The following is a 115343-nucleotide window of genomic DNA, read 5'->3' on the forward strand; positions in this document are numbered from 1 at the left end:
AAAATTTCAACCGCACTATTTAAACTTTTAAAAGAAAATGGTATAAAAACTGCACTTGTTGAAAGTATAAATGAAACTGAACAACTAGTCAAAAAATGCTCAATCATTCCATTAGAAGTAGTAGTAAGAAATATCGCCACTGGTAGTCTTAGCAAAAGACTAGGCATAAAAGAAGCTACAGTATTACCATTTACTTTAGTTGAGTTTTACTATAAAGATGATGCACTAGGCGATCCGCTAATTAATGATGAACACGCAATTTTACTTGATATCGTACAAAGCGAACAAGATTTAGCAACTTTACGCCATTTAGGTAGACAAATTAACTCTGTTCTTCAACCATTTTTTGCTTCAAAAGGGTTAAAACTTGTTGATTTTAAAGTTGAATTTGGTATTGATAAAGATGGAAATATCTTGCTAGCTGATGAGATTAGTCCTGATAGCTGTAGATTTTGGGATGTTGATACTGGTGAAAAGATGGATAAAGATAGATTTCGCCAAGACCTTGGTAGTGTCAAAGTGGCATATGAAGAGGTTTTGCGTAGAATTTTATCATAATTAAATTTAAAGGATAAATGATGAAAGTGATTGTAAATGTATATCTAAAAAATGGCGTATTAGACCCAGCAGGTAAAGCTACTAAACACGCTTTAGAAAGTCTTGGTTTTAATGGCGTAGATGATGTAAGAATTGGCAAACAAATTATCTTAGATCTAAGTGATAACACTACCGATGAACAGATTAAAAATATGTGCGAAGAGCTACTAGCAAATACAGTTATAGAAGATTATGAGATTCTAAAAGGCTAAAAATGAGAGTAGCTATCATTAATTTCCCTGGTACAAACTGCGAAAGAGATACTAAATACGCTTTTGATTTACTAGGATTTGACTCAGAGATTATCTGGCATAAACAAACAGATTTTAAGGCTGATTTAATAGTACTGCCTGGCGGATTTAGTTATGGTGATTATCTTAGAACTGCTGCTATTGCTAAGTTTAGCCCAGCAATGCAAACGGTAATAAATCACGCTAAAAACGGCGGATTGCTACTTGGAATTTGTAATGGTTTTCAGATGCTTTTAGAGAGCGGGCTTTTACCTGGCGCAATGAGAAGAAATGAAAATATGAGCTTCATTAGCAAATTTAACCATTTAAAAGTAATATCTAATAACAATAAATTCTTATCAAATTTTAACAACTCTGATCTAATAGATATCCCTTTAGCTCATGGTGAAGGCAACTACTATGCAAACAGCGATACAATTAAAAAATTATATGATGATGATTGCGTACTCTTAAAATATTGCGATAAAGATGGCAATGAAATTAGCGTAAATGGTTCAGTAGATAATATAGCTGGAATTTGCAATAAAGATAAAAATATATTTGGCCTAATGCCTCATCCAGAAAGAGCTGTAGAGAGTATTTTAGGTAGCACTGATGGAGCTAAAATGCTTAAAGGATTTCTTTGCTAAGGGCTATTTTTGCACTTATTTTGCTAATTAGCGTAGGTTTTAGCGAGCCTACGCCATTTGGACAACGCATCACTAATGAGCAGATGCAAGGTATAGCTGATACTGATGAGGTTATAGATATTGATCCATCGTTAATTTATCAAAATATTGATCCAATTGAGTTAGTTCTCACAAGCCAAATAAAAGAAAAATCAATATATATCTATCAGCCTTTTACCTTAAATTTAACTGCTAATACAGATAAAGTTCTAGATTTTGATATGAATCTTACTATGCGCTCTACTGATATAACTTGGCTAAATCCAAAGCCGCTATGGAAAAAAAAATCCGCTGGAATTTACGAAACTACAATCCATCTAATAGCTAGTAGCGCTCAATCTAATATTGATGCTCTAACGCTCACGCTAAAAAGAAATGGAATTTTTGTTCAAAATAAAACAATAAAGCCTGATCTTCCAAAGATTAAGAATATTCAATTACGAACTGATTTTGCCAATTTTGTCGGAGAAAATTTAGAGATAAAGATGGTAAAAAGTTCAAAATTTAATGAATACTCAAATTTAACTACCATAGAACTAGCAAGTAAAAATGGAAATTTAAGTCTATTCCAAATACCAGGAGAATTTCAAAAGCAAGGTTTTGATAGCCTAAAAGGCGACTACAAAAATCAAACTGGAATTTATTTTATAATAAGTGATAATAATAAAACTAATATAAACTTTAGTTACTACGATTACACTCAAAATATTTTTAAAGAGTTAAATTTAGATATCAAAGTCCAAGATAATGATTTAAGTACTCAAGTACCACTTAATCCTAAAGAGGGTGAGTTTCGACTATATAAAGAACTTAGTATTTATATTGCAATTATATTATTTTTACTACTTTTTATCTGGAAAAAGAGTTACTACTCCTTTATTATTGCAGTAGCATTTATAGCTTACGCAATCTATGATAATAAACCTTTTAGCGAAGCAAAACTTAAAGCAAATAGTAAAATAAGAATCTTGCCTATGCCAAATTCAACTATTTTTGCTATTGCAGCTAAAGAACAAAATGTCAAAATTATTACCAAAAATGAAAATTTCACCAAAATTATCCTACAAAATGAAACTATAGGCTGGGTAGAAAATGAAAGTATTAAATAAGATAAAAAATTGGCTATACGCCATAGAAATCACCATAAGCGTAATTATCGTGGTGCTGATATTTTTCATTGCACCATCTAGTAATCTATGGATAAGGCGAAAATGGACAAAAATGCAAAGGTTTTTAATCGGTTATAAAATTGATGTAATAGGTAGCCCAGACCCACGTGCAAATATGATAATAGCTAACCATCAAAGTATGCTAGATATAATGGCACTTGAAGAAATTCATCCAGCTAATATCTGTTGGATTGCTAAAAAAGAAATAGAGGATTTACCATTTTTTGGAAATATCATTCGGGTACCAAAAATGATATCAATAGATCGCAAGGACCCAAGATCACTACCAAAAATCATAAAATTAGCTAAAGAGAGAGTTAGTGAAGGTAGAGTCATAGCTATATTTCCTGAAGGTACTCGTGGAGATGGGGATAAGATTTTGAAATTTAAAAGTGGCGCAAATATCATCGCTGATAAGCTAAATTTGGTAGTTCAACCAGTACTTATAATTGGCTCAAGAAAGATTATAGATAGCAAAACCATTAGCGTACATTCCGGCTCATTTAAGGTTATCTATATGGATATTGTCGATACTAGTGATGAAAATTGGCTTGAAAATACAAGAGCAAAAATGCAAACTTTATTAGCTCAAAATTTAGATAAATAGGCTAGATATGTTAGAAAATATCATTAATTATCTAGTGAGTTTGGTCGCTGATTGGGGATATTTGGGGATATTTTTATTAATGGCTTTGGAGAGTAGCTTTTTCCCTTTTCCTAGTGAAGTTGTGATGATACCGGCTGGATATTTGGTATATACTGGGCAGATGAATTTATATCTAGCATTTGGTGCTGGGACATTAGGTAGCCTTGCTGGAGCGATATTCAACTACTATTTATGCTACTTTTTTGGTAGAGCCTTTATATTAAAATATGGCAAATACATAGGAATCACAGATGAAAAGATGGCGAAATTTGAGAGATATTTTAACAAATATGGCGAAATCTCTACATTTAATTGTCGCTTAATCCCAGGAATTAGACAATATATCAGCTTGCCAGCAGGACTAGCTAAGATGAATATCTTTACTTTTAGCCTTTATACCACGCTTGGAGCGGGGATTTGGGTGGCGATTTTGATCGCTATTGGGTATTATATCGGCGATCAAAAAGAGCTTATCAAAGAGTATTTAGCTCAAATCACCATCTGTTTATTGATAGCTGTAGCTATAATTACAATTATATATCTATACATACAAAAAAGGTTTAAAAAATGATAATATACTCTCTATTTTCGATGTTTATACTACTATTTAGCGGATATGTAGCTAAAAGATTAAGGATCATCTCGGCAAATAAGGCTATTGTATTTTTGGATTTTGTTTTGTGGTTTGCTTTGCCATCTTTGATTTTTGATAAAGTCTATCATTTGGTTGTGGATTTAAATTTGATTAGTATGGTATTTGTGGGACTTATCTCATCAGTGATAGCTGCTTTTGTAGCTGTAGCAATGGGATTTATGCTTAAATTTTCAACCGCAACTTTGGCTAGTGTAGCGCTCCTTAGTATGTTTGGCAATACCTTATTTATCGGAATTCCTATTGTTCAAGGATTATATGGCCAAAGTGCTTTGAGTATTGTTATTTTATTTGATCAAGTAGTTACGGCTCTGCCTATTAGCATTTTTGGGCCATTGATTTTGGGTTTTGGGACATCTAAGAAAAGCTCAATAATCCAAAATAGCCTTAAAATTATCAAATTTCCGCCATTTATCGCACTGGCTTTGGCTGTGATACTTAAAAATTTTAATCTACCTGAAATTATATTTGAGCCTTTAAAAATGCTATCTAGCAGTATGGTGCCGGTGGCTCTGTTTGCTGTCGGGCTTAGACTTGGATTTAATAGTATTAAAAGCTCTTATAAGGCCTGTTCTGTGGTGATCTTTGCTAAGATGATATTAGCGCCGATAATATTTCTATCAATCACTAAAATATTTGGTATAGAGCTTAGCAAAGAGTGGATAATAGGATTGATAGAAGTCGCCACTCCGCCGATGGTATTAGCAAGTGCTATGATATTAAAAGCCAATCTAGATTCAAATTTGGCTATCTCAAGTGTGGCTATAGGTATGATAACTATCTTTATTACAATGCCTATTTTATACTTTGTAGCTACTTGAAACTTTGGACTAGATTGCCCACTAGTAAATTCCATCCATCTACTAAGACAAAAATCAGCAATTTAAATGGCAAAGATATCATAACAGGTGGTAACATCATCATACCCATAGCCATCAATACAGAGCTTACTACCATATCGATAACTAAAAATGGTAAATACAACAAAAATCCTATCTCAAATGCTGTTTTAAGCTCACTAATTATAAAAGCGGGTGCTGCTATAGTCAAAGGGACATCATCTATAGTTGCTGGATTAGGAAGCTGGCGAATACGATAAAATAAGGCCAAATCTTTCTCTCTAGTGTTTCGTATCATAAATTCCTTAAATGGCTTTGCCCCTTTATCAAAGGCCTCTTGATAGCTGATTTGCTCATCTAAATATGGCTTTATGCCTTGCTCATAACTCTGCTTAGCCACTGGTTCCATAATAAAAAATGTAAGTATCAAAGCTATAGATATAAGCACACTTGTAGGTGGCATCTGCTGAGTACCCATAGCTTGACGCAAAAATGAAAATACAATAACCAATCGCAAAAAACTAGTCATTATAAATATCAAAGATGGCGCCAAGGCTAATATAGTTAAGACTACTAAAACATTTAAGCTAGTTACTAGTTGTTGTGGTGTATCTGGTGCGCTCAAATTAAGATTCATAGTAGGCACAGTAACCGTATCAGCACCAAAGGCAGAAGCAAAAATCAAAAATATCAAAGCCAAATATCTCAAAAAATCCCCTTTAAATAAGGATAATTCTACATTAAATTTAATTAAAGGCTAATAAAATATATTAAATTATCATTATAAATCATAGCTAACATATTGGTTTTAAGAGCCTAAAATGACTCTTAAAATAAAATAGCTTAATACTATCCTTGATAATTAGCCAACCTAAAAACCACTGACTTTTTATTGTATTTATACTTTACATACTTAACTTCGTATAAGCAATATTTATTTGACTAAAGCAACTTTTAAAACTTCAGTAATATCTTCAACACCAATTATCTCCATATTATCTCTTACTTGTTGTGGGATATCTTTTAAGTCTCGGTCATAATTTTTAAGCGGTATTATTGCTTTTTTTACTCCAGCTTTATATGCAGCAATTAGTTTCTCTTTTAAGCCGCCAATTGGTAATACCTTGCCACTTAGTGTAATCTCACCAGTCATTGCTACATCGCTATAAATTGGCGTATCGCTTAAAATTGAAGCAATTACAGTAGTCATTGTTATTCCAGCACTTGGTCCATCCTTTGGTGTAGCACCCTCTGGAACATGAATATGCAAATCATAACTATCATAAACTGCCATATCTATGCCATCTTTATCTTTTTGAATTAAATTTTTTGAAATACAAATTTCACCCTTATCTATAAGGCTTTTTACAAGGCTAAAAGCTATCGTAGCAGACTCTTTCATTACATCGCCAAGCTGACCTGTAATTTGCATAGCGCCCTTGCCTTTTATCTTTAATGCTTCAATTTTTAACACATCTCCGCCAACTGCTGTCCAGGCTAATCCATTTGCGATACCAATCTCATTTTTGCCACTTATAACTGTGATTTCAAAAACCTTTTTATCTAGATAATTTTCTAAATTTTTAGTAGTTATAGATATCTTTTTTGTCTGTTCGCTCAATATTTCAAGTGCGGATTTACGCAAAATATCAGCTATTCTATGGCGTAAATTTCTTACCCCGCTCTCTCTGGTATAGTCGCTAATTAGTAGATTTAAAGCATCCTTTTTAATTACTACCTCGCTACTTTTTAACCCATGTTTTTTAAGCTCATTAGGCCATAAATATCTCTTTGCTATCTCAAATTTTTCTTGTGGCGTATAACTATTTAGCCAGATAAATTCCATTCTATCACGAAGTGGAGCCGGTATAGCACTAGCATCATTTGCTGTTGCTATAAATATTATCTTACTTAAATCTATATGAAAATTTAGATAATAATCTCTAAATTTACTATTTTGTTCAGGATCTAATATCTCAAGTAATACAGCAGTTGGATCACCCTTATATGAGCGCGCTACCTTGTCAATCTCATCTAATACCACCACTGGATTCATACTTTTGGCTTCGATTAGACCCTGAACAATTCGCCCAGGCATTGCCCCTATATATGTTCTGCGATGACCTCTTAACTCATTAACATCTTCAAGCCCACCAAGTGCAATTCGCACTAATTCCCTTTTTAAAGCATTTGAGATTGAGTTTGCTAAGCTTGTCTTACCAATTCCAGGAGGCCCTACAAAACATAAAATTGCCCCTTTATTATCTTCAAGTCCCCTACTATGCAAAAGCTCCTTAAGTCCAAAATACTCCACAATTCTGCTTTTTGGCTTTTCAAGTCCAAAATGATCGCTATCTAACTCTTTTTGAACATCTTTTACCGTGAGTTTTTTGGTACTAAATTTACCAAATGGCATATCAAGCGCCCAGTCTAAATAGCTACTAGTCATACTAGATTCTGCACTATCAGTATGCATTTTGCTTAGTTTTGAGATATTTTTTTCTATCTCTTTATAAGCATCATCACTCATAAATTTACGCCCAGCCTCAAGCTTATTTCTATACTGTGTTATTTGAGCCTCTTTATCTAAATCCATTCCTAGCTCACGCTGAATTTCTTTTAATTGCTCTTTTAAGAAATACTCTTTATTTGCCCTATCTAGCTTGGAGCTTACCTTGCTTTTTATCTCTTTTTGAAGTTTATTTGTTTCAATTTGCGCATTTAAATATTCTATGATATCTAGTATTTTTTGTTCTAAATTTAGCTGGGTAAAAAACCCATATGCTATATCCTTTTTAAGATGCAATGCACTACAAACCAAATCACAAACCCTACTAGCCTCATTGCTATCATCAATAGCACGAAGCAGATCAGGTGGAAAGAAGTGATTTAGCAAGCTTAAGCTTTTTACGCTCTCTTTTAACACATTTAGACCTGCTTCGATTTTACTTGATTCAAACTCTTCTAATTCAACGCTTTGGATTTGAGCAATTAGTGGATCGCTGCTTATAGGTTGTGTAATCTTGCCACGGCTTAATCCTTGAAATAAAATTTTCACTCTGCCATCAGGCATTGCCACACGACGCATTACATTGCCAATTACTCCATATTCATAAATAGATTCAAAATCTCTCTCTCCAGAATGTGCGAGCTTAGAACACACTACCATAACCGCACTACTATCATTAATTGCCATATCTAACGCTTTTATATTTTTTTCATCACTTAAAAATATTGGCGTAATCATAAATGGGTATAAAAATAGCTCATCTTCAACTATAATAGGTAAATTTGCCAAACTCATACTCTCTCCTACTCAAATGGCGTCATATACCAAGGCAATTTGGCTTTAGTTGAATTAATATCATTTAGTGGTGAAATATCAATTCTATCTTGATAAATTGCTGCTGAATCATCTTTATCTAATCTATTGTATAGTTCATAAATATCAATATTTAAATAGTATTCAGCCAGTCTAAATTTAATCAACATAGTCTCTAATAGTGGCTTATATTGAGTATTTGGATAGTTTGTTAAGAATTCATTAATCTGCGAAATACTATCTTGAACCAACTTTTGATTGCGATTTGGCTTGCTAAATGAATCAAAATTTGCTTTTATCTTTAGATATTGGATATATTCTATGCTATCTTTTGTACCATATTTTTTGATATATTCATCTAGGTAGAAGTTAGCCATCTTATACTCTCCTTCATCTACATGAGCATTTGCCATAATTACTAAAACTTGCTCTAAATACGGGCTTGCTACATGCTCACTAGCAAATGATATATAGTGCTTATCTGCTGATTCTAGGTCTGCATCTTTGATATCATTTAAAATTTGATTATACCATTGATCTGGAGTGAGATTATATAGTTCATTATCTTTTTTTGCACCACAACCTGCTAACAAAGCCAAAGACAAAGCTAAAATAGCAGATTTGAATTTTATATTCATTAATTTTCCTTCATCTGATTAAAATCTAGTGATTATAGCAATATTTTGGTAAATTTATGCGTTATAAGAAAAAATTTTATAAATTACGCTCAAACCCTATGAATTTGGAACAAAAAATGCTACAATACGACAAACCCAATTTTTAAGGAGAGTAAAGTGAAATTTTCTGTTAAAAACCCTATTCCTGGATTTGAAAACATCAAAGAGGTTGAGATAACTAAAATTGATGATTTCTTTGTTAAAATGCAAGATGTAGATGGCAAGACATCTTTTACTATGATTAATCCATATGCGCTTCGCCCTGATTATGAGTTTGATATCCCAACTCCATACAAAAATCTACTTCAAATAGATGATAACTCTAAATTAGAGCTTTATGCTATTGTCGCTATCAGCAGTCCTATTGAAGAATCTACTGTGAATTTCTTAGCACCAGTACTTTGCAACACAACTGCTGCTACGCTAGCACAAATTGTCTTAGACAATCGCTACTATCCAAATTTCGGTCAAGCAGAAAAAATCAGCGCTTATGTCCAAAAACAATAAATCCTTGTAGTGGCTCACACGAGCCACGATATCTATGCGTTACGCCTTTTCATCTTTGGAGCTTATTTTATCAATTATTATTGTAGCTATTGCACTATCGTCGCTTCCATCAATTTTGCAAATTTCAGTTAAAAGTACAAATGATGCTATATTATCTGAGGCGGTTACAGCTAGCTATACTAAACTATCAAATATTATTGCCCATCCATGGAATGATGCTATTAGCCCTAGTTTAGCTCAGCCGATTTATTATAGTAGTGAGTTACCATTAAATTCTCTTACTAGTAGAGTAATATCTAAAATTACGCCAAATAAAATCAACACTGCCAAAAATAGCATTAATGGCTTTAATGGTGATAGTGGGCTATTAAAACCTGGAGTAGATTCAAAAAATTTATTAAATTTAGAGTATGCTATTAGTGTTGGATTTATAAATAATTTTAAATTTACTACAAATACTACAAATAATTCAACTGATGCTATTGCTATAAAGCTTACAACCAAAGCAAATACTAAGCCTATTATATTTTATAGTTATAGCTATAATATTGGCGAACCGCTAATAAGAAGCTTAATAATCCCATCGCCATGAAATTTAGCTTTATTAAATTTAACCATAAAAAACCTAATTACGCCAAGTCAAATACTATTACATTTAAAAGCGCATTTAGCCTACTTGAGATGAGCTTTGTTATTGTTATTGGCGGGATTTTAGCTGGAATTATGATACAAATCTATAGCTCTTTACATACTAATTATCTACAAATATCAGCCACAAATCGACTAGAATCTACTGCTACAAATACTATGCTAATCATAAATAATTATCTTCAACAAAGCATAAAAGAGTCCATTTCCACTAGAAATGGCTCTGAAATTCAGCCACTCTATAAAAGTGCGAGCGCTAGCGAATTTATCTGGTTTAGTAAAAGCTTTGAGACGCTACAAAATAGCTCTAGCTATCATCAATGGAGTGGATTTATTGATATCTTAAATATACAAACAACAAATGACACAATCACTCTGCACTCGCCACTAAGTAAATTTGATACAAGTAAAAATGATAAAGTGTTAAACAATTTAAAACTTAACGATATTAGAATTATATTTAAAGGAAGTGATGAAATATACTCAAATACGCATAAAATCATAAGTGCCAAAGATGAACTAATAACCATCAAACGACCAAATCGCCCTATTTTTATCAGTGAAATTTACTATCTAACTCACGCTCTAATCTCGTTAAATTTGCAAAATAACACATTATATTTAAATGAATTTAAACTAAATAATTTAAATAAAACTATTCGTTCCAATCCAATTGCTCGCAATGTAAGTTCATTTAATATCAAACAAAGTGGCGCAAATATTATCTTTCAACTTTGCTTAAAAGAGTCAAACGGTATAGAACTTTGCAAAAGTAGTAGCCTATGAAAAAACAAACAATAAATCATTTAAAAAGTGGTTTTAGCTTGATTTTAGCAGTAGCGTTTATCATTGCTATAAGTGCCTTAGCACTAAATACCATCACGCTTAGTTCTACTGCCACTATTAGTATTAATCATCTCTACCTTCACTCTCAAGCTAAACTAATAGCCATTTCAGCTACCCAAAACGCCATTGCTCAAATTCAGCGAAATGATTTTAACCAAAATTGTCCAAATAAATTTAGTCTATTTTATCCAAATAGTAGTGATTATATTTTAAAATCTGAAGTTGTGATTATGCACTATATAGGCGGTAAAATACCTCCAGCATGTAATGATAAAATTTGGAAAGAAATTAATGCTACCACTCCAAATATAGACGCAGCTATAATGCATACCATAGTCCAAACCAATCCAAATCTAGCTATAACTCCTATAAAAATAAGCAAAATAACCACCCAAAAGCCCTAAATAAGGATATTTATGCTAAAATAACACAAATTTTTAAAGGAGAATGCTATGAATACAAGTATAGTAGGCAGACAGTTTGAATTAACTGAATCTATCAAAAGTTATTGTGATAGCGCATTTGATGCACTTAGCAAGTACAATCTAGATATAATCTCAGCTAAAGCCATAATCTCAGCTGATGAAAGAAATGGCAAAAAAGGCTTTGATGTAGAGTTTGCTATTAACTTGGCTAAAAAAGATACAATAGTAATCCGTCAAAAAGATAAAGATTTATACGCTGCAATCGATTTAGCGCTTGATAGAGCTAGCAAAGTACTTCGCAGACATCATGATAAACTAGTAACTCACAAAAATAGCGATGAACTAAAAGAGTCTAGAATCATAGTAGATGAAGTATCAATCGAAGGTGCTGATGAGATTGTACCAACTGAACTTGAATTATACAAACCAATGGAAGTTGAAGAAGCTTTAACTAAATTAAAAGATAGCGGTGCGCAATTTTATGTATTTAATGATATGGATGCTAAAATGCGTGTTTTATACAAAAGAAATGATGGCAAATTCGGCCTATATTAATTATATAAAACTTTCTAAAAAAGGGAGGTAGTCCATCTGCCCCCCCCCTTTTTTTTTATTTTAATTTAATTTTATAGAGGTATATAATGGAATATTGCAGCAGATGCCTGCAGACAAATACTCGCCCGGGGGTAGTTTTTAAAAATGGAGTTTGCGGTGCGTGTTTATGGGAAGAAGAGTCTAAAATAATCAACTGGAGTGCTAGAGAGAATGAACTAAAATCAATTGCTGAGAATGCTAAGACTAAATCCAAAGGGGCATATGATTGCGTTATTGGTGTTAGTGGCGGCAAGGATTCTACATTTCAAGCATTTTATGCTAGAGATATTTTAGGGCTTAGAGTTTTACTAGTTAATTGCGAGCCTATGGATATCACGCCAATTGGAAGAGCAAATTTTGAAAATTTAAAGCGTCATGGTTTTGAGACAATATCTATAAATCCAAATAGAACTTTAGCAAAAAAGCTGATGAAAAAAGCATTTTGGGAGTATCTAAATCCCGTAAAACCTCTTGAATACACGCTTTATGCCTCAGCATATATAATTGCTGATATGTTTAATATCCCTATGATATTACAAGGTGAGAATGCTGCTCTTACCCTAGGTGCTAAAAATAACCTACAAGATAGTAGTGGAAACGCTCTAAATATCGTAAATTCAAATACTCTTAAAGACAATCCAATAGAAATCTATATGGATGAAGAGACTGAACTAAAAGATCTATTTTTATACAAAGTTCCAGTAGATGAACTCACCAAAAAGGGCGTAACTGCTGTATGGCTAAATTATTATACAAACAAATGGAGTATGCAACATAATGCAAAATTTGCTATTGAGCGAGGTCTTAGCATATATCCTAAAGATGTCAATCCATATGACCTAGGTACATATCGCAGATGTTTTCAATTAGATACATATATGACCATTGTTAATCAATATTTTAAATATATTAAATTTGGCTTTGGACAGTGCAGCGATCATGTAGCATATGATTTAAGAAGCAAAAACATCACTAAAGATGAAGGTAAATATCTACTTCGTGAGCTTGATGGCAAATATGGTGAATTTTATATGCAAAAGATGGCCTCTTATCTAGACTTAACACCAAGCCAAGTGTTAGAGTATTGTGAAAAATTTAGAGGCGATATGTTTGAGCAATGCGAAAATGGTTGGAAGCTTAAAAACCCAATTTGGGAGCTAGAACCAATCCAAAACAAACACAATATCAAAGATATAATGAATAGACTTGGATTTTAATATAGTTTTATATTAGCTTTATTGTGGCTGTATTGTTTTATCTTTTTATTAATTTTTGATTGGCTTAGATAATTTATTTATAATTAAATCTAATTTATAATCACGATGAACTAGTTTTTTAATGGCGTAGAAATCTGCGCCTAAGAATCCAAGCATCAAAATTTTTACATAAAATACAATGTAGATATTATTTTAATAACAATTAAATTTTATTTAATTGTTATATTTTACTCAGAATATATTTTAATATTTGTAAATAAATTATTGAACATCTCATAATCTAAGCCAAAAATAATTCTTATCTATATTACTTATACTTTAAATTATTAAATAGGAATTATGCTCATAGGGTTAGCTTCCCTATGGCAAATTTGTCTCCATAAAAAGGTAGGATATATATAAAAATTGCATTTACTGTAATTATATTGCTTTTATATAATTCTTATCAAAGCTTATTAGCTTTTTCTAATAAAAGCATAAGCGCAATCCCTCTAAGCTACATAATTATTTACTTTTGATAATATGCTACTATTTTTTCTACCACTTTAGCTATTTTTTCTAGTGAGTCAATCTCTAAGTGTTCATTTATACTATGTGGAGAGTAGATATTTGGCCCTATTGATGCAGCTTCTAATCCATTTTGCTTAGCGACAAATACGCCGCATTCAAGCCCAGCATGAACAGCTTGAAATTTAACCTTAGGATTATTTTCTTGCATAAATTTCAAAACAACATTAGCAAATTCACCAATTTTTGGTGTCCAAGCCCCACTTCTCTCAAAAAAGCTTACCTCAAACCCTGCTAATTTTGCTAAGCTTGTAGTCTCAAATTTAAGCCTCTCTAGCCCATCTTCACTCATCGAACGAGCAAAAAACTCCAACTCTATAACGCCATCATTACTCTTAATCCTTGATAAGTTTATACTATCACGCACTATTTTTAGATTCTCATCATAGCTTCGTACTCCTTGAGAAAAGCTATTAATTAATGCTAAGATATTATCTCCAAATTCTAATACCTCCTCTCCAACGCCAAGCTCACGCACCACTACCCTATCATCACTATGTATTATCTCATCACAAATTACTATCCCTTTAGCATTTACAGGAATTGAGTTGCTACGCTCACCGCCATTAATATCTACAATTTTGCCATTATTTTTAGCAATAAATTCAGCTAATATTTTAATTGAATTTGGAATATCCTTAATAATCTCTAGTCCGCTATGACCGCCTGGTAAATTTAAGACACTTAGTTCATAAAGTCTATTATTAGTAGGCACTTTACTAGCTTTAATCCTAGCATGTATTAGCTCACCAGCAGCACAACCTATAAATACACCATCTTCATGTTCGCTATCAAGATTTAAAAGCCTACCACTTATAATGCGCCCATTAAAGCCATTTGCACCAATCAAGCCAACCTCTTCATTAGCACTAAATAACACTTCAAGATTTTCAAATTTCTCCATCATATCCATCATAATTGCTACGCCAATTCCATTATCAGCGCCCAAGCTAGAATTTTTAGCTCGTAAAATTTTTCCATCATCTATTAACTCAATATTTGGCGCATCTCCTACACAAACCATATCATAGTGTGACTGCAAGCAAATTTTTGGCTTACCTTTAATAGCATAGATATTATCAAATTCATCAATCCTAACGCTAAATCCACTCTTTTTAGCAAAATCAACTAGGTAATCTCTAAGCTGTAAAGTATCAAAACTACAATGTGGAATAGTGCAAATTTCTTTAAATTTATCCAAGATTTCCATATTTTACTCCAAATTTTTATAAAATTATATCAAAATTAAACAAAATAATGGTAACATTATCACTATGAAAAATTTGATTATATTTGTGATTTTGGCACTATTTTTACAAGGGTGCCTTTGGGTAAATAAACGAGGAATTTCAGACAAATACTACAACAGTTGTAAAGAGTATTATGATGCAGCTGGTATATATCACAAAAAGTGTGATGAGAATTTAGTAGATTGGAAAGAGATATATGAATAATAAAGCTTACGATGAGCTTTTAAAGCAAATTTTGCAGCTGCCTAGCGATAAGTGTGAACTTACATTAGATGAAAGTGTGCGGATTCATATCCCAAATTTCACTAAAGAGGTTAAAGAAATTGCAGTTGCACTTAAGCCGTGGCGAAAAGGACCATTTAATCTAAATGAGCTTTTTATAGATAGCGAATGGAGAAGCTTTGTTAAGTTTAATATTTTAAAACCATATCTAAATTTAAAAGGTAAAAGTATCGCAGATGTGGGGTGTAATAACGGCTATTATATGTTTAAAATGCTCGAATTTGATCCAAAAAGTATAACTGGGTTTGACCCTAGTGAGCTAGCATTTTTGCAATTTAGTTTTATTAATCACTTTATTAAAAGCGATATTGAGTTTAAAATTGCTGGTGTAGAGAGCTTGCCTGAATGCGGAAGTAAATTTGATACAATATTTTGCCTTGGAGTTTTATATCACAGAAACGACCCAATAAAGTGCCTAAAAGAGCTAAAATCAGCAATGAATCCAGGCGGTGAGGTATTTATAGATACAATGTACATCGAGCGTGATGATGAAATGGTACTAAGCCCTAATGGTAGCTACTCTAAAATTCCAAATATTAGCTTTATTCCAAGTGTTAAAGCTCTTAAAAACTGGTGTCAAAGGGCTAAATTTAAAAGTTTTGAAATTTTAGCTACTAAGGAAACTGACTTGTTTGAACAGCGCAAAACAGAGTGGATAGATGGGCAAAGTCTTGGTGACTTTTTAGACCCAAATGATGACTCTAAGACAATAGAAGGTTATCCAGCACCAAAAAGAATTTATATAAGATTAACTTAAGGGTATATTATGAATGAGTATGATGAGAGTTTGCAAGATATTGGATTAATTGATAGTGCTGAGATTTTTCAAGGGCTTTTAAATATACCAGCTACTATAAACTCCACTTTATGCGGCGGGATAGTAGATATGAAACCAAACTATGCTAAAACTACGCTAATGACTAGCAATGAAATGGTTTTTGATGATGAAAAGCTAGTTCATGGTGGATTTATATTTGGTGCGGCTGAGTGGGCTGCGCATGTAGCTATAAATACGCCCCACTCTGTAACTATAGGCGCAAAAGTAAATCTATACGCACCAGCCAAAGTTGGCGATATGGTAGAATTTGAGGCGCACGCCTACTACGAAGAGTCTAAAAAGCGTGAGGTTAAGGTCATAGGCACAATCAAAGAGATTAAAATCTTTGAAGGCACCTATCAGATAGTTGTACTAGAAGAGCATATATTTAGACTTCAGCAACGTAAAATGACAAGCGATGAATCGCAACAATAAGGCTAGTATTAACAAATCTTGATTTGTTAATAAATTTATCCATCTTATATAGGCGCAAAAGGCTAAATTGCCTGCGCCCATCTAATTAGCGAATTTCTCTCAGCATCTAAGCTTGTTGGTTCACCATGCCCTGGGTAAATTTTATAATTTTTTAACTCTACAGCACGTTTTAGACTCTGCCTCATTAATTTACCATCACTAAAAGGAAAATCATACCGACCAATTGAATTTTTAAATATAAAATCTCCGCTAAACATCACATCACCAGCCGTTATTACACTACATCCTGGAGTATGCCCTGGGAAATGGCAAAAGGCAAATTTAACTCCACTAAAATCAAACTCTTCTCCATCGCTTACTAAAATATCAGGGTTAAATTTAGCCTGCAAAAGTCCAAACGGGTCATTTTGACACAAAAATGCATCATCTTTAGGTATATAAATATCCACACCAAATTTTGCTTTAATAGCATCACAATCATAAACATGGTCAAAATGTCCATGCGTACAAAATACCGCTAATGGATTTTTGCACACACGCTCAATCCACTCTAGCGCACCATCGCCTGGATCGATTATAATCTCTCCATCACTTAAAACTACTACATAACAATTGGTTCCATAAATCCCAAAAGCTCTTGAAATAATCTGCATTTTTACTACCTTTTTTAAGTTTTTTTTCTAATATTCTAAGATAGATTTTACCATAATCTAGATATAATTTTGTATTATTTTTAATGGATGATATTAGTGGAAAATTTTAAATTATTAGAAAATAACCTTCTAAATTTTCTTGATTCTTACCTAAAAAGCTCTGGTGCTAAGGGTTTTGTCCTTGGACTAAGTGGCGGCTTAGACTCTGCGGTTGTGGCTACACTTTGTACCAAAGTCGCTCCTACAAAAGCACTCATAATGCCAACTTCTAGCTCAAATAAAGCAAATTTAAACGATGCTTTAGAGCTATCTAGTAAGCTAAATTTGGATTACCAAATTATTGATATTAGTGATATTTTGGCTAGTTTTTTACCTTTTAGCGATACAAATGATAAGCTAAGAGTTGGAAATATTGCTGCTAGAATCCGCATGATTTTACTCTACGATCACTCTAGTTTGCTTAATGCACTTGTTGCTGGTACAACAAATAAAAGCGAGAAAATACTAGGATATGGTACGATTTATGGCGATATGGCGTGCGCACTAAATCCGCTAGCAAATATCTATAAAAGCGATCTCTTTGAATTTGCGAGCTACCTTGGTGTTAATCACAAAATCATAGCCAAAGCCCCAAGTGCCGATCTATGGCAAAATCAAAGCGATGAAAGTGATATCGGATATAGCTATAAAGAGATTGATAAACTGCTAAAAGCTATAGAAAATGGCGAAGATTTATCTAAATTTGATAGCGACTTTAAAAATAAAATAACTGCTAGAATCACCAAAAATAGCTTCAAGCAAAAACTACCAGCAACACCAAATATATAAAATTAGGAGATTTGATGAGAGATATACCATTTTTTCGCCCGTTAATTACCGATAGAGAGCATGAACTTATCAAAGAGACCTTAGAAAAAAATGCAAACTATATGGTTGAGAATTTAGAAAATAATATAAAAGATTTCTTCGGTGCCAAACACGCTATCACCACAAATAACGGCACCGCCGCTATACACCTAAGCTTATGTGCGATGGATTTAAAGCGTGGAGATAAGATTATCTGCTCTGTTAATGCCTTTCCTAGTATCGCTCAAGTCATTAGGCATTTTGACGCTGAGCCGATCTTTGTCGATATAAATGAAGATGATTTTAATATAGATCCAAATGAGCTAGAAAAAATCCTAAAAACTCAAAAACACAAAAAATTAAAAGCCGCATTTATAACCCATGTAGCTGGTCAGAGTGCTGATATGGACGCTATATACGCCCTTGCTAATGAGTATGATATAAAGATTATTGATGATGCTAGTAGAGCGATGGGCGCTACATATAAAGGCAAATTAATAGGCAATATGAGCTCATATATGTCTTGTTTTCAGATCAATCCCCAAGTCCAACACGCAGTAGCAACAACTGGTATTATAATTACAAATGATGATGAGATGGCTAGTCGTGCTAGACTAATTCGAAACCATGCTATAATCAACGATAGCTTCGATAAAGATGGAAATTTAGGCTATATGTATGATGTAATTGATATTGGGCAAAAATATGATCTAAATTCACTCTGTGCCGCATATGGAATTGCTCAGTTTGAAAAACTTGGAATGTTTATCGCACGCCGCAAGGCAATTGCAGCAATATATAATGAAGAGTTAAAAAATTGCCCACATATCACTACGCCACTAGCTAAGCGAGATCACATATATAACCAATATATTATTAAAATCGATAAAAATCGTGATAGTTTTGCTAGAGAACTAAAAGAGATGGGAATTAGCACTAGCTTGCACTACCGCCCTATGCATCTATTAAGCTACTATAAGACTAAATATCACCTACGGGTAAATGACTTTCCTAAAGCGCTTAAAACCTATCAACAAATTTTATCACTACCAATATATGCCGCACTTAGTGATGAAGAAGCGCTTTATATCTGCAATGCAGTCAAATCAGTAGCACAAAGTCGTGTTTAAACGCAAATTTCACGCTTGGCTAGAGAGATATTTTTACCAGCCAAGCGTTTTTGATATTATTGTTAGCGCCCTACTTTTACCGCTATCAGCAATTTATTATTGTATAGTTTGGATTAAATTCAAACTATCTAAGGCGCAAAAATTTCCAATCCCAATAATTAGTATTGGTAATCTAGTCCTAGGCGGAAGCGGCAAAACTCCATTAACTAAAGCAATTTTTAATGAGTTTAATCACGAATTTAAAACCTTTATAATCCTAAGAGGCTATAAAAGAGAGTCAAAAGGTATGCAAATTGTAGCACTAAATGGTGATATAAAATGTGATGTAGCAACTAGTGGTGATGAGGCAATGGAATATGCTACAAATTTAAAAAATGCCAATATAATAGTCTCAAACGATCGCAAAATCGCTATTAATGAAGCCATTAATTTAGGGGCTAAGCTTATTATTTTAGATGATGGATTTGGAAAGGCTAATATTTTTAAATTTAATATTTTACTACGTCCAGCCAAAACCCCACGACTAAATTTCACCATCCCAAGCGGAGTTTATCGCTATCCAAGTAGCTTTTATGGTCTAGCTGATTTCATCCCAAGCAGTAGCGATATAATCAAAAAAACGACTATCATAAATCCGCAGCCAAAAATGGTTTTAATGACCGCTATTGCTAACCCTTCAAGATTAGAGTTTATATTTAAAAAATGTATAGGGCATGAATTTTTTGCTGATCATCATAAATTTAGTAAATTTGAGTGTGAAAATATACTAAAAAAATATAATGCTAACTCCCTTTTAGTAACACAAAAAGACTATGTAAAAATAAAAGATTTTGGATTAAGTGTTTCAATTTTAGACTTAAAAACAACGATTTCTCCAAATTTTGCAAATAAAATCAAATTATTTATCAAAAGCTACCAAAATTCAGATAAAATATATCAAACAAATCAAGAAGGAAAGATATGTTAAAAAGCAGTAGAACGGCTGAAGTCATCCTTAGTGCTTTGCCATATATCCAAAAATTTAGAGATAAAATTTTTGTTATTAAATATGGCGGAGCAGCTCAAATAGATGAGAAGTTAAAAAACAACTTCGCTAGGGATATTGTACTTTTACAGATTGTTGGCATTAAGGTTGTTTTGGTCCATGGTGGCGGCAAAACTATTAACTCATTTTTAGATAGACTTGATATTAAGAGCGAATTCGTTGATGGGCTTAGAGTCACAGATGCTAACACTATGGAAGTTGTAGAGATGGCACTTAGCGGCCTAGTAAATAAAGAGATCACTAGTATGCTAAATAAGCATGGCGCAAGAGCCATAGGCGTTAGCGGCAAAGATGATAATATGCTAAGAGCTAAGGTAATGGATAATGGCAAATACGGCTTTGTAGGCGATATCACTAGCGTAGATGATAGGCTTATTAATTCTCTTTTAAATGATGGGTTGATACCAGTTATTGCACCAATTGCTATTGGCGATAAATACGAATCATATAATATTAATGCTGATTTGTGTGCTAGTGCGATAGCTAGTAAATTAAAAGCTAGTAAGGTTATATTTTTAAGCGATATTAGAGGCGTGTTAGATAAAGAATCAAATTTAATCGGCAAACTAGATAAAGATAGCATTGAAACACTTAAAAAAGATGGTACAATCAGCGGCGGAATGATACCTAAAATTGACGCTTGTTTAGAGTGTATTCAAAATGGCGTAGGTGCAGCCCACATAATAGATGGCAAAATTCCACACTCATTATTATTAGAAATTTTCACAGATGAAGGTATAGGGAGTATAATCAAATGAAACTTTTAAGCATAATTTTAAATCAATTCGAAGTAACAAATTTAGCCAAGGAGCTAGCAAATCATAAATGTGTAAGCCAAATTCACAATCTAAACCCAATAAATGCAAAATCGTGGGCAAATAAAGAACTAGCTGCTAATCAAGCAATGCTAGTTGTTGTCGGTAAATTTAAAAAAATCAAGGCTATTTTAGGTGAATTAGACCCAAAAATATGCGAATATCTCTCCATTGAAAAGTTAAGCGAGATAAATTCAAAACACCTAGAAACTCTCCAAGCACTAACTGCCCCAATGCTAGTAGGCACTAGACTTCAAAGTGGTGATGAATTAAACGAATCAGTAAATTTAGATACTGCATTGCTAAATCCAGCAGCCAAATATGGCGGATTATATGCACCAATAAATTTACCACTAATTAGTAAAAAAGAGTTTAAAAAATTAGCTAGATTAAATTATGAAGATTTTGCGCTAGAGATTATTAAAAAATTTAACTTTAATATTAGTTTGAATAAATTCAAAAAAGCACTTAGTAGATATGAGAAGTTTGATAAAAGCGCTGTTGAGATTAAAAGAGTTCATAAAGATCTATATATTAACGAGCTTTGGCATGGGCCAACTAGAGCCTTTAAGGATATGGCACTTCAGCCTTTTGGAGAGCTTTTAAGCTCTATTTCTCATGGTCAAAAACAGCTAATAATGTGCGCTACTAGCGGCGATACTGGGCCAGCTACTCTAAGCTCATTTGAAAATGCTAAAGATATAAAAGTTGTCTGCCTATATCCAAAGAATGGTACCAGCGAGGTTCAAAGACTTCAAATGGTAAATCAAAAAGCACCAAATTTAAAAGTAATCGGAATTGAGGGCAACTTTGATGATGCTCAGCAAGCACTTAAAGAATTATTAAATGATAATGAATTTAAAGCAGTTTTAGCTGAATTAGGCTACAATCTTAGTGCTGCAAATTCGGTCAATTTTGGCAGAATTTTATTTCAAATTATCTATCATATCTATGTCTGCATAAGTATAAACAATAATAAAAAACCAATTGATATAATTGTTCCAAGTGGTAATTTTGGTAATGCACTTGGTGCTTACTATGCTAAAAAAATGGGTGCAAATATTGGCAGAATAAAAATTGCTTCAAATCAAAATAATATCTTAACTCAACTTTTTACTACTGGTATTTATGATTTAAATAATAAAGAGTTAATTTCAACAATCAGCCCAGCAATGGATATTTTAGTTAGTTCAAATGTTGAGAGATTGTTATTTGATAAATTTGGTGCAGTTAGAACCAAAGAGCTGATGGATAGCCTAGCAACAAATAAAAAATACGAACTAACAAACGATGAGTTAAATGCACTAAAAGCTGACTTTGATGCGGCATTTTGCACTGATGATGAGTGTATAGAAAATATCTCTAAAATGGCAAAATCAGGTATATTAATTGACCCGCATACTGCGACTTGTCTAAATTTAGTTAATGATGAAAATATAACCGTGATAACTTCAACTGCTCAATGGGTTAAATTTACTCCAAGTATGATCAAAGCGCTAAAAAATAGAACCAGCACTGATGAACTTGCTGATATGCAATTACTAGCTAGTAAATATCATGTAAAGCTTCCAAAAAGTATAATCAAACTATTTAAAGAAGAGGCTATTCATACTGATATAGTCAAAAAAAATCAGATAAAATCAAATATTATAGAGTGGATAAAACAATGATAGTAATACCTGCACGACTAGCCTCTACTAGATTTGCCAATAAGATCCTTGCTGATATCGGCGGGGTTCCTATGTTTATTAAAACCGCCCAATTAGCTAGTAAATGCGATGATGTTGTTGTCGCTTGTGATGATGAAGATATACTGCAAATTGCACAAAAATTTGGAATAAAAGCGATAATGACTAGTAAAGCTCATGATAGTGGCACTGATAGAATTAATGAAGCGGTCAAAAAGCTTGGACTAAAAGATGATGAGATTGTAATAAATTTACAAGCAGATGAGCCATTCTTTGAGGAGAAAAATCTAAGCAAATTTAAAGATTTTACCTCTCAAAGAATAAATGATGGTGCATTTATGACGAGTTGCTTAAAATTTGCTAGCTCAGAAGAGGCTCAAAATCCAAATTTAGTCAAGGTAATCACAGATATAAATGATTATGCTATATACTTTTCACGCTCATTAATTCCATATCCAAGAAGTCGCTGTGATCTATATAAAGCGCATATTGGAATCTATGGTTATAGCGTTAGCACATTAGCACAGTTTTGCGCACTTACAACTAAAGAACTAGAAAACATAGAAAAGCTCGAACAGCTTCGTGCTATCTCAAGTGCTAAAAAAATTGCAATGCTAGAGATAAATAGCCAAAGCATCGGCATAGATACTATTGATGATTTACGAGTCGCTGCTAATAAATTTGGATTTAAATCTACCCTGCTATGAGTGTAATTGCCAAAGAGCTAAGATCATATCCTAAGATCTATCATAAGCTACTATTATTATACATTATCATCTTAGCCGTATATGGCTCAATGTTTGCATACTCAGGAATATTTTTTTTATTTATAAATTTTGCCATATGTTTCTTTGTATCAATGGCGCTTTATATAGATTTTAACGAACCTAAATTTGAAAAAATTATAAAATTATGGATACAGCTTAGTGCTACGTATATCATGGTATCATCTATTTTGGTTTTAGGGTGGGGTTATGGATTTGAGCTATTTTTACTTGAGCTTATAGCTATTAACTACGCCTCGCCTCTTAAGAATTTAATCTTAAAAATTACGCTTCCACTATTGCAGCTTACGCTATTTATTATTTTATATTTTACCTTTAGCGGACTTGATGTAAACTATGGCTCTGAGACTATTAAACATATTAGTTTTATCTTTTGTTTTTGTATGATTGCGGTGAAATTTTTTGTATTACAAGATAACACTAACACCATCTCGACTCTTGATATAATTGCTACACAAAAGCAAAATATCAGCTATAAAAACATTGCTGAGATTGACTATCTAACTGGTCTTTATAATAGAGCACCAATGAATGAAATTATCTCTAAGCATTTTAAAATGCTCTCAAATCATCAAATTCATTCTTTAGCTATCATTTTATGTGATATAGACAACTTTAAAAATGTAAATGATACTTATGGACATATCTTTGGAGATATTGTTTTATCAAAAGTTGCTGAGATTTTAAATATTAAAATATCTAAATTTGGTAAAATTTGCCGCTGGGGTGGTGAGGAGTTTTTAGCTATTATTCCAGCACAAAACTTCAAAAAGTGTATCCAAATCGCAGAATCAGCCAGAATCGCTATCCATAGTGCTAACCCTGATAAGGTTCCTATCAGCGCAACATTTGGACTACTATATATAGAAGACCCAATAGAGATAAACCAAGCAATTAGCATAGCTGATAACCTACTCTATCGTGGTAAAAATCAAGGCAAAAACCAAGTTGTATCGGAAAAATATGAACCTAATCAAAGATAACCTAACCTTTAATTTTAAATTTATAATAACTCTATTTTTAGTTGTAACACTTCTATATTCTATAGTATTTTATCTAATTGGTATGAGTGAACTATCAGTTATATCATTTCTTGGAATTTTTATCTATTTTATCTCACTTAAGGCCATAGATGATAATAATTATGATAGAGCATTTTTCTTAGCACATCTTCATATAGTAATCTCATCGATGCTTGCTACTACTATACTTGGATGGGATTATGGATTTTACCTTATTATTATTGCAATTGCTTCGACTACATATCTAAATATTTTTAGAAAACGTATCATAAACTATCTATTAGCTGGATTTGATTTTATTGGTTTTATAATTGTCTATATGATCTCAAATGTATATTTTCCAAAAGAGCCAGGCGACTTTTCGCAAATATTTTATCTTAGTAATCTTACTTTTTTATTGTTTTTGTTTATGATAATTTTTAAAATTTACAATACTGTAAATCAGATAAATATCAAAGAACTTCACAAGCACAAAAATGAATTACGAACTGCTTCACAAACAGATCATCTAACTGGTCTAATTAATAAACGAGCCTTACACTCTATTTTAACTAAAAAAAATAATAAAACAATTACAATTGCTATGTGTGATATTGATAATTTTAAAAGTATAAATGATAAATTTGGTCATAACATCGGCGATGAGGTTCTAAAAACTTTAGCTAAAATATTTACAGATAACGCTAATAAATCTGATATCGTGTGTCGCTGGGGTGGCGAAGAATTTGTCATTGTAGCTACAAATACTAGTAGAGTAAACTTTATTACTCAAATTCAAAATATCAGATTTATCATAAATAAAACACCAGTTAAAGTCTCTACCGATCGCTCAATTCACTTTACTGTGACATTTGGGATTTCTGATAGTGGAACTGACCCAGACAAGCTCACTGACCAAGCTGATAAACGCCTATATAAAGGCAAACGTAGCGTCAAAAACTGTATAATTACAAAATAACCATACATTTTAATTCTATTTTACGATCGTATGTAAGTTATAAAACATTGTAGCCAATTTATAAATGTATAAATTTAAAACTTTTATTATTTGATTGATAACTATTTTTTATTAATTTTATAAGAAAATTTAGTATAAATTTGAACTTATCTTTGTAAAATTATCTATATTTATAGTAATTTTACATTCTAGATAAGTTCAAAAATATTATTCCAAAGCTAAGCTTTATAAGGTTATTTTTTCATGCTACCTGTTTTGTTAAATCTATCATGCCAACTTAAAGCTTCGCTTAATATATGTGGCGTGTGGCCTGGTTTTGGCTGAGCGCACGCTCTATCGAAGTAGTCTTGTAGCATATCTCTATAATCTGGATGAGCTATAGCTATCATTTTTTGCGCTCTTTCTCTTGGGCTACAACCTCTTAAATCAGCATATCCATACTCTGTTACTACCACCATAGTATCATGCTCAGTGTGATCTATATGGCTCACAAAAGGCACAATAGCTGATATCGCCCCACCCTTTGCTACTGAAGGAGTTAAAAACAGAGATAGATAGCCATTTCTAGCAAAATCCCCGCTACCGCCGATTCCGTTCATCATCTGCGTACCCATAACATTAGTTGAGTTTATATTGCCATAGATATCGGCTTCTAACATACCATTCATAGCTACAACCCCAAGGCGTCTTACTAATTCTGGGCTATTTGATATCTCTTGTGGGCGAAGAATTATATGCTCTTTATAAAAATCAACATTTTTTCTAAATTCCTCCACAGCAGTTGGACTAAGTGATAGAGCTGAAGCCGAAGCTAGATCGACGGTGCCATCTTTGACAAGGTCTAGCATACCATCTTGGATAACTTCTGAGTAGCACTCAAGTCCTTTATATCCAGCCTTACTAAGAGCGGCTAAAACAGCGTTAGCCACATTACCAATACCACTTTGAAGCGGTAGCAATTTACCCTTTGGTAACCTACCAGCAGCCTCTTCAGCAGCGAAAAATTTAGCCACATTATCACCAATGGCTATTGAAACCTCATCAAGTGGAGTAAAGCTATTTAGCCTATCTTCAGTAGAGCTTAATACCACACCTACAACCTTATCAAAATCCACGCTCATATATGGAGTTCCTATACGATCTCTAGCAGTTTTAAGTGGGATTGGCTCACGAAATGGCGGTTTGGCTTGGACATATATATCATGAAATCCCTCTAGCTCTTTTGGTTGATGGATATTTAACTCCAAAATCACCTTTTTAGCAGCATTTAACCAAGCTTGGTTATTGCCTACTGAGGTGGTAGGGATTAATTTACCATCTTCTGTGATACCTGAAATTTCAATCACAGCAAAATCCATATCACCAAAATATCCACACTCTACTTGCCACGCAAGAGATGAGAGATGGACATCTAAATATCTAGTTTCACCAGCATTAATACGGCCTCTCATACTTGGGTCTGTATTAAATGGAGTTCTAAACTCAACACAATTAGCCTTAGCCAAAACACCATCTAAATCCACATCAGTACTAGCACCAGAATATATACTAATCTTATACTCTTGACCAGCTTCATGTAGCTTTTGAGCTCTATTGGCAATTGCAATTGGGATATATAGAGGGCTTCCAGCGCCGACAAATCCACTAAATCCTATTTGAGCCTTATGCGGAATGAGGGCCGCTGCTTCATCTGCTTTGATAACCTTAGCTAGATATCTAGCGTCTTTGATACGACTAGTATCATTTATAGTATTGTCAATCATTTTTATCCTTTAATTAAAATTTAGCTTGATTATAAGCAAAATTTCTATAATTTCTCTTATAATATTAATAGTAGAAATTTATTTTAAGCAAAATTTAAATTAAAGGCTTTACCATACCAGCTTCAGCTAAAAAACAGCTTGGCTGATACTCGACTTTTCTTATCTTATCATATTTGGCATAGCTTAGCACCAATTCATCCTTTGCCCTTGTGACAGCGACATAAAATAGCCTTCTTTCTTCTTCTATATCACTCATTAATCTTGAATTTGGAAATCTACCTTGAGCTAGATCCACTACAAAAACAAGGCTAAACTCAAGCCCCTTACTAGCATGGATTGTGAGCAAATTCACCCCTTCGCCCTCGCTCATTTCGCTCTTGCCAAGGGTTAAAAAGTTGTAAAAATTATCAATATTATTATGTCTTTTACTAATCTCTAAAAGCACCTTAGCCTTAGATATTATCCGCTCTATTGCGTTGCTTTTAAGCTCGTTATCTATATTGCCATTTTTTAGGGTTGCTCTTTTGGTTGCTAAGATATCAACTATAATATTATAAATTTGAGATTTTATCACCTTATCTATAATTTGATATGGTGAGCTATTTTTATCTAAATTCAATATCAAATTCCTAAGCTCATACAAAAATATCGCACCATTTTGATTTAAATTTGAGTAGTTTAAAACAGGAGATTTCATAAACTCATCATCAAATCCAAGCTCACAAAATCTATTTGATGGCATAAATTCGCTAAAATCATCAAATAAGCCAAGCTGATGATTATGCCTTTTGGGGGCTAATTTAGCGCTATTTTTATCCGGATTTATAAGACCTTTTATGATGCTACCATCTCCAGATGAGATTAAAATTTCAAAAATCTCCTTAGCATGAGCGTTACCAACTCCTTTAGCATACTCTAAAATATGTATAAATGACATAATATCTTTAGGATTTACCAAAATCGATATCAAATCTATAAGCGCCTTAATCTCACGAGACTCAAAAAAGCTCACTCCGCCTTTTCTTTTACAGCTTATGCCATACTCTTTTAAGGCTATCTCTAGTCCATCAGCACTTGAGTTATTACGAAAGATTATAGCGATATCAGTTTTATTATATCTGCTATTTGAGATTAACTCTGCTACTGCGTTATACTGGATAAAAAGCTCATCATAAACAAGCAAAATAGGCGATTTAAACTCTCCCTCACGGCTTACTTCAAGCGATTTAGGATATAATCTAGGATTATTAGATATAACTTTATTTGCCAAGGCTAGGATTTTAGCACTTGAGCGGTAATTTGTATTTAATGAAAATATATTAGCATCCAAATATCTATCTTTAAAGCTACCAATTATCCCTATATTTGCCCCATTAAAGGCATAAATACTCTGGTCAAAATCCCCTACGCAAAATAGACTTTTGGTATTAAAAGCATCTATGAGTGAGCCTTGAAGTGAATTTGTATCTTGATACTCATCAACCAAAATTTCATCAAAATAAATTCTAGCACCCTTTTTAAGCTCATTTCTCATCTTAATTAATAGATCATTGAAATCAGCATAGTTAAAATTACTCTTAGTCTCTTCAAACTCACGCAAGATATCATCGTAAATTTCAGCAAATTCCACCTGATCTGGATAATTAACACTAAACCAATCTACAAAGCTCTCACCACCTACGCAACTATTACAAAATAAAGAGTATATATCATACAAATACGCCCCGCTATATCCCTTAATATCGCTAATTCTATGAAATTGCCTTCTATCTGTGATACTCTTTAATAGTGTTTTTAATTCGCTAGGTTGCTTTAAAATCACCCCTTTATCAAGGGATTTTAGAAGTGAATTTGATACAGAGTGAAATGTCCCAGCTGTGATTTGAGATACTATATCACTATCAAAGTAACGCCCCAATCTCTCTATCATCTCACTAGCGGCTTTATTGGTAAATGTTAATAACAAAATTTTATTAGCCTTTATCCCTGAGTTTAGAAGATGAGCTATCCTAGCTACAATTGTGCTTGTTTTGCCTGTTCCAGCACTTGCTATGATGAGATTATGCCCCATAGACGCTGTGGCTGCTCTATACTGCTCTTTATTTAGCTTTGAAAGTGGCATTATTTAGCCTTATTAGAGCGATCAATTGCTTTTGTATGCGCTTCATAAGTAGAGCTAAATATATGAGCACCTGTGCTTTTATCTCTTACAAAATATAGATAGTTTGTCTTTTTAGGAAAAATTGCTGCTTTTATCGCATCAAAACTAACATTACAAACAGCATTTGGTGGTAGGCCTGCGTATTTATATGTGTTATACCTAGTGTTGTCTTTGGCTATTCTTTGTGGGGTGATCTTTTCATGAGAGTATAGATCATAATTTAGCGTACCATCCATTTGTAGCTTCATACCGATTTTTAACCTATTGTATATAACAGAAGCTACTAAAGCCATCTCATCTTTGTTAGCAGCCTCTTTTTGCACTATAGAAGCTACAGTGATAAACTCATACCATCGTCTCTCATCCCATTCGCCAAAAATCTTTCTACTTAGGCTCTCATGCTGTTTTTTAGATGTGTTAATTAGATAATAAACTAAATGTGCCTCCCCAATTCCAACTGGAACTTTATATGTCTCAGGGATTAAAAACCCCTCTTTTATAGGTGCATTTTCTAAGTAGCTTTTCATTAATTCATTATAATTTAGCCCTAATTTTTTAGAAATTTCATAGAAAAAATATGCTGTAGTTTCACCAGGAATGAGTGTAATATCTCTCATTGCAGCTTTAGCAGTTGTAAGCTTGTACAAAAAATCAAATTTACTAAGGCTAGTCTGCCCAATTTCAATCCATCCAGATTGTGGAAATCCCATCAAAACTAAAATATATTTATCAAATTCATCAACCTTAAAATTTAGCTTAGCTAAATAAGATATAATTTCGCCTACACTTCCCTTTGGTAAATATACCACCTTGCTGGTATTCATCGTTTGAGATAGTGAAGCAAAAATCGATAGGAAAAATATGAGTACAATTTCACAAATGATAAACAAAAACCGCTTTTTAGCTCTGTTTTTAATGCTATTTATTTCCATTTTTGTTGCCCTTTTTATATGGTTAAAAATTGGTATCAAGATAGAAAGTTTAAATTTTAGCCAATTTAAAATTTCGCAATTATATATAAAATTAGATAACAAAATTACACTAAGAGTAAAAAATATCGATATTTTACCATTGACTAATGAAAAAAATAACACTAAACCATCCTTAGAACTTTTACATTATCTAAGCTGGATTGATATGCTTTTTGAGACAATTGAACTTACAAATATTACAAATGGTGAGTATAAATCATACTTTATCTATGCTGATAATAAATTTAATCTAAATAATAAAGATTTATATATAAATGCAAATTTTGCTAGACAAAATCACAATCTAAATGTTGCCGTAAATGAGATTAAATTAAAAGATTTTAACACTACAATTAATGGATATTTAGAGCTAAATTTCTATAATGATAGACATAAATTTAGTGGAAAATTTAACTCCTATGAGCTTAGCGGAAATCTAGGACTAAACATAGAAAATGATATTTTAACCTATGAACTTAGCGATGTGAGTGCTAGTACTATTGAGCAGTTTATGAACGCTTTAGCTAATATTACTGGGCTTAATAATGAGATTAAAAACTGGATTTATGGGTATATAAAAGCTAAAGATTATAGGGTTGAGATTTTACGTGGTAAATTTGATTTAAACTCCAATGATCCGCTAATCTCAAAGCTCTATGGTAAAGCTACAGCAGTATCGCCAGTAGTAAAATTTCACCCAAATCTCCCAGCAGCCACTGCTAGTAGCGTAGATGTGATATTTGAGAATTCTGGACTTAAATTTGATATAAAAGATCCAAAATATCAAGGTTCTAGCGCTATAATAAATTTAAGCATAAATGAGTTAATTAATAAACCAAATTTAATACTAGATATTTATACTAAAACATTATATAGTAATGATATAAATAATATACTAAAAGCCTACAATATAAATATCCCAATCACGCAAAATAGTGGCAATATGAACGCAAAGCTTCGCTTAGTCATAGACCTAAGCAATATAATTGTACAAGCCAATGGGGAGTTTATACTTGATGGCGATATTGATATCTCTGGGGCAAAATTTAATACCAATCATGCTAAAATAATTTTAAAAAACGATAAACTCACTATAGAAAATAGCCATGTAAAAAATAGTATTTTTGATGCAAATTTTAGTGCTTTTATTGATGCAAATACACAACAAGCATGGTTTGATACTAAATTTAACTCTATTGCTATTCCAAATCTACTTGATATTAAAAATCTAGATGATAATATCACACTCGAATTTAGCAAAGCCCCAAAAATCAACTCCAAAACTTTAGGATATGAACTAAATATTACCAATCCAATTACGCTAAATATACCTAGCATAGAACCGCTTAAGCCCTACTCTACGCTTATAAATGATTTAAATATCACTAAAGCTGCAATTAACATCACAACTAATAATTTTATAGATATCAATGCAAGAGTTAATGATGCTAAATTTAATATTCCAATGTTAGCTAAAAAGGATGGAAATTACACCGATGATAACTTTACCATTAATGCTAGCAATATTATTAATGTAAAAAGCGATAGTGGCATAGTAGAGGCTAGCATAATTAATGATGAGGTAAATATATTTTTAAATTCAGCCAAAATTACTATAAATTCTAATGCTGCCAAAGGTGATTTTGATAAAAATCTAAACTTTATAGCCAATGATACTATATTAAATATAGCCGATGTTAATAAAAGTGTATTGTTTGATCATTTTAGCGGAAATAAAACTAGCGATACTATTAAATTTGATGGGGAATTTGATGGAGGATATATATCTATTACCGAAGGTAAAGATATATTAAAGATCAAAGGAAATGGTATATCAGCTACAGCTGTCAATGATATTTTAGATTTAAATACATTTAGCGAGGGGGTTTTTGGATTAAAAGTTATGGGAAAAAATAGCAAAAATTTCAAAGCTGACCTAGAATTAAAAGATACATATCTAAAAGATTATAAAATTTACAATCAACTTCTAGCATTTTTAGACTCTATTCCAAGCTTGCTTATTTTTAAGGTACCTGATTTTAACAATAAAGGCTTTAGTGTTAAAGATGGAATTATAAGGATTGGACGAATCGATGATAATCTAACAATTCATGCTATTGATATCGAAGGTGCAACCGCTGATATAATTGGCAATGGAACGATAAATCTAGCCACAAATCTCATTGATATAACTTTGGAATTAAAATTATTAAAAGATGCTAGCTCAATCATTGATAAAATTCCATTAGTCAACCACATACTATTAGGCAAAGATAAAAGCATATCTACAATTATAAAAATTAGCGGAACAATTGATGAGCCAATTATTACAACACAAGTAGTGACTGATGTATTAAAAACACCATTTAATATAATTAAAAATACTCTAACCTTACCATTTGTGATTTTTGAATGATGATTAAATTTAGTTAGTTATAATATCAAGACAAAGGAGAAAATATGCAAAAACATCAATTTCAAACACAAGTGAGCGATCTTTTAAATTTAATGATCCACTCACTCTACTCTAATAAAGAGATATTCTTAAGAGAGTTAATCTCAAACGCAAGCGACGCACTAGATAAGCTAAATTATCTATGCTTAACTAATGATGATTATAAATCACTTCAATACACCCCTAGAATTGATATCAAACTAGATAAAGAGGCCAAAACATTAGTAATCACAGATAATGGAATAGGCATGGATGAAGATGATCTAATCAACAATCTAGGCACCATCGCAAGAAGCGGAACAAAAGGCTTTATAGAATCTATGAGCGGAGATGCGAAAAAAGATAGCTCATTAATAGGTCAATTTGGGGTTGGATTTTACTCAGCATTTATGGTAGCTAACAAAATAGAAGTTATCAGTCGCAAAGCCCTAAGTAGCGATGCATATAAATGGAGTAGCGATACAAATGGATATGAAATTTCAAAATCCACGCTAGATAGCCACGGCACACAGATCACTCTATACCTCAATGATGATGAATTTACAGATAGTTTTAGAATAGAAAATATCATTACAAAATACTCAAATCACATTCCATATCCTATTTATATGGATAGAGATGAGTGGGTAGCCCCACAAGATGAGAACAAAGAGGGGCATTATGAGAGCAAAAACTCTCAAATCAACAAAGCAAGTGCCCTATGGAGAATGAGTAAATCTACTTTAAAAGATAGCGATTACAATGACTTTTATAAGCAAATCAGCCACGATAGTAGCGATCCACTACTGCATATCCATACAAAAGCAGAGGGCAAAATAGAGTATTCTACCCTATTTTATATCCCATCAACTCAACCATTTGATCTATTTAGAGTAGATTATCAAAGTGGTGTAAAACTATATGTTAAGCGTGTATTTATCACTGATGACGCCAAAGAGCTTCTACCACCATATCTTAGATTTGTGCGTGGGGTTATGGATGTAGAAGATATCCCATTAAATATAAGCCGTGAAATTTTACAAGAGAATAAAATTCTAACCGCAGTCAAAGACCAAAGCGTCAAAAAAATCCTAAGCGAATTAGAAAAACTACTAAATAACGATAAAGAAAAATACTCCAAGCTCTACTCTCTTTTTGGTAATGTTATCAAAGAGGGCCTATATGGATTTAATGCCAATAAAGATAATATCTTAAATTTATGCCTATTTAAATCCACTCTAAACGACAAACCAATCACGCTAAAAGAGTATAAAGCCGCAATGAAAGAAGATCAAAAATCGATATATTATATCAGCGGCCAAAATGAGAGTATGCTACGAAACTCACCACTTTTAGAAGGGTTTAAATCCAAAGGGATAAATGTCCTAATCTGTGATGAAGAGATAGATACAATAGTCTTGCCTATGGTAAATGAGTATGACTCCACGCCATTTAAGAGCATAAATAGCTCCGATATAGATAGCGAGATAACTGGTAGTGAAATTTCAACTAGTGATGAAACAAACGCCCTAATAAGCAAAATCAAAGAGATCTTAAAAGATGAAGTCAAAGATGTCAAAATATCAAATCGCCTAAGCGACTCCGTAGCGTGCCTAATCTATGACAAAAACGACCCAGATTATGCTATGCAAACTCTATTAAAACAGATGGGTCAAGAAGCACCAAAAATCAAGCCAATCTTAGAGATCAATCCAAATCACGAAATCATCACCAAATTAGCTAATAACGAATTGATGATAAACGATGTTGCTATACTAATCCTAAATATGGCTAAAATCAGCGAAGGTATGAGTATAGAAAATCCAAGCGAATTTAGCTCTAAACTCGCTAAAATTATATCCAAAGCTCTATAAATTTACTCTGCCCTACTCTGGGCGGAGATACTCTATCAAACTGAAATTTATAAATAAATTTAATTATAATGTTACGATTATACACACTCAAACGATTTTTTAAACAATTTTTATAATTTATCTTAAATTTAATAATAATTTACGCTAAAATGAAGTTTCACAAAATTTTTATCGATAGGAGTCTGTATGCAATGGACACAGATATATGATCCACTTGGCAATATATGGCTAAGTGCGTTGGTGGCGTTTTTGCCAATTTTATGTTTTTTGGTTTCGCTTTTAGTTTTTAAGCTAAAAGGCTATATGGCTGCTTTTTTAACAGTTATTTTGGCTTCTGTTTTGGCGTTATTTGTATATGATATGCCTTTTTCTCTCATCGGTGCTAGCTTCGTTCAAGGCTTCGCTCAAGGTATGTGGCCTATCGCTTGGATTATCATCGCTGCGATATTTTTATACAAACTTTCAGTTAAATCAGGCTCATTTGAAGTTATCAAACAAAGCGTTATTAGCATCACTCCAGACCACAGAATTCAAGTTATCTTAATTGGATTTTGTTTTGGCTCATTCTTAGAAGGTGCTATCGGTTTTGGTGGTCCAGTTGCTATCACTGCTGCGCTTTTAGTTGGTCTTGGACTTAAGCCTTTATATGCTGCTGGATTGTGTCTGATAGCTAATACTGCTCCTGTTGCCTTTGGTGCTGTGGGTATTCCTATTATTGCGATGGCGAATTTAGTTGGTGTAGAACAATATGAAGTCTCAGCGATGGTTGGTAGAATGCTAGTTCCACTTAGCCTTACTGTTCCATTTTTCATTGTATTTTTAATGGATGGATTTAAAGGTGTTAAAGAGACATTTCCTGCAATTTTAGTAGCTGCAATTAGCTTTACTGCTACACAATTTATCAGCTCAAACTACCTTGGTGCCGAGCTTCCTGATATTGTTTCTGCTGTTGTATCTCTTATTTGTACTACTGCATTTTTGAAAATTTGGAAACCATCTAATATATTTAGACTTGATGACCAAACAGACTTTACAAGCAAAACCGAACTTAGTAATGGCCAAATATTCAAAGCTTGGCTACCATTTATCCTATTAATCGCTTGTATAATTCTATGGACTCAACCATGGTTTAAAGCACTATTTGCTAAAGGTGGAATATTTGATTACACAGTTGTAACTCTAGCTGCCAACAATGTAGGCACAAGCATAGTTGATGCTACTGGTAAGGCTATTGGGTTAAATTTAAATATCAGCTTTGTAGGCCTTCAAGCTGGCACCGCTATACTGCTAGCTGCTTTCTTATCAATTTGGTTTTTAAAAATCAAAGCCAACGATGCCGCAGATTGCTTCTGGGATACACTAAAAGAGATGGCGATTCCTTGTATTACAATCGGTCTTGTTGTATCATTTGCCTTTATCGCTAAAAACGCTGCTATGAGTACAACTCTAGGTCTTGCCTTTGCTCAAACTGGCGATGCTTTTGCCTTCTTTAGCCCTGTGATTGGTTGGATAGGCGTATTCTTAACAGGTTCGGATACAAGCTCAAATCTTCTATTTGGCCCACTTCAACAAGTTAGCGCTAGAGAGCTTGGTGTTGGTGAAGCGCTATTTTTAGCAGCCAACTCAGTTGGTGGTGTCGTAGGTAAGATGATAAGCCCACAAAGTATCGCTATAGCGTGCGCTGCTGTTGGTTTAGTAGGTCGTGAGAGTGAGCTATTTAAATTCACACTTAAATACTCAGTTGCTTTCATTATCTTAATTGGTATTTGGACTTTAATCATCGCATTCTTTATGCAAGGAATTATCCCAGATATCGTACTTAAGGGTTAATATCTATGAGAAAAGTATATTTTTTCGCTACTTGCCTTGGTAGTGCTGCTATGCAAGATAGCGTTTTAAATGCTATTAAACTTCTACGCCGCCAGGGCGTGGAAGTGATTTTCAAAAAAAATCAAACCTGTTGCTCTCAACCATCTTTTAATAGCGGATATTTTGATGAGAGTAGAGCTGTAGCTATGCATAATATAAATTTATTTGATGAAGATATCCCGATTATCGTCCCTAGTGGCTCTTGCGCTGGTATGATGGGGCATGATTATTTAGAGCTTTTTGAAGGCAGTAGCGAATTTGACAAGGTTCAAAAATTCGCCGCTAGAGTATATGATCTAAGTCAATACTTAGATGAAATTCTAAAAGTAGATTACCAAGATAAAGGCGATAAAATCAAAGTCGCATGGCACTCTAATTGCCACGCTTTAAGAGTAGCTAAAAGCGTAGAATCTAGCAAAAATTTAATCCGCAAACTATCAAATGTAGAGTTAATTGAGCTTGAACATGAAGAGGAGTGCTGCGGTTTTGGTGGGACATTCTCAATCAAAGAGAGCGATATCTCAAACGCAATGGCACTAGCCAAAATAGAAGATATCAAAAATACAGGTGCTAGCTACTTAATAAGTGGCGATGGTGGTTGCTTATTAAACATTGCAGGCACAATGAAACGAAATGGCGTAGATATCAAATGTCTTCATCTATATGATTTCTTGATTAAACGCTTAGAAGGAGTATCCCTATGAGTAAAAAAATGCCACACGAACAAATCGTAAAAATCAAACTTGGCGATACTCAATTAAGACAAAATCTCACAATCGCTATGCACACCTTACAAAAAAACCGCCTAAATGTGATAAATGCGAAATTCAATAATTGGCAAGGATTAAGAGATAAGGCTAAAAAAGCTAAAAATAACGCCCTAATGTCTCTTAGCGATAGACTAATTGAATTCGAAAAAAACGCCACAAAAAATGGCATTAAAGTCCATTGGGCTAGCTCAGCTACTGATGCTTGTGAGATAATATATGAGTTAATGCGCCAAAATAATATCAAAAAGATATTAAAAGGCAAATCTATGGCTAGTGAAGAGGTAGGCCTTAATCACTATCTAGCTAATAAGGGATTAAATGCTGTTGAGACTGACCTTGGTGAGCTAATAATACAATTAAACGATGAAGCACCAGTCCATATAGTCGTCCCAGCAATCCATAAAAATCGCAATGAAATAGGCAAAATTTTTCAAGAAAAATTAGACTCAAATTTAGAAAGCGAGCCAGAAAAGCTAAATCAAATAGCTAGAAAACATTTAAGAGATCAGTTTGAAGGCTTAGAGATGGGGCTTAGTGGTGTAAATTTCGCTATGTCTAAAGAGGGCGCATTTTGGTTAATTGAAAATGAAGGAAATGGTAGAATGTGTACTACCGCTCCTAAAATTCATGTTGCACTTTGTGGGATTGAGAAGGTTATGGAGAGCTTTGAAGATGCTGCTACTATGGTTCATCTACTCACACCATCAGCCACAGGACAATTCATCCCTACATATAACAACATAATCACAGCCCCAAGAAATGATGAATTTGATGGGCCAAAAGAGGTTCATTTGATACTATTTGATCATCACAGAAGTGATATGCTAGCTCATCATGACTACTATGAGGCTCTTAGATGTATTAGATGTGGGGCGTGTATGAATTTCTGCCCTGTATATGACAAAATCGGCGGCCATAGCTACCAAACTATCTATCCTGGGCCTATTGGCGAGGTTATTAGTCCAAATATATTTGGTATGGAAGCAACCGGTGATATACTTACATTTTGTTCGCTTTGTGGTAGATGTAGCGAGGTTTGCCCTGTTAGAATCCCACTAGCTGATCTAATTAGAAAGCTAAGAGCAAATAAAGTTGGCCAAGGCAAAAATCCACCACTTAGCACGCAAAATAGCCATAAAAATAGAGCCGAATCATTTGCGATGAAGCAGTTTGCTAAGATCGCTACAAATGGTGCTTTATGGAGATTTAGCCTTAGTAAAACTCATCTATTTAACTCAGTTTTACATAAGTTCCAAAACTCAATCCCAGTTATAAAAAGCTGGAGCCAATACAAAGAGCTACCACAGATTAAAAAAGATCTATATAAAGAGCTTGAAAATATGGAAGGAGTTCGCTATGAATAGAATAGATGAAATTTCAGCTAAATCCAAAGAGATGATTCTTTCTCGCTTAAAAGATAGCTACAAAATCACAGGCCATGAATCCACTCCTAGCATAGATCCAGTAGAACATATCCAAACTACTGATAATGCTCTTGCTGAAATGAAGCAAAAAATGAGCGATAACAAATATATCGTCCATGAATGCGAGCCATCAGCTCTAGAAGATACGATAAATGAGATTGTAGCTAGCTATGGATACAAAAAAATGATCTATGGAAGTGGGTTGAATTTAAATTTAGATAAGATTAAAGCTGATCAAAAAATCTGCTTCGATAAGCCTATAGAAGAGCTAAGAAGCGATGTATTTCATAGTGAGTTCTCTATAGTTCATGCCGAATATGGCGTCAGCTCTCATGGTGTAGCATTGCTAAAATCTAGCCAAGCTCAACCTAGAATGCTAAGCCTAGCGCCAAATCTTTGTATAGTTTTACTTAAAAAAGATAGAGTCAAAAACTCACTAGTAAGTGCTCTAAACGCCCTAAAAGTCGATCAAAACGGCAAATTACCAAGTAATATTTTATTTATCGCTGGGCCATCTAGGACAGCTGATATAGAGCTTATAACCGTTTTTGGCGTTCATGGCTCACAAAAAGCACATTTAATTTTATATTAAAATCGCATGGAGAGACTCTCCATGCCAATTATCTATCTTTAAAATCTCTTAAAATAACTCTAAATTTAGTTTGATTATCACCGCTTTCACACTCGATACTAAGACCAAGCTCATCACAATATCGCTTAACCAAGCTAAGCCCAATCCCAAAGCCGCCATTTTGCGTATCAAAACGGCTGAATTTATCATAGATTTTGTCTATATTCTCCTTAGAGATAGTAGCTCCAAAGTTGATTATCTCAAAGCTATTTTGGTCTAAATTGATAATAATTTTAGAATTTTTACTACTATATTTTATCGCATTTGATATGAGATTATCTAATATTTTACCAACTTTTTGTATATCGCTAGATAGCTCAAAAGAGTTAGAATTAATCTCAAATTTAAGCCCCTTTGAATTAGCTGAAAGCTCAAATAGCTTAATGCGACTCTCAAGCAGAGTTTGGATATTAAATTTACTAATAACATTTGGATTATTCTTTAAATTCAAAGCCAAATCATTATAAATTCCACTTAGAGTTTTGGCTGCTATTTTGATATTTTCTAAATATTTTGGCGGATTTTTATCAAACATCTCACTACTCATAAGTATCACGCTCAAAGGAGTATTAATCTCATGCGTAGTATCTGTGATAAAGTTATTAAGCGCTCTAATCTGAGCCAAAAGTGGCAAATACGCAAGCTTAACCAAAACAAAAGCAATAAGCCCAACTAAAATAAAAACCGCCCCAGCTATAAGCCACACACGCCAAAAAAGCTGATTTATATCCTTAATAGTATCTTCGCTTTTTAACTCTACAAATAGCTCTATTGCTCGCCTTTTTGAGTGGATATTCTCTCTCATATACAAAGCATCTAAACCTTCATAAAATTTGCCTTTAAATTTCGGTGTATCAAAGCTTTTATAGATATATTTACCTGTTTTGATATTGTAAAAATTAATTGGATAAAAAGATTTTAATTTCATAATATTATCTATATTATTATTTAAGCGAAGTATATACTCAAGCTCTTTAGCAAATGCCTCTAAGCGGATCTTATCTCGTTTGATTATATCGAATTTCGCCTCTTTATAATACATAGTGGCAAATCCGATTAAAAATATCATACTAGAAAGAGTATATAGCAAAAATATTGGCAAAATATACTTTTTGCTATACATATTCATAGCCTATTTTTGGATGTGAGATTATCTTTTCTTCGCCAATTATTTTACGCAAATTTCTGATATATACTCTTAGACTTAGCTCACTTGGCACCTGACCATAATCCCATAAATTCATATATATCTCATCTCTGCTTAAAATTTTGCCACGATTTTTTAAAAACAAAACCAACAAATCAGCCTCTTTTTTGGCTATTTGGACTATAGCATTATCTTTGATTAATCTCTTTTGTATTATATCAAACTTTATATTTGGAGAGATTTCTACATAGTTATCACTACTTAAGTGACTAAATTTGCGTTTTAGGATATTATCTACTCTTAGATGTAATTCAGCTAACTCAAAAGGCTTTTTGATATAGTCATCACAACCACTCTTAAAGCCCTTAACTAGATCATTTATATCATTTAATGAGGTGATATAGATACAAGGAGTATTGATCCCAGAGCCTCTAAGCTCATTAAGTAGATCAAAGCCATTACCGCCTATAATCTTAACATCAAAGATAAAAATATCAAATTTACCCTCATATGCTAAACTCAAGCCATCTTCATAGCTATCACTACTTACAACTTCAAAGCCCTGCTCCATAAGATAATCACTAACCATCTCACAAAGCATAGGCTCATCTTCTATTAGAAGTATTTTGCTACTCATCTCATTGGACAATCTGGATTTATGCCATTTGGACAATTAGGCGCAAATTTACCTGGGCGATCAGGGCGATTATTTGCTTTTAAACCTCTTATATGCGGACCACAAATTCCATTATAAAACTGCTCATCTTTACCTAGTTTGGCCATATTTTGACGCATTTGATATCTAAATTCTTTATAGAATTCCTCTTTTTGTTTAGAATCCATATTTTGAGTTGCTTTAGCTATTTTATCATGAATTTGCTCGCAACCTTTTTGAATTTTATAATACTCCTTACTAGCCTCTTTTTTAAACTCAAACATCTCTTTGCTTAAACTAGTCGCACTATCAGCACCAAATGCCACACTACTACTTACCATAGCCGCTAAAGCTATACTTAAAATCTTTTTCATTTTAAATCCTTTCTATATAAAATATAGTGAAATTATATATAGCTTTTGTTTAAAAAATGTGAATTTAAAAAATTGAGTTGAATTTTTCTATAAAAATCAATGGATCAACTTGAGTATTTCGCACTATAATCCCAAAGTGCAAATGTGGTCCACTCACCCTACCGCTCGCACCGCTTAAGCCGATTTTCTCACCTTTAACAACCTTTTGGCCAACTTTGACATCTATCCTATCCAAGTGATAATATTGTGTATAAATACCACCACCATGGTCAATTACAACACTCTTTCCAGCATAATATCTATCTTTAGCGATTCTTACTATCCCATCATTAGCACTCACCACCTTTTGCCCTATCGCCGCCCTATAATCAACGCCACCATGATAGCTTTTAATACTACCATTAAATACTCTAGCATTTCCATATTCACTAGTGATAAAGCTACTCATAGGCGATACAAATTCGCTATTAACTAGCAAATTTGGGCTAGAAGTCTTATATATCTCAATTGCCTCTTTTCTCTCTTTTTCTATGCGATTCGTCACACTTTTTGGTGGATTAGCCTTTGCGGGGGCTACTGTGATACTCTCTTTTTTATAGTTTTTTTGCTTAACTTTTAATATTGTTAAATTACTTTGGTTATTTAGACTATTTGTGATATTAATATCATTTTTAGCATAGTATCCAATAGGGATAATGGCTATCTTTACCCCATCTTGCGTAGGATGATCTAGCCAAGCTATGGTTTTATCATTAATTTTTAGCTCACCAGCGTAATTAGAATCAATGCTAAAAATCTCCACACTACCATTAAAAGCATCCTCAGCCCAGCTAAAAATAGCAAATATCAAAAGAGCTAAAACTACTCGCATAATCAAACAGAGTATAGAGATAAGAATCTTTTTCTACTAATTGGTGAATACCCATTTAGCTGCTCATAAGCCTCTTCGGTATCGCCATCTGTTAATTCTTTGATCTTTTCAATAAGCTCATAAAGCTCCTCATCATCTAAATTCTCAAACTCTCCACACTCTTCTAAAACCTCTTGTATAATAGCTTCTAGCTCTAATTCATCAAAACTCACTATATCTCCTTGAAAAAATTTTCGCAATAATACCTAAAATTCCTTAATTTAACTTTGAAATTTATATTTAAATAATGCATTTTATGATAAAATCTAGGATAATTTTTTGGAGTTTGTATGAGAATTTTATATCTACTTTTGCCATGCTTATTATCGCTTGGTAGCTATGCACAAAAAAATAGTGAGCCTACTGGACTAAATATACCTCTATCTACATATAGTATAGATGTTGATTTTATGGGAGCTGATGAGCATAATCAAAAAGATATTATGCTTGGATATAACGATATTTTACATAGTGTAAAAATAGATTCTAATAGCAATAATTTTAAATTAATTATGAGTGGAAAAAAAGAGATTAATAGAGTTAAATTTGATGAAATTTCAAACAAAATAGCCAATTATTTGAAAAATTATAGAGGCGAAAATAAGATAGCAATCGAGTATCACCTAGACTCCAAACTGCTCTTCGCTGGTATCTTTTAACCCTTCTTAATCCAATTTTTCAATCCAAGAGTGCCTTTAAAGCACTCTAATGATTATATAGTTATCTCTTTTATATCAGCGACTTTTAAAAATGCTTGATAAATTTGCCCAATTATGGATATGCGATTAGATTTGATCTTTGGATCATCGCTATTTATCATTACATTATCAAAATAGCTATCAATATAAGGTTTTAGATCAAATAACGATAGCAAATATCCCTTTGTATCATTGATATCTAATTTTAATGAGTTAAATTTATTATACAATGCTCTTTCGCTCTCATGCTCCATTAAGCTCTCATCTACACTATCAATCTTGCTATCTTTGATTATATTTGCTAGGCGTTTGAATGTGGAGAAATTCTCTTTAAATTCGCTATCTTTGCTTATCTCATCTAAGGCAATTATAGCTAGATTTAGCCTTTTGATATCCCTTACACCACTATCTAGACACGCTTTTATCACAGATGGATTGGCATTATACATAGTGTATAATCTATCAGTTATAAATATCTCCAAACTACCCAAATCGAATTTAGCATAATTTTGAGCTATTAGAGATAGAATTTTTTTGATATCAAACTCTATATTTAAATTCAAAACAATCCGTATAACCCCAGCTGCAGCTCGCCTTAGAGCGTATGGGTCTTTATTGCCTGTTGGGATTTTATTTATACTAAATAACCCCATTAGCGTATCAAGCTTAGATGATAGTGCCACCACGCTAGAAAAGTAGCTTTTCGGACACTCGCTACCCTCTTTATTAGGCAGGTATTGCTCTTTGATCGCTTCAATTACAAAGTGATTTTCTTTTCTATGTTTAGCGTAATAACTCCCCATAATCCCTTGTAAATCTGTAAATTCATATACCATCGAGGTAGCAAGATCAGCCTTGCTAAGCATAACAGCCCTATCAAGCTCATCTATAAACTCACCACCAAATTCATCTTTTAGCTCTTTTTCATAGATTTTAGCTAGCTCCCTAGCAATCTGGCGCTCCCTAATCTCTTTATCATACATTGAGCCAAGACCGGCTAAATAGGTGATATTTTTTAATTTCGCTGAGCTAAACTCACTAGCTAGATCGCTCTCCCAAAAGAACTTAGCATCACTTAGCCTGGCTCTTAGCACCTTTTCATTGCCTTTGATTATCAAATTCGAATCACTACTAATAGCATTGCTAACTACCACAAAATGATTGCTTAATTTGCCATTTTGATCTCTTAGTGGGAAGTATCGTTGATTTTCTTTCATTGAAGTTACTATAACCTCACTAGGCACTTCTAAAAACTCTTTTTCAAAGCCACCCATAAGCGCAGTAGGCATCTCAGTAATAGCCACAACTTCATCTAATAAATCCTCATCTAACTCGATTTTCAAACCACTATTTTGCTCAATTTGCTTAAATTCATTTAGGATTTTTTCTCGCCTTTTATTAGCATCAAGGATAATCCCATTACGCTCTAAAGCACTATAATACTCATCTATAGTAGCGAATTTCACCATCTCATAGCCGTAATTTCTATGTGGATAAAAGGCCATTTGCGACTTCACACCATAAATCTCCATATCCACTAATTCATCATCCAAAACCGCTACAATAGATCTAATCGGACGGATAAACTCATACTTGCCATCTCCCCATCTCATAGATTTACCGAAATTTAAAGATGATATAAACTTATTTATAACCTTATCAAGCAGATTTTTACTCAAATCCCCCTTAATCACGCTCTTATGATACAAAACCTCTTTGCCATTGATATTTTCAAATTTCAGCTCATCTAAGCTTATGCCACACTTTTTGGCAAATCCTATCGCCGCTGCAGACCAATTATGATCACTACCTAGCGCCACATGCTTTGGTGCGCCGATACTCTCAACCACCTTATCACCAGCGAATTCATCCATATCACCATGCAATACAACTCTTCTAGGGGTATAATCAAGCCTAAAATCACACTTAATATTATACTCATCTAATGCAGATTTAAATTTTGGCTCAATATTATTAAGCTCTTTTAAAAAAGGTATCGCAGGAAGCTCTTCTACTCCAATCTCAATTAACATTTTCATTGCTATCTCCACCTATATCTATTTTTTGCTTTTTATCCTTAGCGGCTTTTCTAGCAGCTGTTATCTCATCTCTAATTCTATTTTTCTCCATCATTTGACGATTAAACCCAACGACAAGGACAAAAATAATAAACACAACAACAACCCAACCCATAAAAGTCAAAAATTCACTCAATTATCAACTCCTTTTGTCCCTTATAACTCCACACAATAGCCTTTTTAATGGAGATTTTACCATCTTTTATCGCCCTATTTGGTGAGTAAATTTTAAATTTAGTATTAGAAATATTAGCAAATCCACCCTTAATATCTAAGACAATATCCCCAATCACATCGCCGCTTGTAGCCATATCTATATCATTTATATCCATCATATAGCTACTCTCATCGCCCTTAAAATCGCTATCTAAGCTTACATAAGAGATACTACTAATTTGCATATTACCCTTATAATCTTCAATCTTATTTGCCACCGCATTAACTCTCATACCAATACCAAGAGATGGATTTTTCTCGTAGATATAAATTCCACGCCGACTCTCATCAGCTAATATATATCCATTTTTATCCTTATATATCACCACGCCTGATATCTTGGCTCTTTGATTAGATGATTTAAGTTCATTAATTGATAGAGTTGGCAACTCTTTAGAGCTATTTTGCGTAGTTATCGTAGCATATATAGGGTAGTGATCAGAGTAACTATCATCCATAAAATTTGCTTTGAAAATACCAAAACTTCCATCTTTATAACTCAAATTTCCACTCATCAAATCCCTACTTAATATTATATGATCAATTGCGCTTTTACCATTTTTATAGCTACTTCTTTGACTAGTAGGGATAAACTCCCATAAATTCGTCCATCCATCAAGATCATTAAGCAAAAATTTATATCCATAATTGCTATTTAAATCGCCTAAAATCACCCCATTTTGGCTATTTTTAATAGCTCTTTTCATTGTATCAGCGGCGGCGATTCTGCTTTTAAGTGGATTTTTAGCCGCTGGGAAGTGAGCTACAAAAAACTCAATATCATAACCATCAAATTCCACCCTACTCATCAAAATCGGCCTAGTTTTGACATTTGGCACAAGATAGACTCTACTATCACTAATCTTATATCTACTAAGCAGCCCAAGCCCAACTGGCGCACCCTTTGTAGTAGCAAATTTATAATATCTATATCCGCTCAAATCGGCTAGCGCCTTCATTACATTTTGATTTTCAATCTCATTTAATGCCACCACATCGGCATCTAAATGCTTTAAAACTCTAGCGATTTTTTGTAGTTTTTGCTGATATTTTGCCTCGTTCCATCTATTAGATTTAAAATCGCTATATTCACTACCACTAATCCTATCATCAAAGAGATTTTCGACATTATATGTAGCGATCTTTAATTCTGATGAAAAAAGCACCCCAAAAAACAAAATAATAGAGATTAAAATTCGCATACCATATCCCTAAAATCAAATTTATCTATATTTTGGCGGATAGCCTCATAGGTAATAATCCCAACGCTAGTGGCTAAATTCAAGCTCCTACCTTGACTAGTCATAGGTATAGTGATACAATTATCTCTATTTAATCGCATTAAATCAAGTGGCAATCCACAATCCTCACCACCAAAAAATAGATAATCCCCCGGCTTAAACTCAGCTTCAAAATATAGCTTATTACACTTAGTAGTTGCAAAGAAAAATCTATCTTTAAATTCCAAATTTGCTTCTAAAAAACTATCCAAACTCTCCCAAATCACAGGATTTAATCTCGCCCAATAATCTAGCCCCGCACGCCTTAAATACTTATCATCAATCTCAAATCCCAAAGGCTTAACTAAGTGTAATTTAGCTCCACAATTAACACACATTCTACCGATACTTCCAGTATTTGTGTGAATTTTAGGATTTACAAGCACGATATTAAACATTAAAATATCACCGTTTTATTATCATAAACAAAAACTCTCTCATCAAAAACTAGATCCAAAGCATTGCTAAGCACCACTTTTTCGACATCTCGACCAGCTTTTTGCATATCTTTCCAATTCATCTCGTGATTTACTCTTATTACATCTTGCGTGATGATTGGCCCTTCATCCAAATCATCAGTAACAAAATGCGCTGTAGCTCCAATAATCTTCACACCACGCTCATAAGCTTGTTTATACGGATTTGCCCCTATAAAAGCTGGCAAAAATGAGTGATGGATATTGATAATCTTTTTTGGATATCGCTTGACAAAATCAGGGCTTAAAATTCTCATATATTTTGCCAAAACCATATAATCAAATTTATATTTTTCTAACTCTTTTAAGACCAATTTTTCATGCTCAACCCTATCTAATCCATCAGCACTAATACAGGTAAATGGAATATCAAATTTATCACTCAATGGACGCAAGGTATCGTGATTGGCTATGATAGCTAAGATATTTGCGTTTAGATCCTTGCTACTATGTTTAATAAGCAGATCTCCCAAGCAGTGATTCTCTTTTGTTGCTAGAATCACTATATCTTTTTTCTTTATGGATTCAAAAAATATTACACTATCACTTGGCAAATAGGCACTTAGAGTGTTTTGAAACTCAATTGTATTTACCTGCCCTACAACCACCGCACGCATATAGAATCTACTATTTTCATGATCTACAAACTCACTAGTGCTAACATAGTTTAATCCATGCTTAAATACAATCTCGCTAACTCTTAATATAAGCCCTTTTTCATCATTACAATCAATCTTTAAAATATAATCCACTCTATCTCCAAAAATTTTAGAAAAATTCTGCCAATTATACAATTTTGTTGCTAAAAATTAGCCAAATTCGCTACTTTGGTTATATTAAAAAATTTAATTATTTTTCACAATTTTAGCTAAGAAAAATGCGTCCATATCACAATCTGGCAAAATCCTAAGCCCAAATTCACTCACAATCTCGCTTTTTAAACCAAAGCTAATAGGCTGGATACTAATATCAAATTTAGATCCCAAAGCATTTTGAATCACCTCTTCATTCTCGCACTCAAAGAGTGTACAAGTGCTATAAACCACGCACCCGCCTGGCTTTAAAGCACTTAACGCTGAGTTTAAAAGCTGTTTTTGTAGCTTTGAGAGAGATTTTATCTCTTTGGCTGTTTTTTCTACAAATTCATCACCAAAATGAGAGTAGCTAGAGCATGGCGCATCAAGCAAAATCTTATCAAATCTACCCACACAGCTCCTTGAAATACTCCTTGCGTCTTTATTGTAGGTTCTCACCCACTCACAACCATATTTATTTAAATTTGCTTTTAAGGTATAAAATCTCTTGCTATCACTCTCCATCACCGCCAAATCCGCCCCATATCCCATCATATTTGCTAGCGCAATGCTCTTTCCACCTGGACTAGCGCACATATCTAAAACGATATCATTTTTAGCTGGATTTAGAGCTAAAACTGCTAGATAGCTACTTGGATTTTGGATATATATCGCTCCTTTATTAAATAACTCAGAGTGAGTCAAAATCTCTTTAAATTCAGCCCTACATAGATAAAAATTTGGCAAAATCTCCCTAAATTCAACCCCTAAATCATCTAAATTTGAGATAATATAATCCCTATCAAATTTCAATAAATTTAGATAAAACCCAACGCTTTTAGGCTCAAAAAAGCTATCCCAAACCCTTTGAAAATCAGCCTTATTTAAACTAGATTTTAGATAATCTTTGAAATTCATCTTTTTAAAAATCTCTCCAAAATTATCATCGCCGCTACGCTATCGAATTTGCCATCTCGCCTATCTCTTACTAGCTCGCTAGCTTCAACGCTACTATAAGATTCATCTTGATAATGTATCTCTCCATCGAAATTTAAAAGAGATATAAAGTGAGTAATCCTACGCTCCATCTCATCTTGGCAGCTACCACCCTTTGGCAAGCCTACAACCAAAATTTTGGCTCCATTATCCCTTAGCATATTACTAAGATCTCTTGCGGCTTGATTGCGATTTTTACGCAAGATTGGTGTGGTTGGGATAGTGATTTTGCCATCTGGGCTTATAGCTATGCCAATTCTTTTAAGTCCTATATCAACCCCAACTATCATAAAATTCTCACATAAATTCCATCAATAGCAATTTTGCCATCTAGCTCATAATCATAGATAATATCTCCAAATTTAGAATAACACTCATCAAAATTTGGATTTTGTTTGATAAACTCAATGATCTCATCGCTATTTTGATCATAATTTCTCAGCCCAAATTTCATAGCAAATTTATCAAAATCAGTAATAATCTGCGCTTTGCCACTTGCTAATAACTCATTAGTCCCACTACTCTCACCAAGTCTTTGAGGCAATACATAGAGCGGAATTCCAAATTTAATAGCCGCCTTAGCACTACTCATAGAGCCACTTTTAATATCGGCTTGAGCTACTACAACTGCGTCGCTTATGGCTACTGTGATTAAATTTCGCTCCAAAAATTGCCACCCCTTTGCTACGATGCCTGGCTCATATGAGCTTAATGCTAATGAGTTTTGATAGATATCTTTTATCATTTTGGCATTTTGTAATGGATAAATTTGATCTAATCCATTACCAAAAACCGCAATTGTATGCGGATACGCACCAGTGTGAGCATGGATATCTACGCCAATTGCCGCACCGCTAACTACACAAACTCCATATTTTTTGAGCGTTGAAGCAAGATTTAGGGTCATATTTTTGGTATAAGATGAGCATTTTCTTGAGCCGACAATTGCTACTTTTGGCGAATTTAATAACTCTAAATTTCCTTTATAATATAGCTTTTGTGGTGGGTTTTTGAAATTTGAGTTTAGATTAAAGTCAGTTATAAATTTCATACAAATCTCTTAAAAATATTATATCAACTTGGCTCTCTAACTCACTTTTAAAGCTCTTTAAAGCCTTAAAAGTCTGCTCATATGGATGTCCAATCGCTATAGCAAAGCCACTTTTTTGAGCTATTTTTATAGCCTCTTTTAGCTTATTTATTATAGCTTTTTCATCTTTGGTATTATCTATAAAAACATCTCTTTTTAAATATTTATTCCCAAACTCACTGCTTAAAATCTTAGCCTTAGAATCTTTAGTCGTGTAGCTATCTATAAATATCATATTGTGTTTTTTAAAGGCTATAAAGAGCTTTTTTAAAGAGTCATAATCGCTTGTAAATTTGCTTCCTGTGTGGTTATTTATATATATTGCCTTTGGAAAATTTGATCTAATTTTACTAATTTCAGACTCTATTTTAGCACTGCTATCGCCTACTTTTAGAGTATTTTTCTCTTGCGCTTGATAATTCATAGCTTCAAGTGGCAAATGTATCATATAAAACTCAAATTCCCTAGCTACTCTTGCGCTATTTGGATAGTTATCATTCGGTGGAAAAATTGATGGTGTGATATTTAAATTTAGTGATTTAATCTTTTTAGCATGATAAAATGTAGAGATATCATCAATTATTATAGCCAATTTTGGTTTATTAGATTTTGGTTTATTAGTTGGCTTTGGTTTTATGTTCGTATTTTCACTAGAATTTATGGCTAATTTTTGACTTGGATTTGCTTTTAAATTTAGAGTAGAATTTAGATCTTTACTATTATTTATTGTTGAATTAGTATCATTATTAATTACTTCATCAACTCTTTTAATCTCAACAAATTCACCATCAAATTCATCGCCATCTAACTTAGTAAAATTTGGAGTTGGCAACATTTGTATTTTAACTTCATCAGTGATATTTAGCTCTAAATTTCTAGGTACATCAAATATGGTAAAATCCTGTCTTCTACTCTCAAAATATCTATCTATATTCTCTATTATATGTGTTTGATTATGAGCTTTAGAAGGATTTTTATAGTTACTAGCAATTGTATAAATAGCCATAGCAACTACTAAAATGCAGAGCAAAATACCAACATATAAAAGCGCCCTACTTCTTTGGGCGCTATTTTTTTTATCTTGTTCCAATTAATTTTTATCTTTATTTACTAATTTACCTTTATTGATCCAAGGCATCATAGCTCTTAATTTTTCGCCAGTTTTATTTAGTAAGCTTTCATCGCTTAATTTGCGTTCAGCATTCATCTTAGTATAACCAGCTTTTCTTTCTAAGATAAAGTTTTTAGCGAATGTACCATCTTGGATCTCTTTTAAGATCTCTTTCATAGCTGCTTTTGATCTCTCATCTACTACTCGTCTGCCGCTTACATAATCCCCAAATTCAGCAGTATTAGAGATAGAATATCTCATATCAGCCATACCACCTTGGTAGATTAGATCTACGATTAATTTCATCTCATGTAAGCACTCAAAATATGCCATTTCAGGCTCATATCCAGCCTCTACTAAGGTCTCAAATCCAGCATTTATAAGCGCACAAAGTCCGCCACACAATACAGCTTGCTCTCCAAATAGATCGGTTTCAGTCTCAGCTTTAAAAGTAGTTTCTATAATACCAGTTCTACCACCACCAATAGCGCTAGCATAGCTTAATGCTATATCCTTAGCCTTGCCTGATGCGTCTTGCGCTACTGCTATTAGATCTGGGATACCGCCGCCATTTACAAATTCATTTCTCACAGTGTGGCCTGGGGCTTTTGGTGCTATCATGATACAATCAATTCCCTTTGGTGGGACGATTTGACCATAATGGATATTAAATCCATGGCCAAAAGCGATTGCGCTACCGCTTTTTAAATTTGGCTCAATCTCAGCTTTAAATATATCAGCTTGTAATTCATCAGGAGTCAGTATCATCACAACATCAGCTGCTTTTGTCGCTTCACTTACGCTCATAACTTTAAAGCCCTTAGCCTCGGCCTTTGCCCAACTTTTGCCATTTGGATTTAATCCTATGATAACCTCTACGCCACTATCTCTTAAATTTTCAGCATGGGCGTGACCTTGAGAACCAAAGCCTATCATTGCGACTTTTTTAGATCTAATTAGGCTTAAATCACAATCTTTATCGTAATAAACTGTTATTGCCATAATCTTCTTCCTTTTAGTAAAAAATAAAGGGCAATTATACATTATTAAAATTTAAATTTGATAAAATTTTCAAAAAATTATCAAAAATTTAACTTCAATGTAGTAAAATTACTCAAATCAATCAAAAACACGAGAAATATAATGAACGATGCAATCTATAAGAGTATAAAATCTCTACCACCACTTGATGAGACAATTATGAAAATTCAGCAAATTTGCAGCAGCGAAGATAGTGATATTGCTGAGTTAATTAGCGTAATCCACCAAGATCCAATGTTAACAGCAAATATTTTACGCTCAGCAAATAGTCCATTATATGGGTTTAGCAGGGAAATTGCTGATATAAATAGAGCTGTAGCACTATTTGGAATGGCAACTATTAGAGGTTTTGCTCTAGCTGGCACAATTAGTAAAAGCTTTAAGATAAATCTAGAACCATATGGAATATCTAGTGCTAAATTTATGGATTTGGCAATATTGCAAAACGCTTTAGCATTTCACTGGTGTAGCAAGATAAATCGTGAACTTTTAAACATTATTTCACCAGCTAGTTTTATGATGGATATAGGCAAGATTATAATTGCTAAAGAGTTAATTGATTCTAAAAAATCTACCAAATTTAAAGATAAATTACAAAACATCTCTACAACAAACGAACTATCTAAACTTGAGATAGATATGGTAGGTATCTCAAGTCAGATGGTTACAGCTCAAATCTTTAAAAACTGGAATCTAGAACCTGAGATTGCAGAAGTTATAAAATACTCTTTAAACCCAATTGATGCCCCAGAAAATCTTAAAAAGCACTGCTATATCTTAAGCGTGATAAGTAATAGCATAAATGTATTTGGCACACTCTTACCAGACCAGATAAATAGTACTATTGAGCTTTTAAAACTCTATAATTTAGATGCTCAACTATTTTTCAGTGCCATTGAAAAAGTACAACATTGAAAGCATTTTTAAACTCTTTAACTACTGGATTAGAGAGTAAATATATCAAGTCAAGCGAACTTGAAATTTTAAGAGTATTAGAACAGATAAAAGCCGTTACAAAATATAAAAATCGATATTATCTCAATGACGGCTTTGTCTGCGGAAAACTAGATATATCTAGTAATGGGACTGGATTTTTATATCCATACGATAGCAAATTTAAGCAAGATTTAATGATAGAAAATCGTGATTTAGGCGGAGCTCACTTTGGTGATATCGTTCTTGCTAAACTAACTAAATTTAAAAAACCACGCCAAAAAGCAGCCGTGGTGGCTGTATTGCTTATGGCAAATGAAACAAGTGTAGTATATACCAAAAAAATTGGCTCCGTTATAATGGGCGTAACTATCCCAAACTCCATCACAATCGCCCTAAAAGCTAGTCAAAAATCCCTAAAAGAGCTTCCATTAGGCACTGTTTTAAAGATCAATAATTTAGATAATGATATTGTAGAAGTCTTAGGCGTATTAAGCGATGCTAATGTAGATCAAAAAATCTCAATGGCACTATATAATAAGCGTGAAATTTTCCCAAAAATAGCCATAAATGAAGCCATTAGCTTTGGCAATGAGGTGGATAAAAGTATGTATCCTAATAGAGTTGATCTAACTCATTTGCCATTTTGTACCATTGATCCTATTGATGCTAAGGATTTTGATGATGCGATATATTTTGATAAGCATAAAAATGAAATTTACATAGCTATCGCCGATGTCAGCGAATATGTAAGCCCATATAGCGGTATTGATAAAGAGGCTAGGCTTAGGGGTTTTTCTATATATTTTCCACACATTGCTGTGCCGATGCTACCTCGTGAGCTTAGCGAAAATATCTGCTCTTTAAAGCCAAATTGTGATAGACTCGCTTATCTTTTTAAAATTACTTTAAACTCAAATTTAGAAGCCATTAAAGAGGATTTAATAAGCTGTGTGATCCACTCTAAAAGAAGATTTAATTATGATGAAGTTGATAGCTTGCTTAGAGGCGAATTTGATTGTCAAGACGAGATAAAAGAGTGGCTAATACCGCTTTTTGATCTCACACAAAGATTAAAAGAAAAACGGCTTAAAAATGGCTTTGATTTTCATACATTAGAGCTTAGAATGAGCCTTGATGAAAATAATGAGATTAAATCAACTAAATTTGAAAGCTCAACTCCATCACACTCTTTGATAGAAGAGTGTATGCTCCTAGCCAACAAAGCCGCAGCAAAAAGAGCAAGCAAAGGGATATTTCGCAATCACGAACCAGCAGATATAAAAAAGATCAACGCACTCTTAGATGATCTTGCCACCCTTGGCATAGAAGCCGAAAATCAAGGCGATTTAATCTTTTTGATAACACAAATTCAAGCCAAAGCAAGTGAGCTAAATATCAGAGAAGATGTCGATAAACTCATCATAAAAGCACAAAAAAGAGCCGAGTATTCTAGCAGCTCAAGGGGGCATTTTGGGCTTGGGTTTGAGTTTTATACGCATTTTACTAGCCCTATTCGCAGATACTCAGATCTCTTGCTTCATAGAATTTTAAAAGCTCAAAATGACCCTAAAATCAGCAACTACCTAATGCTTGGCATAGATGAGCTTTGCGCCAATTTAAATATCTTAGAAAGAGAAGCCGATAAGGTCGCTTGGGATTTTATGGATCGCAAATTTGCTCGCTGGGCAGCTAAAAATATAGGCCAAACATTTAAATGCTTTATAGAAGAGAGCACCAATCAATCAATAGCTAGATTAGATGATGAGTTAAAAGGCGCTAGAATATTTTTAAGTGATTTTTGTGAAATTCTAACCCCAGTTATGGTCAAAATCACAGATGTCGATATCCCAACAGCCAAAATAATCGGTAAAATAGTAGAGATTTTAGATGTATAAAAGAGATTTTATAACGCTTTTAAATTCTGCTAATATCCCAAATTTTTTCTTGCTTTATGGGGCTGAGAGTTATCAAGTTGAGTTTTACGCTAAAGAAATTTTAAATAAATTTAATAAAGATAATATGCTTAGCTTATACTATGATGATTATGATTTTAATCTTGCTATTTCGCATCTTAGCGAGCCTTCGCTATTTGCAAATTCAAATTTATTACATATCAAAAATGACAAAAAAATCCCCGCCAAAGATACAAAAGAGCTAATAACCCAATGCCAAAATAATCCAAATAACATATTTATCTTTGAACTACACGAAGGCGATGAAAAATCCATAAGCGATTTAAAAAAGCATTTTGGATCAAATTTTGTTAGATTCTTCCCACCTAGCACTGCTTCAGAAGTCAATCAAATCCTATCTAATCACGCCAAAATCTTAGGCCTAAATATAGATAGTCAATCTCTTTTATACATTTATAACTTGCAAAATGAGAATCTATATCTTAGCGCTAGTGAGCTAAATAAACTCGCTAATATCGCAAATAAATTTAATCTTGAAGAGATAAAAGAGCGAGTTTATGCCTTAAACGGCATTGGATTTGATGCGCTTTTTGATAAAATTATTAGCAAAAAGAGTATTAATAGCGATTATTTTGAGTTTATAAATGATAGCTCATTTAATGAAATTTCGCTTTTAAATATGCTATTTAGGGCGTTTCATAGACTTTATCTGATACATAGTTATATAAAAACTAATGGCAAATTTGATCCAAAAATTGTCTTAGGATACACGCCTCCAGCACAAATTTTAAATAAACTTGAATCCCAAGCAATATCTATAAAAATTGATCAATACACTAAAATATTTAAATTTTTAAATGAGATTGAATTTGATCTAAAGTGCAAAAACAACATAGACAAAGAGTGCTACCTACTCTCAGCCCTTTTAAATTTACAAGAAATTTTAAGTCAAAACAGCAAATTTTAAGCATATTTTTAGTAGAATGCCAACCGCATTTTGTGCGAATTTCCTTGCTCTTTTGTAGAAAAAGAGCGAAATCCATAAGGAGAATATATGAGACATTATGAGCTTTTATTCATCTTAAAACCAACACTTACAGAAGATGAAGTTAAAGTTAAGGCTGATTTCATTAAAGAGATCATTGCAAAAAATGGTGGCGAAATTGCTAGTGTAGTTGAAATGGGAACACGCAAATTAGCTTATAAAATTGATAAATATGAGCGTGGAACATACTTCGTAATCTACTTCAAAGCACCAACTCAACTAATCGCTGAATTAGTAAGAAATTTAAGAATAACCGAAGAAGTTATTAGATTCTTACCTGTAAAATATGAAAACAAAAAAGAGATCGCAGCTTGGGACAAACTAAGCAAAGGTCAAAAATTAACCCAACCTAAAAAAGAGTCAAAAACAGAAGAAAAAGTAGCTCCACAAGAGTAATTTATAAAGGCTAGATTATGTTTAATAAAGTAGTTTTGGTAGGAAATTTAACTAGAGATATCGAGCTTAGATATATCCAAAGTGGCACCGCCGTAGGTAGTGCTGGTATGGCTGTTAATCGCAAATTTAGCGTTAATGGCGAAAAGAGAGATGAAACTTGCTTTATTGACATAACCTTTTTTGGTCGCCAAGCCGAAATAGCAAATCAATATCTAAATAAAGGTAGCAAAGTCTTAATAGAAGGAAGGCTAAAATTTGATACTTGGCAAGACCAAAATGGCCAAAATCGCTCTAAGCACTCAGTAGTAGTAGAAAATATGGAGATGCTAGGCGGACAACAAAATCAAGGTGGATTTAATAGAGATAGTGAGCCAAACTACAATAGCGGATATCCTAATAACAGATCAAACTCATACCAAAGAGAAGATAATGGTGGATATGGGAGAGAATTTAACCAAAATAACAGATATCAACAAAATAGCAATTACAATCAAAAACAGCAAGTAGAAGAGCCTTATCAAGAAAAAGTCCCAGAGATAGATCTCGATGCTGATATAAAATATGATAGCAAACCAAGCAAATCAAATTTCAATGATAGTAGCGAAGATGAAATTCCATTTTAAAGGATAAACAATGGCAGAAAAAAGAAAATATAGTAAAAAATATTGCAAATTCACAGAGGCAAAAATTGATTTTATAGATTATAAAGATACGGCACTTTTAAAACAATGCCTATCTGAAAGATTCAAAATTATGCCAAGACGCTTAACAGGTACAAGCAAAAAACATCAAGAAATGGTAGAAAAAGCGATAAAAAGAGCTAGACATGTTGCTCTTATACCATACATTGTAGATAGAAAAAATGTAGTTACAAACCCATTTGAAGGTCTATAATATTAGCGCCCTACTTCGGGGCGTTAGATTTATCTATTTATTAAACTCTTTTTAACTTCATAATCTCAAATATAAATTTAATATACCAATCTCTTATCCGATCCAAACATGATCGCCAATATAAATACTTTTTGAAAAATTTAATCTATTATTGCTCTTAATATACATTATAGGATGATAATCACAAGTACCAGCCCATATACTCCATGAAAACATACAATCCCTACCGATAATAATATTTTTAGCTTCATAAATACGCAGACTAACTCCGCCAAAACTACTATCATCGTCTATAAACAACAACAATCCTTTGTAAGAGAGATTGAGCCATTTACCCTAACACAATTACCAATAAAAACCAAATTATTATCTGAGTGAAAAGTTATATTAATATTTTTGCTTCTTCCAGCAAAAAATATAATATTATTTTTACCTTTAAAATCACATTTGAAATTTATCTGTTTTGATAGATCGCCATATATAATATTGCCATTTTCACTAATATTTTCTAGCATAATTTCTCCAAATTTTCATATCAAAAATAGGATTAAATAAAAATATTTAGAATAATTTAATATAAGGTAGTTAATCTATAAAATTAACCACCTTATAACTTTATCATTTAAGAAAACCAACTTTTAATCTTATCCCAAATTCCCTTATCAGTAGCCATTTCGCCACTTTTGATACTAAAACTATTTTGAAGTTTTTTCAAAAGCTCTATTTGCTCATCATTTAGCTTTTTAGGTGCTTGGATTGAAATTTGAACGATTAAATCGCCTAATTGCTTGGTTCTAGCGTTTCTAACCCCTTCTTTAGCGATAATAAATTGTTGTTTATCCTTGGCTCCTACTGGCAAATCCAAAGTCGCCTCTCCTCTAAGCGTCGGTATCTTGATACTATCACCTAAAATAGCTTGAGTGAAGAATACTGGAATCTCCACATATACATCATCTCCATTTCTATGGAAATGCTCATCATCTTTAACAGCTATACGAACATATAGATCTCCGGTTAAATTTTCATATCTATTTCCCTTTTGGCTAACCCTAATTCTAGTACCATTATCCACCCCTTCAGGGATATTGATTTTAATGCTATCGCTTATTTCATTATAGCCACTAGCATTACACTCAGGGCATCTGTCTTTGATAGTTTGGCCTGTGCCTGAGCACTCTGGGCAAGTTTGGACAAATTGCATAAAGCCTTGTTGGATTCCTATCTTACCATTTCCACCGCATTTGCTACAAGTCTGCTTTTTGCCATCTTTTGAGCCTGTTGCGTTACAGCTTTTACATGGAATTTTATACTTATATTTTATCTCTTTTTCGCAACCAAAAACCGCCTCATTAAACTCTAACCCAATACCAACTTCTATATCTAAAGCATATTTATACTGACTTTTAGATCTGCTTTTAGTACCAAATCCGCCGCCAAAAAATGAGCTAAATATATCACCCAAATCATCAAAATCAAATCCACCGCCAAAGCCACCACCGGCCATGCCTTTTAGCCCATCTTTGCCATATCTATCATATATTTCTCTTTTCTCGGCGTTGCTTAAAACCTCATAAGCTTCATTAATCTGTTTGAATTTCTCCTCAGTCTCTTTATCGCCTTGATTTCTATCTGGATGGTATCTTAGCGCTTGTTTTCTATAGGCTTTTTTAATCGTATCGCTATCAGCATCCCTTGAAATCTCTAATATCTCATAATAATCAAATTCCAAAATATCTTCCTTGTTTATAATTTTAACTGGCGATTTTATCCAAAAGTTACTAAATTTATACATAAAAAGCAAATTTATTATTAATTTTTGGTATAATAGTGCCAAATTTTATACTAGGAGCCAAATATGATAAATGTATTAATGATAGAAGATGATCCGGAATTTGCTCAAATTTTATCTGAATATTTAATAAAATTTAATATCAAAGTTACAAATTACGAAGATCCATATTTAGGCCTTAGTGCCGGTATCAAAAATTATGATCTTTTGATATTGGATTTGACGCTGCCAGGTATGGATGGGTTAGAAGTTTGTAAAGAGATTAGAGAAAAATATGATATCCCTATCATCATTAGTTCAGCTAGAAGTGATGTAAATGATAGAGTTGTTGGCCTTCAAATTGGCGCTGATGACTACTTGCCAAAGCCATACGATCCAAAGGAGATGCACGCTAGAATTACAAGCTTAATCCGCCGTTATAAAAAGAGCAATGAGACTCAAGAAGAGGTCACAGATACGCTATTTAAAGTAGATGATAAAAGGCATGAGATATCATATAATGGAGCGCCACTTACACTAACGCCAGCCGAATATGAAATTTTAGAGTATCTAATCAAACAACACAGCTTCTCAGTATCAAGAGAGCAATTAGTATATCATTGCAAAAGCCTAAAAGATAAAGATTCTAAAAGCTTAGATGTTATAATCGGTCGCTTAAGGACTAAAATCGGCGATAACTCTAAATCACCTAAACATATCTTTTCAGTTCGTGGTATAGGGTATAAATTAGTCGGATGAGATACTCTCTAACTACCAAAATCACGATAATTTTTGCTATTGGATTTATCGTGATTTGCACTCTATTTTTTATGTTTTTTAAACTACAAAATGAGAGATTGCTAGAAAAAATTAGCGAAAATCACTATAATTCTATTAGTTGGCTACTATCACTATACCAAAAATCCAATATGCCAGAAGATTGGGAGCGATACTTTAAAAATTTTGACCTAGCTTATGTTAAAAATGCAAATTTGCAAAAGGCAATTTTTGACCACGGCACACTAGTTAGTAGAAGCGATACATTAATTGGCATAGTTGATACCATTAGCTACAAAAATAATCTTTATCTACGCATTAAAAATCAAAGCGTAACTATAATTTTAGAATCTACTTTACATAGTGGAAATGATAGCATATTAGCAAGTTTCATAATTGTTATGGCGCTATTTATCTCGCTTTATGTATCGATTTTTAGAAGTCTTGTACCATTAAAAAAACTACGTAGTGATATACGTAAATTTGCAGCTGGTAATATGGATGGAGTTTGCGTAGTCAATTTTTCTAAAGGTAACGATGAGATAAGCGAGGTTGCATATGAATTTAATAACGCAGCATGCAAAATTAAAGATCTCATTATGTCTAGACAATTATTTTTACGCACCATTATGCATGAGTTAAAAACACCAATTGGCAAAGGTAGAATCGTTAGTGAAATGATCGAAGACGACACTCAAAAAGAGCGCTTAATAGCAATTTTTGAGCGACTCAATATCCTAATAAATGAATTTGCTAAAATAGAACAACTTTTAAGTAAAAGCTATAGCTTAGATTATGCTAAATATCGTTTTAGCCTCATATTAGATCAAGCTAAAGATATGATGCTCTTAGATGATTTTAATAGTAATGTTAAAGTTAATTTAAATTCCGATCCGCTTTTAAAAGTAGATTTTCAACTATTCTCTCTTGCTATTAAAAACTTAATAGACAATGCATTAAAATATTCTGATGATAAAAAAGTTCTTATAACATGCGATAATAAGACTATTTCTATAAAAAATCATGGTAAGCCATTAGATCGCTCTATTGAACATTATAAACAAGCCTTTATAAGAGATAATAGCTCAAAAGCTAGTGGAATGGGGCTTGGACTATATATCATAGAACACATATGCTCTATGCATAAATTTAGCTTAGATTATAATTATGCTGATGGATATCATGAATTTTTGATTAAATTTGGAAAATTAGATAATGAAAAAGCTTGAGCAGTTTGATAGACTTGTAGAAGCCTTTGGTAAAATTCCTGGTGTAGGTAAAAAATCAGCGATAAAATACGCTTATTATGTAGCATTACAAGATCCATTTTTTGGGCTAAATTTAGCCCATACAATAGAAAATTCCATTCAGAATCTAAAACATTGTATAATCTGTAGCGGTATTAGCCAAAATGAAATTTGTGATATCTGCAGCGATATCAATCGAAATAGTTCCATAATATGCGTAGTTGAGAGTCCTAAAGATATTCTAACTATAGAAGATTCAAATTCATTTGACGGATTATATTTTGTCTTTAATGATATAAATAGTGTAGAAAATTTAAAAGATATGATTAGTAAATTTAACTCAAAAGAGTTAATTTTTGCTTTTAGCCCAAGTATAAATAGTGATGGTATTATGCTTTATATCGAAGATCAATTAAAGGAATTAGGAATTAGCTTTACAAAAATCGCTCAAGGTATCCCAACTGGAGTAAGTCTAGAAAATGTCGATATGCTCTCATTAACTAAAGCAATAAAAGATAGAAAAGAGCTTTAAAGCTCAAACACTCCACGCATTAACTGTGTAATCTTGTCTTGATTAAATTTATTATCAAAAAATATATTAAATGCCAAAACCGCTTGATAAAGTAACATATCTCTACCATCTTTGTTTTGTACATTCAACTCATTAGCAAGGCGTAAAAATTGAGTATTTTTATTATAAATAACATCAAAGGCAAATTTTGAATTAGAAAAAATATCATTTAGCAAATGTTTATCACATGGCAATTCATCACCACAAAGCCCTGCTGAAGTGGTATTTACTACCAAATCGTAACTACTTGGAGTAAAATTTGTATGAGTATGGAATTTATAGTTATTAAACTGTTCGCTTTTATCGCTTCGGTTTAAAATCTCAACGTCCACTCCGCTAAGATCTAAAATATATGCAAGTGCTTTAGCAGTACCACCAGCACCTAATATTAGCGCCTTATTAATTTTGCCAAATTCAGCAATTGCCATCATAAATCCAGGTGCATCGGTATTATAACCTTTAATCTTATCACCTATGCGAACTAATGTATTAATCGAGCCAATCTCCTTTGCGATACTATCAATCTCATCGCAAAGGTTGATTACTGACTCTTTAAATGGAACGGTAATATTTGCCCCTTGAAGATTATATTTTTTAAATTTATCAATTATATCACCACCTTGCTCTAGTAAAATCCTACCATATATTCCATTTATACCCAATCCGCAAAGCGCACTATTATGAAGCCTTGGCGAGATAGAATGCGATACAGGATTACCAAAAAGAGCAAAATATTTCATTATTATTTAACCCTATAAACAAAGGCGCCACTTGAGACATCTTGGCGTATTTTTTGAATATTTGATTCAATGTTAGAATCAAATGGACCAATTAGAATTTTTACTACTTTGTTACCATTTACAACAACTTCATGAGTTGTGTATTTATAGCCATTAGCTGTAATTCTTTTAATCAAAGCACTATTTCTATCGAGTTTAGATACAGATGCAACTTGAATATATGTTCCCTTAGCTAGGCCGCTTGTAGTAGCTGGCTCTTTTTTAGGTTCTACCTTTTTAACTGGTTCTGATTTTTTAACAGGTTCTTTTTTAGGTTCTGATTTTTTAACAGGTTCTACCTTTTTAGCTGGCTCTTTTTCTACCTTTTTAACTGGTTCAGATTTTTTAACTGGTTCTTTTTTATTATCTTTAACAGCTGGAGCAGTTGCACCAAATGGCTCTTCAACTTTTGGAGGTAGCACTGGCACAATCATACTAGGTGTAGTATCCATAGCAGCTTGAGCATTTTTATACTCATTTACTATATTTTCAAAACTCTCTTTAGAATTTGAATTATCACTAACAATTGGCACTTGTTCAAAAAGGTCATTTGAGCCACTATTATCTGATGTATTAGCAGGCAACTCAGCAGGTAGTAACAGACTATCAGATATATCGTTACCCTTTTTAGTCTCATTTGAATTTAAAAACTTCACAACAATCAATACTACAACAAAAATGATAACTAGCAACGCCACACCAATTAAAATTTTGCGTATACCACCAGACTTTTCCTCTTCGTTTTTATCTAGCAAGATATCTTGTAAATTATTATTTTCTTCCATAATTTATCCTTTACATATGTTTTGACCAGCTAGCACCACGCTCTTTTTGATAGAGCTCATATGGCAAGGCTAGAATATTATACTCTAATGGCATATCCATAGTAGGAAACATTCTCCACTCTTGAGGTAACTTTTGTGATAGCATCACTGATAGTTTATTAGCTATTTGACACCCTTCCATAAAGGTTGTATGACCTTTATGGACGTATAGATGTAAATGACCAGGGGTTTTGGTTTCATAAGCTGTGAAATTTATAAACCCCTCTTCTCTTAGTAGTAGCTGAGCCCTATGCCAAAAACGTTCAGGCATTCTGCCATTATAGTCAAAAACAATATTTTCAACCTTATTTAACCTATTGATCAAAGAGTGTGCTACAATTATTTTACGCTCAGCATGTTCCCTTTGTATTGCTAGGCTAAGCGGTTCATCTACTCTTTCAAATTTATCAAAAAAATACCTACCCTTATGCTCAATCTTTTTTACAGTTAGATCACGCTTGATATAGTAGTGATCTGTAATCATCTTAATAAGCGATAAATCCATACGCTGCATTAGAATGTCGCTTTATTATAGATGATAAATTGATGAGCTAAATCTTTTAATTCGGCTGCGATTTTGCGTTGTTTATCAAGATTATTTATATCATCTAATACATCAGCAATTCGATTTGCTATCAACTCAAATTCACCCTCTTTCATACCTCTAGCAGTAAGCGCTGGGCTACCCACTCTAATACCGCTTGTTATAAATGGACTTCTAATTTCGCCTGGGACTGTGTTTTTATTGACTGTGATTCCGGCATTGCCAAGAGCGATATCTGCATCTTTACCGCTAAAATCTTTATTTAAGAAACTAACAAGTACAAGGTGATTATCAGTACCGCCACTTACTAGATCATATCCACGGCTAATTAAAACTTCACCAAGTTTTTTGGCATTTGCTTTGACTTGTTTAGCATATACCTTCCACTCATCGCTTAAATTATGCTTAAAGCCTACAGCCTTACCAGCTATAACATGCATTAATGGCCCGCCTTGAATTCCTGGGAATATAGAGCTATTGATCTTTTTAGCAAATTCCTCATCATTTGTCATGATGATACCGCCTCTTGGGCCTCTTAGAGTTTTATGTGTTGTGGAGCTTACTACATGGCAATGTGGAAATGGATGAGCATGCTCGCCAGCTACAACTAACCCCGCTATGTGCGCCACATCAGCAAATAGATACGCACCTACGCTATCAGCAATTTCTCTAAATCGTTTAAAATCTATCTCTCTAGTATAGGCGCTCGCACCGCAAACTATCATCTTTGGTTTAACGATATTTGCAATATCAGCTACCTTATCATAGTTGATTCTACCATCTAGCTCAACACCATAAAAGAAACTCTCATAATACTTACCAGAGCTTGAAACCTTAGCACCATGAGTTAAGTGGCCACCATGGCTTAAATCCATACCTAAAATTTTATCACCTGGCTTTAAAAATGCACCATAAACACCTTGATTTGCTTGGCTACCGCTATTTGGCTGAACATTAGCAAATTCACAACCAAAGAGTTTTTTGCATCTATCAATTGCAATCTGCTCAATTTCATCTACAAATTCACATCCACCATAGTATCTCTTACCAGGATAGCCCTCAGCATATTTATTTGTAAGAACTGAACCCATAACTTCCATAACTTCAGGATATGTAAAATTCTCACTAGCAATCATCTCCAAATGATCGCACTGACGCTCAAGCTCTTTATTTAAAAGAGCGTAAATCTCTTTATCATAACTTTCTAAATTCATATTTACTCCTTAATTTTTTGGTTTCATCGCTGGAAATAATATAACATCGCGAATTGATTTTTTATTTAATAGTAGCATTACCAACCTATCAACACCAAGACCCCAACCAACAGTTGGTGCCATACCATATCCAAGAGCTCTACAATAATCCTCATCCATCTCATGAGCTTCATCATTGCCGGCATCTTTGCTCTGTATTTGAGCCTTAAATCTCTCATATTGATCAACTGGATCATTAAGCTCATTAAATGCATTTGCTAATTCTCGACCAGCGATAAATAGCTCAAATCTCTCTGCGATTTCAGGATTTTCATCACTTCTTCTTGAAAGTGGTGAAATTGAAATAGGAAAATCTGTTATAAATGTAGGATTAATTAGCTTACTTTCAACATAATTATCAAAAAGTTCAGCTTGTAAATGACCAAGATCTAACTTATCATTTGCTTCAAATTTATCCTCTTTTAATTTAGCCAATATCTTCTCTTTGTCGCTTATAATTTCTCTATCTAACCCACCAATTTCTACAAGTGCATCAAGATATTTGATCCTTTTAAATGGCTTAGAAAAATCGATATTTTGACCATCAAATTCGATTATTTTATCCAAATTTAATTTATCAAGTAGTGTCGCAAATAATTCTTCAGTAAGATCCATAACCTCAAAATAATCATGCCAAGCCCAATAAAACTCAATACTAGTAAATTCAGGATTGTGAGTTAAATCCATTCCTTCATTTCTAAAGCAACGATTCATTTCAAATACTGCTTCCATACCACCTACGATAAGCCTTTTGAGATAAAGCTCTGGGGCGATTTTAAGATATCTATCTACGCCTAATGCGTTATGATGGGTGATAAATGGCTTGGCATTAGCCCCGCCTGCTATCGGATGCATCATAGGCGTCTCAACTTCTAAAAATCCACGCTCTTCAAAAAACCTTCTAATGGTGCTAATGATGATTGAACGCTTAAGAAAATCATCTCTAACATCTCTATTCATAATCATATCTAGGTATCTTTGGCGATATCTTGTCTCTATATCAGTTAATCCATGAAATTTCTCAGGTAGTGGTGATATGGCCTTAGTAGCAAGAGTGATATGGCTTGCATGTAGGCTAAATTCGCCTGTTTGGGTGATAAAAGCATAGCCTTTAACAAGGATTATATCACCAACTTCAAGATTTTTTTTGAATTTAGTATAATCCTCCTCACCGATACTAGCTAATGAGTAATAAATTTGGATATTATCGCTCTCATCTTCTATATTGGCAAATGTTGATTTCCCAGCTACTCTTTTTAGTTTTATTCTACCAGATATAACTACCTCTTCTTGGGCTTTTCTCTCACCTTCAGGAAGTTCTTTTATATATCCAAATTTGCTCTTAAACTCAGAAATATTCATCTCTCTTTTTAAGAAATGCGGATAAGGGCTAACTCCCATTTGTCGTAGCTCATCAGCCTTAGCTAGACGAGTTAATTCTAATTCAGTGTCAAAAATCAATTAAATTCCTTTTATCTTTTGTTTATTGCATTCACTACAAACACCATATAGTTGCATAATATGGCCAGTAAGCTTAAAGCCATGCTCTTTAGCAATTGCTAGCTGGCGCTTTTCTATAATCTGGTCTTCAAACTCAACTATCACACCACACTGCCTACAGATCATATGGTCGTGATGAGGCTTATTGGCTAGTTCAAATTTCTTACCCTGGACACCAAAACTAATTGATGTTACCATACCTGATTCTTCAAGTAAATTTAGACTTCTATAAACTGTAGCAATACCAACATTTAGCCCTGGATGGCGTTCTTTGATATATAAATATAACTGCTCTGGGGTAAAATGCTCACTATTATTATATAATGTTTGTAAAAGTACTTCACGCTGTTTGGTATATTTTAAACCATTATCTCGTAATACCCTCTTAAATCTCTCTAGCAACGCATCATATTCAATATTTTCTATCATTGCTCCACCTTAGTTAAATTTTCTTCTACTCCCTCAGCGCTATCTAAAAGCTCAGGAACGACAATCTGACCACTCTCTACACTCTCTTTAACTTTACTAACATCCATTGCCATAATAAATTGACCAGCACTTAATAATATTGGATAAACCTTACTGCCTTCAAAAAATGGAGATATTTTTTGATTTAATACTGAAATTTTTGATACAATCGCAGCTAAAATAGCAAGAACTAAAAATATCTTTGCTGCTCCAACAAAAAATCCCAATAATCTATCCACAAATCCCAATCCGCTCATTTTTAACATCTTTGATAGTAGATTACCAAGCATCAAACATACAAACCAAAATACTAATAAAGCAAGCAAAAATCCAAAGAAAAATTCTGCCGAATCACTGAGTTGATATATATAAAGACTTATTAAATCTCCAACTAAATTTGCATTTCTACTAGCGATAATCACACCACCAATAATACCTATAAGGCCAAAAACTTCCTTAATAAGGCCATTTATAATACCCTTAATTCCTAAAATAATCACTACAGCGATAATAATAATATCAAACCAAGTAATAAAATCCATCAATTTTTCTCCATTAATTTAAATTTGTCGCATTAAATTGCATCGCAATATCTTTTGTTATTATATTTTCATCTAGTGCTTTTTGTATCTCGCTTGCCATAATTCTCATACCACTTTGCGAGCTACCAAGTTGCATTTGAGAGAGGATTTGATGAATTTTCCCCTCTCTTATTAAATTTGAAATTGCGATATTGTTTAGCATAATCTCAAAAAGCGCAACCCTACCTCCACCAATTTTTGGAAGTAAATTTTGAGAAATTACAGCTATTAATGACGAGGCTAAAGAGCTTTTGATATATGCTTGATCACTTGTAGCAAAACTATCTATTATTCTATTTATAGAGCTTACAGCTGAGTTTGTATGTAGTGTTGCAAAGACCAAATGCCCTGTTTGAGCCGCTTCAATAGTCATTGCCATAGTCTCTTTATCACGCATCTCTCCAACTAAAATTACATCTGGATCCTCTCTAAGAGCATATTTTAACGCTCGTGAAAATGAGCTTGTATCGCTTCCAACATTTCTATGCGAAAATAGTGAGTTTTTGCTAGTATGAATAAATTCTACTGGATCTTCAATAGTAATGATGTGTTTATTTTGACTTTGATTTATCTCATTTAAAATTGCTGCTAGCGTAGTACTTTTGCCACTTCCTGTAGCTCCAGTTATTAGAATTAGTCCCTTTTGTTTCTTAGCTAAATCAAATAATATATCGGGTGCGCAAATATCATCGAGTGTTGGTATCTCTAGCGGTATAGTACGAAATGCAGCTGAAAGCTCACCATTCATAGTATAATAATAATTTACTCTAAATCTACTATTGCCAAGATCAATAGAAAAATCAAGCTCTTTAAATTTTTTTAATTCAGCTTTTTGCTCTTCATCTATAAGTGGTAGGCAAATTTCTTCTATATCATTTGGTGTTAGAACTACATTTCCTGTAGAAACTAGCTCTCCATCAATTCTAATCTTTGGCATACTTCTAGCTACTAGGTGTAAATCACTAGCTTTCTTATCTATTACCAAATCAAGCAAAGATCTTATAGCCATATTCTACTCGATAATTTTTGGAACTTCAAAACTTTTGCCCTGTTTTTGTGGAGCATTTTGTAAAATTATATCTATTACATCACTCTTGCGTGGTTCATCATCTCTAAGTGGAGTTCCACCGCTTACAGTACTTACTGCAGCTTCTATGCCATCTAAATTTAACTCATTTAAAACATCAACAAAATCGACAATCTTGCTAAGTTGACCCTTAAACTCTTCACGCTTATCATCCGGAATCTTTAGTGCGCTTAATTTCTCTAATTTTTCAAGCATTTTATCATCAATTTGCACAGTTTCACCCCAAATTTAAAATTTTTGAGCGATTATATCATAAGTTTTCTTAGATAGAAATTATCAATATTAGGAACTTTTTAATAATTACCTTTTTATTTGTTAGATTTAAGATAATTTATGATAAAATTAGCAAATTTTTTATTTTTAAAGGATATTACTTTGGCAGTTAAAGAGAATATTGACTATATTAAAAATGAGATTAGCTCTCAAGAACAACTATTAGAAAGCGCTATAAAAAGTGAGAGATTTTTTAAACGCAATAAAAAGAGCTTTATCGCTGCAGGAATTGTTATAGTTATTGCGCTTGTTGGTTATAGCATATCAAATGCTTTACAAGAAGCTAGTAAAGCAGAAGTTAATAAAGCCTATAATACCTTAATAAATCACCCAGACGATAGTAATGCAAAACAAATTTTAATATCTAAAAACCCATCTTTATATGCTCTTTTTGTAATTAAAACAGCTGATTTAAACTCAACTACAATTATAGATGAGGCGATCAATTTAGAGATCGATCCGCTTTTAAAAGAAATTTTAGTAAATTTAAAAGGCCAAGAATCGGCTAAAATTTTATCAAATTATAATGCTTTAATCGATGGTTATGAACTATTAAAAGATGGCAAAACCGATGCTGCAAAGGCTGAATTTGCAAAAATTCCTCTTAATTCACCACTTCAACAAATTGCTAAAAATTTAGAGCATTATCAAGGAAAATAGTATGAATTACAAAGCTTATATTCTATTATCTTTAATACTTTTTATACTTGTTGGTTGTTATACTAAAAGAGAGTATTATAAACCTGAGAGTGTATCTAGTAATATAGAATTTACTGGCTCATTAAGCTCAGCCATTCAACAAACTAGCAAATATGGTGCTGTATTAAAAAATGGTAGTGTGCTGCTAAAAAGTGGAAAGATTATAGAGCTAAATTTGCTTAAAGACGATAACTTTTTAGGAGAGTATCAAGATAAGCTTTTAGTTGCTAATATTGATGGCTCATTTAAAGTATTAGTTGATAAAGATGAGTATTATACAAATAAATTTAACACTCGCATAGTCTCAGCCTCTATAAATGATAATCATCTAGCTGCTCTAAGTGCTGATAATACTATATACCTTATTGATATGATTAGTGATACAATTCTTTTGGAGTATAATATCGGTATAGCCTATGCAATCGATGCAAAGATGGCAAATCCAATATTTCTAAACTCAATTATAGTATACCCAACACTTGATGGTAAAATTATGATTGTTGATAGAGCTAATGGAAGAATTTTACGTGATGCAGTTGTTAGTAGTGAGCCGTTTTTTAATAATATTATATTTCTTGATTTGCTAGGCGATAAAATGTTTGCAGCGAGCGCTACAAAATTTATGGCAATTGACCCTAATGGTGTTAAATATTATGATGGCCAAATAAAAGATGTTTTAATTTACTCTGGTAAAATTTATATTTTCTTAAAAGATGGAGTGGTAGAGATTTTGGATTTGGAGCTAAACAAAATTGGCAGTCAAAACTTTAAATTTGCCATATTTGCAGGTGCAATTCCACAAGATGATAAGCTATATATCTTTGAAAAAACCGGATATATGTTTATAACGGATCTAAATTTACAAAATATTCAAGTAATTGAGCTAGACTCAGAAATTAGCAAAAAAAGCTTCACAGGTGCGGACGCTTTCTACTATGATAATGAGATATTAAAATTAAAATAATGGATAATAGAATTTGTAATATTTTTAACCAGCGTAAAATTTTACTTAAAAATTTACGCACTCTTGATATTAAAGAATTTAGTAAAAAGCGTAATTATCAGCTATTTTTAGGAATAGATAAAAGCGGATTTTATAATCTTATCTTTTTTAGGGATTCAAAAAGTAGATTTGTGAGTAAAGAACTTGAGGAGCTAAGAGAAATTAGCGAACTTGTTAAGAGGAAATTTGATACAAACATAGTTAAATTTGTACTTTTTTACAGCTCGCCGATCTGTTCAAAGGTTCTAAAATCAAATTCAGATTGGAAATTTTATGATTTTATGTGATATTGGAAATACAAATGCCTCATTTTTTGATGGTAGAAGAGTTTGGAATTTAACCATTGATGAATTTATGGCTTATGAGCCAACAGAAAAAATTTACTACATTAATGTAAATGATAAAGCTGAACAAAAACTTTTAAACCATTTATTTATCGATATTTCATCATATATTAAGTTAAATAGCACATATATTGGTTTAGGCATTGATAGGGCTGCTGTATGCTATGCTATAAATAATGGCCTAATTGTAGATGCTGGAAGCGCTATAACTCTTGATTTAATGGCAAATGGTTGTCATATTGGTGGTTTTATAATTCCTGGGATATCTACAACGCTTAAAAGTTTGCAAAATATCTCATCACGACTAAATTTGCCACTAAATACAAATATAGATCTAGATTGCCTACCACAACGCACACAAGATGCTATCAGCTATGGAATAATCAAACCAATTGTAAGTTTAATTAGCGATTTTTCAAGCCAAAAAACTATATATTTTACTGGCGGAGATGGGGAGTTTTTGTCTAAGTTTTTCTCTCAAGCTATCTATGATAGAATGCTAATATTTCGTGGTATGCAAAGAGCGATAAATGAAAATAAGGAGATTTTATGCTAAGTGTAGCATTACCAAAGGGTAGAATTGCTGAGCAGACTTTAGAAATTTTTAGCAAAATTTTTGGAAGTGAGTTTAAATTTGAAGATAGAAAACTCATTATGACAAAGGGTGAATTTAAATTTCTAATGGTGCGAAACCAAGATATCCCAACTTATATCACCGAAGGTGCTGCTGATATCGGTGTAGTCGGACTTGATGTATTAGAAGAGCATAGATGCGATGTGCTTAGATTGCTTGATCTTGGACTTGGGCGATGCAAGGTTTGCATTGGTATTAAAGAAAACCAAAGACTAGACTATAGCAAACCAGAGCTAAAAATTGCTACAAAAATGCCAAATATTACCAAAAATTATTTTGACCAAAAAGCGATTGCAGTTAAGATTATTAAACTTTATGGTTCTATTGAGCTAGCTCCACTTGTTGGACTTAGCGATGCTATTGTGGATATTGTTGAAACTGGCACTACAATGAGACAAAATGGCCTAAAAGTAGCCGAAGAAATAATGACTAGTAGCGCTCATTTGATTGCTAATAAAAATAGTTTTATAACTAAACGTGATGAAATTTTATCACTTTATCATCAGATAAATAGTATAATCCAAAACTAAATTTAAGGCAAAATATGAATCCATATATTTTTATTCCACTATCTACGCTAATTTTTTTGGGAATAAATTTATATACTTATAAACGTCTTAAACAAAACTTGATATTGGTCAAATTTAAATGGAGTTTACGAGTAATTTTTGGGTTAATATTTTTATTTGAAGTAGCCTATTTTATATCTATTAAAAGCTCTCCACTACCATCGCTAATCTATCAGATTTCTATCATCTGTATTGGCGTGAGCTTTATGCTTTTTTGTACCATTTTACCATTTCATATTGCACTACTTTTTATTAGTAAACTTAGTAAAAATTCTCAAAAAATTGCCAAATTTATAATAGATATCTGTGTAATTTTTGGCTTTTTTATATATATTATAGTAGGTGCTTATAATGCTAATTTTAACACTATTATTACTACCAAAGAAATAAAGATTAAAAATCTTAAAACTCCGCTAAATTTAGCCATAATTACTGATGTGCATATCGGACAATTTTATCAAAAAGATTTTATGGCCAGCCTTGTTGATAGGATAAATTTACTCCGTCCAGATGCTTTGCTAATCGTAGGCGATTTGGTTGATTTAAAAAGCGATGAGTTAAAAGACTTTCTTGAACCACTCAAAGGTGTTCAGAGCAAATTTGGTACTTTTATGGTTGTTGGAAATCACGAATATTATCATGGCCTTAGTGGGTTATTGGATAAATTTAAAGAGCTTGGAATTAAGGTTTTAGAAAATGAAAATCTTAATATTGGTGGAGTAAATTTAGCTGGTGTTTATGATATTACAGGCTTTAAAATGGGTGAGTTTGTTCCTGATTTTGTCAATGTATTTAATGGCATTAATCCAAATTTACCTACAATTTTGCTTACTCATCAGCCTCGTTCACTCAAATATTTAAAACGTGATGTAGATCTAGTTATTTGCGGACATACGCATGGTGGGCAGATTTTTCCATTTTCGCTCCTAGTATGGCTAAATCAAAAATATGTCTATGGATTATATAATATCAATAATAATATGCAATTATATGTTAGCAGTGGTGCTGGGCTTTGGGGGCCACCTTTTAGAGTTGGATCAAATAGTGAAATAGTATATTTAAAGCTTTTAGGAGATTAATATGGATTATAATAAATTTTCAAACTACTTTGGCCTGATAGCGCACTATAAATTTCCAAAATTACTTCAAAATGCTATAAATAACTGGTATGTTAAAAAATTTCAAATAGATATGAGTGAGTTTAATCCCATTAGTAGCTATGATAGCTTAAACGCCCTATTTACAAGAGGGTTAAACTCTCCAAGAGTGCTTGGTGATGGATTTGTTTCACCAAGCGATGGATTGTGCTTGGAGTGCCAAAAAGGTGATAATCTAAAAGCTTATAGCATCAAATCCAAAAGCTATAGTGTAGATGAGTTACTAGGTAAATCTCTTGAAAAAGGCGAGTTAGATGGTGAGTTTGACTATCTAAATATCTATCTATCACCACGAGATTACCATCACTATCACGCACCTTGCGATATGGAAATTATAAGTCTAGACTACACCCCTGGAACGCTTTTTAGCGTAGCTAGAAGCGCCCTTTTAAAGCATGATAATCTATACGCTAGAAATGAAAGAGTTGTATTAAAAGCAAGATTAGCTAATGATAAATTAATCTGGATGGTATTTGTAGGCGCTTTAAATGTAGGAAAGATGAAATTTGATTTTGAACCAAGAGTTAGCACCAATTCAAATTTATCTCCCGCTTTTTATAATTACAATAATTTAAGCTTAAAAAAAGGCGAACATATAGGCAATTTTGAGCTAGGCTCAACCATTGTTATAATCAGTCAAAATGGTGCTATAAACTACCAAATAAAAAGAGATATGACTCTAAAACAAGCCCAAAGCATAGCCCAAATAATAGGCTAAATTTTTGGCTAAATCAACTGCTAGCTTTTAGCTTAGCTGCTAGGGCTTGTAAATTTTTTATCCTATTTTCATGACTTGGGTGAGTGCTTAAAAACTCCAATCCGCCATCGCCTGAATGCTCTTGCATCTTCGTCCATAATGACGCTGCACCATCTGGATTAAATCCTGCCATATACGCAAGCTCTAGCCCTATTTCATCGCTCTCATTTTCATGCGAACGACTAAAAGGCAGAGATATCCCCACATTAGCAGCCAAATTCGCAACTCCTAAAATAGTATTATCCACCCCAAAAACCGAAGCTACATTGATTAATCCACTCTTTATCATCTCTTGGCTTTGTTGCTCTCTTACATGCTCTCTTAAGGCGTGAGCAATCTCGTGAGCTAGGATAAATGCTATCTCATCATCATTTAAATTCAACTTCTCTATAATCCCTGTATATACAGCTATCTTGCCACCAGCCATACACCACGCATTGATAGTATCACTCGTAATTACATTTATCTCCCAATTCCACTTTGTGCTATCTTGTCTAAAATATGAAGTTTTAGCAATTAATCTATTTGAGATATTTTTAACTCTATTTGTAAGTTTTGGGTCTTTATTTAGAGTATTTGACGCTTTTGCTTTTTGTATCACCTCGCCATAAGCTTTAGCAGATGCTTCATTTATCTCATCGCTAGATATCAGCATTAGCTGCGTTCTATCAACTTCTGAGCGACCTACATTTGTGGTATTTTGCATACAACCAATAAAAAATATAAGAGCAAATATCAATATAAATTTTTTCATATTTTTCCTTAAAATTTATTTTGGTGATTCTACCCAAATTTATCTAGTAAAATCCTAAATTTGCTAGAATTTAAGATTTATTTGGCTATAATCACGCATTTTATAGAAATTCAAAAGGTTAAAAATGAGTAAATGGAATAAAGATAGTTGGAGAGATTATAATATTTTACAACAACCGGTGTATCCCGATACTAGCAAGCTTAGAGAGTGCGAAGATAAGCTTAGCAAACTACCACCACTTGTATTTGCAGGTGAAGTTAGAAATCTTAAAGATGAACTAGCTAAGGTCACTCAAGGTCATGGCTTTTTACTTCAAGGTGGAGATTGCGCTGAGAGCTTTGCTAACTTTAATGCGGTAAATATTCGTGATATGTTTAAGATTATATTACAAATGGCGATTGTCCTTACCTTCGCTGGTGGCTGTCCTGTAGTCAAGGTTGGTCGTGTAGCGGGTCAATTTGCTAAACCTAGAAGTAGCGATTATGAAGAGATAAATGGGGTTAAGCTCCCTAGCTATAGAGGCGATATCATAAATGGATTTGAATTTAATGAATCAGCTAGAGTCCCAGATCCTAAAAGAATGATAGATGCCTACTATCAAAGTGCATCTACGCTAAATCTTCTAAGGGCATTTTCACGAGGTGGATTGGCTAATTTACATGAAGTCCATAGATGGAATTTAGGATTTGTAAAGCGAAGTGAATTAGATGAAAAATTTGAAAAACTCGCTTCTGAGCTTACAAATGCTCTTAAATTTATGGAGGCTTGTGGGGTTACAACTTCTAATACCCCAACACTAAGCGAAACCAAATTATACACTTCTCACGAAGCACTTTTACTTCCATACGAAGAGGCTCTTACAAGGGTTGATAGTTTAAGCGGAGATTGGTATGACTGCTCTGCTCACATGCTTTGGATAGGTGAGAGAACTAGAGGAGTTGATGATGCTCATGTCCATTTCTTAAGCGGAGTTAAAAATCCAATCGGATGCAAAATCGGCCCAAATGCCACAGCTGATGATGTGATAAAATTAGCCAACAAACTAAACCCAAATAACGAAAATGGCCGCCTAAATATCATCATCAGAATGGGAGCTGATAAGATAGAGAGTCGCTTGCCAAATATCTTAAAAGATATTAAATCCGAAGGCCTAAATATCTTATGGAGTATTGATCCTATGCATGGCAACACGGTAAAAGCGTCAAATGGATATAAGACTCGTGAATTTGATAATGTTTTAAGAGAGGTTAAGAGCTTCTTTGATATCCATCACGCTTGTGGCACCATACCTGGGGGCGTCCATTTAGAGATGACAGGTCAAGATGTTACAGAGTGTACTGGTGGAGCATTTAAGGTAACTCAAGAGGCTCTTGCTAGTCGCTATGAGACTCAATGCGACCCAAGACTAAATGCCGATCAAGCCTTGGAACTTGCCTTCTTAATCGCAGATGAAGTGAAAAAATCTCGCTCATAAGCTATGGCCTTTGCCATAGCTTTTATTGATATAATTTAAATTCCAAATAACTATATAAGCATATTTTTGGTATAATCCATCACTATTTTTTACACAAGGTGATATATATGGATTATCTACAAATCAAAAGATCAACAAATTTAAAAGGCAAAATCACAATTAGTGGCGCCAAAAATGCTGCTTTGCCGATAATCGCTATGACAATTTTAGCAAAAAATAGAGTAACAATCCAAAATACACCTCAAGTTGCTGATATAAAAACATTGATAAAACTACTACAAAATTTAGGCGCTAAGGCTGAATTTAAAAACTCAACCCTACAAATAGATACCACAGATATAAACTCCACAAAAGCGACATACGATATTGTCCGCACTATGCGTGCTTCAATTTTAGTCCTAGGGCCGCTACTTGCTAGATTTGGCCATTGTGAAGTCTCGCTTCCTGGAGGGTGCGCTATTGGGGCTAGACCAATTGACTTACATCTAAGTGCTTTAGAGAAAATGGGCGCTAAAATTGAGATAAAAGATGGCTATGTGATAGCCGATGCCAAAGATGGATTAAATGGAGCTAATATTGTTTTTGATAAGATCACAGTTACAGGCACTGAAAACATCATAATGGCTGCGGCCCTAGCAAATGGAGTTACTAAGATATTTAACGCAGCCAAAGAGCCCGAAGTCGTCCAACTATGTGAAATTTTAAACCAAAATGGCGTCAAAATCGAAGGCATTGCAACAAGTGAGCTAACAATACACGGAATAAATAGAAATCTTATAAATTTAGATGAAATCACAGTAATACCTGATAGAATAGAAGCTGGAACTTATATGTGTGCTGTGGCGATTGCTGGTGGGGATGTTACAATAGAAAATATAAATCCAGATCACCTAGTAACGATCACTTCAAAGCTTTGTGATATGGGAGTTGAGTGTAAGCTTAGCCAAAATTCAATAAGAGTAATTAGCGATGGCAATTTAAAACCATGTAATATCATTACAACCGAATTCCCCGGCTTCCCTACCGATATGCAAGCGCAGTTTATGGCTCTAGCATCTATCGCTGATGGCGTATCTAGCATTGATGAGAGACTTTTTGAAAATCGTTTTATGCATGCTAGTGAGTTATCTCGCATGGGCGCTGATATAAAACTAAATGGCCATATCGCTACCATAACCGGAGGTAGTTTAAATGGTGCTGATGTTATGGCAACTGACTTAAGAGCTAGCTCAGCACTCATCATAGCAGCCCTAAGAGCGAATGGAACTACAAGAATTCACCGAATTTACCACCTAGATAGAGGTTATGAGAATTTAGAATCCAAACTCACAGCAATCGGAGCTGATATAAAAAGATTAAAAGAGTAAGATATGAGAGTCGATGAAGTATTTGATTTAATTAGTAGTATTAATGCGCTAAATGGAAGCGAGATTGTGCCACTTTATATGGCAACTAATAGAGTTGTAGCTAGAGATATTATAGCTACTAGAACTCTTCCAGCATTTGACAACTCAGCACTTGATGGCTACGCCTTTGCCTATGCTGATATTAAAAATCCTCTAAAAATCAAAGGAACGATTCTAGCAGGCGATAAAAATATCTATCAAATCGGTTCAAATGAGTGCTATAAGATTATGACTGGAGCTATATTTCCTAATGGTGCTGATACTGTTGTAATGATAGAAAATGAAAAATTAGATAAAAATGGTAATTTAATAGTTCCACTAGATACTCCACCAAATAACGCTAGAAAAATCACTGGAGAAGAGATTAAATCTGGTGAGCTTTTACTAAGTAAAAACTCAACACTCACTCCAGCAAATATAATGCTTTTAGCTGCTCAAGGTATTAGCTATGTAAATGTTATTAAAAAGCCAAAAATTGCTATCTTTAGTAGCGGGAATGAGATTTATGAGCCGTGGGATAGCTGCGATACTCTTTCTGTATATAACGCAAATGGTTTTGGGATAATGGCTGCACTTAGCCAAAATGGCTTTGAAAGTGAATACAAAGGTGTTTTAAAAGATCAAATTTCAACTATTAAAGAGGCTCTTGAGAGTTGCGTTAACTATGATATTATTATCACAAGTGGCGGAGCAAGCAAGGGTGAAGCTGATTATATGAGTGAGGTTTTAGATTTACTTGGTTTTAAAATGCTTTTTAATTCAATTGATGCGCGCCCTGCAAAACCTACTAAATGTTATAAAAAAGGTGATAAGTTTATCTTTGTCCTGCCAGGTAATCCGATGTCATGCCTACTAGCTACATATATCACTGTTTTACCGCTAACTAAAAAACTAGCCGGATTTAGTGAATTTTTGCCTCAGATGCAAATTGCCAAATTTAAAGGTAATTTAAAATTTAAAGCCAGTAGAGCAAATATTGTAATAGGAACAGTAAAAAATGGCGAATTTAGGGCAACAAATGATAATATTTATAGCCCTTCAATGATAAAACCTATCTCTTTATCAAATTTTATATATATCTCTAGTATCGGTGAAAGCGGCATTGAGGATAATAAAGAGATAAAAATTTTTAAAATATCTTGACAAGTGAGTAAAAATATGGTATCATTCTACTTCAATTCAACAAAATGCGGGAATAGCTCAGGGGTAGAGCACAACCTTGCCAAGGTTGGGGTCGCGAGTTCGAATCTCGTTTCCCGCTCCATTTTTTTACTTCTTATTTTTTCTATTCCTCTTTTTAGTAGCTCTTTAATTGATGAACTTCATAAGGCTATTTATGATGAATTTCCATCAGCTAAGATAAATTCTATTAATATAGATAATCACAATGAACTACCAGTAAATTTTAATGAGTTAAAATTAAAAAATATTATCTTGCTTGGCTTACGTGATGATAGTGGAACATTTAGAGCAGTCTATACTACACCAAATTCTACCAGTAAAAGTATATTTTATAAATTCAAAATCGATTTTAAGCTCCCAGTATTAGTTGCTACCAAAGACATTGGGCGAGATCATATACTAAATTTAAGTGATTATAAACAAAAATTTGTAAGTCTAAAGGATTATGATAAGCAAGCTATCATAAATCCATCAAATCACCAACTTATAACTAAAAGCAAAATCAAGCGTGGCAAAATTCTAACTAATCGCCAATTTAAAACCCTAAGCGATGTCAAAAAAGGTGATAAGATCACTGCTATTATAGAAGATGGATCTTTAAAAGTAGAAATATTAGTAACCGCACTCAATGACGGCAATATCGGACAAATAATCAGTGTTAAAAACCAAAATAATCAAACCCTAAAAGCCCAAGTAGTAGGCAAAAACCAAGTCATCATAAAATAGAGGTAAAAATGAAATCATGCATATATCCAGGAACCTTTGATCCTATCACTAATGGTCATCTAGATGTTATTAGACGAGCTTGTAATGTCTTTGATAGAGTTATTGTAGCAGTAGCACTAAATGAGTCTAAAAAGCCGTATTTTAACTACGATCAACGAATCGAACTTGCCCGCTTAGCGACTAAGGAACTATCTAGTGTTGAGGTTACAGGATTTAATAATCTCTTAATCGATTTTGCTAAATCACAAAATATTAATACTGTTGTGCGAGGTCTAAGAGCTGTGAGTGATTTTGAATATGAATTACAAATTGGTTATGCAAATGCTTCGTTGTGGAGCGAATTTGAGACGATTTATTTTATGCCAAGTCTTAAAAATGCCTTTATTTCTAGTTCTATTGTCCGCTCAGTTTTACGCCACGATGGTGATATTAGTTCACTTGTCCCATCTAAAGTATATAAAAAAATAAAGGAAGAATATGCTAATTAATTTTGAAGGTGTCGATGGAGCTGGTAAATCTACTCAAATAAATCTGCTAAAAGAGATTTACAAAGATGCTATAATAACTAAAGAGCCAGGTGGCACAGAGCTTGGATTGATGATTAGAAATTATTTAATGAGTAGTGCAAGTAAAATATCACAAAGAGCAGAAATTTTTCTATTTTTAGCAGATCGTGCCGAGCATTATGAAAAAGTTTTAAAACCCAATTATGGAAATTTGATTTTAAGCGATAGAAGCTTTGTATCTGGTCTTGCATATGCTATGGCAAATGATGATAATCTAGATATAAAAACCTTAATTGAACTAAATAAATTTGCGCTTTGTTCAGATTTTGGAGATAAATTTGTATTTTTAAAAGCAAATGAGAATTTAATCCGTCAAAGGCTTTTTAGTAGAGGTCAAAATGATGATATTGAAAGTCGCGGAATTGAGTATTTAATGAGAGTTCAAGGATTTATGAGTATAATATTCGCCGATTTAAAATTTGAAGTCTTAGAGATCGATGCCTCACTAAGCCCAGAAATTATACATAATAAAATAAGGAAATTTATATGATTAATGCTCTTCGTGGTATGAAAGACCTACTTGAAAACGATGGAAAACTATATAAATTTATAATTGATACCTGTGAAGCTGTGGTTAAAAACTATGGCTATGAGTTTTGCGAAACACCAAAACTAGAAGAGACCGCACTATTTAAGCGAAGTGTTGGCCAAAGTAGCGATATAGTTGGTAAAGAGATGTATCAATTTATAGATAAAGGCGGCAATGATGTCTGTCTTCGCCCTGAAGGAACTGCTGGAGTCGTAAGAGCATTTATAGAGAATAAATTTGATAGAGCTGGTGGGGTTAAAAGATATTTTTATCACGGTAGTATGTTTAGATATGAGCGTCCTCAGCGTGGACGTCTAAGAGAATTTCATCAATTTGGCGTAGAGTGCTTTGGGGAATCAAGTGTATATGAGGATGCATCTGTAATTTTAATGTTAAATGAGATTTTAAATAGGCTTAAAATTAAAACCACACTAAAAATCAACTCGCTAGGCGATAGTCAATGTATGCCAGCATATAAAGAAAAATTAGTTAAATTTGTTGAAAATAATAAAGAAAATTTATGTGATGATTGCTTAAGAAGACTTGATACTAACCCTATTAGGATACTTGATTGCAAAAGCCAGAGTTGTCAAAATATCTTAAAAGATGCTCCGCTTATTACTCAAAATTTAAATCAAATTTGTAACGATGATTTTAATAAACTTCAAGAGATTTTAAGAGCAAATGGAGTTGAATTTCAAATCGATCCAAAACTCGTACGTGGACTTGATTACTACTGCAAAACTGCCTTTGAGTTTATCAGTGATGATATTGGCTCTCAAAGTGCCGTAGCAGGCGGCGGTAGATATGATAAACTCTGTGAATATCTAGATGGCAAACCTACTCCAGCAGTTGGCTGGGCTATGGGTATTGAGAGAATTATGGAGATTTTAAAGCAAAAAGAGTCGCAAAATATCCGTCAAGGTATCTATATCTGTACTTTAAATCCAAATTTAATTGATGAAATTTACAAAATCGCTCAAACTCTAAGAAAAAGATATATAACCGAAATTTCATATGAAGCCAAAAGCCCAAATAAACATCTAAATATAGCTGATAAAAAGGGATTTGAGATATTTTTATGTCTTGGCGATGATGAGTTTAGCCAAGGTCAAATTTGGTACAAAAATCTACAAACAAAAGATGAAAAACGAATATCTATAGCAAATTTGGAGGGTGAAATATGACACACGACTATGGACTAAGCCTGTGGGGAGATTCAAATTTTATCACTGATAGTGGCAAAGTCTGCTTAAATAGCGACTTAAAACCAGCACTTATTGATATCGTAAAAGATATTAGAAATGATGGTTATCGTGGACCACTTTTACTAAGATTTCCACACCTTATTAAAAAACAAATTGTACAGGTATACTCTAGCTTTGAAAGAGCTAAAAAAGAATTTGGCTATAGTGGCAACTTTAATGCTGTATATCCATTAAAGGTAAATCAATATCCAGGATTTGTAGAAAATCTAGTTAAAATTGGAGAAAGCTATGGATATGGATTAGAGGCTGGCTCAAAGGCTGAGTTGCTACTAGCTATGGCCTATAATAACTATGGAGCGCCAATTACCGTAAATGGATTTAAAGATAATGAGCTAATTGATATTGGTTTTATCGCTGCTGAGATGGGACATAATATCACTCTTACAATAGAGGGATTAAATGAGCTAAAATCGATAATCTCTACTGCCAAAGAGAGATTTAAACCAAAGCCAAATATCGGCCTTAGAATCAGACTTCATAGCAGTGGTACAGGCGTTTGGGCTAAAAGTGGCGGGATAAATTCCAAATTTGGCTTAACATCAACAGAGCTTATTGAAGCAGTAAATTTACTAAAAGAAAATAACCTAATTGAGCAATTTACTATGATTCATTTTCATATTGGAAGTCAAATAAATGAAATTCATCCGCTCAAAAAAGCTCTTATAGAAGCTGGAAATATATACGCAGAACTTCGTAAAATGGGAGCAAAATCTCTAAAAGCTATAAATTTAGGCGGCGGTTTGGCTATTGAATATTCACAATTTAAAGATAATCCAAGCAGAAATTACACACTTAAAGAGTATGCAAATGATGTTGTGTTTTTACTAAAAAGCATTGCTAATCAAAAAAATGAGATTGAACCTGATATATTTATAGAAAGTGGTAGATATATAGCTGCATCTCATGCTGTATTAGTAGCTCCTGTACTTGAGCTATTTAGTCAAGAATATACAGAAGAAAAACTAATATTAAAAGAGAACAATCCTCCACTAATTAGTGAATTATATGATCTATATAGAAGTATAAAGCCAAGCAATGCCATAGAGTATCTCCACGATGCAATCGATCATATGGAGAGTGTTCTTACTCTATTTGATTTAGGCTATGTAGATTTACAAGATAGATCAAATAGCGAAATTTTAGTTCATTTAATTATGAAAAAAGCAATCTCGCTTTTAGGAAATAAACAAAATTATGCAGAGCTTTTAAAAATTCAAGAAGAGGTGCAAGAGAGATATTTGGTTAATTTTTCAATGTTTCAAAGCTTGCCTGATTTTTGGGGACTTGGACAAAACTTCCCTGTAATGCCACTTGATAGATTAGATGAACGCCCTACCCTATCAGCATCTATTTGGGATATTACTTGTGATAGCGATGGCGAAATTAGCTTTGATGCGACCAAAAATCCGCTATTCTTGCATGATGTTGATTTAGAAAAAGAGGATTATTTTTTAGGATTTTTCCTTGTTGGGGCTTATCAAGAGGTTCTTGGAATGAAACACAATCTCTTTACCCACCCTACTGAAGCTACAATAATCATCAATGAAGAGGGCAATTATGAGATAAAAAATATTTTAGAATCTCAATCTGTTATGGATATATTAGAGGATTTAGACTATGATATACATGCTATTAGAGATACTTTAAATGAACGAATAGAAAATTCAACACTAGTAGATGAAAAACAAAAAAAGCACATTCTAGGCGAACTATATCTATTCTTAAACGATAATGGATATCTAAAAACCATAGGCTAATGATGGATATTTTTCAAATTATTAAAGAGGATTTATCTCAGCCTAAAGTACAAGATCCAGCATATCGTAGCTGCATAGATCTTATCTTTAATTATCCTGGAGTATGGGCAGTAGTCAATCATAGAATTATCCATATTTTATGGAATAAAAAGTGGCATAAATTAGCCAGAATACTTGCTGGAATTAGTAATTTTTTAACCAGAGTTGATCTACACCCAGCAGCAATTATTGGCAGAAGAGTATTTATTGATCATGCTACTGGAATAGTAATTGGTGAGACAACTATAGTTGGCGATGATTGCTTGATTTATCAAGGAGTTACCTTAGGTGGGGTAAGTCTAGATAAAGGCAAACGCCATCCTACATTAGAAAATGGCGTAGTTGTCGGTGCTGGAGCTAAAATTTTAGGCAATATCACCATAGGAACTGGCTCAAAAATTGGTGCAAATTCAGTTGTAGTAAAAGACGTACCACCACACTCTACGGCTGTAGGAATTCCGGCTAAATGCATTAGCAGTGATAATCGTCCATTTGAACACAATAAGTTACCAGATATCACAAAAGAATTGCTAATCTATCTAATAGATCGCATAGAAAATCTTGGATGCCAAGGAAGTGATAAAATAGTATTAGACAAAAAATATCAAGAGTATATTAAATCAATAAAGGAGTAAAAATGTTATTATCTAAAAGAATTTCAGTTCTAAGCGAGAGTCTTACAATCGCAATTAGCTCAAAAGCCAAAGAGATGAAAGCTGCTGGGCTTGATGTTATTAGCTTTAGTGCTGGAGAGCCTGATTTTGATACACCAGAAGTTATCAAAAATGCAGTAAAATTAGCTTTGGATAAAGGTTGTGGTAAATATACTGCAGTCCCTGGTACACCTGAGGTCTTAGAAGCTATTGCTACAAAGCTAAAAAGAGATAATAATCTAAACTACAAACCAAATCAAATTATTACAAATGTAGGTGCCAAACACTCTTTATTTAATCTATTTTCATGCATTATCAATCATGGAGATGAAGTTATAATTCCATCTCCATACTGGGTAAGCTATCCTGAAATAGTAAAATATTGTGGTGGTACTCCAGTTATAATTGAAACAAGTGAAGATAATAAATTTAAATTAACAGCTAGCCAAATCAAATCAGCAATCACTCCAAAAACAAGAGCAATAGTGCTAAATAGCCCAAGCAATCCATGCGGTGGCGTATATAGCAAAGCTGAACTTGAAGAGATTGGCAAAGTATTAGAAGGTAGCGATATCTTAGTAGTTAGCGATGAAATTTATGAAAAACTTACATATAGTGGTGAGTTTATAGCAGCTGCAGCAATTAGCGATGATATGTTTAAAAGAACAATTACAATAAATGGTTTAAGCAAATGTGGAGCAATGCCAGGGTGGAGATTTGGATATATGGCTAGTAATATTGATGAGTTAAATAAAGCTGTTAGAAAACTTCAAAGCCAAAGCACTAGCAATATCTCAAGCATAGTTCAAGCTGGAGCTATACCAGCGCTACTAGGAGAAGCTGATGCTGATATAGAGTATATGAAAAGTAAATTTATAGAGCGTAGAGATTATGCTGTAAAAGCTATAAATGATATAGAAAATTTAAGTGTAGTATGTCCAGATGGAGCATTTTATCTATTTATAAACTGTAAAAATGTAGAGCCTGACTCAATGAAATTTTGCCAAGAACTCCTAGAAAAAAGTCTAGTAGCTACAGTTCCTGGCGTGGGATTTGGTATGGATGGATATTTTAGAGTTAGCTTTGCATGTGATTTAGATAGTTTAAAGCGTGGTATTGAGCGTATAGCTGAGTTTGTCAAAAATTATAAAAAATAACAATAAGAGTGCTATAAAGGCACTCTTATTTATACTAAATTCATAATATTTAGCTATGATTCTAAGCTTACAAACTATAAAAAGTATCAAAATGGGAAAAGATCTAGCAAAAAATAAAAAAGCACTTCATGATTATACAATTATAGAAAGCTTTGAAGCCGGCATAGTCTTACAAGGTAGCGAAGTCAAGGCACTTCGTGCTGGTAGAGCAAATTTAAAAGATAGCTTTGTAAGAATCATCAAAGGTGAGCTATTTTTGCTAAACGCACACATAAGCCATCTACAAACTGCTCACTCACACTTTCGCCCTGATGAGAGATCGCCTAGAAAGCTCCTTATGCACCGCAAACAGATAGATAAACTCCTTGGCAAAGTTAGCACCGATGGGCTAACAATCGTAGTTTTAAGTCTATATCTAAATCACAAAAATATAGTCAAAGCAAATATCGCCCTAGCCAAAGGCAAAAATTTACACGATAAAAGAGAAGCTCTCAAAGAAAAACAAGCAAATTTAGAAGCTAGAGCCGCTCTAAAAAGATATTTATAAAGGATAAAATATGAAAAATATTAAATTTATAGCCCTATTTTTAATAGCACTTTTCGCACTTAATGGGTGTAATCAAGATAAGACAACTCAAACTCAAATAGAACAATCAAACTATTATAAAACAGGCGATGAGATAGAATTAACCAGTATAATCGGCACTAAAGCTACGATAATTCGCACTGAAAATGGCTTTAAACTAAAAGATAGCGATAAAATTCTAATGCTTGATATATTTGGAACTTACTGCGCCCCATGCCAAAAAGAGGCTCCACATTTGATGGATTTTCAGCTTAAAAACGCAGATAAATTTATGATAATTGGGTTAATTCACTTTGAAGATGTAAGTGATGAGTATGTTTTAGAAAATTTTAGTAAAAAATATAACGCCTATTACTTCATAGCAAATTCAAAAGAAAATAGCAAGATTATAGATCAAGCTCTAAATGACATAAACTACAATAGAGCGCTATCTATACCATTTAAAGTGGTCTTAAAAGATGGCATTTACCAAAGTTTAAGCGACAATATAAATGGCACAGCAGTTGGAAATAAATTCTATCTAGGTGAAGTTAGCACCAACACAATTAGCCAAGATATAGATAAGATCTTAAATGCAAACTAAAAGAAGCCTTAACACAAAAACCAAATTAAAAGAGTTTAAACCAACTCTTTTTAAGGTGATTTTATTAAATGATGATGTAACTACAATGGATTTTGTAGTGATGGTGCTTTGTGAAATTTTCAATAAAGAGCTAAAGCAAGCTATAGAATTGATGATGAAAATTCATAAAAATGGTAGCGCTGTTTGCGGAATTTACACAAAAGAGATCGCACAAACCAAGCAAAACCAAACCCTAAGCCTAGCTAAGGCAAATGGATTTCCATTAAAATGCGTTATAAAAGAGGATCAATGATAGAACAAAATCTAGCAATATCAATAAAACAAGCAAACGATCTAGCTTTAAGCGAATCGCATGAGTATATTAGTACCGAACATATTTTATATGCTCTAACATTTGATAAGGAATTTATAAAAATTCTAGAAAATATCGGTATTAATGATGTTATAGCTTTAAGAAATGATCTAATAAATATACTCAAAGAGTCTCCAAAATCTAGCGAAAAAAAGCCACCAATTCTTACTCATAAGCTTAGTGAATTATTCTCTAGCATTACTGCTGAGGAAAATTTTGGAATTGAAGATTTTTTGGATGAAATTTTGAGCGATAAAAACTCACAAGCCTATCAACTACTTGAATTTCACGGATTAAATTTAGATGATAATGAGCTACTATCTGTAGCTACAAATTTAAATGAATTAGTCAAAAATCATCAAATAGACCCTGTGATAAATAGAGATAAAGAGATTGACAAAGCTCTTCAAATTCTATGCCGACATAAGAAAAATAATCCGATTTTTGTAGGCGAAGCTGGAGTTGGTAAAACCGCAATAGTCCAAGGAATAGCCCAAAGAATAGTAGATGGAAAGGTTCCTGATAGATTAAAAGATAGCGTGATTTTTAGCTTAGATATCTTTGCTATTTTAGCTGGAGCGAAGTATAGGGGTGAGTTTGAAGAGAGATTAAAAGAGATTATAAATCGCTTAAAAGATAATAAAAATCATATAATTTTCATAGATGAAATTCACACTATCCTAAACACAGGGAGCAATGACAATGGCCAAGATGCGGCAAATATCTTAAAACCACACTTAGCAAATGGTGATATAAGGTGTATTGGCGCAACTACTTATAGCGAGTTTAGAAATTTCAATAAAGATAGAGCCTTGCTTCGTAGATTTAATAAAATAGATGTCGCCGAACCAAGCAAAGAAGAGACCTTAGAGATATTAAAAGGCTTAAGGCCAACTTATGAGAAATTTCATAATGTCAAATATAGCGATGAAATTTTAAGCCAAAGTATAGAGATGGCTAAGAGATATCTAACTGACAAATTTCTGCCTGATAGCGCTATAGATATCATTGATGAGGCTGGCGCATCGGCAAATATCGAGAATAAAAAAAGCGTAACAAAAGCCAAAATCAATGAAATTGTCTCTAAAATAGCCAATATCTCAAATATCCAAACAAGCTCTGATAACACTCAAATTTTAAAAAATCTATCCACTATATTAAACCAAAAAATATTTGGCCAAGACCTAGCTATAAAGAGCTTAAATGACGCTTTAATCACATCATACGCAGGATTAAATGAGCCAAATAGGCCAATTGGTGTATTTTTATTTACTGGAAGTAGCGGTGTGGGTAAAACTGAGTTAGCAAAAGAGCTAGCAAATGCTTTAAATATCCATTTTGAGAGATTTGATATGAGCGAATATATGGAGAAACACGCCGTAGCTAAGCTCATTGGCGCACCTCCTGGATATATAGGATTTGAAAATGGCGGAATGCTTACAAATATGGTTAAAAAGCACCCTTATAGCGTGATTTTGTTTGATGAGATTGAGAAGGCTCATCCAGAGCTATTAAATATATTTTTACAGATTTTTGATAGCGCAACTCTAAGTGATGCAAGTGGAAATAAGAGTGATTTTAAAAATACAATTATCATAATGAGCTCAAATTTGGGCACCAAAGAAGCACCGATTATGGGCTTTAATAAAGATGATAGCGATAAAACAGATAGAGCTGTGAAGGGATTTTTTGCTGCGGAGTTTAGAAATAGAATTGATAAGATTATAAATTTCAACACTCTAAGCCACGAAGTCTTAGAAAAAATAGTCCAAAAAGAGATAAAAGAGCTAGAGCTATCAGCCAAAAAAATCTCTATATCTATTAGCAAAAATGCGATTAATGAGATTATTAAACTTGGATATAGTAGCGAATTTGGCGCTAGAAATCTTAAACGAACTATTAAAGATAAAATCAATCTTAAGCTATCCAAAGAGCTGCTTTTTGGTGCTTTAAAAAATGGTGGTACTGCCAATATTGATTTTAATGGCAGTGAGTTTGAGTTTAAATTTATCCAAGCAAAATAGCTAATGAACTCTATTTTTCCAAATCCATTAACTGCTCCAAAAGACGCTCCACTAGCATATGGTGGTAACCTAAGTAGTGAAATTTTACTTGATGCGTATATGCATGGTATTTTTCCATGGCCGTGTGATGGGGTGATATTTTGGCATAGCCCCGACCCAAGGGCAATATTTTATCCACAAAATATTAAAATTCAAAAGAGTTTAAAACCATTTTTAAGGGATTATAGAGTTAAATTTGATTATAATTTTGCAAATTTTATAAATTTTTGCAAAACTCATAGAGAACAAAATGAGCCAACTTGGATAGATCAAAATGTTGTAGATAGCTATATTAAGATGCACGAATTAGGCTACGCTCACAGTGTGGAAGTCTATTATAATGATGAGCTTATTGGCGGACTTTATGGGCTGATTTTTGGTAAGATTTTTTGTGGTGAAAGTATGATTAGTAAAGGCAAAAATGCCTCCAAAGTAGCCCTAGTAACACTAGCTAAAACCTTGGCAAAATATGATTTTATCATAGATGCACAAGTAATGAATCCTCATCTTAAATTTATGGGAGCTCAGGATTTAGCTAGGGATGAATTTTTGACTCTGCTTAAGATAAAATCAAATCAATCAAGCGGATTTGAAAATTTTAAAGATTTAGAGTTAAATTTGGAATAAATATTGCTTATGTATTGCAATAAATTTAAAAAGGATATATGATGTACGCAGGTTTTAGTACTAGCAAATCAAAACAATTAGTAGATTCGGCTCTTGGTAGTAGGGTTGCTAGAAACCAATTAATAGCTAGCAATATTGCAAATATCGATACTCCTTTTTATAAAGCTAAAGATATCGATTTTGAAACCGCTTTAATAGAAAAAAAAAGAGAGGTATATAAACTAGGTGCTAGTGAGCCAAAATTAGAACTCGCTAGAACAAATGATAAACATTTTGCCGCAATCGATTTTCCATCAGTTAAGATTCCAACTATATATCTAAGAGATGGTCATATGGCTAGAAATGACGCTAATACTGTCGATCTAGATATCGAAACTAGCGAAATGAGTAAAAATGTTTTAATGATTCAAGCACTAGATTCAGCTAGCAAAAAACATGGCGATATCTTTAAAAGCGTAATAGACGCAAGTGGAAAAATATAAAGGATAAATAATGGCATACTTAAGTGATTTTGATATTAGTGGATATGGACTTAGTGCGCAACGCTTTAGAATGAATGTAATTAGCTCAAATATAGCTAATGCAAATACTACTAGAACTGCCGAAGGCGGCCCATACCGCCGTAAAGAGGTTGTATTTAAGGCAATTGAATTTGATAAAGAGCTAAATAAACAACTAAATGCTAAAAATGACTTTTTAGAAAATGAGAATCCTTTAGATGATCCAGATGCGCCAAGATTTCCAAAACCTGCGATCTCAACTGTGGTAGTCGATAAAATCGTACGTGATGATAAAGATTTTAAAATGAAATTTGATCCAACTCACCCAGATGCAAATGAAAAAGGTTATGTAATGCTACCAAACATAAATCCAGTCATTGAGATGGCGGATTTAATAGAAGCAACAAGAGCATACCAAGCAAATGTATCAGCATTTCAAAGTGCCAAAGCGATAGCGACAAGTGCTATTGATATGATGAAAGGATAATTGAATGAACATTAATAATATATCAAATTTAAATCCATTAGAGCAAAAAAGTAGTAAAAATGATAATTTACTAGACCAAAGTTTCTCTGATATTTTAACCAAAACTCTAGGCGAACTAAATGACGTCCAACAAAAAGCTGATAAAGCAGTAGCTGATCTAGCAACTGGAGAAGTAAAAGATCTACACCAAGCAGCGATTGCAATCGGCAAAGCAGAAACTAGCATGAAACTAATGCTAGAAGTAAGAAATAAAGCTATAAGCGCTTATAAAGAGATAGCAAGAACACAGCTATAATGAGCCAAAATAGTAGCCAAAGCAAAGTATATGTAGTATTTTTGCTAATTGTTCTTGGTATCTTTATATTCTTAACAGTTATATTTTACCGATCTAGTATCGAGCGTCGCCTTCCAAAACTCCAAAGTAGCGACTATACCAGTGCTATGCGTGGCTCTATATTAAGCCAAGATGGTTTTAGCCTAGCAAGCAGTCAAAAACTCTTTAAAGCGATGGTAGATACTAGAAATATTGATCCAAATAAAAAAGAGTTATTTATCAAACTATACACTTTATATAGTGGTGATGACCCTAAAAAAATTAGAAAAATCCTAGCAAAAAAAGGCTTAGTAACTCTATCATATGAGATTGATGCCAAGGGTGCTGCATATCTAAAAGAGTTAGCTAGAAAGCTATATAGAAATAAAGTATTTATCGCATATCAAGATCCAAAAACCGGTATAGTCTCTACTCAAGGAATGAGCATTATAGAAAGCGGTGAAAGACGAATATATATGGCAAGTGACGCTTTAACGCCAGCTATTGGCTACATTAAAAAGATTGAAATAGATGGTATTACAAAAGTTGAAGGAGTAAAGGGAATTGAAAAAGTATATGATAACTTGTTATCCTCTACTCAAGATGAGCTAACAAAAGGACCAAGAGATCTAGCAAATACAATAATTTTAAGTAAAGACGCTGAGCTATCTCGCCGTATTGATGGCTATAATGTCGTGCTAAATATTCCATTAAAACTACAAAAAATATTAGAAAAAATGGCTGTAGCAAAGATGAATGAACTAATTGCTAAAGAAGTTATAATAGGCGTTATGGAGGCTAAAAGTGGAGCTATAATTTCATTAGTTTCTACCTCTAGATACAATCCATCAAGTATCACTAAAAAAGATTACCAATCACTAAATTCAACAGCAAGCGAATACGCTTATGAGATGGGTTCAGTTATGAAACCATTTATCTTTGCCCTACTTTTAAAAGCTGGCAAAATCGATCCGCTTGAGATAATAAATGTCTATGGTGGTAAATATAAACTAGGTAAACGAACAATCACTGACAGTCATAAAAATGATACCCTAAGCGCCCAAGATGTAATCGTAGAATCTTCCAATGTTGGTATGATTCAAATTGTAGATAGATTAAGCGAATTTGAACTTTATAATGGTCTTTTAGAATTTGGATTTTCTCAAAAGAGCGGAATAGATCTAAGCTATGAACAAGTTGGCAATATACCATCAATCTCTAAACTAAAAAATAAGGTATATAAATCCACGCTAAGCTATGGTTATGGCGTCCAAGCTACATTTATACAGCTTCTAAGCGCCTATAATGCAATCACAAATGATGGTGTTATGGTTACACCACGCATAGCTAGTCATCTAGAAAAAGATTCTAAAACCTATAAATACAAAGAACAAGAGTTTACCCAAATTCTCTCAAAAGCTCAAGCTCAAAAGATGAAAGATATCCTAATCAAAGTTGTAGAAAGTCCTAATGGAACCGCTAAAAGAACACAAATCCCAGGCCTAATAATTGGCGGCAAAACTGGTACTGCACATATCGCTACAAGTGGCGGTTATAGCGATAAGCGCTATAATGCAAATTTCTTTGGCTTTGTCCGTGATGCTAAAGGCAAGGAATATACAATTGGCGTTTTAGTACGTGAACCAATGAAGCCATATCCATACTACTATGCTTCATGGAGCGCATTGCCAATATTTCGCTCAACTATCGAGCTAATGGTAGAAAATGGCTACCTAACTCCAGCTAAACTAGACTCAAAAGCCATTAAAGCCATTAATGCTAAAGAGGGTAAGAATATAAATGTAATATTAGACTAAATTTAACGCAAATAAAATCTTTTTAAGTCTCTTTTGCATATAATTTAAGTTTTATTTTTTAGGTAGGATTATGAATTTAATAGACAAGTTAGAAAACAATCAAAGATTGGAATTTGATGATGGTATCAAGCTTTATGATTTAGATCTATTTACTCTAGGCAAATATGCCAATAAAATCAGAGAAGCTAAAAATGGTAAAAAGGTATATTTTAATATAAATCGCCATATAAATCCGACTAATTTATGTGCTGATGTGTGTAAATTTTGCGCCTTTTCATCTCATAGACAAAGCGCTGATAAGAGTTATACAATGAGCTATGAGCAAATTATTGAAACAGTAGATAAAAGCGTATTAAACGGAGCCAAAGAGATACATATAGTCTCTGCTCACAATCCAAATGTATCATGGCAATGGTATCTAGAGATATTTAAAATGATAAAAAATAAATATCCAAATTTACACATAAAAGCACTTACTGCAGCAGAGGTTGATTACTTGCATAGAAAACATAATTTAAGCTATGAAGAAGTGATAGAAAAGATGATTGAGTATGGTGTAGATAGTATGCCTGGCGGAGGAGCTGAAATATTTGATGAGGGCATTAGAGCTGAGATCTGCAAAGGCAAAGTAAGTAGTAATAACTGGCTTAAAATTCACTCTTTATGGCATCAAAAAGGTCGCCAAAGCAACGCTACAATGCTATTTGGTCATATAGAAAACAAAGAGCATAGAATCGATCATATCCTTAGAATTCGCTCGCTACAAGATCGCTCCCTAGCTCTAAATAACGGCGGTGGATTTAATGCTTTTATCCCATTAGTCTATCAAAGAGATAATAACTATCTTAAAAATATCCCATTTTTAGGCTCAGTTGAGATATTAAAAACTATGGCTATTAGTAGAATTTTGCTTGATAATATCAATCATATCAAGGCATACTGGGCTACTTCTACTTTAAATTTAGCTCTTGTAGCACAAGAATTTGGTGCTGATGATCTAGATGGAACGATAGAAAAAGAGAGTATTCAAAGCAGTGCTGGAGCAGCAAGTAAAAATGGTAAAAGTCAAAAAGAATTTATAGAGCTAATTCAAACAAGTGGATTTATACCAGTTCAAAGAGATAGCCTATATAATGAACTTATAATATACAATTAGAAAGAAATATGGATATATTTAAGCTCAAACAAAACAATACAACTGTAAAAACCGAGCTAAATGCAGCTCTTACTACATTTTTGGCTATACTTTACATAGTTCCAATTAATGCGCTTATCTTAAGCGATGCTGGTATGCCAAAGGAAGCTTTATTGGTAGCGACAGCCCTTATCACGATTCTAGCAACTATTTTTAATGGCTTATGGGCTAACACACCAGTAGCACTAAGCACGGGAATGGGATTAAATGTTTACTTTACATATAGCATGGTAATTGGTATGCAAATTCCATGGCGAACTGCACTTGGGGCTATATTTATCAGCTCGGCGATATTTACCATTTTGAGTTTTACAAACTTTCGCCTTTGGATTATCAAAAATATCCCACTAGATCTTAGGTGTGCTATAAGTGCTGGTATTGGTGCATTTATATGTTTTATTGGTCTATCTAAAATGGGTTTAATAGTTGCTAGTCCAGATACTAAAGTTGCTATTGGCAATATTAGCGATCCTAAAGTTTTAGTTGGTGTTATAGGGATTATATTTATGATACTATTTTGGACTTTAAAACTGCGTGGAGGATTTGTTTTGGCAATTGCTGTAACATCAATTGGAGCGTGGATATTTGGAATTTATGAAACACCAAAAGAGATAATCTCGATACCTGTTAGCATCGCTCCAATTTTTGGGGAGTTAGATATTCTCTCAGCTCTTAAAATTTCTTTACTTCCAGCAGTTTTAACACTATTTGTTACTCACCTATTTGATAGTATTGGCACCCTTACTGGAGTTGGAAATAGAGCCAATCTATTTACACACGCTGATGGCGAAAAAAAATTAGCCAAAAATTTAGAAAGCGACGCAATAGCTGGCATGGGTGGAGCCATTATAGGTACAAGTACAATTATAACATGTGTAGAGAGTGCAAGCGGTGTAGAAGCTGGTGGCAGAACAGGACTTACGGCTGTATTTATAGGAGTGTTTTTTATATTTACCCTATTTTTCTTACCACTATTTGGCTCTATTCCAGCTAATGCTATCTATCCAGTACTTGTAATGGTAGGTATTTTAATGTTTAGTGAACTTGGCAAAATCAACTACAAAGATCCAGCTATTTGCGTTTCAACATTTTTAACTGTGATATTAATGCCACTTACATACTCTATTACAATAGGATTGAGCGTAGGATTTATATCATATTTTATTATTAAATTAGCACTAAGAAAATGGGAAGATCTAAATTTAGGCGTAAGTACACTAGCTATTATTAGCCTATTTGCCTTTATTGCTAGTTCAGCACCTAATCTATTTAAATCAATAATTGGAGGCTAAAAATATGACATATTATGATTTTAGCTCATTTGAACATGATGCCAAAATTTTAGCTAAAAGAGCTAGAGATGAATTTAATCCAGAGGTTATTTTAGGTATTGCTAGAGGTGGATTAACTCTAGCTCACTTTTTAGCAAATGCGCTTAATATTAGAGATTGTTTTAGTCTAAACTCTATACATTATGAAAATACTACAAAGCTAGATACTGTCAAAATCTACAATATCCCAGATCTAAGCAAATTCAAAAGAGTATTAATTACAGATGATATTATCGATAGTGGCAAATCTATGGTAGCTATCAAAAAAGAGATCAGTAGATTATATCCAAATTTAGAAATTGCTGTAGCTACTATATTTTATAAGCCAAAAGCTTTGATGTTACCTGATTTTACTATCAAAGAAGCTGATGATTGGATTGAGTTTTTTTGGGATTTAAGTTTAGAATAGATGATTATGCGAGCTGAGATTTTAATATATTATTTTTGCACAGGACTTACACTATGTATTCTTTATGCAACCCAGCCAATTGGTCCTATATTTGAAAGTGAACTTGGTATATCTAAAACTCAAGCTGCTCTATTTACTACTGCGATAATGACTCCACTAGCATTTGCTGGAATATTTTATGGCTATCTACTTGAAAAAATTGCTATTAAAAATATCTTAGTCGTAGCGTTTTTACTTCTTGGTATTAGCGAGATTATTTTTAGCTTTGCTAATTCATACTTTTTATTATTAAATATTAGAGGATTTCAAGGGTTGCTAATCCCTGCTGTGCTAACTGGAATAATGAGCTATATAAGCCAAATTTCATCAAAAGATAATGTAGCAAGTGCTATTGGTATATATATTGGAGTTACTATTATTGGTGGATTTATGGGGCGAGCATTAAGTGGATTTTTTACAGATATATTTGGCTGGAGACCATTTTTCTTTATTATTGGCTGCGTTGCTATTTTTGCTTCAATTTTACTACTTAAATTTAGCAAAAATATCAAAGCTAGCTACCTAAAACCACACTTAATAGATGTAATCCATACTCTAAAGCTTCGTCATAATCTTTATATATTTTTAATGATTTTTGGGATATTTTTTACATTTCAAGCGATGCTTAACTTTATCCCATTTGAACTAGCTAGAATTGATGAAAACTATAATTCATCAAAGGCTGGAATGCTATATATTGGCTATTTAATTGGTGTTTTAATTGCGTTTAATACTAAAAAAATTACAGCTCTATTTCGCAGTCCAATAACTGCTATAATAGCTGGAATCATAACCCTTATCATTGCTATTCAAATTTTTAGGATTGAGAGTTTTGGACTTATTTTTGTAGCAATGGTAGTCTTTTGCCTTGGAAATTTTATAGCCCACTCTATTGCTAGTGGATTTATAAATAAGATGGCTACAACACATAAAGGAATCTCAAATGGTCTTTATGTAAGCTTTTACTATTTTGGCGGAGCGCTTGGTAGCTTTATCCCTGGACTTATTTATATGCCTTTTGGCTGGAATGCCTTTTTATGGCTTCTTAGCGTTATTAGCTTTATTTCATTAATTTTTATTTTGGTGATTCGTGATATCAAGGCTTAATATATTTTGGCTTTTTATAGCCCTAGCTTTAAACTCAGCTCTTTTAATCTTTAGCATGAGCGGATTAAGCATTAGCTATTATGAAGCACAAATTTATTATAGCAACTCAAATTTAGGTTTTATATTACGCTATATTAGCTCTATTTTTGGCGATAATGAGATAGTAATCCGTGGTCTATTTTTAACACTTCATATTGCAAACTCACTACTAATCTACATCATTTCTCTAAGAATCCTAAAACGCCAAAGCGACTGCGTGATAGCTGCAATTTTATATATGTTTTTACCTGGCGTACTAGTTAGTGCATTAATAATCAATCAAGCTAGTATTGCGATATTTATTACGCTTATTGTAGTATTTTTACAGCAACGACAAATGTATATCTTAATGAGCTTAATACTGGCTTTGAGTCTATTTTTTAGCAAACCATTCATCGCACTTTATCTGGCTATTATGCTATTTGGACTTTTTAGCAGAGATAAAAAATTTGCCATAATTGGCGCATTTTTTTGCATAGTGTGGTACTATTTAAATGGTTTAGAATCTAGCGGAAAACCACGTGGATATTTCCTAGACTCAATAGCGGTATTTGCTGCGGTATTTTCACCATTGCTTTTTATATACTTTATATATACGATTTATAGGATTTGTATTAAAGAAATTAAGAGTTTTTTATGGTTTATTAGCCTAACTGCCCTTGGTGTATGCTTGCTTCTTTCTATGCGTCAACGTGTAGAATTAGAATTATTTTTACCATTTTGTGTGATTTTAGTACCAGCAATGGTAAGAACATTTTTTAGTTCATATAGATCACGCTTACCACGTTTTAGAGTACTTTATAAGTTGATTTGTATTATTGTTTTAGTTACATTAGCACTAAATAGTTTAGCTATTATTTTTCATCAATATTTATATATTTTTCTAGATAATCCTAAAAATCACTTTGCCTATAAATATGACATTGCAAAAGAGCTAGCAAAGGCTCTAAAAGATCGCCAAATTACTGCTATTTCAACCAACCCAAATCTAGCTCTAAGGCTAAAATTTTATGGAATTCCAATGGGCGGTAACTATTATTTAGATACTACTTATAAAAAATCATGCGAACAAATAAAAATATATAAATTTAATAAATCCATAGCTAAATTTTATCTATGCAAAAAATAAAAGCTTTTAGCCTATTTGAATTGGTAATTGTAATGGTTGTGATTGGTGTTTTACTCTCAATCACAACCATAAATTTCAAAAATGATGACCTAGCACGAGCAGCAAATCAAGTTGCTAGCCATATAAGATATACGCAGTTTTTAGCACTCACAGATGATAAATTTAACCCAGAAGATAAAAACTGGACTAAATCTAGATGGCAAATTTACTTCACTAAAACAGTTGCTGGTAAAAAAGTATTATATTATTCAATCTTTAGCGATAGTGGAGGATATAGCGGAAGTCCAGATGGAAAGGAAATTGCTAAAAATCCGCTAAATCCAGCTAAGGTTTTATCAGTCTCACACGCTGGAATCTCTACCATTAATCCAACTGATGAGCTAGATTTGATGGAAAAATTTAACCTAAATGATGTAGAGCTTTTAGGTGGTTGTTCTCAAAGTGGCTCAACTAGAATTAGCTTTGATAATCTTGGACGACCATTTAAAGGTAATCCAAAAAGTGCTAATAACTCCACGCATAATCTAATTACCTCTACATGCCAAATTCGCCTCACTCACCAAAATGGCAACTGCATATATATAAATCTTGAGCCAATCACTGGATTAATTAGCATTGATAAGCCACAAATCCAGTGTAAAAGCAATTAAAATAAATTTATATAAAACTTGGTGCATCATTACTAAATAAAATCAAATCTCCACTTATTGTATGTTGCGCTAAAAATTCACTCATCTTAGATTTGTCAAATAGACGCACCACTTCAGGCCTAGTTAAATCTAAAACCAGCTCAGACTCATTTAACGCACTTGTTATTACTACAATATCAAAGACTTCGTTTATTACCTTTGAAAGCTTGCGATTTACTCCGCTTCCACCCTCAACAATTCCTGGTGTTAACAAGATTTTACGCCCCTTAAATTCACTCACCAATCTATAGCTTGCTATCATTCCTTGCAAATTTCCATTAAAACTATCATCGATTATAATCTTGCCACCAGCATCAATTCTTTGAAGCCTATGTTCTACACTCTTTATGTTATCTAAGCTTAAATTTTTAACCCCAACAGAACTAGCGGCCAATAATGCAGCTCCAAGGTTATAACTATTAAATTCGCCAAGTACTTTAGCGCTAAAATGGCTCTTTTGATTATTTAATTTCATATCAAACTCAACCCCATCAAGACTACTTTTGACTCCGCTAATTAGTTCATCGTAAATTACTGCTTTGCCTTGTAAATTTGTAGAACTATGAGCTATACAAGTAGCTAGACGGTTTGAATTTAATGCTTCAAGCTTAGCAGTTCTTACTTCATCAAGCGAGCCAAAATACTCTAAATGTGCCCCACCAATCTGCCCAATCACCACAATATGAGGATTTATAAATTTAACAATCTCATCAATATCACCGCGCAACCTAGCCCCAGCCTCAACAATATAAATCTGGCAATCACTTGGTAAATTTTCATTAATATCACGAATAATTCCAAGCAATGTATTTACACTCCGTGGAGTTTTATGAGTTTTTAACTCCTTGCTAGCTATATCATAGATAAAATTTTTAATACTTGTTTTACCAAAACTTGCCGTTACTAAAATAATTTTTAAATCACTCATTGAATTTAGCTTTGTCTTAGCGATTTTTTTGTATCTAATAGCTATAATTTTTTCACTCAAACCGCTTAAAATCAATGAAAAAATAATACTAAAAATTGTATGATAAATAGCATTTTGGCTATATGGGCAAAGAGTAAATAATACAAAACCAGCAATCAAAAAAGCAAAATACCGCTTCACTCTAGCAGTCATTACAACCCTCTTATCCAATCGATACGCCCACAAAGCTAAAAGAGATATATAAATTACTGCTAAGCAAATTTGATAGACATAATGCCAGCAAAACGCCATTATAAATAGCGGTAAAACGATAAAATATATATGCCACATCGGTTTAGTATAGTGAAAAATCACTCGCTTAATTTTATAACTAAACCACTGCAAAGCGCTAATTAAATAGTATCCAAGTGCCATAGTAAAACCAAATTTAGCAATAGTTGAGATTACTAATTCTATAATCATTATCGATCCTTTTTAGTAGTTTCAGTTATGATTTTAGCAATGTATTTACTATGCTGCAAGAAAAAGAAATGATCACCATCAAGCGAATAAAATTGACTATTTTTTATTAATTTAGCTATATTCTCTCCGCTACTAAGCGGCGTAGCATCATCGCTAATCCCCCAAAAAATAAGTGCGTTACTGTTTAGACTAGCAAAAATATCGCTAAAATCTTCATCTACGACATTTTTAAGCGTCTCGTACATTATTTTACTCATTCCACTTATATCCTTTGTAGCAAAAATTCGCCAAAATCTTCCCAATCCAATACTCTTTAAAATCTTAAAAATAGCAATTTTTGCTCTCACGCTAAAGCGTTTTTGTTTAATTATTCCAGCACTACTAAGCAAAATCAAATATCTTGGATTTAACAGCGCTGCTATCTTTCCACCAAAGCTATGACCCATAACTATCTCAAACTCAATTCCTAAACTACGAATAAATTTGCTCACGATATTAGCATAATCATTAGTACAAAGTGGTGCTTCTAAAGTACTACTAAGCCCAAATCCAGGTAGATCTAAATATACACAGTTAAATTGATTCAAATATTTACTAAATGCTCTTTTCATCAGCTCTTTATTTGCTCCCCAGCCGTGCAAAATCAGTATATTTTTAACTCCATTTTGCCCTATTATTTCATAGCTTAGAGAATATTTTAATCCATTATATTCTATCTCTTTTATCGCCATTTTAGCTCTCTTTTTTTCTATTATAAATTGCTTCTAGCAGCGTTACGGCCTCGCTTAGACGCTCATACTCTTCCATATTTATCATCACCGCTTCAAAGCGGTTATTTTTGACGATGAAGGCACGCTTTTTTTTAGCCTGTGAGATATCGTTTAAAATCGAGCTAAAATTTCGCACCATCTGTGTGGCGGTATAAATTTCATCTTTGCTAAACTTTGCCATCGATGCCCCTTTATGTAGAATTATACATAAAATTATACATAAATTTAACTTTAGTAGTGATGAATTAAGCAGTTAGAGCCTTAAATCAAGGCTCTAAAATTAGGCTAATTTGCCCTTATTACTAGTAATCGAGTGAATATATTTATAATCAATTGGGATTTTTTTCTCTACTTTTATATTGCTTGCAAGTCTAGCTAAAGATGCACTAAAGTCGCTAAATAAATAGTTAGCCAAACTACCCGGATTTGGGTTAATCTCATTTAAATAAACCTCATCGCCAATAACAAAAAAATCACATCTAATAAGCGCTCCATCAAATCCACCGCCAACATAAATCTTGCTAAAGGCTTCTTTAATCTTATCTTTTAGCTCTTTACTAATATCAGCCTCATTTGAGCTTGAGCTTGCAAAGCTCATATATTTTTGCTCAAAATCTAGCATTTTGCCTTTTTTAGGCTCTTCGATAATAGATAGCTCGAGATTTTGCCCTACTCTAAATCCGGCTAAATTAAACTCCCTAACTCCATCTATAAACGGCTCAACTAAAATCTCACCATCAAATTCAAATCCAACATCTAATGCATAATCAAGCTCTTTTTCATTGCTTACAACACTTACACCTATACTACTGCCAAGATGGGAAGGTTTTAGAATGTATGGTAATGGTAAATTTGGCTTTTGTTCCCTATTAATCACCTCATATTCTAGCGTTTTAACTCCGCATTTTAGTGCTAATAACTTAGTCAAAACCTTTGAGTAGCTCATTACGCTTGCCTCAAGTCGTGGGCCAATAAATTTAAGTGAATAAAACTCAAACATTCCAGCTATTTTACCATCTTCGCCATCACAACCATGAATTAAATTTATATAACAATCTACGCTAATTTCTTTAACTCCAAATATTCCATGAGTTACAAATCCACCATGCCTTAGATAGAGTTTTTTACATTTTTTATATTTTTGAGAGCTAAAAAAATTTGCTCTCATATCGCTTGGATTGATTAGATAAAACTCTCTATTAGCATCAACAAATATAAATTGTAAATCTGCTTTTAGCGCTTTTTTGATTGCTACAGCAGAAACAATGCTAATCTCATGCTCCCAGCTTGCCCCACCAAAAACTATACCATAATTCATCACTATCCTTTAAGCCAATATTTTAAGCGCCTCTTTAATTAAAGAGGCCGTATCATTGCTAGTACATTTAGCTAGTGCAACACTTATTTTATCACGCTTAAAGCCTAAACTCTCTAGCGCCATAAAGGCCTCGCTACTACTACTGCTAGCACTACTTATCTCGACTAATTTTGCATCACTCAACTGGGCTATTAATGTTCTAGCAGTTTTTGGTCCAATCCCTGGAACTCGCTTTAGCACAGCATCATCCCCATTTATAACAGCAGCACTAAATTCATCAGGATTAAGAGATGAACAAACCGCCATCGCAGTAGAAGCACCAATACCATTAACTTTTAAAAGCAGTTCAAATATTCTTTGTTCACTCTCTTTTAAAAATCCATATAATAAATTTGCATCTTCTCTAATAATCTGTGTAATATATAACTCTATATTTTCTCCCTTTTGCAAAGCTGCACTAGTAAATAAAGATATATTTACTCCATACGTGATTCCAGCACACTTTATCCAAAGCTGAGTTGGTTCTTTTTTTGTAATTAAACCTTCGATTGCCTTTATCATATCTCATTTGACCTTTTTATCTCATATCCATTCACGCCAGCTTTGAGAGTCATTACTCTAATAATCTCATTCTCTTTAGTGCTGTATTTTATATCAATTGGCGGTTCAATAAGTTTAAATTTAATCTCATTTAACTCAGTCCAACGATCCCTATTTATAATTTTAGCATTAAAGATTATACTCTCCATACTTACTAATTCATCTTTTAGTGTTGCTAATTCTGATTGCTTAGAATTTATGCTTTTTAAAATTTGATTATACTCGGCTACCAATCCTTGAAAATCTTTTAATTTTTTCAAAAATGCAGCTGGTGGAGTAGCGCCTTCTTGTCTCATTTGCATAAGGCGCTCTTTTATCATATTGATAGAATGTTTATTACTATCGATTATATTTCTTTTAAATTCAAGCTCTTTTGGAAGTGCTTTTAATTCATCTTCTAAAACTTTCATTCTTGCGCTATGAGCGGTTATATCCCCATTTGCATTTAGTACATTCTTAACATCAACAATAAATTTATTATTATCACCTTTTAACTCTTCAAGACTAATCAATGCTGAAGCTTTTAGCGTTGAGTTTGAGTGCAAAGTCTGTATATATATCTCATCGGCTTCTATATCTCCGCCTAAAACACGATTTAGATGAACTACCTTGGCTCGCACTTTGCCACCTTCTAATCTATCTATGCGAGCCTCGTCACACTCTAAAAATCCCATATGTAACGAGATATTTGCATTTTGCGCATATATCTTTGATTGGGCGTGAGTATTGCCCTCAATTACTACGGTTTTAGCCTTTATAATTGCATCAGGGCCTACATTTCCACTGGCTCTTACTTCGGTAGTCTCAACTTTCATTCCAGCGCCAATAGCATCTTTTAAGTAATTGCTCTCCTTGACATTTATCTTTACATCAGATGCTAAATCAGTAGTAATCGAACCGGTTGATTTTAAATTTATCGCATTTACATCTAATTCTTCTTTAATATCAAATTTATTATTCTCTTCACTTACATAACCGCTTTTTAAAGCGATATATTTGATACAATCTACAACCTCATCTACTTTAATATTTGGCCCAACGGTTATTTGAACCTCTTGGGTAGTTTTTGGATCATCAACTGGAATTACTTGGCCTTTTAGATTTTTACCATGTTTACCACGTATTGGTTTTAGGTATTCCATTATTAAATCACCTTCTAAAACACTATGTAAAAATCCCCTATCTATATCTCTTCTGCCTTTGGTCTTATCATCACCAGTATCTTCTTTGCCATTATTTTTATAGTATTGAATTAGCTTATCATCTGTAGATGGTTCTGGTTCTACTCCAGTAGCAATTACTATAGTTTCAGATTTATCTATTATCTCTTTGATTCTTAAGATTGAGGTTAATTTGGATATTTTTTTTCTAAAACCATGATCTCTAATACCGATTAAAAATCCAGCCTTTAGCATCTTTTTATATATTGCATTTACTAGTTCTTTTTCAAATGTTGGTGTATACTTTGCTAATGTATCTTCTTTTATCGTGACAGCAACCTTGGTACCAGTTCGATTGGCTCCTAGACTAATTTTAGGTAGGTGAGCCCTATTCTCTTTTCTAATATCATAAAATTTAACCTTATAAGATTGAATGATAAATAACTTCTCATCGACAAAAAATGCATCATCATCAAATATACTCATATCAGTAGCTAAAGCCATATCGCTTTGTGGGTTATTTTTATAGCTGGTATAAATCTCTAAAATATCAAAATCTAAATATTCTGGCGGTACTCCCATACTTCTAGAAACGGCATTAAAATCATCAAAAGGGTTCTTGCTATCTTCTACCATCTATAAAACCTTGTGAATTACTTTTTTTAAATTTGGCAATTATAGCTAAAAAAGATAAAACGGCTTTTAAGCCTAAATATATTATACTTTTAAAATCTAATTTTTGGAGTGTGATTTGAAACAAAAGCTAATTTTAATCGGTGCATCCACTGGTGGTCCAGGTCATCTAAAAAAGCTTCTAACTGGTATTACTTTGCCATCATATGCCTCCATTATTATCGCTCAACATATGAGTAAAAATTTTGTTGGCTCTTTTGCTAATAGGCTTAGCCAAGAGCTAAACTCAGAAGTTGAGTTGCTAAATAATAAAGTAACACTAAAAAACAAAATCTATATCTGTGAGCAAAATAGCATTATTTTAAATTCTCAAATCCCAACTGCAAATATTGATCAAAGCGGAATTACTACTACATATAATCCAAATGTAAATATGTTATTTAAATCGGCTGTACCAATTTGCAAAGTAATTGATGTAATGGGAATACTGCTAACTGGCATTGGCGATGATGGTGCTAGTGGATTAAATGAACTATATAAAGCTGGTGCAAAATGTATAGCAGAAAATGAGCAATCAGCTATAGTTTATGGAATGCCTAGGCGTGCTAAAGATATAAATCCAAATTTAGAAATTGCCAATTTAGATATGATTAGAACAAATTTGCAAAGGTTTATCATATGAGCGACTTTGAATGCAGTATTAATGATCTTTTAGAATTTATCGAGCTAACTAAAAGATATAGCGGCAATGATTTAATAAGCAAAAAAGAGATTATAAAAAATAAAATAGCTCATTTTGCCAAACATAAAAAGATAGATAGTATGCATACCTTGTGTGGCAAATTTCAGCATGATAAGATCTTTAGACAAGAACTTTTAAATTTAATAACCATAAATGAGACATATTTTATGCGTGAGCTAAACCAGCTAAACTCAGCTATGCAATATGCCAATACTCTAAGCATAAGTGGTAATACAGTTAAAATTTTATGCGCTCCATGTAGTAGCGGAGAAGAGGTGTATTCGCTTGGAATTTTAGCTAAAACCATTGGAATTGATAAATACCGTCTAAAAATCACTGGAATTGATATAAACTCTGATATGATTCAAAAATGCAAAGAGGGAATTTATAACGAACGATCAGTCAAAAATATTAGGCAATCTCAAAAAGAGATATATTTTAAAAAAGTCAATTCTGATTATAAAATTAAGCAAGAACTAATGCCAATGATTGAATTTAAAACTATAAATATATTTAATGATTCACTCTTTGCACTTGGGCAGTTTGATATTATTTTATCTAGAAATATGATGATATATTTTGATGAGAATTACCGACTTTTAACTATTGAGCGATTTGCCAAAATTTTAAAGCCACATGGACGAATTTACTTTGGTAGTGCTGATTTGGTGCCATATTGCGATCTATATAGCAAAATAATAGATCTATCAGGTACATACTATAAAAAGGTATAACGCCTATATAGAATAAAATAATATAAAGCACCAAATAAAAATATAACTGCCATTAAAAAGGTAATCATCGCTAAACTTATACCACTTTCATAAAGTATCCCAATCATAAAGGATATGGTAGCAGATGCCAAATAATATACCATATCCTTATAGGCTATTACTCTACCATAAAATCTCTTATCGCAGCTATTTTGTAACATTGTAAAAGTATATGACCATAGTGTAGATGTACAAAATCCAGCCGCTACCAGTCCAATTAACCCTAAATAATAATCAAACTGCAACACAGCCCACAACCCAATACCTAAAAATTCCCCAATAAATAACCATATCAGTGTTTTATTATTTATAAATTTGCTCAAAATCATAGGCCCAACTACTAAAGAAATCGCCCTAGTCATATTCATAAAACCAATTATAAGAGAAATACTCATAATCTCCTTATACTGATACTTTGCCATTAATGCTACTAGATTATCATACGCAGTTACCCCAACAAATGAATGCAAAAATATTATATGCATTAAAACTGGATTTGCCTTTATATACCCTAGCCCATCTTTCATCATATTAAAAATATTTTGACTAGTTGTTTTAATAACTACTGGTGCTTTAAGCCTACTAATAAGCCCTAACCCCACAATATAAAGTCCAAAATCAAACAAAAATGACGCCTTTATCCCAAAATAGTGGATAAAAATCCCAGCTAACCCCATTCCAGCAGTATATGAGACTGCCCAAATAATAGAATGAATCTCATTAGCTAATTTTAAATTTTTTTTAGTCATCAAATTTGGTAGTAGACTCATCTCAGTTTGAAAATAGACAACCCCAACACCCATCCGCACAAAAATAATAATAAAAAGCAACCAAAGCAACGAAATATCATCTATAAAAATCAGCATAAAAACAGTAATAATCTCTATAAAAAGCATAAACATCATTAGTTTTTTAGGGCTAAATTTATCCACAATAACACCATTTATTGGTGCTAGTAATACATTTGGGATAAATGCCATTGCAGCAGCTAAAGTAATAGCCCACACAGGTGCATCAAGCTCAATAAGCAAAGCAAAAATCCCTGTATGAGAAAACCACATACCAAAATAACATATAAACTGCACTGAGCTTAATATTCTTAAATTTGGCTTATATCGAAGTAAAATATAATATTTTTTCAATTATCAACCTTATTTTTATTATTTAACCACTTTAATTTAAAGCGCAATAATACATATTTACAAATAAAAAAATAATAAAATACAGTAAATAGCATTAATAAGACAACAAGAGAAGTTTTGATTTTCTTTAATTACGCTCTCTTTACAATTTTAATAAGCTTGAATTTTGCCAGTTTTTGATACAATACGCTACAAAAATTTTAAGGAAATTAAGTGAGTAGATTAAGTGTTGATGAGGCTCTAGACCTTATCAAAAATGGAGATTTAAGAGAGCTTGGAGAGTTAGCCAGTGCTAAAAAATTACAGCTACACCCTGAAAAAATTACAACATTCATTGTCGATAGAAATATTAACTACACCAATACCTGCTGGGTTGATTGTAAATTTTGTGCCTTTTATAAACATGTTAATGAAGAGGATGCTTATCTACTAAGCTTTGATGAAATCGATCGCAAAATAGATGAATTAATTGCAATTGGTGGGACTCAAATTTTATTTCAAGGTGGCGTCCATCCAAAATTAAAAATACAATGGTATGAAGAGCTAGTCTCTCACATTGCTACAAAATATCCAAATATTGATATTCACGGTTTCTCAGCTGTAGAGATAGATTATATCGCAAGGGTCTCTAAAATTTCGATTCCAGAGGTTCTTTTAAGATTAAAAAATGCTGGATTATACAGTATTCCAGGAGCTGGAGCTGAAATTTTAAGCGATAGAGTTCGTGATATCATTTCACCTAAAAAATGCTCTAGCGGCACCTGGCTAGAGGTGCATAAAGAGGCTCATAAAATTGGTCTAAAAAGTACAGCAACAATGATGTTTGGTACAGTTGAGAGCGATGAAGAGATTGTAGAACATTTAGATAAAATCCGTACTCTTCAAGATGAGACTGGTGGCTTTAGAGCGTTTATTTTATGGAGTTTTCAATCAGCAAATACTAAGCTCATTGCCGAGCATCCCCACATCAAAAAGCAATCACCAAATAGGTATCTACGCCTATTAGCTGTATCACGACTATTTTTAGATAACTTTAAAAATATACAAAGTAGCTGGGTTACACAAGGCTCATATATAGGACAATTAGCCCTTAAATTTGGTGCAAATGATCTTGGTAGTACAATGATGGAAGAAAATGTTGTAAAAGCAGCAGGTGCTAGCTATAGAATGAGTCAAGCCCAAATGATAGAGCTTATCAAAGATATTGGCGAATTTCCAGCTAAACGAAATACAAATTATGATATTTTGGAGAGATTTTAATCTCTTCTTTGTTAAATTTACCAATAAATTTAAAAATTTTAAAATATTGCAACACTATAAATAAAGCTTTTATCGCTACATTTTACAATCTCTCCAAAAGCTCCCAAACTCTCATCGCTAGCCATATCAAGCGCATAAAATCCTAAATTTAAAAGCTTTACCCTAGCCTCTTTTAATGTCCAAATTTTATAAAATTCAATCAGTTGATTTTTAGAGTTAGCAACCCTTAATCTTTGTTCTTTACTAAAACAAAAATCTATATGAGCGCTAAAATTTCTATCTTTTATCAACTCTAAATCTACCCCTACCCTAGTAGTACTAATAGCTAAAATAGCACAATTATCGCTATGGCTTAATGAGGTATAAAGTGATATATTGTTAATATTTTTATAGTTTTTTTCAAAATAAATTTGTAAAGACCTAGAGATTTTAAATTTGCTATTTTGAGCCAAATTTGGACTATTTCTAAGCTTTATTTTATCGCTTAGACTCAAATCACCATAACTATAATTATCAAATTTATCACTAAAAAGTAGTAAAATTTCCCCATCTTTTAATTCAAAATTATCCAAATTTAGCAAATCAAATCGCTCAAATTTATCTAAAATAAATTTAAGATACCAAATTTTCATTACTTAATCTTGCTATTATAAGTAGCATACAAAAGAGCAAAATATGCTAATAAAAACATACACAAAGCCGTACTAACTCCAAAACTAAACACTGCATAAGTATTACTAAAACCAAGCATTCCAAAAGATATAATACTAGTTAAACTAGCCAAAATAATACCAAAATATCTCTCACGCAAAGCCAAATTTAAATTACTAGCAAACAGCACATAATCCACCCCAATAGTACTAGCTAAAATAAATCCAAAAATGGTAAAAATATTAAAACTAACCCCAACTAAAAGCATTATAACAACACCTACAAATGTCCCAAACAATATAATCCCAACCATCACGCACGCCCTAGCAAAGCTAAAGAAGAATAAAAATATCCCAAAAGCGCATACATAAGCTAGAAGTTTTAAATATATTGCATACTCTTTTGCTATGGTAAAATTATTACTAATGCTTTGTGTAAGATTAAAATAACTAGCATTATATTTTTGCAAAATCAAATCAAATTCATCACTAAATCCAACATCAGAACTAATAAAAATTAAATTCGTATCACCATCATAAATAAATGGCTCAATCGGGTTATTTTTATCAAATTGAGAATTAAACTCATCAAAACTTATGGGGCTAAATTGAGATATATTTTCTAATGAGTTTTTCACTAGATTTAAGTTAATTCCAAGCTTCTTATAAGCTTTTAAAATCTGCTCATTTTTAGCATAATTTTTCAAAGCTAGTTTTAGCTTTATTTGCTCATTTTGACTTAATAAAATCTTGCTAGCACCTTGATAATTTGCAATATTTAACTCGCTTAAAAGCTTTATTTCTTTTGCTATTTTATCATCATTTGGGCTAAAATTTAATGCTATAAAGCTACTTTGAAATGGATTTTGGCTAATTTGCAAAAACTTTTTACTTTGAGCTAATAGCTCATCATTTAGCGATGAGTAGTTTCTAATATCATCTTTAAAATCCATACTTGGTAAAATATAGATAAAAAATATAATCACACCAAAGACAAATATTGCCATAAAAAATATCAATATTCTTTTAAATTGCAAGATATAAAAGTTAAATTTTATAAACCCATCAAGCGCTAAATCAAAAATTTTATAGCTTTTAAACTTACTATTTTCTAAAATATATGGTAGTAAAAAATATGTAGCTATAAACGCACCTACAAGACTAAAAATAGATATAACAGCTATCTGTTTTAAAAAACCAATTGGAGCTAAAATAAATAGAGCATAGCCTAAAATTGTGATAAATAATCCGATTAAAAATATCTTTAAAAATCGCCTTATATCATCTTTTTTAATAGCACGACCTTGCACATATCCTAAAAAATGCATCGCAAAATCCAATATAAGCCCAATTAAACTAATACTAATAACAATACTAAAAAGAGTTATCTCATCAAATATTAAAAACCCACCACTAAGTCCACATAAAAAGCTAAAAATAATGACAATAATAAGCTTAAATATACTATAACTACCAAATGCTAAAATCAACAAAATTCCAATCATTACCAAAGAGAGACTACCCATTATAATGCTCTCTTTATTGCCCTCATCTTTAGCAAATCCAGCAAAAATCTCACTTCCAATAATGAGCAATTCATCCCCATTTTGTTTAGCATTTTCTTTAGCAGTTCTATAAAACTCCAATAGCTTAGAACTACTAAAATTATCACCTAAAACCCCATAAGCAAAGTAATAAATTTGGTTGTTATAAGTAGTTTTTAGGCTTTGAGTTTTTAAATCTAATGATAAATTACTAGGCATTAAAAGCGTAGAATATGAGCTAAAATTTAAAAAATCATTATGGATAATTCGGTAGTTAAATGGATTAAATAAATTACTTGCATTAGAGGCAAAAAACTGCTCTGGCTCATATAAAATTTGATTAAAAATTTTCCTATTTATAGTAGCCAAACTAGCATTATTAAGTACTGTTAAAAATTTCTGATCAATATCATATGTAAGCTTAAATTCATTAAAAATTTCACTACTACTAAGCTCTTGTAAAAGCTTAAAATCAGAGCTTAAAAACATAATATTTTTAGCATTTTTACTTTGCATACTCTCTAAAATTGCTGACTCATTAGAATCTAAACTAATAAGAGTGTAAATATCGCTTTTAACCTTATTAAGCGAACTAAAGATAAATCCAAGCATTAAAAGACTAAAAGTCAAAAATATAATATATATAAGATGTTTTTTCATCTAGTTAAATTTAAATTCATTTATAGTCTTATCGCCATTTGCCTCATCAAAACTCATAATTTCAATATGCTCTTTGCCGCTAATGTTAATTTGATTAAATATCTTTTTTAGCCATATATTTTTTGGTTTTAAATTTAGTTGCCATTGTACTTTATTGCCACTTAGAGTTATATCAAACTGCTCTTTTATAGAGTCAAAATCAAAGCTTAATAGGCTTAAAATTAACTCTTTATCATAGTTTTGTTCTAATTTTTGCCATACATTTTGAGCATTTGCGATCCAAATTCCATCTTTTGTAATTTTAGATTTTTGTTTAATTGGCGATGTTATACTCCATATCAATTCACCATTTGTAATCTCAAACTCACCCCTGCTTTGTAAAACCTGATCAAAGTGCTTTAAATACTTGTTTTGAATAAATTCGCCTTTGGCTAAATTTGAGTGAATATGTTGTAAATATTCTAAATTAAAAGCATATAAATTTGATAAAAAAAATATAAAAAAAACAGATAAAAATCGCATAAAATACCCTAAATCATTAATGATAATTTGGGAATTCTAGCAAAAATATGTTAATATTAACAACTGTGATTTTTAAATTTAGTGATATTTTAGGAGTTTCTATGCGCTATGTGGATGTTTTAGTTATTGGCGGTGGCCCTAGCGGGAGCATTGTAAGTGCGTTATTAAACAAACAAGGAATTAAAGTTTTATGCGTTGAAAAGGAAAAATTTCCTCGTTTTGTAATAGGCGAGAGTCTATTGCCAAACTGTATGAATATCTTGCGTGAGGCTGGATTTTTAGAAGCAGTTGAAGCATATGGATTTCAGTATAAAAATGGGGCTGCATTTAGTTGGAAAGATGAATATAGATATTTTGATTTTTGTGACAAATCTAGCAATGGCGATGGTACAACATTTCAAGTTCAAAGGGCAGTTTTTGATAAAATTTTAATAGATGAAGCAATAAAGCAAGGCGTTGAAGTATGCTTTGAAACTGCTGTAGAAGATATAAATTTCTTAGATCAATACACAGAAACAACACTATCAGATGGTCAAAAAATTCAAGCAAAATATATAATAGACGCTAGTGGATATGGTAGAGTTTTACCTCGCAAGCTAAACCTAGAAGTGCCATCAACTCTATCTCCTAAAAAAGCTTATTTTACACATATTAAAGATAATATTGATGAAATTCTATACGATAGAAAAAAGATTTTAATTACAACTCATCCTGAATTTAGAGATGTTTGGTTTTGGCTAATTCCTTTTTCTAATGGTCGTTGTAGCATTGGAGTAGTAGGCGAAGAATCTAGATTAAATATAAACTCAAGTGACGAAGATACCCTAAAACACCATGTCTATCTAGCTCCAATGTTAAAAAGGCTTTTAGATAAAGCAGTTTGGGATATGCCTATTAGGACAATTAGCTCATATTCTAAAGATGTTAAGCAACTATATGGCCACAGATATGTGCTTTTAGGCAATGCAAGCGAATTTTTAGACCCAGTATTTAGTTCAGGAGTTACAATTGCTATGGTTTCAGCTAAGCTTGCAAGCCAAGTTGTAACAAAGATATTAAATGGCGATCAATTTGATATGCAAAAAGAGTATGTAGAACCGCTAATGTTTGGTATTAATACATTTAGGACATATGTTGAGGGTTGGTATAATACTAAATTCCAAGATGTAATCTACGCAAAAGATGAAAATCATAAAGTGAAAAGGCAAATTTGCTCTATTTTAGCAGGATATGCGTGGGATCATACTAATCCATATGCAACCAGATCCAATGAAGCATTAGAAGTATTGGCTCAAATTTGCAAAAGATAATTTTAATTATATTAGCCTCTATATTTTTAGGCTGCGCTAAGTATCAAGCTCCAAATCTAAATATAACTCAAAAGCGCTTTAGTGTAGATATTGATGGGGCTATTTATTTGCTATATATTTCTAAAAATGATGGGTATTATTTTGCCCTTTTTGACCCTTTTGGTGCACCACAATCTAGTAAAGTGCTAAAAAATGGAACCTTTAAATCTACTAAATTTCTACCTAAAAATAGCTTTTATGATCAGCTATTTATTGAAAGTTTAGATATTTTACAAAAAAATTTAAAGGTCAAAGAATTTATTTTAGATAATAAAAAAATTAGGATGGCAGAAATTTGAGTATATATATTAACGCATATGATGGTATTTGTAGCCTTGGTAGCAATAAAAATGAGATAATGCAAAATATTTTTAAATGCAAACCATCGGTTACTAAAAACCAAATTCAATCAAAAGATTTTATGATTGGTAAAATAGAAAATTTGCAAGATTTTAGTAAAGATGTAAAAGAGGTATATAAAACACGAACCAATTTAATTCTTCACCATCTGCTACTTAATATGCAAGAGCCTTTAAATGAGCTTTTAACCAAATTTAGCAAAGAAAGAATTGCTGTAATTATAGGAACTACAACTGCTGGGGTAGAAGAAAACTATAAATCAATGCAAAAGATAGAACCTCAACTATTTTTTACTAGAAATTCACTAAGCAATGCAAGTGAGTTTGTCAAAGACTATTTAGGACTTAAATCATTAGCTTTTAGCGTCTCATGCGCTTGTACATCTGGAGCAAAGGTCTTTATAGAGGCCGCTAGATTGCTTGAGTCAAATTTATGCGATGCAGTGATATGTGGTGGCGTAGATAGCTTAAATACTCTTACAATATATGGTTTTGATAGTCTAGAAATTCTAAGTCAAAATAATGCATTGCCATTTTCAAATAATAGAGATGGAATCAATATCTCTGAGGGTGCAGCGCTTTTTATACTTAGTAAAGATATAGCAGATATAAAGCTTAAAGGTTTTGCTGCTAATAATGATGCCTTTCATATTACTAAACCAAATGAAAACTTCACCGCACAAAAAGATGCTATTATAAGCGCATTAAATATGGCTAATTTAAATACTAGCGATATTGATTATATAAACCTTCATGGCACTGGCACTAACGCTAATGATAAGATGGAGGCAAATTTAATCAATGATATATTTCCTAATACTTCATGTAGCAGCACAAAGGGACTAATGGGGCATACGCTTGGTGCTGCTGGTGCATTAGAAGCTCTAATCTGTGCTAATATTATAAATCAAAGCCTACAAAACAGTCAAAGCCAGCTACCACCACACTATTATGATGGAATATATGATAAAGAGTTGCCCAAAATTAATCTAACTAGGCTAAATACAAATTCAAAAATCAAAAACTGCCTATCAATCTCATTTGCCTTTGGCGGGGACAATAGTGCTATTATTTTAGGAGTATAAATGTATATTCAAGAGCTAATTCCTCATAGTGGAGCAATGGTATTAGTAGATGATATCGTAGAGAAAAAAGATGATTTTATCAGCGTTAAAACGCTTATTAAGTATGATAATCCATTTTTACAAAATGGCAAATTTCCTACATTTAACACTCTAGAAATTATGGCACAAAGCTTAGTTGTATATCGTGGCTTAAATGATAAAGGCTCAAATACTAGGCTTGGATTTTTGCTTGGGGCTAGGAGATTTGAGATTATAAAGCCAAATTTAAACATAGGTGATGAACTAATTACCAAAACTCATATTTCAGAGGATTTTGATGGGATGGGGGTCTATGAAAGTAGCGTATATGTAGATGATAAATTAGTAGCTAGTGCTAGCATTAGCGTATTTAACCCATCTCAAGAACAACTAGATCAAATTTTAAAGGCAAGTAATGAGTAAAACAGTATTAATAACAGGCTCAAGCCGTGGTATAG

125 protein-coding genes, 1 tRNA gene and 1 pseudogene (2 of these 127 running past the window's edge) are annotated in these 115343 nt (G+C 32.9%); 81 read left to right on the forward strand and 46 right to left on the reverse strand.

Annotated elements, in window-relative coordinates; translation table 11 throughout:
* The 7 genes in view from purC to CIGNP91_RS02845 are tightly spaced (at most 20 nt apart) and all read left to right on the forward strand, a layout consistent with a single transcriptional unit that may run on beyond the window.
* On the forward strand, nt 1–558 hold the 3' portion of the coding sequence (purC, locus tag CIGNP91_RS02815) for a phosphoribosylaminoimidazolesuccinocarboxamide synthase (RefSeq protein WP_086229039.1). Its footprint begins 156 nt before the window's first position; 558 of the gene's 714 nt are visible here — the last part of the coding sequence; the start codon falls outside the window, past its left edge; the stop codon is at nt 556–558.
* Nucleotides 559–578: 20 nt separating this feature from the next.
* The gene (gene purS, locus CIGNP91_RS02820) at nt 579–809 is read left to right on the forward strand and encodes a phosphoribosylformylglycinamidine synthase subunit PurS (RefSeq protein ID WP_086224471.1); all 231 of its coding nucleotides are present in this window, start codon (nt 579–581) and stop codon (nt 807–809) included.
* A gap of 2 nt (nt 810–811) precedes the next feature.
* The gene (gene purQ, locus CIGNP91_RS02825) at nt 812–1477 is read left to right on the forward strand and encodes a phosphoribosylformylglycinamidine synthase subunit PurQ (RefSeq protein WP_086224470.1); all 666 of its coding nucleotides are present in this window, start codon (nt 812–814) and stop codon (nt 1475–1477) included.
* A complete protein-coding gene (locus CIGNP91_RS02830; RefSeq protein ID WP_086227065.1) occupies nt 1471–2625 on the forward strand; it encodes a hypothetical protein in 1155 nt (384 codons plus the stop codon). The genes purQ and CIGNP91_RS02830 overlap by 7 nt, the downstream gene beginning before the upstream one ends.
* Entirely contained in the window at nt 2609–3292 is a 684-nt protein-coding gene (locus CIGNP91_RS02835; RefSeq protein ID WP_086253321.1) for a lysophospholipid acyltransferase family protein, read from the forward strand. Before CIGNP91_RS02830 ends, CIGNP91_RS02835 begins: the two co-directional genes overlap by 17 nt.
* A 7-nt stretch (nt 3293–3299) precedes the next feature.
* Nucleotides 3300–3902: a DedA family protein gene (locus tag CIGNP91_RS02840; protein ID WP_086253322.1), complete on the forward strand. Its 603-nt coding sequence runs from the start codon at nt 3300–3302 to the stop codon at nt 3900–3902.
* Nucleotides 3899–4804, forward strand: coding sequence for an AEC family transporter (locus tag CIGNP91_RS02845; RefSeq protein WP_086224462.1), 906 nt, complete (start codon nt 3899–3901; stop codon nt 4802–4804). Before CIGNP91_RS02840 ends, CIGNP91_RS02845 begins: the two co-directional genes overlap by 4 nt.
* Here CIGNP91_RS02845 and fliP read toward each other — a convergent pair.
* The 3 genes from fliP to CIGNP91_RS02860 form a co-directional block, all read right to left on the reverse strand.
* Nucleotides 4797–5522, reverse strand: a complete 726-nt coding sequence (gene fliP, locus CIGNP91_RS02850; protein WP_236848366.1) for a flagellar type III secretion system pore protein FliP — start codon at nt 5520–5522, stop codon at nt 4797–4799. The two genes, CIGNP91_RS02845 and fliP, sit on opposite strands and share 8 nt — an antisense overlap.
* A 234-nt stretch (nt 5523–5756) precedes the next feature.
* Nucleotides 5757–8126, reverse strand: coding sequence for an endopeptidase La (gene lon / locus CIGNP91_RS02855; RefSeq protein ID WP_086253323.1), 2370 nt, complete (start codon nt 8124–8126; stop codon nt 5757–5759).
* Nucleotides 8127–8134: 8 nt separating this feature from the next.
* Nucleotides 8135–8782: an outer membrane protein assembly factor BamD gene (locus tag CIGNP91_RS02860; protein WP_086224459.1), complete on the reverse strand. Its 648-nt coding sequence runs from the start codon at nt 8780–8782 to the stop codon at nt 8135–8137.
* A 156-nt stretch (nt 8783–8938) separates the two neighbouring features.
* Between CIGNP91_RS02860 and fliW the strand changes: the two genes are divergently transcribed.
* From fliW to CIGNP91_RS02890, 6 genes are all read left to right on the forward strand, one after another.
* A complete protein-coding gene (gene fliW / locus CIGNP91_RS02865) occupies nt 8939–9328 on the forward strand; it encodes a flagellar assembly protein FliW (protein WP_086224457.1) in 390 nt (129 codons plus the stop codon).
* A gap of 34 nt (nt 9329–9362) precedes the next feature.
* Nucleotides 9363–9920 carry a hypothetical protein gene (locus CIGNP91_RS02870; protein ID WP_086253324.1) on the forward strand — a complete coding sequence of 186 codons (558 nt, stop codon included), beginning with the start codon at nt 9363–9365 and terminating at the stop codon, nt 9918–9920.
* Nucleotides 9917–10762 carry a type II secretion system protein gene (locus CIGNP91_RS02875; protein WP_086253325.1) on the forward strand — a complete coding sequence of 282 codons (846 nt, stop codon included), beginning with the start codon at nt 9917–9919 and terminating at the stop codon, nt 10760–10762. The genes CIGNP91_RS02870 and CIGNP91_RS02875 overlap by 4 nt, the downstream gene beginning before the upstream one ends.
* Complete coding sequence (locus CIGNP91_RS02880; RefSeq protein WP_086253326.1) at nt 10759–11226, forward strand: type IV pilus modification PilV family protein; 468 nt, start codon at nt 10759–10761, stop codon at nt 11224–11226. Before CIGNP91_RS02875 ends, CIGNP91_RS02880 begins: the two co-directional genes overlap by 4 nt.
* Before the next feature lie 48 nt (nt 11227–11274).
* Nucleotides 11275–11802 (forward strand): ribosome hibernation-promoting factor, HPF/YfiA family, encoded by a 528-nt coding sequence (gene hpf, locus CIGNP91_RS02885; RefSeq protein WP_086227074.1) that lies wholly within the window; start codon nt 11275–11277, stop codon nt 11800–11802.
* A gap of 86 nt (nt 11803–11888) precedes the next feature.
* Nucleotides 11889–13058, forward strand: a complete 1170-nt coding sequence (locus tag CIGNP91_RS02890; protein ID WP_086253327.1) for an N-acetyl sugar amidotransferase — start codon at nt 11889–11891, stop codon at nt 13056–13058.
* Nucleotides 13059–13566: 508 nt separating this feature from the next.
* On the opposite strand, the gene CIGNP91_RS02895 is transcribed toward CIGNP91_RS02890, so the two are convergent.
* Complete coding sequence (locus tag CIGNP91_RS02895) at nt 13567–14835, reverse strand: M20/M25/M40 family metallo-hydrolase (protein WP_086253328.1); 1269 nt, start codon at nt 14833–14835, stop codon at nt 13567–13569.
* Nucleotides 14836–14899: 64 nt separating this feature from the next.
* Here CIGNP91_RS02895 and CIGNP91_RS02900 point away from each other — a divergent pair, with 64 nt between their 5' ends.
* Genes CIGNP91_RS02900 through CIGNP91_RS02910 form a run of 3 tightly spaced genes read left to right on the forward strand, consistent with a single transcriptional unit; the run spans nt 14900 to nt 16409 of the window.
* Nucleotides 14900–15079, forward strand: a complete 180-nt coding sequence (locus tag CIGNP91_RS02900) for a hypothetical protein (protein ID WP_086234455.1) — start codon at nt 14900–14902, stop codon at nt 15077–15079.
* Nucleotides 15072–15914, forward strand: a complete 843-nt coding sequence (gene cmoB, locus CIGNP91_RS02905) for a tRNA 5-methoxyuridine(34)/uridine 5-oxyacetic acid(34) synthase CmoB (protein ID WP_086253329.1) — start codon at nt 15072–15074, stop codon at nt 15912–15914. The genes CIGNP91_RS02900 and cmoB overlap by 8 nt, the downstream gene beginning before the upstream one ends.
* 9 nt (nt 15915–15923) lie before the next feature.
* Entirely contained in the window at nt 15924–16409 is a 486-nt protein-coding gene (locus tag CIGNP91_RS02910) for a hotdog domain-containing protein (protein ID WP_086224444.1), read from the forward strand.
* 62 nt (nt 16410–16471) lie between these two features.
* On the opposite strand, the gene CIGNP91_RS02915 is transcribed toward CIGNP91_RS02910, so the two are convergent.
* A complete protein-coding gene (locus CIGNP91_RS02915; RefSeq protein ID WP_086224442.1) occupies nt 16472–17062 on the reverse strand; it encodes an MBL fold metallo-hydrolase in 591 nt (196 codons plus the stop codon).
* Nucleotides 17063–17149: 87 nt separating this feature from the next.
* Between CIGNP91_RS02915 and CIGNP91_RS02920 the strand changes: the two genes are divergently transcribed.
* The 8 genes from CIGNP91_RS02920 to CIGNP91_RS02955 all read left to right on the forward strand — a co-directional run bounded on the left by CIGNP91_RS02920 (nt 17150) and on the right by CIGNP91_RS02955 (nt 25351).
* Entirely contained in the window at nt 17150–17890 is a 741-nt protein-coding gene (locus CIGNP91_RS02920) for an NAD+ synthase (RefSeq protein ID WP_180381827.1), read from the forward strand.
* A 14-nt stretch (nt 17891–17904) separates the two neighbouring features.
* Nucleotides 17905–19038, forward strand: a complete 1134-nt coding sequence (locus CIGNP91_RS02925) for a DegT/DnrJ/EryC1/StrS family aminotransferase (protein ID WP_086227081.1) — start codon at nt 17905–17907, stop codon at nt 19036–19038.
* Entirely contained in the window at nt 19031–20005 is a 975-nt protein-coding gene (locus tag CIGNP91_RS02930; protein ID WP_086253331.1) for a tetraacyldisaccharide 4'-kinase, read from the forward strand. The genes CIGNP91_RS02925 and CIGNP91_RS02930 overlap by 8 nt, the downstream gene beginning before the upstream one ends.
* The gene (gene argB, locus CIGNP91_RS02935; protein ID WP_086253332.1) at nt 19999–20841 is read left to right on the forward strand and encodes an acetylglutamate kinase; all 843 of its coding nucleotides are present in this window, start codon (nt 19999–20001) and stop codon (nt 20839–20841) included. The genes CIGNP91_RS02930 and argB overlap by 7 nt, the downstream gene beginning before the upstream one ends.
* A gap of 290 nt (nt 20842–21131) precedes the next feature.
* Nucleotides 21132–22568, forward strand: coding sequence for a threonine synthase (gene thrC / locus CIGNP91_RS02940; RefSeq protein ID WP_236848367.1), 1437 nt, complete (start codon nt 21132–21134; stop codon nt 22566–22568).
* Nucleotides 22565–23293, forward strand: a complete 729-nt coding sequence (kdsB, locus tag CIGNP91_RS02945) for a 3-deoxy-manno-octulosonate cytidylyltransferase (RefSeq protein ID WP_086232047.1) — start codon at nt 22565–22567, stop codon at nt 23291–23293. Before thrC ends, kdsB begins: the two co-directional genes overlap by 4 nt.
* Before the next feature lie 152 nt (nt 23294–23445).
* On the forward strand, nt 23446–24354 hold the full coding sequence (locus tag CIGNP91_RS02950) for a GGDEF domain-containing protein (protein ID WP_180383203.1): 909 nt from the start codon (nt 23446–23448) through the stop codon (nt 24352–24354).
* Complete coding sequence (locus CIGNP91_RS02955) at nt 24335–25351, forward strand: GGDEF domain-containing protein (RefSeq protein ID WP_086227087.1); 1017 nt, start codon at nt 24335–24337, stop codon at nt 25349–25351. Before CIGNP91_RS02950 ends, CIGNP91_RS02955 begins: the two co-directional genes overlap by 20 nt.
* Nucleotides 25352–25584: 233 nt before the next feature.
* On the opposite strand, the gene CIGNP91_RS02960 is transcribed toward CIGNP91_RS02955, so the two are convergent.
* From CIGNP91_RS02960 to mltG, 3 genes are all read right to left on the reverse strand, one after another.
* On the reverse strand, nt 25585–27114 hold the full coding sequence (locus CIGNP91_RS02960) for a succinate CoA transferase (RefSeq protein WP_180383204.1): 1530 nt from the start codon (nt 27112–27114) through the stop codon (nt 25585–25587).
* Between the two features lie 94 nt (nt 27115–27208).
* Nucleotides 27209–29236, reverse strand: coding sequence for an ATP-dependent helicase (locus CIGNP91_RS02965; RefSeq protein ID WP_086253335.1), 2028 nt, complete (start codon nt 29234–29236; stop codon nt 27209–27211).
* The gene (gene mltG / locus CIGNP91_RS02970; protein WP_442861876.1) at nt 29236–30249 is read right to left on the reverse strand and encodes an endolytic transglycosylase MltG; all 1014 of its coding nucleotides are present in this window, start codon (nt 30247–30249) and stop codon (nt 29236–29238) included. The genes CIGNP91_RS02965 and mltG overlap by 1 nt, the downstream gene beginning before the upstream one ends.
* Between mltG and CIGNP91_RS02975 the strand changes: the two genes are divergently transcribed.
* From CIGNP91_RS02975 to CIGNP91_RS03000, 6 genes are all read left to right on the forward strand, one after another.
* On the forward strand, nt 30137–32662 hold the full coding sequence (locus CIGNP91_RS02975; RefSeq protein ID WP_086253337.1) for a YhdP family protein: 2526 nt from the start codon (nt 30137–30139) through the stop codon (nt 32660–32662). The two genes, mltG and CIGNP91_RS02975, sit on opposite strands and share 113 nt — an antisense overlap.
* A 44-nt stretch (nt 32663–32706) precedes the next feature.
* The gene (gene htpG / locus CIGNP91_RS02980) at nt 32707–34554 is read left to right on the forward strand and encodes a molecular chaperone HtpG (protein WP_086253338.1); all 1848 of its coding nucleotides are present in this window, start codon (nt 32707–32709) and stop codon (nt 34552–34554) included.
* Nucleotides 34555–34740: 186 nt separating this feature from the next.
* The gene (locus CIGNP91_RS02985) at nt 34741–36384 is read left to right on the forward strand and encodes a lactate permease LctP family transporter (protein ID WP_419653815.1); all 1644 of its coding nucleotides are present in this window, start codon (nt 34741–34743) and stop codon (nt 36382–36384) included.
* Between the two features lie 5 nt (nt 36385–36389).
* Complete coding sequence (locus tag CIGNP91_RS02990; protein ID WP_086227093.1) at nt 36390–37127, forward strand: (Fe-S)-binding protein; 738 nt, start codon at nt 36390–36392, stop codon at nt 37125–37127.
* Nucleotides 37124–38557, forward strand: coding sequence for a LutB/LldF family L-lactate oxidation iron-sulfur protein (locus tag CIGNP91_RS02995; protein WP_086253340.1), 1434 nt, complete (start codon nt 37124–37126; stop codon nt 38555–38557). The genes CIGNP91_RS02990 and CIGNP91_RS02995 overlap by 4 nt, the downstream gene beginning before the upstream one ends.
* Complete coding sequence (locus tag CIGNP91_RS03000) at nt 38550–39209, forward strand: LutC/YkgG family protein (RefSeq protein WP_086234441.1); 660 nt, start codon at nt 38550–38552, stop codon at nt 39207–39209. The genes CIGNP91_RS02995 and CIGNP91_RS03000 overlap by 8 nt, the downstream gene beginning before the upstream one ends.
* A 28-nt stretch (nt 39210–39237) precedes the next feature.
* Here the strand turns inward: CIGNP91_RS03000 and CIGNP91_RS03005 are convergent, their stop codons facing one another.
* The 5 genes from CIGNP91_RS03005 to CIGNP91_RS03025 all read right to left on the reverse strand — a co-directional run bounded on the left by CIGNP91_RS03005 (nt 39238) and on the right by CIGNP91_RS03025 (nt 42507).
* Entirely contained in the window at nt 39238–40371 is a 1134-nt protein-coding gene (locus tag CIGNP91_RS03005) for a sensor histidine kinase (protein ID WP_086253341.1), read from the reverse strand.
* The gene (locus CIGNP91_RS03010) at nt 40364–41032 is read right to left on the reverse strand and encodes a response regulator transcription factor (protein WP_086224411.1); all 669 of its coding nucleotides are present in this window, start codon (nt 41030–41032) and stop codon (nt 40364–40366) included. The genes CIGNP91_RS03005 and CIGNP91_RS03010 overlap by 8 nt, the downstream gene beginning before the upstream one ends.
* Nucleotides 41029–41424 (reverse strand): hypothetical protein, encoded by a 396-nt coding sequence (locus CIGNP91_RS03015; protein ID WP_086224409.1) that lies wholly within the window; start codon nt 41422–41424, stop codon nt 41029–41031. Before CIGNP91_RS03015 ends, CIGNP91_RS03010 begins: the two co-directional genes overlap by 4 nt.
* Before the next feature lie 64 nt (nt 41425–41488).
* Nucleotides 41489–42295, reverse strand: a complete 807-nt coding sequence (locus CIGNP91_RS03020) for a M23 family metallopeptidase (protein ID WP_086253342.1) — start codon at nt 42293–42295, stop codon at nt 41489–41491.
* 2 nt (nt 42296–42297) lie between these two features.
* The gene (locus tag CIGNP91_RS03025; protein WP_086224406.1) at nt 42298–42507 is read right to left on the reverse strand and encodes a hypothetical protein; all 210 of its coding nucleotides are present in this window, start codon (nt 42505–42507) and stop codon (nt 42298–42300) included.
* 117 nt (nt 42508–42624) lie between these two features.
* On the opposite strand from CIGNP91_RS03025, the gene CIGNP91_RS03030 reads away from it, so the two are divergent.
* A complete protein-coding gene (locus CIGNP91_RS03030) occupies nt 42625–42993 on the forward strand; it encodes a hypothetical protein (RefSeq protein WP_086253343.1) in 369 nt (122 codons plus the stop codon).
* 53 nt (nt 42994–43046) lie between these two features.
* Here CIGNP91_RS03030 and glyS read toward each other — a convergent pair whose 3' ends face one another.
* The 10 genes and pseudogenes from glyS to ilvC form a co-directional block, all read right to left on the reverse strand.
* Nucleotides 43047–45071 carry a glycine--tRNA ligase subunit beta gene (gene glyS / locus CIGNP91_RS03035; protein ID WP_086253344.1) on the reverse strand — a complete coding sequence of 675 codons (2025 nt, stop codon included), beginning with the start codon at nt 45069–45071 and terminating at the stop codon, nt 43047–43049.
* Nucleotides 45072–45135: 64 nt separating this feature from the next.
* Nucleotides 45136–45225: pseudogene (locus CIGNP91_RS08900) on the reverse strand (hypothetical protein); the annotation flags it as partial.
* Between the two features lie 13 nt (nt 45226–45238).
* Nucleotides 45239–46528: an endonuclease/exonuclease/phosphatase family protein gene (locus CIGNP91_RS03045; protein ID WP_086253346.1), complete on the reverse strand. Its 1290-nt coding sequence runs from the start codon at nt 46526–46528 to the stop codon at nt 45239–45241.
* The gene (locus CIGNP91_RS03050) at nt 46516–47004 is read right to left on the reverse strand and encodes a tRNA (cytidine(34)-2'-O)-methyltransferase (protein ID WP_086253347.1); all 489 of its coding nucleotides are present in this window, start codon (nt 47002–47004) and stop codon (nt 46516–46518) included. Before CIGNP91_RS03050 ends, CIGNP91_RS03045 begins: the two co-directional genes overlap by 13 nt.
* The gene (gene purU, locus CIGNP91_RS03055) at nt 47004–47834 is read right to left on the reverse strand and encodes a formyltetrahydrofolate deformylase (RefSeq protein ID WP_086253348.1); all 831 of its coding nucleotides are present in this window, start codon (nt 47832–47834) and stop codon (nt 47004–47006) included. The genes CIGNP91_RS03050 and purU overlap by 1 nt, the downstream gene beginning before the upstream one ends.
* A 93-nt stretch (nt 47835–47927) precedes the next feature.
* On the reverse strand, nt 47928–48794 hold the full coding sequence (locus CIGNP91_RS03060; protein WP_086253349.1) for an RsmB/NOP family class I SAM-dependent RNA methyltransferase: 867 nt from the start codon (nt 48792–48794) through the stop codon (nt 47928–47930).
* On the reverse strand, nt 48791–49162 hold the full coding sequence (ruvX, locus tag CIGNP91_RS03065) for a Holliday junction resolvase RuvX (RefSeq protein WP_086253350.1): 372 nt from the start codon (nt 49160–49162) through the stop codon (nt 48791–48793). Before ruvX ends, CIGNP91_RS03060 begins: the two co-directional genes overlap by 4 nt.
* Nucleotides 49159–49923: a DNA-processing protein DprA gene (locus CIGNP91_RS03070; protein WP_086235282.1), complete on the reverse strand. Its 765-nt coding sequence runs from the start codon at nt 49921–49923 to the stop codon at nt 49159–49161. The genes ruvX and CIGNP91_RS03070 overlap by 4 nt, the downstream gene beginning before the upstream one ends.
* Nucleotides 49907–51052, reverse strand: coding sequence for a divergent polysaccharide deacetylase family protein (locus CIGNP91_RS03075; RefSeq protein WP_086253351.1), 1146 nt, complete (start codon nt 51050–51052; stop codon nt 49907–49909). The genes CIGNP91_RS03070 and CIGNP91_RS03075 overlap by 17 nt, the downstream gene beginning before the upstream one ends.
* Complete coding sequence (ilvC, locus tag CIGNP91_RS03080) at nt 51053–52075, reverse strand: ketol-acid reductoisomerase (protein WP_086224387.1); 1023 nt, start codon at nt 52073–52075, stop codon at nt 51053–51055.
* A gap of 141 nt (nt 52076–52216) precedes the next feature.
* Between ilvC and CIGNP91_RS03085 the strand changes: the two genes are divergently transcribed.
* From CIGNP91_RS03085 to rpsR, 6 genes are all read left to right on the forward strand, one after another.
* The gene (locus CIGNP91_RS03085) at nt 52217–53029 is read left to right on the forward strand and encodes an HDOD domain-containing protein (RefSeq protein ID WP_086228109.1); all 813 of its coding nucleotides are present in this window, start codon (nt 52217–52219) and stop codon (nt 53027–53029) included.
* The gene (locus CIGNP91_RS03090; protein WP_086253352.1) at nt 53026–54945 is read left to right on the forward strand and encodes an RNB domain-containing ribonuclease; all 1920 of its coding nucleotides are present in this window, start codon (nt 53026–53028) and stop codon (nt 54943–54945) included. Before CIGNP91_RS03085 ends, CIGNP91_RS03090 begins: the two co-directional genes overlap by 4 nt.
* Complete coding sequence (gene holA, locus CIGNP91_RS03095; protein WP_236848363.1) at nt 54938–55930, forward strand: DNA polymerase III subunit delta; 993 nt, start codon at nt 54938–54940, stop codon at nt 55928–55930. The genes CIGNP91_RS03090 and holA overlap by 8 nt, the downstream gene beginning before the upstream one ends.
* 87 nt (nt 55931–56017) lie before the next feature.
* Entirely contained in the window at nt 56018–56404 is a 387-nt protein-coding gene (rpsF, locus tag CIGNP91_RS03100) for a 30S ribosomal protein S6 (protein WP_086253353.1), read from the forward strand.
* A gap of 17 nt (nt 56405–56421) precedes the next feature.
* Nucleotides 56422–57027 (forward strand): single-stranded DNA-binding protein, encoded by a 606-nt coding sequence (locus CIGNP91_RS03105; protein WP_086227112.1) that lies wholly within the window; start codon nt 56422–56424, stop codon nt 57025–57027.
* A gap of 10 nt (nt 57028–57037) precedes the next feature.
* Nucleotides 57038–57298 carry a 30S ribosomal protein S18 gene (rpsR, locus tag CIGNP91_RS03110; RefSeq protein ID WP_086224380.1) on the forward strand — a complete coding sequence of 87 codons (261 nt, stop codon included), beginning with the start codon at nt 57038–57040 and terminating at the stop codon, nt 57296–57298.
* Between the two features lie 93 nt (nt 57299–57391).
* Here rpsR and CIGNP91_RS03115 read toward each other — a convergent pair whose 3' ends face one another.
* From CIGNP91_RS03115 to dnaJ, 3 genes are all read right to left on the reverse strand, one after another.
* A complete protein-coding gene (locus tag CIGNP91_RS03115; protein WP_086253354.1) occupies nt 57392–57598 on the reverse strand; it encodes a hypothetical protein in 207 nt (68 codons plus the stop codon).
* Entirely contained in the window at nt 57589–57813 is a 225-nt protein-coding gene (locus CIGNP91_RS03120) for a hypothetical protein (protein WP_086253355.1), read from the reverse strand. Before CIGNP91_RS03120 ends, CIGNP91_RS03115 begins: the two co-directional genes overlap by 10 nt.
* 107 nt (nt 57814–57920) lie before the next feature.
* Complete coding sequence (gene dnaJ, locus CIGNP91_RS03125; RefSeq protein ID WP_086224377.1) at nt 57921–59027, reverse strand: molecular chaperone DnaJ; 1107 nt, start codon at nt 59025–59027, stop codon at nt 57921–57923.
* Between the two features lie 126 nt (nt 59028–59153).
* Here dnaJ and CIGNP91_RS03130 point away from each other — a divergent pair, with 126 nt between their 5' ends.
* Genes CIGNP91_RS03130 through recR form a run of 3 tightly spaced genes read left to right on the forward strand, consistent with a single transcriptional unit; the run spans nt 59154 to nt 61622 of the window.
* Nucleotides 59154–59825 (forward strand): response regulator transcription factor, encoded by a 672-nt coding sequence (locus tag CIGNP91_RS03130; RefSeq protein ID WP_086224376.1) that lies wholly within the window; start codon nt 59154–59156, stop codon nt 59823–59825.
* On the forward strand, nt 59822–61072 hold the full coding sequence (locus CIGNP91_RS03135; protein WP_086224375.1) for an ArsS family sensor histidine kinase: 1251 nt from the start codon (nt 59822–59824) through the stop codon (nt 61070–61072). The genes CIGNP91_RS03130 and CIGNP91_RS03135 overlap by 4 nt, the downstream gene beginning before the upstream one ends.
* Entirely contained in the window at nt 61056–61622 is a 567-nt protein-coding gene (recR, locus tag CIGNP91_RS03140) for a recombination mediator RecR (protein WP_236845585.1), read from the forward strand. Before CIGNP91_RS03135 ends, recR begins: the two co-directional genes overlap by 17 nt.
* Here the strand turns inward: recR and CIGNP91_RS03145 are convergent.
* The 9 genes from CIGNP91_RS03145 to gatC are packed head-to-tail and all read right to left on the reverse strand — an operon-like array spanning nt 61619 to nt 68910.
* Nucleotides 61619–62401, reverse strand: a complete 783-nt coding sequence (locus CIGNP91_RS03145; protein ID WP_086253356.1) for a shikimate dehydrogenase — start codon at nt 62399–62401, stop codon at nt 61619–61621. The two genes, recR and CIGNP91_RS03145, sit on opposite strands and share 4 nt — an antisense overlap.
* A 2-nt stretch (nt 62402–62403) precedes the next feature.
* Nucleotides 62404–63225, reverse strand: a complete 822-nt coding sequence (locus tag CIGNP91_RS03150; protein ID WP_086253357.1) for an SPOR domain-containing protein — start codon at nt 63223–63225, stop codon at nt 62404–62406.
* Nucleotides 63226–63235: 10 nt separating this feature from the next.
* A complete protein-coding gene (locus CIGNP91_RS03155) occupies nt 63236–63778 on the reverse strand; it encodes a DUF1882 domain-containing protein (RefSeq protein WP_086224370.1) in 543 nt (180 codons plus the stop codon).
* Nucleotides 63778–65022 (reverse strand): serine hydroxymethyltransferase, encoded by a 1245-nt coding sequence (locus tag CIGNP91_RS03160; protein WP_086253358.1) that lies wholly within the window; start codon nt 65020–65022, stop codon nt 63778–63780. The genes CIGNP91_RS03155 and CIGNP91_RS03160 overlap by 1 nt, the downstream gene beginning before the upstream one ends.
* Before the next feature lie 9 nt (nt 65023–65031).
* Nucleotides 65032–66519, reverse strand: coding sequence for a lysine--tRNA ligase (gene lysS, locus CIGNP91_RS03165; protein WP_236847356.1), 1488 nt, complete (start codon nt 66517–66519; stop codon nt 65032–65034).
* A 3-nt stretch (nt 66520–66522) separates the two neighbouring features.
* A complete protein-coding gene (locus CIGNP91_RS03170; RefSeq protein ID WP_086224366.1) occupies nt 66523–66990 on the reverse strand; it encodes a Fur family transcriptional regulator in 468 nt (155 codons plus the stop codon).
* Complete coding sequence (locus CIGNP91_RS03175) at nt 66987–67571, reverse strand: CvpA family protein (protein ID WP_086224364.1); 585 nt, start codon at nt 67569–67571, stop codon at nt 66987–66989. Before CIGNP91_RS03175 ends, CIGNP91_RS03170 begins: the two co-directional genes overlap by 4 nt.
* Before the next feature lie 13 nt (nt 67572–67584).
* Nucleotides 67585–68619 (reverse strand): type IV pilus twitching motility protein PilT, encoded by a 1035-nt coding sequence (locus tag CIGNP91_RS03180; RefSeq protein ID WP_180380953.1) that lies wholly within the window; start codon nt 68617–68619, stop codon nt 67585–67587.
* Nucleotides 68620–68622: 3 nt separating this feature from the next.
* On the reverse strand, nt 68623–68910 hold the full coding sequence (gene gatC / locus CIGNP91_RS08575) for an Asp-tRNA(Asn)/Glu-tRNA(Gln) amidotransferase subunit GatC (protein WP_086224361.1): 288 nt from the start codon (nt 68908–68910) through the stop codon (nt 68623–68625).
* A gap of 162 nt (nt 68911–69072) precedes the next feature.
* Here gatC and CIGNP91_RS03185 point away from each other — a divergent pair, with 162 nt between their 5' ends.
* Genes CIGNP91_RS03185 through CIGNP91_RS03215 form a run of 7 tightly spaced genes read left to right on the forward strand, consistent with a single transcriptional unit; the run spans nt 69073 to nt 74094 of the window.
* Nucleotides 69073–69630, forward strand: coding sequence for a hypothetical protein (locus CIGNP91_RS03185; protein ID WP_086234723.1), 558 nt, complete (start codon nt 69073–69075; stop codon nt 69628–69630).
* A gap of 1 nt (nt 69631) precedes the next feature.
* A complete protein-coding gene (locus tag CIGNP91_RS03190; protein ID WP_086253359.1) occupies nt 69632–70633 on the forward strand; it encodes an L-seryl-tRNA selenium transferase in 1002 nt (333 codons plus the stop codon).
* Nucleotides 70633–70959: a hypothetical protein gene (locus tag CIGNP91_RS03195; RefSeq protein WP_086227122.1), complete on the forward strand. Its 327-nt coding sequence runs from the start codon at nt 70633–70635 to the stop codon at nt 70957–70959. Before CIGNP91_RS03190 ends, CIGNP91_RS03195 begins: the two co-directional genes overlap by 1 nt.
* On the forward strand, nt 70946–71572 hold the full coding sequence (locus CIGNP91_RS03200; protein WP_086224356.1) for a type III pantothenate kinase: 627 nt from the start codon (nt 70946–70948) through the stop codon (nt 71570–71572). Before CIGNP91_RS03195 ends, CIGNP91_RS03200 begins: the two co-directional genes overlap by 14 nt.
* A complete protein-coding gene (hisG, locus tag CIGNP91_RS03205; RefSeq protein ID WP_086233260.1) occupies nt 71566–72180 on the forward strand; it encodes an ATP phosphoribosyltransferase in 615 nt (204 codons plus the stop codon). Before CIGNP91_RS03200 ends, hisG begins: the two co-directional genes overlap by 7 nt.
* A 14-nt stretch (nt 72181–72194) precedes the next feature.
* Nucleotides 72195–73298: a metallophosphoesterase gene (locus CIGNP91_RS03210; RefSeq protein ID WP_086253360.1), complete on the forward strand. Its 1104-nt coding sequence runs from the start codon at nt 72195–72197 to the stop codon at nt 73296–73298.
* A gap of 1 nt (nt 73299) precedes the next feature.
* A complete protein-coding gene (locus CIGNP91_RS03215; protein WP_086253361.1) occupies nt 73300–74094 on the forward strand; it encodes a phosphatidylserine decarboxylase in 795 nt (264 codons plus the stop codon).
* A gap of 13 nt (nt 74095–74107) precedes the next feature.
* Here the strand turns inward: CIGNP91_RS03215 and CIGNP91_RS03220 are convergent, their stop codons facing one another.
* Entirely contained in the window at nt 74108–74887 is a 780-nt protein-coding gene (locus CIGNP91_RS03220) for a M48 family metallopeptidase (protein ID WP_086253362.1), read from the reverse strand.
* 124 nt (nt 74888–75011) lie between these two features.
* On the opposite strand from CIGNP91_RS03220, the gene CIGNP91_RS03225 reads away from it, so the two are divergent.
* The 26 genes from CIGNP91_RS03225 (at nt 75012) to CIGNP91_RS03350 (ending at nt 98871) form a co-directional block, all read left to right on the forward strand.
* On the forward strand, nt 75012–76361 hold the full coding sequence (locus tag CIGNP91_RS03225) for a class II 3-deoxy-7-phosphoheptulonate synthase (protein WP_086232011.1): 1350 nt from the start codon (nt 75012–75014) through the stop codon (nt 76359–76361).
* Between the two features lie 107 nt (nt 76362–76468).
* On the forward strand, nt 76469–77728 hold the full coding sequence (gene murA / locus CIGNP91_RS03230; RefSeq protein WP_086253363.1) for a UDP-N-acetylglucosamine 1-carboxyvinyltransferase: 1260 nt from the start codon (nt 76469–76471) through the stop codon (nt 77726–77728).
* Nucleotides 77729–77731: 3 nt separating this feature from the next.
* On the forward strand, nt 77732–78910 hold the full coding sequence (locus CIGNP91_RS03235) for a molybdopterin molybdotransferase MoeA (protein WP_086253364.1): 1179 nt from the start codon (nt 77732–77734) through the stop codon (nt 78908–78910).
* A gap of 46 nt (nt 78911–78956) precedes the next feature.
* A tRNA-Gly gene (locus CIGNP91_RS03240) sits at nt 78957–79031 on the forward strand.
* Nucleotides 79032–79201: 170 nt separating this feature from the next.
* On the forward strand, nt 79202–79675 hold the full coding sequence (gene flgA / locus CIGNP91_RS03245) for a flagellar basal body P-ring formation chaperone FlgA (protein WP_179187357.1): 474 nt from the start codon (nt 79202–79204) through the stop codon (nt 79673–79675).
* 8 nt (nt 79676–79683) lie between these two features.
* Nucleotides 79684–80163, forward strand: a complete 480-nt coding sequence (coaD, locus tag CIGNP91_RS03250; RefSeq protein ID WP_086224338.1) for a pantetheine-phosphate adenylyltransferase — start codon at nt 79684–79686, stop codon at nt 80161–80163.
* On the forward strand, nt 80153–80731 hold the full coding sequence (gene tmk, locus CIGNP91_RS03255; RefSeq protein WP_086253366.1) for a dTMP kinase: 579 nt from the start codon (nt 80153–80155) through the stop codon (nt 80729–80731). The genes coaD and tmk overlap by 11 nt, the downstream gene beginning before the upstream one ends.
* Nucleotides 80728–81957 carry a histidine--tRNA ligase gene (gene hisS / locus CIGNP91_RS03260; protein WP_086253367.1) on the forward strand — a complete coding sequence of 410 codons (1230 nt, stop codon included), beginning with the start codon at nt 80728–80730 and terminating at the stop codon, nt 81955–81957. Before tmk ends, hisS begins: the two co-directional genes overlap by 4 nt.
* Nucleotides 81954–83795, forward strand: coding sequence for a biosynthetic arginine decarboxylase (gene speA, locus CIGNP91_RS03265; protein WP_086229096.1), 1842 nt, complete (start codon nt 81954–81956; stop codon nt 83793–83795). The genes hisS and speA overlap by 4 nt, the downstream gene beginning before the upstream one ends.
* A 2-nt stretch (nt 83796–83797) precedes the next feature.
* The gene (cysE, locus tag CIGNP91_RS03270; RefSeq protein ID WP_086238833.1) at nt 83798–84469 is read left to right on the forward strand and encodes a serine O-acetyltransferase; all 672 of its coding nucleotides are present in this window, start codon (nt 83798–83800) and stop codon (nt 84467–84469) included.
* 2 nt (nt 84470–84471) lie between these two features.
* Nucleotides 84472–85644, forward strand: coding sequence for a pyridoxal phosphate-dependent aminotransferase (locus CIGNP91_RS03275; RefSeq protein WP_086229097.1), 1173 nt, complete (start codon nt 84472–84474; stop codon nt 85642–85644).
* A 91-nt stretch (nt 85645–85735) separates the two neighbouring features.
* Nucleotides 85736–86191 (forward strand): SsrA-binding protein SmpB, encoded by a 456-nt coding sequence (smpB, locus tag CIGNP91_RS03280; RefSeq protein ID WP_086227911.1) that lies wholly within the window; start codon nt 85736–85738, stop codon nt 86189–86191.
* Between the two features lie 10 nt (nt 86192–86201).
* Nucleotides 86202–86813, forward strand: coding sequence for a thioredoxin (locus CIGNP91_RS03285; RefSeq protein WP_086253368.1), 612 nt, complete (start codon nt 86202–86204; stop codon nt 86811–86813).
* Nucleotides 86803–87105 (forward strand): ATP-dependent Clp protease adaptor ClpS, encoded by a 303-nt coding sequence (locus tag CIGNP91_RS03290; RefSeq protein ID WP_086253369.1) that lies wholly within the window; start codon nt 86803–86805, stop codon nt 87103–87105. The genes CIGNP91_RS03285 and CIGNP91_RS03290 overlap by 11 nt, the downstream gene beginning before the upstream one ends.
* Nucleotides 87102–89189 (forward strand): AAA family ATPase, encoded by a 2088-nt coding sequence (locus tag CIGNP91_RS03295; protein ID WP_086253370.1) that lies wholly within the window; start codon nt 87102–87104, stop codon nt 89187–89189. Before CIGNP91_RS03290 ends, CIGNP91_RS03295 begins: the two co-directional genes overlap by 4 nt.
* A gap of 3 nt (nt 89190–89192) precedes the next feature.
* Nucleotides 89193–89855 carry a leucyl/phenylalanyl-tRNA--protein transferase gene (aat, locus tag CIGNP91_RS03300; RefSeq protein WP_086253371.1) on the forward strand — a complete coding sequence of 221 codons (663 nt, stop codon included), beginning with the start codon at nt 89193–89195 and terminating at the stop codon, nt 89853–89855.
* Between the two features lie 41 nt (nt 89856–89896).
* On the forward strand, nt 89897–90337 hold the full coding sequence (gene flgB, locus CIGNP91_RS03305) for a flagellar basal body rod protein FlgB (RefSeq protein WP_086224315.1): 441 nt from the start codon (nt 89897–89899) through the stop codon (nt 90335–90337).
* Nucleotides 90338–90347: 10 nt separating this feature from the next.
* Nucleotides 90348–90842 (forward strand): flagellar basal body rod protein FlgC, encoded by a 495-nt coding sequence (gene flgC, locus CIGNP91_RS03310; protein WP_086227907.1) that lies wholly within the window; start codon nt 90348–90350, stop codon nt 90840–90842.
* Between the two features lie 4 nt (nt 90843–90846).
* Complete coding sequence (gene fliE, locus CIGNP91_RS03315; RefSeq protein WP_086224311.1) at nt 90847–91137, forward strand: flagellar hook-basal body complex protein FliE; 291 nt, start codon at nt 90847–90849, stop codon at nt 91135–91137.
* Entirely contained in the window at nt 91137–92972 is a 1836-nt protein-coding gene (locus CIGNP91_RS03320) for a peptidoglycan D,D-transpeptidase FtsI family protein (RefSeq protein WP_086253372.1), read from the forward strand. The genes fliE and CIGNP91_RS03320 overlap by 1 nt, the downstream gene beginning before the upstream one ends.
* A gap of 67 nt (nt 92973–93039) precedes the next feature.
* The gene (gene mqnE / locus CIGNP91_RS03325) at nt 93040–94128 is read left to right on the forward strand and encodes an aminofutalosine synthase MqnE (protein ID WP_180383209.1); all 1089 of its coding nucleotides are present in this window, start codon (nt 93040–93042) and stop codon (nt 94126–94128) included.
* An 8-nt stretch (nt 94129–94136) separates the two neighbouring features.
* A complete protein-coding gene (locus tag CIGNP91_RS03330; protein ID WP_086253374.1) occupies nt 94137–95459 on the forward strand; it encodes an NCS2 family permease in 1323 nt (440 codons plus the stop codon).
* A 4-nt stretch (nt 95460–95463) separates the two neighbouring features.
* Entirely contained in the window at nt 95464–95907 is a 444-nt protein-coding gene (locus CIGNP91_RS03335) for a phosphoribosyltransferase (protein WP_086253375.1), read from the forward strand.
* Entirely contained in the window at nt 95908–97053 is a 1146-nt protein-coding gene (locus CIGNP91_RS03340; RefSeq protein ID WP_236848364.1) for an MFS transporter, read from the forward strand.
* On the forward strand, nt 97037–98221 hold the full coding sequence (locus CIGNP91_RS03345) for a hypothetical protein (protein WP_180383205.1): 1185 nt from the start codon (nt 97037–97039) through the stop codon (nt 98219–98221). The genes CIGNP91_RS03340 and CIGNP91_RS03345 overlap by 17 nt, the downstream gene beginning before the upstream one ends.
* Complete coding sequence (locus tag CIGNP91_RS03350) at nt 98209–98871, forward strand: pilus assembly FimT family protein (protein WP_086224300.1); 663 nt, start codon at nt 98209–98211, stop codon at nt 98869–98871. The genes CIGNP91_RS03345 and CIGNP91_RS03350 overlap by 13 nt, the downstream gene beginning before the upstream one ends.
* Nucleotides 98872–98878: 7 nt before the next feature.
* Here the strand turns inward: CIGNP91_RS03350 and CIGNP91_RS03355 are convergent, their stop codons facing one another.
* The 6 genes from CIGNP91_RS03355 to CIGNP91_RS03380 all read right to left on the reverse strand — a co-directional run bounded on the left by CIGNP91_RS03355 (nt 98879) and on the right by CIGNP91_RS03380 (nt 104784).
* Complete coding sequence (locus tag CIGNP91_RS03355) at nt 98879–100300, reverse strand: Mur ligase family protein (RefSeq protein WP_086253376.1); 1422 nt, start codon at nt 100298–100300, stop codon at nt 98879–98881.
* Nucleotides 100300–101031, reverse strand: a complete 732-nt coding sequence (locus CIGNP91_RS03360) for an alpha/beta fold hydrolase (RefSeq protein WP_086224297.1) — start codon at nt 101029–101031, stop codon at nt 100300–100302. The genes CIGNP91_RS03355 and CIGNP91_RS03360 overlap by 1 nt, the downstream gene beginning before the upstream one ends.
* A 1-nt stretch (nt 101032) precedes the next feature.
* Nucleotides 101033–101251: a prevent-host-death protein gene (locus CIGNP91_RS03365; RefSeq protein ID WP_086224296.1), complete on the reverse strand. Its 219-nt coding sequence runs from the start codon at nt 101249–101251 to the stop codon at nt 101033–101035.
* Nucleotides 101252–101350: 99 nt separating this feature from the next.
* Nucleotides 101351–102388 carry a D-alanine--D-alanine ligase gene (locus tag CIGNP91_RS03370; protein ID WP_086229106.1) on the reverse strand — a complete coding sequence of 346 codons (1038 nt, stop codon included), beginning with the start codon at nt 102386–102388 and terminating at the stop codon, nt 101351–101353.
* 9 nt (nt 102389–102397) lie between these two features.
* Nucleotides 102398–102949, reverse strand: a complete 552-nt coding sequence (ruvA, locus tag CIGNP91_RS03375; RefSeq protein ID WP_086241219.1) for a Holliday junction branch migration protein RuvA — start codon at nt 102947–102949, stop codon at nt 102398–102400.
* Nucleotides 102946–104784 (reverse strand): flagellar assembly protein A, encoded by a 1839-nt coding sequence (locus CIGNP91_RS03380; protein WP_086243779.1) that lies wholly within the window; start codon nt 104782–104784, stop codon nt 102946–102948. Before CIGNP91_RS03380 ends, ruvA begins: the two co-directional genes overlap by 4 nt.
* A gap of 115 nt (nt 104785–104899) precedes the next feature.
* On the opposite strand from CIGNP91_RS03380, the gene CIGNP91_RS03385 reads away from it, so the two are divergent.
* Nucleotides 104900–105463, forward strand: coding sequence for a CheB methylesterase domain-containing protein (locus CIGNP91_RS03385; protein WP_086227150.1), 564 nt, complete (start codon nt 104900–104902; stop codon nt 105461–105463).
* Nucleotides 105460–106257 (forward strand): CheR family methyltransferase, encoded by a 798-nt coding sequence (locus CIGNP91_RS03390; protein ID WP_086253377.1) that lies wholly within the window; start codon nt 105460–105462, stop codon nt 106255–106257. The genes CIGNP91_RS03385 and CIGNP91_RS03390 overlap by 4 nt, the downstream gene beginning before the upstream one ends.
* On the opposite strand, the gene CIGNP91_RS03395 is transcribed toward CIGNP91_RS03390, so the two are convergent.
* Nucleotides 106242–107438, reverse strand: coding sequence for an MFS transporter (locus CIGNP91_RS03395; protein ID WP_086253378.1), 1197 nt, complete (start codon nt 107436–107438; stop codon nt 106242–106244). The two genes, CIGNP91_RS03390 and CIGNP91_RS03395, sit on opposite strands and share 16 nt — an antisense overlap.
* Nucleotides 107439–107651: 213 nt before the next feature.
* Here CIGNP91_RS03395 and CIGNP91_RS03400 point away from each other — a divergent pair, with 213 nt between their 5' ends.
* Nucleotides 107652–108698, forward strand: a complete 1047-nt coding sequence (locus CIGNP91_RS03400) for a dehypoxanthine futalosine cyclase (RefSeq protein ID WP_086253379.1) — start codon at nt 107652–107654, stop codon at nt 108696–108698.
* Nucleotides 108699–108736: 38 nt separating this feature from the next.
* Here the strand turns inward: CIGNP91_RS03400 and CIGNP91_RS03405 are convergent, their stop codons facing one another.
* From CIGNP91_RS03405 to CIGNP91_RS03415, 3 genes are read right to left on the reverse strand one after another with little or no spacing between them, the layout of a single operon-like run.
* A complete protein-coding gene (locus CIGNP91_RS03405; protein WP_086224284.1) occupies nt 108737–109330 on the reverse strand; it encodes a 4'-phosphopantetheinyl transferase family protein in 594 nt (197 codons plus the stop codon).
* On the reverse strand, nt 109330–111552 hold the full coding sequence (locus CIGNP91_RS03410; RefSeq protein ID WP_086229113.1) for a hypothetical protein: 2223 nt from the start codon (nt 111550–111552) through the stop codon (nt 109330–109332). The genes CIGNP91_RS03405 and CIGNP91_RS03410 overlap by 1 nt, the downstream gene beginning before the upstream one ends.
* Nucleotides 111553–112074, reverse strand: coding sequence for a LolA family protein (locus CIGNP91_RS03415; protein WP_086229114.1), 522 nt, complete (start codon nt 112072–112074; stop codon nt 111553–111555).
* A 101-nt stretch (nt 112075–112175) separates the two neighbouring features.
* On the opposite strand from CIGNP91_RS03415, the gene CIGNP91_RS03420 reads away from it, so the two are divergent.
* The 5 genes in view from CIGNP91_RS03420 to fabG are tightly spaced (each overlapping or abutting the next) and all read left to right on the forward strand, a layout consistent with a single transcriptional unit that may run on beyond the window.
* The gene (locus CIGNP91_RS03420; protein ID WP_086227891.1) at nt 112176–113384 is read left to right on the forward strand and encodes an NAD(P)/FAD-dependent oxidoreductase; all 1209 of its coding nucleotides are present in this window, start codon (nt 112176–112178) and stop codon (nt 113382–113384) included.
* A complete protein-coding gene (locus tag CIGNP91_RS03425; protein ID WP_086224279.1) occupies nt 113372–113722 on the forward strand; it encodes a hypothetical protein in 351 nt (116 codons plus the stop codon). The genes CIGNP91_RS03420 and CIGNP91_RS03425 overlap by 13 nt, the downstream gene beginning before the upstream one ends.
* The gene (locus CIGNP91_RS03430) at nt 113719–114867 is read left to right on the forward strand and encodes a beta-ketoacyl synthase N-terminal-like domain-containing protein (protein WP_236848365.1); all 1149 of its coding nucleotides are present in this window, start codon (nt 113719–113721) and stop codon (nt 114865–114867) included. The genes CIGNP91_RS03425 and CIGNP91_RS03430 overlap by 4 nt, the downstream gene beginning before the upstream one ends.
* On the forward strand, nt 114868–115308 hold the full coding sequence (locus CIGNP91_RS03435; protein WP_086224278.1) for an ApeP family dehydratase: 441 nt from the start codon (nt 114868–114870) through the stop codon (nt 115306–115308).
* Nucleotides 115301–115343, forward strand: the 5' end (the start) of a protein-coding gene (fabG, locus tag CIGNP91_RS03440) for a 3-oxoacyl-ACP reductase FabG (RefSeq protein WP_086224277.1). 671 nt of this gene lie beyond the right edge of the window; the window shows 43 of its 714 coding nt (coding positions 1–43); its start codon is at nt 115301–115303; the stop codon falls past the right edge of the window. The genes CIGNP91_RS03435 and fabG overlap by 8 nt, the downstream gene beginning before the upstream one ends.

Source organism: Campylobacter sp. P091 (genome assembly GCF_002138935.1).
Taxonomy (GTDB): domain Bacteria; phylum Campylobacterota; class Campylobacteria; order Campylobacterales; family Campylobacteraceae; genus Campylobacter; species Campylobacter devanensis.

Coding starts and splice junctions, on each gene's coding strand:
- CIGNP91_RS03415 (WP_086229114.1), bottom strand. CDS start 112,074: ATGCGATTTTTATCTGTTTTTTTTATATTTTTTTTATCAAATTTATAT.
- CIGNP91_RS03350 (WP_086224300.1), top strand. CDS start 98,209: ATGCAAAAAATAAAAGCTTTTAGCCTATTTGAATTGGTAATTGTAATG.
- CIGNP91_RS03015 (WP_086224409.1), bottom strand. CDS start 41,424: ATGAAAAAGATTTTAAGTATAGCTTTAGCGGCTATGGTAAGTAGTAGT.
- CIGNP91_RS03175 (WP_086224364.1), bottom strand. CDS start 67,571: ATGGATTTTATTACTTGGTTTGATATTATTATTATCGCTGTAGTGATT.
- hisG (WP_086233260.1), top strand. CDS start 71,566: ATGCTAAGTGTAGCATTACCAAAGGGTAGAATTGCTGAGCAGACTTTA.
- CIGNP91_RS03130 (WP_086224376.1), top strand. CDS start 59,154: ATGATAAATGTATTAATGATAGAAGATGATCCGGAATTTGCTCAAATT.
- CIGNP91_RS03070 (WP_086235282.1), bottom strand. CDS start 49,923: ATGAAATTTATAACTGACTTTAATCTAAACTCAAATTTCAAAAACCCA.
- CIGNP91_RS03120 (WP_086253355.1), bottom strand. CDS start 57,813: ATGCTAGAAAATATTAGTGAAAATGGCAATATTATATATGGCGATCTA.
- CIGNP91_RS02955 (WP_086227087.1), top strand. CDS start 24,335: ATGAACCTAATCAAAGATAACCTAACCTTTAATTTTAAATTTATAATA.
- CIGNP91_RS03390 (WP_086253377.1), top strand. CDS start 105,460: ATGAGCGACTTTGAATGCAGTATTAATGATCTTTTAGAATTTATCGAG.
- CIGNP91_RS02910 (WP_086224444.1), top strand. CDS start 15,924: ATGAATGAGTATGATGAGAGTTTGCAAGATATTGGATTAATTGATAGT.
- CIGNP91_RS03010 (WP_086224411.1), bottom strand. CDS start 41,032: ATGAGTAGCAAAATACTTCTAATAGAAGATGAGCCTATGCTTTGTGAG.
- CIGNP91_RS02875 (WP_086253325.1), top strand. CDS start 9,917: ATGAAATTTAGCTTTATTAAATTTAACCATAAAAAACCTAATTACGCC.
- CIGNP91_RS02990 (WP_086227093.1), top strand. CDS start 36,390: ATGAGAAAAGTATATTTTTTCGCTACTTGCCTTGGTAGTGCTGCTATG.
- thrC (WP_236848367.1), top strand. CDS start 21,132: ATGCTAGTAGGCACTAGACTTCAAAGTGGTGATGAATTAAACGAATCA.
- CIGNP91_RS03160 (WP_086253358.1), bottom strand. CDS start 65,022: ATGAATTTAGAAAGTTATGATAAAGAGATTTACGCTCTTTTAAATAAA.
- holA (WP_236848363.1), top strand. CDS start 54,938: ATGTATAAAAGAGATTTTATAACGCTTTTAAATTCTGCTAATATCCCA.
- hpf (WP_086227074.1), top strand. CDS start 11,275: ATGAATACAAGTATAGTAGGCAGACAGTTTGAATTAACTGAATCTATC.
- CIGNP91_RS03365 (WP_086224296.1), bottom strand. CDS start 101,251: ATGGCAAAGTTTAGCAAAGATGAAATTTATACCGCCACACAGATGGTG.
- lon (WP_086253323.1), bottom strand. CDS start 8,126: ATGAGTTTGGCAAATTTACCTATTATAGTTGAAGATGAGCTATTTTTA.
- CIGNP91_RS03380 (WP_086243779.1), bottom strand. CDS start 104,784: ATGGTAGAAGATAGCAAGAACCCTTTTGATGATTTTAATGCCGTTTCT.
- tmk (WP_086253366.1), top strand. CDS start 80,153: ATGCTAATTAATTTTGAAGGTGTCGATGGAGCTGGTAAATCTACTCAA.
- CIGNP91_RS02960 (WP_180383204.1), bottom strand. CDS start 27,114: ATGATTGACAATACTATAAATGATACTAGTCGTATCAAAGACGCTAGA.
- CIGNP91_RS02835 (WP_086253321.1), top strand. CDS start 2,609: ATGAAAGTATTAAATAAGATAAAAAATTGGCTATACGCCATAGAAATC.
- CIGNP91_RS03370 (WP_086229106.1), bottom strand. CDS start 102,388: ATGAATTATGGTATAGTTTTTGGTGGGGCAAGCTGGGAGCATGAGATT.
- cysE (WP_086238833.1), top strand. CDS start 83,798: ATGGATATTTTTCAAATTATTAAAGAGGATTTATCTCAGCCTAAAGTA.
- CIGNP91_RS03085 (WP_086228109.1), top strand. CDS start 52,217: ATGAACGATGCAATCTATAAGAGTATAAAATCTCTACCACCACTTGAT.
- CIGNP91_RS02880 (WP_086253326.1), top strand. CDS start 10,759: ATGAAAAAACAAACAATAAATCATTTAAAAAGTGGTTTTAGCTTGATT.
- CIGNP91_RS02950 (WP_180383203.1), top strand. CDS start 23,446: ATGGCGCTTTATATAGATTTTAACGAACCTAAATTTGAAAAAATTATA.
- CIGNP91_RS03355 (WP_086253376.1), bottom strand. CDS start 100,300: ATGATTATAGAATTAGTAATCTCAACTATTGCTAAATTTGGTTTTACT.
- CIGNP91_RS03420 (WP_086227891.1), top strand. CDS start 112,176: ATGCGCTATGTGGATGTTTTAGTTATTGGCGGTGGCCCTAGCGGGAGC.
- ilvC (WP_086224387.1), bottom strand. CDS start 52,075: ATGGCAATAACAGTTTATTACGATAAAGATTGTGATTTAAGCCTAATT.
- flgC (WP_086227907.1), top strand. CDS start 90,348: ATGGCATACTTAAGTGATTTTGATATTAGTGGATATGGACTTAGTGCG.
- CIGNP91_RS03195 (WP_086227122.1), top strand. CDS start 70,633: ATGGATAATAGAATTTGTAATATTTTTAACCAGCGTAAAATTTTACTT.
- CIGNP91_RS03215 (WP_086253361.1), top strand. CDS start 73,300: ATGGATTATAATAAATTTTCAAACTACTTTGGCCTGATAGCGCACTAT.
- ruvA (WP_086241219.1), bottom strand. CDS start 102,949: ATGATAAAGGCAATCGAAGGTTTAATTACAAAAAAAGAACCAACTCAG.
- smpB (WP_086227911.1), top strand. CDS start 85,736: ATGGGAAAAGATCTAGCAAAAAATAAAAAAGCACTTCATGATTATACA.
- CIGNP91_RS03145 (WP_086253356.1), bottom strand. CDS start 62,401: ATGAAATATTTTGCTCTTTTTGGTAATCCTGTATCGCATTCTATCTCG.
- argB (WP_086253332.1), top strand. CDS start 19,999: ATGTTAAAAAGCAGTAGAACGGCTGAAGTCATCCTTAGTGCTTTGCCA.
- ruvX (WP_086253350.1), bottom strand. CDS start 49,162: ATGATAGTTGGGGTTGATATAGGACTTAAAAGAATTGGCATAGCTATA.
- CIGNP91_RS02985 (WP_419653815.1), top strand. CDS start 34,741: ATGCAATGGACACAGATATATGATCCACTTGGCAATATATGGCTAAGT.
- CIGNP91_RS02845 (WP_086224462.1), top strand. CDS start 3,899: ATGATAATATACTCTCTATTTTCGATGTTTATACTACTATTTAGCGGA.
- CIGNP91_RS03405 (WP_086224284.1), bottom strand. CDS start 109,330: ATGAAAATTTGGTATCTTAAATTTATTTTAGATAAATTTGAGCGATTT.
- CIGNP91_RS02890 (WP_086253327.1), top strand. CDS start 11,889: ATGGAATATTGCAGCAGATGCCTGCAGACAAATACTCGCCCGGGGGTA.
- murA (WP_086253363.1), top strand. CDS start 76,469: ATGGATTATCTACAAATCAAAAGATCAACAAATTTAAAAGGCAAAATC.
- CIGNP91_RS03295 (WP_086253370.1), top strand. CDS start 87,102: ATGATAGAACAAAATCTAGCAATATCAATAAAACAAGCAAACGATCTA.
- rpsF (WP_086253353.1), top strand. CDS start 56,018: ATGAGACATTATGAGCTTTTATTCATCTTAAAACCAACACTTACAGAA.
- CIGNP91_RS03150 (WP_086253357.1), bottom strand. CDS start 63,225: ATGGAAGAAAATAATAATTTACAAGATATCTTGCTAGATAAAAACGAA.
- CIGNP91_RS03220 (WP_086253362.1), bottom strand. CDS start 74,887: ATGAAAAAATTTATATTGATATTTGCTCTTATATTTTTTATTGGTTGT.
- CIGNP91_RS03135 (WP_086224375.1), top strand. CDS start 59,822: ATGAGATACTCTCTAACTACCAAAATCACGATAATTTTTGCTATTGGA.
- flgB (WP_086224315.1), top strand. CDS start 89,897: ATGTACGCAGGTTTTAGTACTAGCAAATCAAAACAATTAGTAGATTCG.
- CIGNP91_RS03340 (WP_236848364.1), top strand. CDS start 95,908: ATGATTATGCGAGCTGAGATTTTAATATATTATTTTTGCACAGGACTT.
- CIGNP91_RS03335 (WP_086253375.1), top strand. CDS start 95,464: ATGACATATTATGATTTTAGCTCATTTGAACATGATGCCAAAATTTTA.
- CIGNP91_RS02895 (WP_086253328.1), bottom strand. CDS start 14,835: ATGGAAATCTTGGATAAATTTAAAGAAATTTGCACTATTCCACATTGT.
- CIGNP91_RS03190 (WP_086253359.1), top strand. CDS start 69,632: ATGAATTACAAAGCTTATATTCTATTATCTTTAATACTTTTTATACTT.
- CIGNP91_RS02915 (WP_086224442.1), bottom strand. CDS start 17,062: ATGCAGATTATTTCAAGAGCTTTTGGGATTTATGGAACCAATTGTTAT.
- CIGNP91_RS02900 (WP_086234455.1), top strand. CDS start 14,900: ATGAAAAATTTGATTATATTTGTGATTTTGGCACTATTTTTACAAGGG.
- CIGNP91_RS03170 (WP_086224366.1), bottom strand. CDS start 66,990: ATGATAGAAAATATTGAATATGATGCGTTGCTAGAGAGATTTAAGAGG.
- CIGNP91_RS03030 (WP_086253343.1), top strand. CDS start 42,625: ATGAGAATTTTATATCTACTTTTGCCATGCTTATTATCGCTTGGTAGC.
- CIGNP91_RS03155 (WP_086224370.1), bottom strand. CDS start 63,778: ATGCAGCGTATGGATTTATCGCTTATTAAGATGATTACAGATCACTAC.
- CIGNP91_RS02925 (WP_086227081.1), top strand. CDS start 17,905: ATGAGAGATATACCATTTTTTCGCCCGTTAATTACCGATAGAGAGCAT.
- CIGNP91_RS03435 (WP_086224278.1), top strand. CDS start 114,868: ATGTATATTCAAGAGCTAATTCCTCATAGTGGAGCAATGGTATTAGTA.
- CIGNP91_RS03330 (WP_086253374.1), top strand. CDS start 94,137: ATGGATATATTTAAGCTCAAACAAAACAATACAACTGTAAAAACCGAG.
- CIGNP91_RS02965 (WP_086253335.1), bottom strand. CDS start 29,236: ATGCCACTTTCAAAGCTAAATAAAGAGCAGTATAGAGCAGCCACAGCG.
- CIGNP91_RS03410 (WP_086229113.1), bottom strand. CDS start 111,552: ATGAAAAAACATCTTATATATATTATATTTTTGACTTTTAGTCTTTTA.
- CIGNP91_RS03275 (WP_086229097.1), top strand. CDS start 84,472: ATGTTATTATCTAAAAGAATTTCAGTTCTAAGCGAGAGTCTTACAATC.
- purS (WP_086224471.1), top strand. CDS start 579: ATGAAAGTGATTGTAAATGTATATCTAAAAAATGGCGTATTAGACCCA.
- CIGNP91_RS03045 (WP_086253346.1), bottom strand. CDS start 46,528: ATGCGAATTTTAATCTCTATTATTTTGTTTTTTGGGGTGCTTTTTTCA.
- CIGNP91_RS03235 (WP_086253364.1), top strand. CDS start 77,732: ATGAGAGTCGATGAAGTATTTGATTTAATTAGTAGTATTAATGCGCTA.
- kdsB (WP_086232047.1), top strand. CDS start 22,565: ATGATAGTAATACCTGCACGACTAGCCTCTACTAGATTTGCCAATAAG.
- CIGNP91_RS02860 (WP_086224459.1), bottom strand. CDS start 8,782: ATGAATATAAAATTCAAATCTGCTATTTTAGCTTTGTCTTTGGCTTTG.
- speA (WP_086229096.1), top strand. CDS start 81,954: ATGACACACGACTATGGACTAAGCCTGTGGGGAGATTCAAATTTTATC.
- CIGNP91_RS02920 (WP_180381827.1), top strand. CDS start 17,150: ATGATATTAGTGGAAAATTTTAAATTATTAGAAAATAACCTTCTAAAT.
- CIGNP91_RS02995 (WP_086253340.1), top strand. CDS start 37,124: ATGAGTAAAAAAATGCCACACGAACAAATCGTAAAAATCAAACTTGGC.
- CIGNP91_RS03320 (WP_086253372.1), top strand. CDS start 91,137: ATGAGCCAAAATAGTAGCCAAAGCAAAGTATATGTAGTATTTTTGCTA.
- CIGNP91_RS02840 (WP_086253322.1), top strand. CDS start 3,300: ATGTTAGAAAATATCATTAATTATCTAGTGAGTTTGGTCGCTGATTGG.
- hisS (WP_086253367.1), top strand. CDS start 80,728: ATGATTAATGCTCTTCGTGGTATGAAAGACCTACTTGAAAACGATGGA.
- aat (WP_086253371.1), top strand. CDS start 89,193: ATGAACTCTATTTTTCCAAATCCATTAACTGCTCCAAAAGACGCTCCA.
- CIGNP91_RS03180 (WP_180380953.1), bottom strand. CDS start 68,619: ATGGCTATAAGATCTTTGCTTGATTTGGTAATAGATAAGAAAGCTAGT.
- rpsR (WP_086224380.1), top strand. CDS start 57,038: ATGGCAGAAAAAAGAAAATATAGTAAAAAATATTGCAAATTCACAGAG.
- CIGNP91_RS03225 (WP_086232011.1), top strand. CDS start 75,012: ATGAGTAAATGGAATAAAGATAGTTGGAGAGATTATAATATTTTACAA.
- cmoB (WP_086253329.1), top strand. CDS start 15,072: ATGAATAATAAAGCTTACGATGAGCTTTTAAAGCAAATTTTGCAGCTG.
- CIGNP91_RS03360 (WP_086224297.1), bottom strand. CDS start 101,031: ATGGCGATAAAAGAGATAGAATATAATGGATTAAAATATTCTCTAAGC.
- CIGNP91_RS02975 (WP_086253337.1), top strand. CDS start 30,137: ATGAGTACAATTTCACAAATGATAAACAAAAACCGCTTTTTAGCTCTG.
- CIGNP91_RS03020 (WP_086253342.1), bottom strand. CDS start 42,295: ATGCGAGTAGTTTTAGCTCTTTTGATATTTGCTATTTTTAGCTGGGCT.
- CIGNP91_RS03050 (WP_086253347.1), bottom strand. CDS start 47,004: ATGTTTAATATCGTGCTTGTAAATCCTAAAATTCACACAAATACTGGA.
- CIGNP91_RS02870 (WP_086253324.1), top strand. CDS start 9,363: ATGCGTTACGCCTTTTCATCTTTGGAGCTTATTTTATCAATTATTATT.
- CIGNP91_RS03200 (WP_086224356.1), top strand. CDS start 70,946: ATGATTTTATGTGATATTGGAAATACAAATGCCTCATTTTTTGATGGT.
- CIGNP91_RS03060 (WP_086253349.1), bottom strand. CDS start 48,794: ATGAATTTCAAAGATTATCTAAAATCTAGTTTAAATAAGGCTGATTTT.
- CIGNP91_RS03005 (WP_086253341.1), bottom strand. CDS start 40,371: ATGTATAGCAAAAAGTATATTTTGCCAATATTTTTGCTATATACTCTT.
- CIGNP91_RS03210 (WP_086253360.1), top strand. CDS start 72,195: ATGAATCCATATATTTTTATTCCACTATCTACGCTAATTTTTTTGGGA.
- CIGNP91_RS03285 (WP_086253368.1), top strand. CDS start 86,202: ATGAAAAATATTAAATTTATAGCCCTATTTTTAATAGCACTTTTCGCA.
- htpG (WP_086253338.1), top strand. CDS start 32,707: ATGCAAAAACATCAATTTCAAACACAAGTGAGCGATCTTTTAAATTTA.
- glyS (WP_086253344.1), bottom strand. CDS start 45,071: ATGAAAATGTTAATTGAGATTGGAGTAGAAGAGCTTCCTGCGATACCT.
- coaD (WP_086224338.1), top strand. CDS start 79,684: ATGAAATCATGCATATATCCAGGAACCTTTGATCCTATCACTAATGGT.
- CIGNP91_RS03290 (WP_086253369.1), top strand. CDS start 86,803: ATGCAAACTAAAAGAAGCCTTAACACAAAAACCAAATTAAAAGAGTTT.
- fliE (WP_086224311.1), top strand. CDS start 90,847: ATGAACATTAATAATATATCAAATTTAAATCCATTAGAGCAAAAAAGT.
- CIGNP91_RS03105 (WP_086227112.1), top strand. CDS start 56,422: ATGTTTAATAAAGTAGTTTTGGTAGGAAATTTAACTAGAGATATCGAG.
- CIGNP91_RS03000 (WP_086234441.1), top strand. CDS start 38,550: ATGAATAGAATAGATGAAATTTCAGCTAAATCCAAAGAGATGATTCTT.
- purQ (WP_086224470.1), top strand. CDS start 812: ATGAGAGTAGCTATCATTAATTTCCCTGGTACAAACTGCGAAAGAGAT.